Annotated in this window: 105 protein-coding genes and 2 pseudogenes (2 of these 107 only partly in view); 60 read left to right on the top strand and 47 right to left on the bottom strand. The window is 70.7% G+C overall.

Annotated features, from left to right (window positions below; genetic code table 11):
- The 4 genes in view from BEK98_RS27865 to BEK98_RS27850 are tightly spaced (at most 10 nt apart) and all read left to right on the top strand, a layout consistent with a single transcriptional unit that may run on beyond the window.
- Positions 1-617, top strand: the 3' portion of a protein-coding gene (locus BEK98_RS27865) for a sarcosine oxidase subunit beta family protein (RefSeq protein ID WP_094219412.1). It extends 604 nt beyond the left edge of the window; the window shows 617 of its 1221 coding nt (coding positions 605-1221); its start codon lies off the left edge, out of view; the stop codon is at positions 615-617.
- 10 nt (positions 618-627) lie between these two features.
- Complete coding sequence (locus tag BEK98_RS27860) at positions 628-909, top strand: sarcosine oxidase subunit delta (protein WP_094219411.1); 282 nt, start codon at positions 628-630, stop codon at positions 907-909.
- On the top strand, positions 906-3788 hold the full coding sequence (locus BEK98_RS27855) for a sarcosine oxidase subunit alpha family protein (protein WP_094219410.1): 2883 nt from the start codon (positions 906-908) through the stop codon (positions 3786-3788). Before BEK98_RS27860 ends, BEK98_RS27855 begins: the two co-directional genes overlap by 4 nt.
- The gene (locus BEK98_RS27850) at positions 3781-4401 is read left to right on the top strand and encodes a sarcosine oxidase subunit gamma (RefSeq protein WP_094219409.1); all 621 of its coding nucleotides are present in this window, start codon (positions 3781-3783) and stop codon (positions 4399-4401) included. Before BEK98_RS27855 ends, BEK98_RS27850 begins: the two co-directional genes overlap by 8 nt.
- A gap of 605 nt (positions 4402-5006) precedes the next feature.
- Here the strand turns inward: BEK98_RS27850 and BEK98_RS27845 are convergent.
- Positions 5007-5738: a DUF7873 family protein gene (locus tag BEK98_RS27845; RefSeq protein WP_094219408.1), complete on the bottom strand. Its 732-nt coding sequence runs from the start codon at positions 5736-5738 to the stop codon at positions 5007-5009.
- A 147-nt stretch (positions 5739-5885) separates the two neighbouring features.
- Here BEK98_RS27845 and BEK98_RS27840 point away from each other — a divergent pair, with 147 nt between their 5' ends.
- The 6 genes from BEK98_RS27840 (at position 5886) to BEK98_RS27815 (ending at position 15193) form a co-directional block, all read left to right on the top strand.
- Positions 5886-6653 (top strand): hypothetical protein, encoded by a 768-nt coding sequence (locus BEK98_RS27840; RefSeq protein WP_094219407.1) that lies wholly within the window; start codon positions 5886-5888, stop codon positions 6651-6653.
- A 217-nt stretch (positions 6654-6870) separates the two neighbouring features.
- Positions 6871-7812 (top strand): ABC transporter ATP-binding protein, encoded by a 942-nt coding sequence (locus tag BEK98_RS27835; RefSeq protein WP_094219406.1) that lies wholly within the window; start codon positions 6871-6873, stop codon positions 7810-7812.
- Positions 7809-9164 carry an ABC-2 family transporter permease gene (locus BEK98_RS27830; protein ID WP_094219405.1) on the top strand — a complete coding sequence of 452 codons (1356 nt, stop codon included), beginning with the start codon at positions 7809-7811 and terminating at the stop codon, positions 9162-9164. The genes BEK98_RS27835 and BEK98_RS27830 overlap by 4 nt, the downstream gene beginning before the upstream one ends.
- 4 nt (positions 9165-9168) lie before the next feature.
- Entirely contained in the window at positions 9169-11916 is a 2748-nt protein-coding gene (locus BEK98_RS27825) for a bifunctional YncE family protein/alkaline phosphatase family protein (protein ID WP_094219404.1), read from the top strand.
- Positions 11917-12056: 140 nt separating this feature from the next.
- A complete protein-coding gene (locus BEK98_RS27820) occupies positions 12057-12800 on the top strand; it encodes an HAD family hydrolase (RefSeq protein WP_094219403.1) in 744 nt (247 codons plus the stop codon).
- On the top strand, positions 12797-15193 hold the full coding sequence (locus BEK98_RS27815; RefSeq protein WP_094219402.1) for a glycoside hydrolase family 65 protein: 2397 nt from the start codon (positions 12797-12799) through the stop codon (positions 15191-15193). Before BEK98_RS27820 ends, BEK98_RS27815 begins: the two co-directional genes overlap by 4 nt.
- 107 nt (positions 15194-15300) lie before the next feature.
- Here the strand turns inward: BEK98_RS27815 and BEK98_RS27810 are convergent, their stop codons facing one another.
- Positions 15301-17103, bottom strand: a complete 1803-nt coding sequence (locus tag BEK98_RS27810; RefSeq protein ID WP_094219401.1) for a S8 family serine peptidase — start codon at positions 17101-17103, stop codon at positions 15301-15303.
- A 266-nt stretch (positions 17104-17369) separates the two neighbouring features.
- A complete protein-coding gene (locus BEK98_RS50185) occupies positions 17370-18236 on the bottom strand; it encodes a hypothetical protein (RefSeq protein WP_244202014.1) in 867 nt (288 codons plus the stop codon).
- A gap of 103 nt (positions 18237-18339) precedes the next feature.
- Between BEK98_RS50185 and BEK98_RS49605 the strand changes: the two genes are divergently transcribed.
- Complete coding sequence (locus BEK98_RS49605) at positions 18340-18615, top strand: arginase family protein (protein WP_094219400.1); 276 nt, start codon at positions 18340-18342, stop codon at positions 18613-18615.
- Positions 18616-18791: 176 nt separating this feature from the next.
- Here BEK98_RS49605 and BEK98_RS27795 read toward each other — a convergent pair whose 3' ends face one another.
- The 3 genes from BEK98_RS27795 to BEK98_RS27785 all read right to left on the bottom strand — a co-directional run bounded on the left by BEK98_RS27795 (position 18792) and on the right by BEK98_RS27785 (position 21170).
- Positions 18792-20510, bottom strand: a complete 1719-nt coding sequence (locus BEK98_RS27795; protein ID WP_094219399.1) for a DEAD/DEAH box helicase — start codon at positions 20508-20510, stop codon at positions 18792-18794.
- 87 nt (positions 20511-20597) lie between these two features.
- The gene (locus tag BEK98_RS27790; protein ID WP_031161015.1) at positions 20598-20801 is read right to left on the bottom strand and encodes a cold-shock protein; all 204 of its coding nucleotides are present in this window, start codon (positions 20799-20801) and stop codon (positions 20598-20600) included.
- Between the two features lie 81 nt (positions 20802-20882).
- Positions 20883-21170 (bottom strand): hypothetical protein, encoded by a 288-nt coding sequence (locus BEK98_RS27785; RefSeq protein WP_244202013.1) that lies wholly within the window; start codon positions 21168-21170, stop codon positions 20883-20885.
- 134 nt (positions 21171-21304) lie between these two features.
- On the opposite strand from BEK98_RS27785, the gene BEK98_RS27780 reads away from it, so the two are divergent.
- From BEK98_RS27780 to BEK98_RS27765, 4 genes are all read left to right on the top strand, one after another.
- Complete coding sequence (locus BEK98_RS27780) at positions 21305-22972, top strand: GMC oxidoreductase (protein WP_094219398.1); 1668 nt, start codon at positions 21305-21307, stop codon at positions 22970-22972.
- A gap of 35 nt (positions 22973-23007) precedes the next feature.
- Positions 23008-24543: a patatin-like phospholipase family protein gene (locus tag BEK98_RS27775; protein ID WP_094219397.1), complete on the top strand. Its 1536-nt coding sequence runs from the start codon at positions 23008-23010 to the stop codon at positions 24541-24543.
- 133 nt (positions 24544-24676) lie between these two features.
- On the top strand, positions 24677-25225 hold the full coding sequence (locus BEK98_RS27770; RefSeq protein ID WP_094219396.1) for a CGNR zinc finger domain-containing protein: 549 nt from the start codon (positions 24677-24679) through the stop codon (positions 25223-25225).
- Between the two features lie 56 nt (positions 25226-25281).
- Positions 25282-25761, top strand: coding sequence for a hypothetical protein (locus BEK98_RS27765; RefSeq protein ID WP_094219395.1), 480 nt, complete (start codon positions 25282-25284; stop codon positions 25759-25761).
- Between the two features lie 40 nt (positions 25762-25801).
- On the opposite strand, the gene BEK98_RS27760 is transcribed toward BEK98_RS27765, so the two are convergent.
- A complete protein-coding gene (locus tag BEK98_RS27760; RefSeq protein ID WP_094219394.1) occupies positions 25802-26842 on the bottom strand; it encodes an alpha/beta fold hydrolase in 1041 nt (346 codons plus the stop codon).
- Between the two features lie 197 nt (positions 26843-27039).
- Between BEK98_RS27760 and BEK98_RS27755 the strand changes: the two genes are divergently transcribed.
- On the top strand, positions 27040-27234 hold the full coding sequence (locus BEK98_RS27755) for a hypothetical protein (RefSeq protein ID WP_094219393.1): 195 nt from the start codon (positions 27040-27042) through the stop codon (positions 27232-27234).
- Here the strand turns inward: BEK98_RS27755 and BEK98_RS48645 are convergent.
- Together BEK98_RS48645 and BEK98_RS50965 are read right to left on the bottom strand one after the other, a co-directional pair.
- Positions 27201-27452, bottom strand: a complete 252-nt coding sequence (locus tag BEK98_RS48645) for a hypothetical protein (protein WP_143684163.1) — start codon at positions 27450-27452, stop codon at positions 27201-27203. The genes BEK98_RS27755 and BEK98_RS48645 overlap by 34 nt on opposite strands.
- Positions 27453-27505: 53 nt before the next feature.
- Positions 27506-27757: pseudogene (locus tag BEK98_RS50965) on the bottom strand (ATP-binding cassette domain-containing protein); the annotation flags it as partial.
- Between the two features lie 296 nt (positions 27758-28053).
- On the opposite strand from BEK98_RS50965, the gene BEK98_RS27740 reads away from it, so the two are divergent.
- From BEK98_RS27740 to BEK98_RS27705, 8 genes are all read left to right on the top strand, one after another.
- Positions 28054-29628 (top strand): tannase/feruloyl esterase family alpha/beta hydrolase, encoded by a 1575-nt coding sequence (locus BEK98_RS27740; RefSeq protein ID WP_094219391.1) that lies wholly within the window; start codon positions 28054-28056, stop codon positions 29626-29628.
- 94 nt (positions 29629-29722) lie between these two features.
- Complete coding sequence (locus BEK98_RS27735; RefSeq protein ID WP_094219390.1) at positions 29723-30169, top strand: organic hydroperoxide resistance protein; 447 nt, start codon at positions 29723-29725, stop codon at positions 30167-30169.
- Positions 30170-30189: 20 nt separating this feature from the next.
- Positions 30190-30996 (top strand): alpha/beta fold hydrolase, encoded by an 807-nt coding sequence (locus tag BEK98_RS27730; RefSeq protein ID WP_094219463.1) that lies wholly within the window; start codon positions 30190-30192, stop codon positions 30994-30996.
- Positions 30997-31156: 160 nt separating this feature from the next.
- A complete protein-coding gene (locus BEK98_RS27725; protein WP_094219389.1) occupies positions 31157-32242 on the top strand; it encodes an S-(hydroxymethyl)mycothiol dehydrogenase in 1086 nt (361 codons plus the stop codon).
- The gene (locus BEK98_RS27720) at positions 32239-32874 is read left to right on the top strand and encodes an MBL fold metallo-hydrolase (RefSeq protein ID WP_094219388.1); all 636 of its coding nucleotides are present in this window, start codon (positions 32239-32241) and stop codon (positions 32872-32874) included. The genes BEK98_RS27725 and BEK98_RS27720 overlap by 4 nt, the downstream gene beginning before the upstream one ends.
- A gap of 199 nt (positions 32875-33073) precedes the next feature.
- On the top strand, positions 33074-33436 hold the full coding sequence (locus BEK98_RS27715; protein ID WP_094219387.1) for a bifunctional 3-phenylpropionate/cinnamic acid dioxygenase ferredoxin subunit: 363 nt from the start codon (positions 33074-33076) through the stop codon (positions 33434-33436).
- On the top strand, positions 33433-34596 hold the full coding sequence (locus BEK98_RS27710) for an NAD(P)/FAD-dependent oxidoreductase (RefSeq protein WP_208643249.1): 1164 nt from the start codon (positions 33433-33435) through the stop codon (positions 34594-34596). Before BEK98_RS27715 ends, BEK98_RS27710 begins: the two co-directional genes overlap by 4 nt.
- A 130-nt stretch (positions 34597-34726) precedes the next feature.
- Positions 34727-35857 (top strand): aromatic ring-hydroxylating oxygenase subunit alpha, encoded by a 1131-nt coding sequence (locus BEK98_RS27705; RefSeq protein WP_094219386.1) that lies wholly within the window; start codon positions 34727-34729, stop codon positions 35855-35857.
- A 1-nt stretch (position 35858) separates the two neighbouring features.
- Here BEK98_RS27705 and BEK98_RS27700 read toward each other — a convergent pair whose 3' ends face one another.
- Complete coding sequence (locus BEK98_RS27700; protein ID WP_094219385.1) at positions 35859-36605, bottom strand: IclR family transcriptional regulator; 747 nt, start codon at positions 36603-36605, stop codon at positions 35859-35861.
- A gap of 202 nt (positions 36606-36807) precedes the next feature.
- Here BEK98_RS27700 and betA point away from each other — a divergent pair, with 202 nt between their 5' ends.
- Both betA and BEK98_RS27690 read left to right on the top strand, forming a co-directional pair.
- Positions 36808-38478: a choline dehydrogenase gene (betA, locus tag BEK98_RS27695; RefSeq protein WP_094219384.1), complete on the top strand. Its 1671-nt coding sequence runs from the start codon at positions 36808-36810 to the stop codon at positions 38476-38478.
- A 3-nt stretch (positions 38479-38481) separates the two neighbouring features.
- Complete coding sequence (locus tag BEK98_RS27690) at positions 38482-39318, top strand: methylenetetrahydrofolate reductase (protein ID WP_094219383.1); 837 nt, start codon at positions 38482-38484, stop codon at positions 39316-39318.
- A 66-nt stretch (positions 39319-39384) separates the two neighbouring features.
- Here the strand turns inward: BEK98_RS27690 and purU are convergent, their stop codons facing one another.
- Positions 39385-40266 (bottom strand): formyltetrahydrofolate deformylase, encoded by an 882-nt coding sequence (gene purU, locus BEK98_RS27685; protein ID WP_094219382.1) that lies wholly within the window; start codon positions 40264-40266, stop codon positions 39385-39387.
- Between the two features lie 217 nt (positions 40267-40483).
- Between purU and BEK98_RS27680 the strand changes: the two genes are divergently transcribed.
- The 13 genes from BEK98_RS27680 (at position 40484) to BEK98_RS27615 (ending at position 60300) form a co-directional block, all read left to right on the top strand.
- Positions 40484-41953, top strand: a complete 1470-nt coding sequence (locus tag BEK98_RS27680; RefSeq protein ID WP_094219381.1) for an aldehyde dehydrogenase family protein — start codon at positions 40484-40486, stop codon at positions 41951-41953.
- A 20-nt stretch (positions 41954-41973) separates the two neighbouring features.
- Positions 41974-43059: a quaternary amine ABC transporter ATP-binding protein gene (locus BEK98_RS27675; protein WP_094219380.1), complete on the top strand. Its 1086-nt coding sequence runs from the start codon at positions 41974-41976 to the stop codon at positions 43057-43059.
- Positions 43059-45059 (top strand): ABC transporter permease, encoded by a 2001-nt coding sequence (locus BEK98_RS27670; RefSeq protein WP_094219379.1) that lies wholly within the window; start codon positions 43059-43061, stop codon positions 45057-45059. Before BEK98_RS27675 ends, BEK98_RS27670 begins: the two co-directional genes overlap by 1 nt.
- Before the next feature lie 13 nt (positions 45060-45072).
- A complete protein-coding gene (locus tag BEK98_RS27665) occupies positions 45073-46041 on the top strand; it encodes an ABC transporter substrate-binding protein (protein ID WP_094219378.1) in 969 nt (322 codons plus the stop codon).
- Positions 46042-46258: 217 nt separating this feature from the next.
- Positions 46259-48697 (top strand): GcvT family protein, encoded by a 2439-nt coding sequence (locus tag BEK98_RS27660; RefSeq protein WP_094219377.1) that lies wholly within the window; start codon positions 46259-46261, stop codon positions 48695-48697.
- 13 nt (positions 48698-48710) lie between these two features.
- Positions 48711-49571 (top strand): bifunctional methylenetetrahydrofolate dehydrogenase/methenyltetrahydrofolate cyclohydrolase, encoded by an 861-nt coding sequence (locus BEK98_RS27655; protein ID WP_094219376.1) that lies wholly within the window; start codon positions 48711-48713, stop codon positions 49569-49571.
- Between the two features lie 31 nt (positions 49572-49602).
- Positions 49603-50835 (top strand): sarcosine oxidase subunit beta family protein, encoded by a 1233-nt coding sequence (locus tag BEK98_RS27650; protein WP_094219375.1) that lies wholly within the window; start codon positions 49603-49605, stop codon positions 50833-50835.
- A 24-nt stretch (positions 50836-50859) separates the two neighbouring features.
- Positions 50860-54075, top strand: coding sequence for a sarcosine oxidase subunit alpha family protein (locus tag BEK98_RS27645; RefSeq protein WP_094219374.1), 3216 nt, complete (start codon positions 50860-50862; stop codon positions 54073-54075).
- A complete protein-coding gene (locus BEK98_RS27640; protein ID WP_094219373.1) occupies positions 54068-54670 on the top strand; it encodes a sarcosine oxidase subunit gamma in 603 nt (200 codons plus the stop codon). Before BEK98_RS27645 ends, BEK98_RS27640 begins: the two co-directional genes overlap by 8 nt.
- A gap of 291 nt (positions 54671-54961) precedes the next feature.
- On the top strand, positions 54962-56095 hold the full coding sequence (locus BEK98_RS27630; RefSeq protein ID WP_094219372.1) for a leucine-rich repeat domain-containing protein: 1134 nt from the start codon (positions 54962-54964) through the stop codon (positions 56093-56095).
- A complete protein-coding gene (locus tag BEK98_RS27625; protein WP_094219371.1) occupies positions 56092-57894 on the top strand; it encodes an ankyrin repeat domain-containing protein in 1803 nt (600 codons plus the stop codon). Before BEK98_RS27630 ends, BEK98_RS27625 begins: the two co-directional genes overlap by 4 nt.
- Positions 57891-59102 carry an AAA family ATPase gene (locus BEK98_RS27620; RefSeq protein ID WP_094219370.1) on the top strand — a complete coding sequence of 404 codons (1212 nt, stop codon included), beginning with the start codon at positions 57891-57893 and terminating at the stop codon, positions 59100-59102. The genes BEK98_RS27625 and BEK98_RS27620 overlap by 4 nt, the downstream gene beginning before the upstream one ends.
- A gap of 10 nt (positions 59103-59112) precedes the next feature.
- On the top strand, positions 59113-60300 hold the full coding sequence (locus tag BEK98_RS27615) for a vWA domain-containing protein (protein ID WP_094219369.1): 1188 nt from the start codon (positions 59113-59115) through the stop codon (positions 60298-60300).
- A gap of 24 nt (positions 60301-60324) precedes the next feature.
- On the opposite strand, the gene BEK98_RS27610 is transcribed toward BEK98_RS27615, so the two are convergent.
- The 5 genes from BEK98_RS27610 to BEK98_RS27590 are packed head-to-tail and all read right to left on the bottom strand — an operon-like array spanning position 60325 to position 64216.
- Positions 60325-61035: a hypothetical protein gene (locus tag BEK98_RS27610; protein ID WP_208643248.1), complete on the bottom strand. Its 711-nt coding sequence runs from the start codon at positions 61033-61035 to the stop codon at positions 60325-60327.
- Positions 61032-61910 (bottom strand): ATP-grasp domain-containing protein, encoded by an 879-nt coding sequence (locus tag BEK98_RS27605; RefSeq protein WP_094219368.1) that lies wholly within the window; start codon positions 61908-61910, stop codon positions 61032-61034. Before BEK98_RS27605 ends, BEK98_RS27610 begins: the two co-directional genes overlap by 4 nt.
- Positions 61907-62758, bottom strand: a complete 852-nt coding sequence (locus tag BEK98_RS27600) for a hypothetical protein (protein WP_143684162.1) — start codon at positions 62756-62758, stop codon at positions 61907-61909. Before BEK98_RS27600 ends, BEK98_RS27605 begins: the two co-directional genes overlap by 4 nt.
- Positions 62745-63284, bottom strand: coding sequence for a hypothetical protein (locus BEK98_RS27595; RefSeq protein ID WP_094219366.1), 540 nt, complete (start codon positions 63282-63284; stop codon positions 62745-62747). Before BEK98_RS27595 ends, BEK98_RS27600 begins: the two co-directional genes overlap by 14 nt.
- Positions 63281-64216: an LLM class flavin-dependent oxidoreductase gene (locus tag BEK98_RS27590; RefSeq protein ID WP_094219365.1), complete on the bottom strand. Its 936-nt coding sequence runs from the start codon at positions 64214-64216 to the stop codon at positions 63281-63283. The genes BEK98_RS27595 and BEK98_RS27590 overlap by 4 nt, the downstream gene beginning before the upstream one ends.
- A gap of 83 nt (positions 64217-64299) precedes the next feature.
- On the opposite strand from BEK98_RS27590, the gene BEK98_RS50960 reads away from it, so the two are divergent.
- The 3 genes from BEK98_RS50960 (at position 64300) to BEK98_RS27580 (ending at position 66043) form a co-directional block, all read left to right on the top strand.
- Positions 64300-64422 (top strand): hypothetical protein, encoded by a 123-nt coding sequence (locus BEK98_RS50960; protein ID WP_279635486.1) that lies wholly within the window; start codon positions 64300-64302, stop codon positions 64420-64422.
- A 13-nt stretch (positions 64423-64435) separates the two neighbouring features.
- The gene (locus BEK98_RS27585) at positions 64436-65161 is read left to right on the top strand and encodes a hypothetical protein (protein ID WP_094219364.1); all 726 of its coding nucleotides are present in this window, start codon (positions 64436-64438) and stop codon (positions 65159-65161) included.
- Positions 65162-65239: 78 nt separating this feature from the next.
- The gene (locus BEK98_RS27580; protein ID WP_094219363.1) at positions 65240-66043 is read left to right on the top strand and encodes a DUF427 domain-containing protein; all 804 of its coding nucleotides are present in this window, start codon (positions 65240-65242) and stop codon (positions 66041-66043) included.
- A gap of 144 nt (positions 66044-66187) precedes the next feature.
- Here the strand turns inward: BEK98_RS27580 and BEK98_RS27575 are convergent, their stop codons facing one another.
- From BEK98_RS27575 to BEK98_RS27515, 13 genes are all read right to left on the bottom strand, one after another.
- The gene (locus BEK98_RS27575) at positions 66188-66850 is read right to left on the bottom strand and encodes a DUF305 domain-containing protein (RefSeq protein ID WP_094219362.1); all 663 of its coding nucleotides are present in this window, start codon (positions 66848-66850) and stop codon (positions 66188-66190) included.
- Entirely contained in the window at positions 66847-67503 is a 657-nt protein-coding gene (locus BEK98_RS27570; protein WP_094219361.1) for a DUF3105 domain-containing protein, read from the bottom strand. Before BEK98_RS27570 ends, BEK98_RS27575 begins: the two co-directional genes overlap by 4 nt.
- Positions 67504-67619: 116 nt before the next feature.
- A complete protein-coding gene (locus tag BEK98_RS27565; protein ID WP_094219360.1) occupies positions 67620-68081 on the bottom strand; it encodes a hypothetical protein in 462 nt (153 codons plus the stop codon).
- Positions 68082-68135: 54 nt separating this feature from the next.
- Complete coding sequence (locus BEK98_RS27560; protein WP_244202012.1) at positions 68136-70076, bottom strand: copper resistance CopC/CopD family protein; 1941 nt, start codon at positions 70074-70076, stop codon at positions 68136-68138.
- Positions 70073-70291 carry a hypothetical protein gene (locus tag BEK98_RS27555; protein WP_094219359.1) on the bottom strand — a complete coding sequence of 73 codons (219 nt, stop codon included), beginning with the start codon at positions 70289-70291 and terminating at the stop codon, positions 70073-70075. The genes BEK98_RS27560 and BEK98_RS27555 overlap by 4 nt, the downstream gene beginning before the upstream one ends.
- The gene (locus BEK98_RS27550; protein ID WP_094219358.1) at positions 70288-70491 is read right to left on the bottom strand and encodes a hypothetical protein; all 204 of its coding nucleotides are present in this window, start codon (positions 70489-70491) and stop codon (positions 70288-70290) included. The genes BEK98_RS27555 and BEK98_RS27550 overlap by 4 nt, the downstream gene beginning before the upstream one ends.
- Before the next feature lie 11 nt (positions 70492-70502).
- The gene (locus tag BEK98_RS27545; RefSeq protein WP_094219357.1) at positions 70503-70748 is read right to left on the bottom strand and encodes a glutaredoxin family protein; all 246 of its coding nucleotides are present in this window, start codon (positions 70746-70748) and stop codon (positions 70503-70505) included.
- Positions 70745-71422 carry a peroxiredoxin family protein gene (locus BEK98_RS27540; RefSeq protein WP_094219356.1) on the bottom strand — a complete coding sequence of 226 codons (678 nt, stop codon included), beginning with the start codon at positions 71420-71422 and terminating at the stop codon, positions 70745-70747. The genes BEK98_RS27545 and BEK98_RS27540 overlap by 4 nt, the downstream gene beginning before the upstream one ends.
- Positions 71419-72378, bottom strand: coding sequence for a cytochrome c biogenesis CcdA family protein (locus tag BEK98_RS27535; protein ID WP_094219355.1), 960 nt, complete (start codon positions 72376-72378; stop codon positions 71419-71421). Before BEK98_RS27535 ends, BEK98_RS27540 begins: the two co-directional genes overlap by 4 nt.
- A gap of 91 nt (positions 72379-72469) precedes the next feature.
- Complete coding sequence (locus BEK98_RS27530; protein ID WP_094219354.1) at positions 72470-73447, bottom strand: M56 family metallopeptidase; 978 nt, start codon at positions 73445-73447, stop codon at positions 72470-72472.
- Positions 73444-73815, bottom strand: coding sequence for a BlaI/MecI/CopY family transcriptional regulator (locus tag BEK98_RS27525; protein ID WP_094219353.1), 372 nt, complete (start codon positions 73813-73815; stop codon positions 73444-73446). Before BEK98_RS27525 ends, BEK98_RS27530 begins: the two co-directional genes overlap by 4 nt.
- A 56-nt stretch (positions 73816-73871) precedes the next feature.
- The gene (locus tag BEK98_RS27520; RefSeq protein ID WP_094219352.1) at positions 73872-74513 is read right to left on the bottom strand and encodes a class I SAM-dependent methyltransferase; all 642 of its coding nucleotides are present in this window, start codon (positions 74511-74513) and stop codon (positions 73872-73874) included.
- Between the two features lie 153 nt (positions 74514-74666).
- Positions 74667-75086, bottom strand: a complete 420-nt coding sequence (locus BEK98_RS27515; protein ID WP_244202011.1) for a hypothetical protein — start codon at positions 75084-75086, stop codon at positions 74667-74669.
- Here BEK98_RS27515 and BEK98_RS50175 point away from each other — a divergent pair.
- The 4 genes from BEK98_RS50175 (at position 75070) to BEK98_RS27500 (ending at position 78209) form a co-directional block, all read left to right on the top strand.
- Positions 75070-75342, top strand: a complete 273-nt coding sequence (locus BEK98_RS50175) for a hypothetical protein (RefSeq protein ID WP_244202010.1) — start codon at positions 75070-75072, stop codon at positions 75340-75342. The genes BEK98_RS27515 and BEK98_RS50175 overlap by 17 nt on opposite strands.
- A gap of 177 nt (positions 75343-75519) precedes the next feature.
- The gene (locus tag BEK98_RS27510) at positions 75520-75918 is read left to right on the top strand and encodes a hypothetical protein (RefSeq protein ID WP_143684161.1); all 399 of its coding nucleotides are present in this window, start codon (positions 75520-75522) and stop codon (positions 75916-75918) included.
- A gap of 122 nt (positions 75919-76040) precedes the next feature.
- Positions 76041-76649 carry a carbonic anhydrase gene (locus tag BEK98_RS27505; protein ID WP_094219350.1) on the top strand — a complete coding sequence of 203 codons (609 nt, stop codon included), beginning with the start codon at positions 76041-76043 and terminating at the stop codon, positions 76647-76649.
- Between the two features lie 75 nt (positions 76650-76724).
- Positions 76725-78209 (top strand): SulP family inorganic anion transporter, encoded by a 1485-nt coding sequence (locus BEK98_RS27500; RefSeq protein ID WP_094219349.1) that lies wholly within the window; start codon positions 76725-76727, stop codon positions 78207-78209.
- A 386-nt stretch (positions 78210-78595) separates the two neighbouring features.
- On the opposite strand, the gene BEK98_RS27495 is transcribed toward BEK98_RS27500, so the two are convergent.
- Positions 78596-79564 (bottom strand): LysR family transcriptional regulator, encoded by a 969-nt coding sequence (locus BEK98_RS27495; RefSeq protein WP_094219348.1) that lies wholly within the window; start codon positions 79562-79564, stop codon positions 78596-78598.
- Positions 79565-79717: 153 nt separating this feature from the next.
- On the opposite strand from BEK98_RS27495, the gene BEK98_RS27490 reads away from it, so the two are divergent.
- Together BEK98_RS27490 and BEK98_RS27485 are read left to right on the top strand one after the other, a co-directional pair.
- Positions 79718-80458, top strand: a complete 741-nt coding sequence (locus tag BEK98_RS27490; protein ID WP_094219347.1) for a hypothetical protein — start codon at positions 79718-79720, stop codon at positions 80456-80458.
- 110 nt (positions 80459-80568) lie between these two features.
- On the top strand, positions 80569-81747 hold the full coding sequence (locus BEK98_RS27485; protein WP_244202009.1) for an MFS transporter: 1179 nt from the start codon (positions 80569-80571) through the stop codon (positions 81745-81747).
- Positions 81748-81804: 57 nt separating this feature from the next.
- Here BEK98_RS27485 and BEK98_RS27480 read toward each other — a convergent pair whose 3' ends face one another.
- Entirely contained in the window at positions 81805-82209 is a 405-nt protein-coding gene (locus BEK98_RS27480) for a (R)-mandelonitrile lyase (RefSeq protein ID WP_094219345.1), read from the bottom strand.
- 185 nt (positions 82210-82394) lie between these two features.
- On the opposite strand from BEK98_RS27480, the gene BEK98_RS27475 reads away from it, so the two are divergent.
- Complete coding sequence (locus BEK98_RS27475; protein WP_094219344.1) at positions 82395-83279, top strand: helix-turn-helix transcriptional regulator; 885 nt, start codon at positions 82395-82397, stop codon at positions 83277-83279.
- A gap of 29 nt (positions 83280-83308) precedes the next feature.
- Here the strand turns inward: BEK98_RS27475 and BEK98_RS27470 are convergent, their stop codons facing one another.
- On the bottom strand, positions 83309-83992 hold the full coding sequence (locus BEK98_RS27470) for an SDR family NAD(P)-dependent oxidoreductase (RefSeq protein ID WP_094219343.1): 684 nt from the start codon (positions 83990-83992) through the stop codon (positions 83309-83311).
- Between the two features lie 155 nt (positions 83993-84147).
- On the opposite strand from BEK98_RS27470, the gene BEK98_RS27465 reads away from it, so the two are divergent.
- The 3 genes from BEK98_RS27465 (at position 84148) to BEK98_RS27455 (ending at position 88388) form a co-directional block, all read left to right on the top strand.
- The gene (locus tag BEK98_RS27465; RefSeq protein WP_094219342.1) at positions 84148-84846 is read left to right on the top strand and encodes a TetR/AcrR family transcriptional regulator; all 699 of its coding nucleotides are present in this window, start codon (positions 84148-84150) and stop codon (positions 84844-84846) included.
- A 212-nt stretch (positions 84847-85058) separates the two neighbouring features.
- Positions 85059-87290, top strand: coding sequence for an MMPL family transporter (locus BEK98_RS27460; protein ID WP_094219341.1), 2232 nt, complete (start codon positions 85059-85061; stop codon positions 87288-87290).
- Positions 87291-87410: 120 nt separating this feature from the next.
- Positions 87411-88388, top strand: coding sequence for an SGNH/GDSL hydrolase family protein (locus BEK98_RS27455; RefSeq protein WP_167444271.1), 978 nt, complete (start codon positions 87411-87413; stop codon positions 88386-88388).
- Here BEK98_RS27455 and BEK98_RS27450 read toward each other — a convergent pair whose 3' ends face one another.
- Positions 88389-89042 carry a LuxR C-terminal-related transcriptional regulator gene (locus BEK98_RS27450; RefSeq protein ID WP_094219340.1) on the bottom strand — a complete coding sequence of 218 codons (654 nt, stop codon included), beginning with the start codon at positions 89040-89042 and terminating at the stop codon, positions 88389-88391.
- Positions 89043-89166: 124 nt separating this feature from the next.
- Here BEK98_RS27450 and BEK98_RS27445 point away from each other — a divergent pair, with 124 nt between their 5' ends.
- Positions 89167-89394: a hypothetical protein gene (locus BEK98_RS27445; protein WP_094219339.1), complete on the top strand. Its 228-nt coding sequence runs from the start codon at positions 89167-89169 to the stop codon at positions 89392-89394.
- Positions 89395-89422: 28 nt separating this feature from the next.
- Here the strand turns inward: BEK98_RS27445 and BEK98_RS27440 are convergent, their stop codons facing one another.
- Positions 89423-91714: an FdhF/YdeP family oxidoreductase gene (locus tag BEK98_RS27440; RefSeq protein ID WP_094219338.1), complete on the bottom strand. Its 2292-nt coding sequence runs from the start codon at positions 91712-91714 to the stop codon at positions 89423-89425.
- Positions 91715-91892: 178 nt separating this feature from the next.
- Between BEK98_RS27440 and BEK98_RS27435 the strand changes: the two genes are divergently transcribed.
- Both BEK98_RS27435 and BEK98_RS27430 read left to right on the top strand, forming a co-directional pair.
- Positions 91893-92813, top strand: coding sequence for a LysR family transcriptional regulator (locus BEK98_RS27435; RefSeq protein ID WP_094219337.1), 921 nt, complete (start codon positions 91893-91895; stop codon positions 92811-92813).
- Between the two features lie 110 nt (positions 92814-92923).
- Positions 92924-93385: a sulfurtransferase gene (locus BEK98_RS27430; protein ID WP_244202008.1), complete on the top strand. Its 462-nt coding sequence runs from the start codon at positions 92924-92926 to the stop codon at positions 93383-93385.
- Positions 93386-93563: 178 nt separating this feature from the next.
- Here BEK98_RS27430 and BEK98_RS27425 read toward each other — a convergent pair whose 3' ends face one another.
- Entirely contained in the window at positions 93564-95276 is a 1713-nt protein-coding gene (locus tag BEK98_RS27425; RefSeq protein ID WP_094219336.1) for an MFS transporter, read from the bottom strand.
- Positions 95277-95516: 240 nt separating this feature from the next.
- Between BEK98_RS27425 and BEK98_RS27420 the strand changes: the two genes are divergently transcribed.
- Positions 95517-96341: a TetR/AcrR family transcriptional regulator gene (locus BEK98_RS27420; RefSeq protein ID WP_094219335.1), complete on the top strand. Its 825-nt coding sequence runs from the start codon at positions 95517-95519 to the stop codon at positions 96339-96341.
- Positions 96342-96354: 13 nt separating this feature from the next.
- On the opposite strand, the gene BEK98_RS27415 is transcribed toward BEK98_RS27420, so the two are convergent.
- From BEK98_RS27415 to BEK98_RS27375, 9 genes and pseudogenes are all read right to left on the bottom strand, one after another.
- Positions 96355-96780, bottom strand: a complete 426-nt coding sequence (locus BEK98_RS27415) for a hypothetical protein (protein WP_094219334.1) — start codon at positions 96778-96780, stop codon at positions 96355-96357.
- Complete coding sequence (locus tag BEK98_RS27410) at positions 96777-97523, bottom strand: class I SAM-dependent methyltransferase (protein WP_208643247.1); 747 nt, start codon at positions 97521-97523, stop codon at positions 96777-96779. The genes BEK98_RS27415 and BEK98_RS27410 overlap by 4 nt, the downstream gene beginning before the upstream one ends.
- Positions 97520-98257, bottom strand: a complete 738-nt coding sequence (locus BEK98_RS27405; RefSeq protein WP_208643246.1) for a DUF2071 domain-containing protein — start codon at positions 98255-98257, stop codon at positions 97520-97522. The genes BEK98_RS27410 and BEK98_RS27405 overlap by 4 nt, the downstream gene beginning before the upstream one ends.
- Before the next feature lie 23 nt (positions 98258-98280).
- Positions 98281-99204, bottom strand: coding sequence for a DUF3419 family protein (locus tag BEK98_RS27400; protein ID WP_094219333.1), 924 nt, complete (start codon positions 99202-99204; stop codon positions 98281-98283).
- Positions 99201-99578, bottom strand: coding sequence for a DoxX-like family protein (locus BEK98_RS27395; protein WP_208643245.1), 378 nt, complete (start codon positions 99576-99578; stop codon positions 99201-99203). Before BEK98_RS27395 ends, BEK98_RS27400 begins: the two co-directional genes overlap by 4 nt.
- Positions 99579-99675: 97 nt before the next feature.
- On the bottom strand, positions 99676-100182 hold the full coding sequence (locus BEK98_RS27390; protein WP_094219332.1) for a winged helix-turn-helix transcriptional regulator: 507 nt from the start codon (positions 100180-100182) through the stop codon (positions 99676-99678).
- Positions 100179-101237: an LLM class flavin-dependent oxidoreductase gene (locus BEK98_RS27385; protein WP_094219331.1), complete on the bottom strand. Its 1059-nt coding sequence runs from the start codon at positions 101235-101237 to the stop codon at positions 100179-100181. Before BEK98_RS27385 ends, BEK98_RS27390 begins: the two co-directional genes overlap by 4 nt.
- Positions 101237-101743 (bottom strand): SRPBCC family protein, encoded by a 507-nt coding sequence (locus tag BEK98_RS27380; protein WP_094219330.1) that lies wholly within the window; start codon positions 101741-101743, stop codon positions 101237-101239. Before BEK98_RS27380 ends, BEK98_RS27385 begins: the two co-directional genes overlap by 1 nt.
- A gap of 113 nt (positions 101744-101856) precedes the next feature.
- Positions 101857-102738: pseudogene (locus BEK98_RS27375) on the bottom strand (DUF6424 family protein); the annotation flags it as partial.
- A gap of 397 nt (positions 102739-103135) precedes the next feature.
- Here BEK98_RS27375 and BEK98_RS27370 point away from each other — a divergent pair.
- From BEK98_RS27370 to BEK98_RS27355, 4 genes are all read left to right on the top strand, one after another.
- Positions 103136-106024, top strand: a complete 2889-nt coding sequence (locus tag BEK98_RS27370; RefSeq protein ID WP_425276628.1) for a SpoIIE family protein phosphatase — start codon at positions 103136-103138, stop codon at positions 106022-106024.
- An 85-nt stretch (positions 106025-106109) separates the two neighbouring features.
- On the top strand, positions 106110-107624 hold the full coding sequence (locus BEK98_RS27365) for a sugar ABC transporter ATP-binding protein (protein WP_094219327.1): 1515 nt from the start codon (positions 106110-106112) through the stop codon (positions 107622-107624).
- Complete coding sequence (locus BEK98_RS27360; RefSeq protein ID WP_094219326.1) at positions 107621-108664, top strand: ABC transporter permease; 1044 nt, start codon at positions 107621-107623, stop codon at positions 108662-108664. Before BEK98_RS27365 ends, BEK98_RS27360 begins: the two co-directional genes overlap by 4 nt.
- Positions 108665-108708: 44 nt before the next feature.
- Positions 108709-109875 carry a substrate-binding domain-containing protein gene (locus BEK98_RS27355; protein WP_094219325.1) on the top strand — a complete coding sequence of 389 codons (1167 nt, stop codon included), beginning with the start codon at positions 108709-108711 and terminating at the stop codon, positions 109873-109875.
- 25 nt (positions 109876-109900) lie between these two features.
- Here the strand turns inward: BEK98_RS27355 and BEK98_RS27350 are convergent, their stop codons facing one another.
- From BEK98_RS27350 to sbnA, 3 genes are all read right to left on the bottom strand, one after another.
- Positions 109901-111214: a hypothetical protein gene (locus BEK98_RS27350; RefSeq protein ID WP_208643244.1), complete on the bottom strand. Its 1314-nt coding sequence runs from the start codon at positions 111212-111214 to the stop codon at positions 109901-109903.
- Between the two features lie 305 nt (positions 111215-111519).
- Positions 111520-113484, bottom strand: coding sequence for a protein-arginine deiminase domain-containing protein (locus BEK98_RS27345; protein ID WP_094219324.1), 1965 nt, complete (start codon positions 113482-113484; stop codon positions 111520-111522).
- An 89-nt stretch (positions 113485-113573) separates the two neighbouring features.
- Positions 113574-114441, bottom strand: partial view of a 2,3-diaminopropionate biosynthesis protein SbnA gene (gene sbnA, locus BEK98_RS27340; RefSeq protein ID WP_094219323.1) — the 3' portion only. Its footprint extends 158 nt past the window's final position; the window shows 868 of its 1026 coding nt (coding positions 159-1026); its start codon lies off the right edge, out of view; the stop codon is at positions 113574-113576.

Genomic DNA, 114441 nt, shown 5'->3' with positions numbered 1-114441 from the left:
TCAAGGACGGCGACCGGGTCGTGGGCGTCGAGACCAGCCGCGGGCGTATCCTCGCCGGCCGGGTCGGCCTCGCGGCCGCCGGACACAGCAGCGTGCTGGCCGAGCGGGCCGGCGTCCGCCTGCCGGTGCAGTCCCACCCGCTGCAGGCGCTGGTCTCCGAGCTGCACGAGCCGGTGCACCCGACGGTGGTCATGTCGAACCACGTGCACGTCTACGTCTCCCAGGCCCACAAGGGCGAGTTGGTGATGGGCGCCGGCGTCGACTCGTACAACGGCTACGGGCAGCGCGGCTCCTTCCATGTGATCGAGCGTCAGATGGCCGCCGCAGTCGAGCTGTTCCCGGTCTTCGCCCGCGCGCACGTGCTGCGCACCTGGGGCGGCATCGTCGACGTCACTCCGGACGCCTCCCCGATCATCGGCACCACCCCCGCGGAGAACCTCTACGTCAACTGCGGCTGGGGCACCGGCGGGTTCAAGGCCACCCCCGCCGCCGGCTGGACCTTCGCCCACACCATCGCCACGGGCGAACCGCATCCGCTGAACGCGCCCTTCGCCCTCGAACGCTTCACGACGGGCGCGTTGATCGACGAACACGGCGCCGCGGCCGTGGCCCACTGAGGAGGACACCGTGCTGCTGATCAGCTGCCCCTGGTGCGGTCCCCGTGACGAGACCGAGTACCACTACGGGGGACAGGCCCACGTCCCCTACCCCGAGAACCCCGCGAACCTCACCGACGAGCAGTGGGCCGAGTACGTCTTCTACCGCGACAACCCCAAGGGTCCCTTCGCTGAGCGGTGGATGCACAGCACCGGCTGCCGCCGCTGGTTCAACGTCCTGCGCGACACCGCCACCCACGAGGTACTGGCCTCCTACCGGCTCTCCGAGCCCCGCCCCGGAGGGAACCGATGACCGACCAGCAATTCCGGCTCCAGCAGGGTGGCCGTATCGACCGCGGCAGCGTGCTGCGGTTCACCGTCGACGGACGGGAGCTGACCGGGCACCCCGGCGACACCGTCGCCTCGGCGATGCTGGCGAACGGGCTCGCCGAGGTCGCCCCGTCGCTCTACCGCGGCCGCCCGCGCGGGATCGTCGCCGCGGGTGTCGAGGAGCCCAACGCCCTGGTGCAGATCGACGGTTCGTGCTCGGAAGGCATGCTCCCGGCCACGGCCGTGGAACTGTACGACGGCCTGTCCGCCACGACGCTCTCGGGGATGGGCCGGCTCGACCCGACCCCCGACCCCGCCGTCTACGACAAGAAGTACGGACACACCGACGTCCTGGTCGTCGGCGCCGGACCGGCCGGGCTGGCGGCCGCCGCCGCTGCCGCCGGCTCCGGCGCCCGCGTGATCCTCGTCGACGACCAGCCCGAGCCCGGCGGTTCGCTGCTCTCCGGGCGTGCCGAGAGGTTCGGCGCGCAGAGCGCCCTGGAATGGGTCGCCGAGGTCCGCGCGGCACTCGACGCCGCCCCCGAGGTCGTGGTCCTGCGACGCACCACGGTTTTCGGGTCGTACGACGACAACTACGTGCTGGCCCTCCAGCGGCGCACCGACCACCTCGGAGCCGACGCCCCCGAAGGCGTCTCGCGCCAACGGCTGTGGCACATCCGGGCCCGCCAGGTGGTCCTGGCGACCGGTGCGCACGAGCGTCCGCTGGTCTTCGCCGGCAACGACCGACCCGGGGTGATGCTCGCGGCGGCCGTGCGCTCGTACCTCAACCGGTACGCCGTGGCTCCCGGCTCGCGGGCCGTGGTCAGCACGACCAACGACAGCGCCTATGAGACCGTCGCCGATCTCCACGCCGCCGGGATCCACGTCGCCGCCGTCGTGGACGCGCGCCCCGAGCTGTCCCGCCGGGCAGCCGATGTCGCCGTGGCGACCGGGGTGCGGGTGCTGACGGGAAGTGCGGTGGTCGGCACCGCGGGCGAGGGGCGGCTCGCCGGAGTCACCGTCCAGGCCCTCGACGAGAACGGTCGACTCACCGGTGAACCGGAGTCGTTCGACTGCGATCTGCTCGCCGTCTCGGGCGGCTGGAGCCCGGTGGTGCACCTGCACAGCCAGCGCCAGGGCCGGCTGCGCTGGGACGAGGACCTGGTCGCCTTCGTCCCCGACGGCACCGTACGGGACCAGCAGGTCGTGGGTGCGGCGCGCGGGACGTACGACCTCGACGGCTGTCTGGCCGAGGGGGCGCGGGCCGGTGCGCGGGCCGCGACGGACGCCGGTTTCCCGGTGCCGGTGCCCACGGCTTCGTACCAGGAGGCACGTCCTGAGGTGCGCGCCCTGTGGCTGGTGCCTGCCCCCGACGGCGAACCCGGCAGCTGGGACACCCACTTCGTCGACCTGCAGCGCGACGTCACCGTCGCCGACGTCTGGCGGTCCACCGGCGCCGGCATGCGCGGTGTCGAGCACGTCAAGCGCTACACCTCGCTCGGCACGGCGAACGACCAGGGCAAGACGTCCGGCGTCAACGCGATCGGGGTGATCGCCGAGGCCCTCGGCGCCGGTGCGTCGCCCGGAGAGATCGGCACCACGGCCTACCGGGCGCCCTACACACCGGTGGCTTTCGCCGCCCTGGCCGGGCGTGAGCGCGGCGAGCTGTTCGATCCCGAACGCACCACCTCCATCCACCACTGGCACGTCGCCCACGGCGCGGAGTTCGAGGACGTCGGGCAGTGGAAGCGCCCCTGGTACTACCCCCGGCCCGGTGAGGACATGGACACGGCCGTGGCCCGCGAGGGCCGAGCGGCCCGCGAGGGCGTGGCGTTCATGGATGCCTCCACCCTCGGCAAGATCGAGATCTGGGGCGCGGACGCGGGCGAGTTCCTCAACCGCATCTATACGAACGCCTTCAAGAAGCTCAAGCCCGGCATGGCCCGCTACGGCGTGATGTGCAAGCCCGACGGGATGATCTTCGACGACGGCGTGACGCTGCGCCTCGACGACAACCGCTACTTCATGACCACCACGACCGGCGGCGCCGCCGCGGTCCTGGACTGGCTGGAGGAGTGGCTGCAGACCGAGTGGCCCGAACTCGACGTCCACTGCACCTCGGTGACCGAGCAGTGGTCGACGATCGCTGTCGTCGGCCCGCAGTCGCGCCAGGTCGTCGCCCAACTCGCGCCCGACGTCGACCTGTCCGCCGAGGCGTTCCCCTTCATGGCCTTCCGCGAGACCACCCTGGCCACCGGCATCCCTGCCCGTATCTGCCGGATCTCCTTCTCCGGCGAACTCGCCTACGAGATCAACGTCTCCGCGTGGTACGGCCCGGCCGTCTGGGAGCAGGTGTACGAGGCCGGGCAGCCGTACGGCATCACCCCGTACGGCACCGAGACCATGCACGTCCTGCGCGCCGAGAAGGGCTACATCATCGTCGGCCAGGACACCGACGGCACCGTCACCCCGCAGGACGCGGGCATGTCCTGGGTGGTCTCGAAGCAGAAGGACTTCGTCGGCAAGCGGTCCTACGCCCGCCCCGACACCTCCCGCACCGACCGCAAGCAGCTGGTCGGCCTGCTGCCGGCCGACCGCGCGACCCGGCTGCCCGAGGGCACCCAACTCGTGGCCCCGGATGTGTCGTTGACCCCCGAGGCCGGGCCGGTGCCGATGCTCGGCCACGTCACCTCCAGCTACCACAGCCCGGCCCTCGGCCGCCCCTTCGCCCTCGCCCTCGTCGCCGACGGGCGGGCCAGGATCGGCGAGACCCTCCTCGCCCCGGTGGGCGAGGAGCTGGTGCCCGTCGAGGTGGCCGACTTCGTACTCTACGACCCCGAAGGGACCAAGCGAGATGGCTGAGCCGACCGAGGCCGGACCGGTGCGCCTGCGCCGCAGCCCTCTGGCACATCTGGAAGAGCGGATGCGCGCCGCCACGGTCACGGGCGCCCGCGGTGTCACGCTGACCGAGTGGCCGTTCATCACCATGGTGAACCTGCGCGTCGACCCCGCTTCCGAAGCGGCCGACCGCATCGAGAAGACCCTGGGGGCACCGCTCCCGCGGCAGTGCGGCCACACCACCGCGTCCGGCCCCCACACGGTCGTCTGGCTCGGCCCTGACGAGTGGCTCGTGCTGTCCCAGGCCGAGGGGACCGCAGTGGCCACCGAGTTGAAGGAGGCCCTCGGAGGAGACCCGGGCTCGGTTGTCGACGTCTCGGCGAACCGCACCACGCTGGAGCTGAGCGGCCCGGCCGCCCGGCAGGTGCTGGAGAAGGGCTGCCCGCTGGACCTGCATCCTCGGGCCTTCGGTCCCGGACAGGCGGTGTCGACCACGGTGGGACCGGTCGCGGTGCTGCTCTGGCAGGTCGACGGAGCGCCGACGTACCGGCTCCTCCCGCGGTCCTCGTTCGCCGACTACCTGGCCCGCTGGCTCATCGACGCGATGAGCGAGTACCGCGGCCCGGAGGTCCCCTGATGCGTACGAAGGCTGTGCGTCCGATGGCACTGCGAGGGGCGGGGGTTCGTCCAGGGCAGGCGCACGGTGGTGCTTCGCTGAGTGGACATCGCCTACGGCGGCGCCTTCTACGCCTTGGTCGACGGACGCTGCGGCGGGTCGGGGCCGGACGTGACGGAGCCCGGGAGTCGTATCCAGCTCCCGGGCCCCTGGGGATGCCACCCAATTGCGCACGCCGGCGGCGTTTAAGAGGACGGATCAGTCATCATGCCGTCGTGTTCTTCCTTTGAACTACCGCACCGTGTGAGAGGTGCAGGCGAGAGTCGAACTCGCATCCGACGGCGTTCGTCCGGCCCCGGTCGATCCGGCGATCGGCGGCGATGCTGAGACTGGAGCGAGAGTCTGAGATTGACCGCGGCTGCCTCTGCCATGTTGGGCTACCCCGGCCCGTTGCGGGCGCTGTGCCGGGGGAAGGACTCGAACCTTCACTGTCACCGCTTCTTCAGGCTGAACTTCAGTGTCAGCTTGCGCTCATCGCGCGCACCGGTCCTCAGTCCGGCCCGCGCCTGTCGCGCACCCCCGCGCTCGCACGCGGGGGCGATCATGGATGCTACCCGTGGTCGGCGTCAGCCGAGCAGGTAGCCGAACACCGCCTCGCCGACCCGCTGGTCGGTGACGTCGGCGCCGTTGGCCTCCTCGCGGGCGAACTTCACCGCCTGCTGGAGCTTCTCGACCCGCTCCACCAGCTCGTTCACCCGCCGCGCCGGGAGCGCTCCGGAGAACTTCACGGTCGTCCAGTACCCGATGGGCACGTCCTCGTAGTACACCTCGACCTGCGCCGGGTGCTTGTCGGTCGCCTCCGCCTTGACGTGGTTGCGGGGGACCTTCTTGGTGCGGATCGTGCGGACCGGATCCGTCTTCCACCAGTCCGTCGACGGGTCGGGCGACCAGGACTCTGCGGCGTCGAGGGTGGGAAGCTTCCTGACGAACGTGTGCAGGTCGGTGAGCTGCTTCTCCAGGAAGAGGAGATAGCTGACCGGGACGTCGGTGACGATCGTCCGGCCGTCGACCGTGACGTCCGCGCGGGCCGCGCAGTTCGCCCAGTCCTTGGTGGCGGTCACGTCGAAGAGCCGGGTGAGCGACGCGGACATCTCCCGCAGCACGTCCTCGGCCTGCACCTGTACCCGCGTGGACTCGGGCGGCAGTTGCTCGCCCTCCTCGTCCTTCGGCTGGTACGTACGCGAGATACCTGCCAGCAGTGCCGGCTTCTGCACCTTGTGGTGCGCCGCGGTGATGTCCTGGAGCGACTTGCTCTTGACACCCTTCTCGACAGCGATGATCTGGTTCAGCTTCGCCACTTCGGGTCCCCCTTCGAACAGGCAGGAACGTACCTCACCGGCTCGAACACCCGCACTTCCTTTATCGACTGAGTACGCCTACTCATGCCCAACCGCACCGAGCCGGGGACGATGGGCCGTGCCGGTGTACGAACGGGAGGCGGGGCCATGGTCAGATTTCTGGGGGCGGTGGTGGCCGTCGTCGCGGCGGCCACAGCACTGGTCCTCGCCTACGTGGCGGGGGCACCGCCCGCGGTGGTGTTCGCCGTCGGGGCGGGCGTACTGAGCCTTCTGTGGCTGCTTGTCCTGCTCACACTGCCCTGGAACCTGTACTTCCGCGCGCACGCGGTGCTCGCCGAGATCGCGGTGAGCCGGGAGAAGGGGTTGGAGGTCTCCCAGGCCCGGGATGCCGAGGCCGCGCGCATCGCCCGCACCATGCTCCGGGCGGCGGTCGCGGGTCACGTCCTGACGGCGGCGGTCGTCTTCGCGGTCACCTGGGCGACGGGCGAGTTCACGGGGTACTGGTTCGCCGCGTTCTTCCTGCTGAGCACCTTCTTCCGGCCGGCCGGCGCCTACTTCGGCCAGCTCCGACGGCGCCTGGGCACCCTCCTCAAGGACGTCACGTATCCGCGGGACGACGTCGTCGAGCTGCACGCCCGGCTGAACCGCGCCGAGGCCGGCACGCGCGTCCTGGAGGAGAAGGCGGAGGAACAGTACCGAGCCCTCGCCGAACTGCGCCGCACCGTGGACGCGCTGACCGTGAGCACGTACGAGCGGACCGAGGAGTCGGACCGCAGGATCGTCGCGCTGGGCCGGGAGTTCGAGTCCACGGTGAACCGCCTCACCGACAACCAGGAAATCATCGCGGGCGTGAAGGCGTTCCTGCGCCTGCTGCGCTCCACCGACGCGGCCGACGGCGCCCCGGCCTCCGGGTGAGCGCGGCGGCACCGCTCGATGCGCGGCTCTGAACGGCCCAGTTACCGACCGCGTCGTTGCCTCCCAGAAGTGCCCAACTCTGCCTCGATGCACGCTGTTTTGTGCACCCGGACTTGTCGACGCCTTGACGATCCGTTCCATGGACGTTCAACCGGCTGTCTGTGCCTGCGTTGTGTGCTGTCCCTAAGGTCCCTGAAGGCTTCGAAAGAAGGGACTCATGGACACACGCCTCGCAGTCCGGGCTCGCGGCATCACCAAGTGCTTCGGCGACGTCGTCGCGCTCGACGGTGTCGATCTGGATGTGGCGCGGGGGCAGATCCACGGCTTGGTCGGACCCAATGGCGCCGGCAAGACAACATTGCTCGGACTCCTGCTGGGCCTGGCCGTCGCCGACGGCGGCCGCCTGGAGATCCTGGGTACGCCGGTCCAGCGGGCGCTCACCGCTCCCGACGGTGTCGCCGGCTTCGTGGACGGGCCCGGTCTCTACCCCTCGCTCACCGCCCGGCAGAACCTCACCGCGCTGGTTGCCCTCCGTGGCCGTGACGCGGGGACGGCGGGGGTCGACGACGTGCTCGACCAGGTCGGGCTCACCGATGTCGCCGACGACCAGACCCGCGGCTTCTCCCTCGGCATGCGTCAGCGGCTCGGGCTCGCCGCAGCCCTGATCACCAAGCCCCGGCTGCTCGTGCTGGACGAGCCTGCCAACGGCCTCGACCCGGCCGGCAAGAAGCACGTACACGGTGTCCTCACCCGGCTCGCGGCGGACGGAACCAGCGTCGTGCTCTCCAGCCACCGCATGGACGATCTCCAGGCACTGTGCTCCGAAGTCACCATCCTGGCCACCGGACGGGTCGTCTTCTCCGGCCCGCTGAGCAAGCTGGCCGCCGAGAACCGTGAACTCGACTACCGGCTGCTCACCTCCGACCCGCAGGCCGCCCGGCGGCTGGCCGGCGACGCGGCCGGCATCCGGATCGTCGACGACACCGGGGCACGGCACGACGCCGAGGCGCTCGTCGTGCGCGCGCTGGTGCCCGCCCTGGACGAACTCGTGGTGCAACTCGTGCACGCGGGCATCGCCTTGCGCGAGCTGGCCCCCGTGGTCTCGCCGCTCGAAGCCGCCTTCCTCGCCCTCACCGAGCCGAAGGAGACCGGCCGATGACCGCGACCGTCGCCGAGGACATCGTTGCCACTGCCCGCCCCGTCTCGGTTCCGCGCGCCTACCGCTTCGAGCTGGTCAAGCTCGTCTCCCAATGGCGGATCCGCCTGTTGGTCCTCGCCTGCTGGATCGCGCCGGGGCTCTTCGTCGCCGCTGTGAGCCGGCAGAGCACGCTGCCCGTCGACACCCTCTTCGGCCGCTGGATGCACGCCACGGGATGGGCCGGACCGCTGGTGACGCTCGGCTTCGCGGGCACCTGGGCGCTCCCTCTGCTGACCTCGGTGGTCGCCGGCGACGTGTTCGCCTCCGAGGACCGGCTCGGCACCTGGCGCCACCTGCTCGTGGTGGTCCGGTCGGCCAGGCGGATCTTCGCGGCGAAGGCACTGGCCAGTCTCACCGTCCTCCTGCTGCTCGTGGCGGGGCTGGCCGGTTCCAGTGTGGTCGGTGGTCTCCTGGCGGTCGGAAACCAGCCACTGGTCGGCCTCGACGGCCACCTGCTGACGCCGGGGGACGCGGCAGGGAAGGTCCTGCTCGCCTGGGTCTGCGTACTCGCCCCGACTCTGGCTCTCGCAGCGATCGGACTGCTCGGGTCCGTCACCCTGGGGCGTTCCCCGATGGGACTGCTGCTGCCCGCGGTCGTCGCGCTCGGCATGCAACTGGCCCAGATGCTGCCGCTCCCCGCCGCCGTACGACTCGCCCTGCCCAGCTACGCCTTCATCGCCTGGAACGGCCTGTTCACCAGCCAGGCACAGCTCCGCCCGCTCCTCATCGGCATCGTGGTCAGCCTGGTGTGGACGGTGATCGCGACCGTGCTGGCCTACGCGCTCTTCGTGCGGCGCGACTTCACCAACGCCGGCTACGACGGCTCGGGGCGCCGCGCGGTCACCGCCGGAGCCCTGCCGCTGGCCGGGGTGGTCGCCGTGACCGTCGCGGTCGTCGCCGCGACGACCGGGGCCACGGGCTCCGGCATCGAACAGGACAAAGTGCAGCGCTCGCTCGCCACGGTGTTCGCCCACCTCTATCGCATGCAGACGAAGCAGCTCAACCGCCCCGAGGTCACCGAAGCACAGCTGAAGGCCACGGCGACGTGCGACAAGGGCAGCATCAGGGTCGCCGCCGAGGGACCGGGCAACGACTGGCGCTGCGTCGTCTCCTGGCATCTCCCCGGCGTCGAGGCCGCAGGCACGGCCATCTACCAACTCGACGTCACCCCGGACGGGCGGTTCATGGCCGACGGCGACGGGCCGAAGGAAGTGAACGGCTACTTCCTGGTCCGGACCCCGAACGGCGATGCGCCGAACCCACTTTGGCAGTTCGACGGCAACGTCGAACTTCTCCGCACTTCGAAGGAGTGACTCCATGCAGGTAACACGCCACCGGCGGAGTGTCGGGACGGACTTCCTCGGTAGACGAATGGGCCGCCGGAGCACCCTCACGGCAGCCGCCACCGCGGTCGTCCTCGCCGTCACCGCCGGCATCGGTTACGCCCAGACACGCCAGTTCGGCACCGATCAGGTCGGTGAGACCACCGACCAGGGCCAGGTCATCTCCAGCGACCAGTACATCGCCCCGTACGGCGACCGCCTCGTCATCAACAACGGCAAGATCATGTCGTCCTCAGTCAGCCCGGACGGCACCCACCTCGCGGCCTCGGTCACCGACGGCGGCAGCGCACTGGCCATCGTCGACGTGCAGAACTGGAAGGTGCAGCAGGTCGTCGGCACCGCCGCGTCGTCGGTCCCGCGCATCAGCAGCAACAGCGTGGGACAGGAAGGCCCCACCTACTCGCCCGACGGCAAGCAGCTGTGGCTGGGCCAGACCGACGGCTACACCAGGTTCACGGTGAACCCGGACGGCACGGTCACCGATCCGGTGTCGATCAAGATCCCGGCGGACGGGGCCAAGCACGCCCTGGTCGGCGAGGCGGTCTTCTCGTCCGACGGCTCCACCGTGTACTCCGCGGTCAACGGCCAGAACCGGGTGGTCGCCATCGACGCGGCGACCGGCGCCGTCAAGCAGAGCTGGACCGTGGGCAACGCCCCGCGCGACATGGTCCAGGCCGGCGACAAGCTCTACGTCAGCAACGAGGGCGGTCGCCCGGCGCAGCCCGGCGACACCACCATGAACTCGTACGGCACTCAGGTTCCGGCCGACCCCAAGACCGGTGCCACCACCACCGGCACGGTCAGCGTCATCGACCTGGCGAACCCGGAGGCCGCCCCGTCGAGCATCGACGTCGGTCTGCACCCGACGGCCCTGTACGCCAAGGGGAAGGCGCTGTTCGTCACCAACACCGCCACCAACGACGTGTCGGTCATCGACACCGACAAGGACAAGGTCGTGCAGACCATCGACACCCGGCCGTGGCCGGAGGCGTCGGTGGGCTACGAGCCCAACGGGGTGACGCTCACCGACGACGGCCGTCTGCTGGTGACGCTCGGCCGCGCCAACGCGGTCGCCGTCTACCGGTACAAGAGCCCGCAGGAGCCGGTCGGTTACGTCGGCCTGCTCCCGACGGACTACTTCCCCGCGGAGATCACCACCGTCGGCGACCAGGTGCTGGTCTCCAACACCCGCGGTATCGACGCCCGCCGGCCCACCACCAGCGCCGGACACGGCACCCACGACACCACGTCGAGCGTGCAGCGCTTCACGCTGCCGGACGACAGCGTCATCAGGGCCCAGACGGCCAAGGTCTTCCGGCAGAACGGCTGGACCCCCGGCTCGGTCAAGCTGGCCAGGGGCAGGAGCTACGCCAGGCCGGTCCCGGTCCCGCACCGGCTCGGCGACCCGTCGACGATCAAGCACGTCTTCCTGATCGTCAAGGAGAACCGGACCTACGACCAGGTCTTCGGCGACATCGCGAAGGGCGACGGCGACCCCTCGGTGACGCAGTTCGGCGAGAACGTGACGCCGAACCAGCACGCGCTGGCCGACCAGTTCGGGCTGTACGACAACACCTACGACATCGGCACCAACTCCGCCGAGGGCCACAACTGGCTGATGCAGGCCGACGACCCGGAGTACACCGAGTCCTCGGCCGGTGAGTACGCGCGCAGCTACGACACCGAGAACGACGCTCTCGGCCACCAGAAGTCCGGCTTCCTCTGGACCGGCGCGCAGGCGGCGGGCAAGACCGTGCGGGACTTCGGCGAGTTCCAGTCGATCGAGAGCAAGCCGGCCGGCGCGTCCTGGCAGAACCTGTACTGCGACGCCAAGAACATGGCCGCGACCGGGCAGAACACCGCCTACCCCATACAGACGGGCTCGGCGATCCCGTCGCTCAACGACGTGTCGGTGCCGGGCTTCCCGATGTTCGACACCAGTGTCCCGGACATCTACAAGTACGAGATCTGGAAGCAGGACTTCGAGAAGAACGGTCCGGCGAACCTGAACATGTTCTGGCTCTCCAACGACCACACCGGTGGTCCGGCGAGTCCCGCGGCTCAGGTCGCGGACAACGACCTCGCGGTCGGCAGGATGGTCGACGAGATCTCGCACAGCAAGTACTGGAAGGACTCGGCGATCTTCGTCGTCGAGGACGACTCCCAGGCCGGCCTCGACCACGTCGACGGCCACCGTGCCCCGATCCAGATCATCAGCCCCTGGGCCCAGCACGGCACCGTCGACAGCCACTACTACTCGCAGATCACGATGATCCGCACCATCGAGCAGATCCTCGGGATCCACCCGATGAACCAGAAGGACAGCGCGGCCAGCCCGATGGCCGGGGCGTTCACCAGGAAGCCGGACGACACGGCGTTCACGGCGCTGCCCAACCGGACCTCGCTGACCGATGGTCTGAAGACCCCGCCTTCCTGCGGTGTGGACACCCCCGCGCCGCAGGACCCCAAGGCGGCGGCCGTGCCGTCGTCGAAGGTGCCGGCGGACATGCGGCGACTCGCGGCGAAGTGGGATGACTGGAAGTCCGAGCAGCGGCTGACCGGGCCCCACGCCGTGCCCGACTACGCGAACCCCGCGCAGATGAACCACCTCACGTGGTACCAGACGCACAACTGGGCCAAGCCGTACCCCGGCGAGAGCAGGATCTACGCTCCGAACGACGTGCCGGGCGCGTACATCCCGTCGTCGGAGTCCGACGGCTGACGCAGGCCCATCTCCGCACGGGCCCCTGGCCGGCGTTTCCGCTGGCCAGGGGCCCCTTCTGTCCCCCGTGCGGGTGTCTTGCGGCGTGCCGGACGCCGGCCTGACGAGAGCGGCCGCAGGAGCCTCCTAGCCTCGGCGGCATGCTGGGGCTTCCTGCTCATGTCCGTTCCTGTCTGTTCGACCTCGACGGTGTCCTCACCCAGACCGCCAAGGTGCACGCGGCCGCCTGGAAGGAGATGTTCGACGCCTATCTCCGCGAGCGCGCGACACGTGAGGGGACCGACTTCGTGCCCTTCGACGCGGTGGACGACTACGACGAGTATGTGGACGGGCGGCCCCGCGAGGACGGCGTACGCACGTTCCTCGCCGCACGTGGGGTGCACCTGCCCGAGGGCACGCCGGACGACCCGCCCGAGGCGGAGACGGTGAACGGACTGGGCAACCGCAAGAACAACCTGGTGCTGCGGCGGATCCGCGAGGACGGGGTGGAACCCTACGAGGGCTCGGTCCGCTTCGTGCACGCGGCGCGGGAAGCCGGGCTGCGGTGCGCGGTGGTGTCGTCCAGCGCGAACTGCCGGGACGTCCTGGCAGCGGCCGGCATCGAGGACCTGTTCGACGAACGGATCGACGGAGTGGTGGCGCACGAGCGCCGGCTGCGCGGCAAGCCCGCCCCGGACACCTACCTGGAGGCGGCCCGCAGGCTCGGCACGGATCCGGACGAGGCAGCGGTGTTCGAAGACGCCCTGGCCGGCGTCGAGGCCGGGCGAGCGGGACGCTTCGGCGTGGTCGTGGGCGTCGACAGGGTGGGCCAGACGGATCAGCTCCGTAAGCACGGGGCGGACATCGTGGTCCGTGACCTGGCCGAACTCCTGGAGTCGCGGTGATCACCCACCCCAGCTTCACGGTCGAGCCGTGGTGCCTGCGCGAGACCGAGCTGAACCTGGACGTGCTCGCCCAGAGCGAATCGGTGTTCGCGCTGTCCAACGGGCACATCGGGTGGCGCGGCAACCTCGACGAGGGAGAGCCCCACGGGCTGCCCGGCGCCTACCTCAACGGCGTCCACGAGCGGCATCCACTGCCCTACGCGGAAGCGGGCTACGGATATCCCGAGTCCGGCCAGACGTTGATCAATGTCACCGACGGCAAGGTCATCCGGCTGCTGGTCGACGACCACCCGTGCGATCTGCGCTACGGTCAGCTGCTGGCGCACGAGCGGGTTCTGGACTTCCAGTCCGGTGTGCTCAGCCGCACCGCGCGGTGGACATCGCCCGGCGGCCGCACGGTCCGGATCACCTCACAGCGGCTCGTGTCCTTCGCCCAACGCGCGGTGGCCGCGATCGTGTACGAGGTCGAGCCGATCGACGGACCGACCACGGTGGCCGTGCAGTCCGAGCTGGTGGCCAACGAACAACTGCCCAGCCTCGAGGGCGACCCGCGCGTGGCCGCGGCGATCGAGTCCCCCCTGAAGGCCGAGGAGCACTTCGCACAGGACACCCGCCTGCGGCTCGTACACTGCACCACCCGCAGCACACTGCGGGTGGCAGCGGCGGCCGACCACCTCGTCGAGGGGCCCGAGAGCACGCGCTGGACGGCGCAGAGCGAGCCCGATGTCAGTCGTCTGACGGTGACCGCGGACCTGGTGCCCGGGCAGCCGCTGCGGCTGGTCAAGTTCGTGGCCTACGGCTGGTCGGGGCAGCGCTCGCTGCCTGCCGTGCACGATCAGGTGGACGGCGCGGTGGCGGCCGCGGTCAGCACGGGCTGGGACGGCCTGGTCGCCGCGCAACGGGCGTACCTGGACCGCTTCTGGGCCGGCGCGGACGTCGAGGTCGAGGGCGACGCGCAGATCCAGCAGGCGGTGCGGTTCGCCCTCTTCCACGTGCTCCAGGCCGCGGCCCGCGGCGAGAACCAGGCCATTCCCGCGAAAGGCCTGACCGGAACCGGGTACGACGGGCACTCCTTCTGGGACACCGAGTCCTACGTGCTGCCGGTCCTGACGTTCACCGCGCCGGAGACCGTCGCGTCGGCACTGAGATGGCGGCACCGGATGCTGCCGACGGCGCGGGAACGCGCGGACCAGCTGGGCCTGTCGGGAGCGGCGTTCCCCTGGCGGACCATCGGCGGTGCCGAGAATTCCGCCTACTGGCCGGCCGGCACGGCCGCCTTCCACATCAACGGCGACATCGCCATGGCCGCGGTCCGGTACGTCATGGTGACCGGGGACGAGGACTTCGAACGCCGAGAGGGGCTCGACCTCCTCGTGGACACCGCTCGGCTGTGGCGCTCCCTCGGACACCACGACGCGGAAGGCGTCTTCCACATCGACGGGGTCACCGGACCCGACGAGTACAGCGCCATCGCCCGCGACAACCTGTACACCAACCTGGTGGCCCGGCAGAACCTGCTGGCCGCTGCGGCCGTGGCCGCGCGTCATCCCGACCGCGCCGCCGAACTCGGTGTCGACGACGAGGAGACCGCCGTGTGGCGGGACGCCGCGGCCCGCATGGCGGTGCCGTACAACGAGTCTCTCGGTGTGCACGAACAGTCGGCCGGGTTCACGAGTTTCCAGCGCTGGGACTTCGAGGCGACCCCGCCCGAGAACTACCCGCTGCTGCTGCACTACCCCTACTTCGACCTGTATCGCAAGCAGGTGGTGAAGCAGGCCGATGTGGTGCTGGCGATGATCGAATGCCCGCACATCTTCACCGACGAGGAAAAGGCGCGCAATTTCGCCTACTACGACGCGCTCACCGTCCGCGACTCCTCCCTGTCGGCGTGCTGCCAGGCGGTGCTGGCCGCCGAGACCGGGCACCTGCGGCTGGCCTACGCCTACCTCGCCGAGGCCGCGCTGATGGACCTGGACGATCTGGAGCACAACACCCGTGACGGGCTGCACATCGCCTCCCTCGCCGGGACGTGGATCGCCCTGGTCGCGGGCTTCGGCGGCCTGCGCCGGTACATCGGCGAGGACGGAAAACCGGACCTGCTGTCGTTCGCACCCCGCCTGCCGGAAGCGCTGTCCAGGGTGGCGTTCACCGTGCTGGTACGCGGACGCCGGCTGAAGGTGGACATCGGCCCGTCCCATGCGCGGTACCGGCTGGTCGAAGGTGAACCGCTGGTCGTGCTCCATCACGGGGAACCGGTCACCGTGACCACCGACGCCCCGACGGACCGACCGATGCCCCCCGTGCCCGCCCGCCCCGAGCCACAGCAGCCATCGGGCCGCCGTCCGGTGGGCTTGCTCGCGGGGGAGGAGCAGCAGGCGGAGATCCAGGACTAGGTGTGCTGATCGGCCAGGTTGGTGACGCGGCTGGACAAGCCGACGGACCGACCGGCACGCATCCGCACCGATCGGCCCGCCTGCTGTCGATCTGCCGTCAAGGGCCTTCAGAAGGTCAGCGCCCAGCTGTTGAGCGTGCCCGTGTCCTGCGCGTACATGTCCTGCACCCGCAGCTTCCAGGTGCCGTTCGCGGTCTCGCTGGAGGCGTCCACCGTGTACGTGGTCCTGACGTCGTCGGCGGAGTCCGAGCTGCTGGAGGACTTCAGCCGGTAGGCCGAACCGTCCGGTGCGACCAGGTCGATGACCAGGTCACCGCGGTAGGTGTGAGTGATGTCGACCGCCACCTTCAGGGTCGCGGGGGCGTTGCCCGTCAGCCCGCTGACGCCGATGGGGGACTCGATCGCCGAGCCCGCGTCGGGGACGGCGATGGCCGAGGTGCTGGTGAAGGTGGTGCCACCCGTGCCGCCGGAACCGCTCACCGCCTGCACCGCCTTGGCCGCGTCGGCCAGGCCGGCACCGCAGCCACCCGAGCAACTGCCCGGAAGCGGCCGGGCGTTGGCCTTGATCGCCGACTCGATCTGGGCCGGGGTCAGCGCGGAGTTGGCCGACTTCATCAGCGCGACGAGGCCCGCGATGTGCGGGGTGGCCATGCTGGTGCCCTGGTAGTAGGTGTACGACTCGGTCGACGGGGTCTTGGTGCCGGAGTTGAGCGTGGACAGGATGCCGTTCGCGGTGCCGGTGCTGGTCTGGCCGCCGGGCGCCGAGATGTCCACGAGGGAGCCGTAGTTGGAGTAGGACGCCTTGGCGCCGGAGCGGTTGGTCGCGGCGACCGAGATGACGTTGTTGCAGTTGCCCGGGGAGTGGTTCGCGACGTTGTCGTTCTCGTTGCCCGCGGCCACGACGACCGTCGTGCCCCGGTTCACGGCCGCGTTGATGGCGCTCTGGGTGGCCGAGGTGCAGGCGCCGTCGCCGCCGAGGCTCATGTTGATGACCTTGGCGACATTCGCGTTGGCGGGCACACCGGTGACGGTGCCCCCGGACGCCCAGGTGATGGCGTCGATGATGTCGGAGTCGTAGCCGCCGCACTTGCCCAGCACACGCAGCGGGGAGACCTTCGCACCGTACGCGATGCCGGCAACGCCCTTGCCGTTGTTGGTGGCGGCTGCGATGGTCCCGGCGACGTGCGTGCCGTGCCAGGAGGAGTTGCTGGCCGGGACGCCGGTGCCACAATCGCCCGCGGCGTACCAGTCGCCCGGGTCGGCCGGGTTGCTGTCGCGGCCGTCGCCGTCGACGGAGACAGCGGTGTCGGAGATGAAGTCGTAGCCACCGACGATGTTCGCGGCCAGGTCGGAGTGCGCCACGTACCCGGTGTCGATGACGGCGACGGTGACGCCGGACCCGGTGGACAGGTCCCAGGCGCCCGGCACGCGCATACCGGCGGTGTCCTCGAACAGGTCCCACTGCTTGCCGTACTCGGTGTCGTTCGGCGTGGCCATCGGCTTGTTGAGCCGGTCCGGTACGACGTAGGCGACCTGCGGGTCGGCCCGGTACTCGGCGACGACGTCAGCGACGTCGGCCGTGGTGGCGTTGTCGCCGAGGTCGACGAGGGCGGCGCCGGTGCCGAGGCGGCGCTGGAAGTCGACGTCCTCGCCGGTCTCCTTGGCCTTGGCGACGGCGTCGGCCTCGGCGGCCTTGTTGGAAGTAGCCTCGGAGGCGCCCGACTTGTAACCGACGATGAGACGTTCGGCCGGGGTACCGGGGGCGGCCTCGGTCCGGGCGGCAGGGACCGCGGCCGCACCGGCGGTGCCGTCGTGAGCGACGGCGACGGTGGCCGTGGCGGCGGTGAGCAGGGCCGCGGAGACCGCGGCGACGGATATCAGCTTCCGTCCCGTGGCGGGAACTGTACGCAAGGGTATGCCTTTCGCGACCGACTCCGGGCAGGCCGGAGCGGCGGTGGGGAGGCGCTTCGGCGTCGAAGCGGAGGGGGTGTGAAACCGAAATGCGGTACAGATGGCCGACCGCGCGCGGGTGCCTGCAGACCCGTCCGGGGTTACCTGTGGGTCAGCTGTGCAGGAACGATAGGCAAAGCGAAGGTCAAAGGGTTACAGGGAAAACCCTCGATCTGGCCGGTGATCCACCCTTGATGCCGGGCGGTTGGGGGGTGTTGAGCCCGTCCTCAGCTCTGGTCGGGGGCTGGGGGTTGGTGGACGTGGAAGGTGAGCTCGGTGATTCGGCCTGATTGGATGACAGGACCGTGCTGAACGCCGCCGTTGATGTCGTTGTGCACGGTCGCATGACGCGGCGCTGAGGTAGCCGCGAGCGGCTGCAACGAGGTCGACAGGCGGGTCCTCGCGTTGTCCGGGTCGGCGATTGCGCAGCCGTCCGAGCCGATACGTGCCAAGAACCGTCCGACAACTTCACGGGCGTGCGTCCAGGAGTTCGGCGTGAAGGTCGGCGGCGGATCGAACCGGCGTAGCAGGTCCTCGGCTGTCTCGTAAGCGAATGGTTTGCCGGGCTGCTCGTACTTGCGTTGGTGCTCCCAGACCGCCTTGCCCTTGCGCACGTCGGCGAGTCTGTCCAAGCGCTCCTGGTCCTGCTCCAGAAAGGTGAGACTGATGCTTTCCGCCATGGCCTGGAGATGTCCTGTGGGGTCCGGGCACATACGACTGAGGACACCGCTGAACTCGTGCTGCACGAGTGAGGCTCGGCCCGGCTCCCGTCTCTCGGTGACGGCACGGGCACGGTTCAGGACTGCTTCGACGGCGAGTCCTGCCGGATTGAGGGCGGGGTCGTTTCCGGGCGATTCGATGAGGTACCAGCGTACGGTCGCCGAGAACACGAAGTGGTAGTCGTCCCAGTGGCTGGGCAGTGCCACTGGAGCCGCGACGAGCCGGTCGCTACCGTCTCCGTCCCCCTGAGCGACCACGGCGGCGAATCGCGGGACGGCATCGAGTCCAAGACCGTGGTCACCCGGCAGCTCGGCGACGCCCTGAAGATCATCACAGAGCAGGACCCGGCCCGCATCACCGCTGCTCCCGGCCACTGTCCCGGCGGACCGGGTCGCGCTCGTCGGCCTGCACGAGTGGACCGAGGGCGCCTACCGGCACGTAGGGGAATGGGGCCTGACCGCCTTCGGCCCCGACGGCTTGCGCACCTCCAGTGGGCCGCTGCTCGACTGGCTCGCCTCCACCGGCTGCTCCCGCCTCGCGATCCACTTCGACGTCGACACCGTCGACGCCAAGGAGGCCACGCTGGGCCTCGGCAAGGTCCCCGACGGCCTCACCGGTGCCGAGGTCAACCGGATCGCTAGCGACCTCCAGTGCGCGGCCGACGTCGTGGCCACCACGGTCGCCGAGTTCTTCCCCCGCGACGCCCTCCATGTCCAGCAGGCCCTGCGCGGCTTCCCGCTCATCAGCGGCTGAGCACTCGCCCCGGGCGGCCGGGTGGCCCCAACAGCTCGGTGCCGGGGCCGAAAACTACGTCTGACCTGCAGATTCTCCCGACTCCGGCCACCGTGACAGGGGCGGATCCCGCGCATGTGTCAGCCCGCCCCGCCACTGTGGTCAGATGCCCTCCTGCGGCATTCAGAGGCAGGGCGTCACGTGGTGGAGGCGCGACGGCCGCCTCGGCTGCCGGAACCGCGGCCGCCGGTCCCGGCAGCGCCACCCGTGGCTCCGCCGGCCGCCGTCCGTCGGCCGGATCCGCGGGCAACCTTGCCGGAGGCAGCGCGGGTCGCCGCACCGGCCGCGGACTGTCGGTCGGCACTGCGGCCGCCCGCGCCGACGGCACCGCCCGTGGCCCCGCCGGATCCCGCTCGGCGGGCAGCACCGCGCCCGCCGCTTGCGGAGGTGCTGTCAGACGCTGTCGTCCCGGCCGCGGCCCGGCGGTCGGAGCCCCGGCTCCCCGTACGGGGAGCCGCACCTGTCGCCGTATTGCCCCCGCCGCCGTTTCGGCGGCGTCGGCCGGAGCGCCCGCCGCGCTTGGTGCCGGTCTCCGGGCCGGACGCCGTCGCCGGCTGGGGGACCTCGATGGTGACGGCCACGCCGGAAGGCTCGCGGGCGCCGGTGATGGTGGTCAGTTCCGCGTCGCTCGACGTGATGCGGGCCGTCCGGGGGCGGATGCCCGCGTCCGACATGAGCCGGGTGACGTCCCGCTTCTGGTCGGGCAGGACCAGCGTGACCACGCTGCCGGAGCCGCCGGCGCGGGCCGTGCGGCCGCCCCGGTGGAGGTAGTCCTTGTGGTCGGTCGGGGGATCGACGTTCACGACGAGGTCGAGGTCGTCGACGTGTATGCCCCGGGCCGCGACGTTCGTCGCCACCAGGGCGGTGACCTGGCCGTTCTTGAACTGTTCCAGGGTGCGGTTGCGCTGCGGCTGGGAGCGGCCTCCATGCAGTGCCGCGGCGCGGACACCGACGGCCAGGAGCCGCTTGGCGAGCCGGTCGGCGGACCTCTTGGTGTCGAGGAAGAGGATGACCCGGCCGTCACGGGCCGCGATGCGCGTGGTGACGGCCTTCTTGTCGGTCTCGTCCTGGACGTGGAGCACGTGGTGCTCCATGGTGGTCACCGCTCCCGCGGACGGGTCCACGGAGTGCACCACGGGGTCCGTCAGGAACCGCTGCACCAGGCGGTCGATGTTGCGGTCGAGGGTGGCCGAGAAGAGCATGCGCTGTCCGTCGGGCCGTACGTGCTGGATCAGCTTGGTGATCTGCGGCAGGAAGCCCATGTCGGTCATCTGGTCGGCTTCGTCCAGCACCGTGATGCGCACCTGGTCGAGCACGCAGTCCCCGCGCTCCACGAGGTCGTTGAGCCTGCCCGGTGTCGCCACGACCACCTCGGCGCCGCGCCGGAGCGTACCGGCCTGCTTGGTGATGGACAGCCCGCCGACCACGGTGGCCAGCCGGAGGTTCACCGCCGTCGCGTAGGGGGTCAGCGCGTCCGTCACCTGCTGCGCGAGTTCACGGGTGGGCACCAGCACGAGGGCGAGGGGGGCCTTGGGCTCCGCACGCAGTCCGGCCGTGCGGGCCAGGAGTGCCAACCCGAACGCGAGGGTCTTGCCGGAGCCGGTGCGTCCCCGTCCCAGCAGGTCACGGCCGGCGAGCGAGTTGGGCAGGGTGGCGGCCTGGATGGGGAAGGGAGTGGTCACGCCTTGCGCTGTGAGGGTCTTCAGCAGCGCCGCGGGCATGTCCAGACCGGCGAAGTCCTCGACGGCGGGAAGTGCGGGTGTCGTGTTTTCCGGCAGCCGGAACTCGCGCGGTGACGACGCGGACGCCTGGGGTGACGAGGCTCGCCGGTTCGGCTTCTGGGGCCTGCGGGACATGCGGTGATCTGCCTTCCTGAAAACAGCACAAACCGGGGTCCACACCATGACGGTGCGGACCCCGGTGAGCGGATACGCGTCCGGCGATCAGGCGGGGACGATGTTCTCCGCCTGCGGGCCCTTCTGGCCCTGCGTGACGTCGAAGGAGACCCGCTGGCCCTCCTGCAGCTCACGGAAGCCCTGGGTCGCGATGTTCGAGTAGTGGGCGAAGACGTCGGGGCCGCCGCCGTCCTGCGCGATGAAGCCGAAACCCTTTTCGGCGTTGAACCACTTCACGGTTCCCTGTGCCATGACCTTCTCCTTCTGTAGGCAGAGGCCCCATCCGGAGATGCCGGAAACACAAATAATGCGCCTGAAGGAGAAACATTCCTGTCAGGCGCACATAGGTTCATGGGTACCACAACTGCAACTCGGAAACCCTAGCACAGCTCCTTCGGTGATCGTCACGTCCGCCTTGCGCAGCACGCGGACGCGCACCGGTACGTCCAGGTCGATGACGTGCGGCATGACCGTGGCGCCGACGATCCCCCCGGCCGGCACCACGCTCTCGACTCCCGGCAGGCGCGGCACCAGCCCGTCGCCGGCCGTGGTCAACAGAGCGCCGGAGCCGAGGACTTGACCGAGGAACCGGCCCAGCCGACAGGCCAGGCCCGCTGCCATCAGCGTCGAGGGGATTCGGTAGCCATGGCGGATCCTGCCTCGGCATGCGTGTGGTGAGTGCCCGCGTCACAATGGGACTACATGAACGTTTGCCTGTCCTGTGCGGGGGCTTGTGCTTCACGGAGGCAGCCGGCATGGACTTCTTCGATGCGGTTGTGATCGGGTCAGGATTCGGCGGCTCGGTCACGGCTTCTCGGCTGGCGGAAGCAGGAATGCGCGTCTGCGTGCTGGAACGCGGCAAGGCGTATCCGCCGGGCGAATTTCCGCGCGGGCCGCACGCCACCGCGGCGAACTTCTGGGCTCCGGACCACGGGTTGTACGGCATGTTCGACGTGTGGAGCTTCTCGGACCTCGATGCCGTGGTCTGCAGCGGTCTCGGAGGAGGTTCGCTGATCTACGCCAACGTCCTGCTGCGCAAGCCTCGGAGCTGGTTCCCGCAGGACGACTCCTGTGCCGCGAACGGCGAGTACTGGCCGATCAGCTACGACGAGCTCGTTCCGCACTACGAGCGCGTCGAGACCGCCATGGGTGTGCAGATCTACCCCACCGAACACGAGCCTTACCGCAGCACACCGAAGACCGCGGCGATGCGGGAGGCGGCACACGCCCTGGGCCTGGAATGGCAGCGGCCCCCGCTGGCCGTGACCTTCGGTAACCCGGGGGAGAAACCGGTGCCCGGGGTGCCCATCGTCGACGGCGAGAAGAACGTGCACGAAGTGCCGCGCTACACCTGCCGGCTCGTCGGCGAGTGCGACATCGGGTGCAATTTCGGCAGTAAGAACACCCTGGACCTCACCTACCTCAGCACTGCCGAGCAACAAGGTGCCGAACTCCGCACCGGGTGTGAGGTTCGGTCCTTCGAGCGCACCGTCGACGGATTCACGATCTCGTATCTCGCTCGAAAGCTGGACCGGCCGGAGGGGGCACGTGGCTCCCCCGAACGGCACGTGGTGGGGGCACACCGACTGATCCTCGCCGCCGGGGCGCTCGGCACTCCTTACCTGCTGTTGCGCAACCGAAGTGCCTTCCCGGGAATCAGCCCCACGCTCGGCACCCACTTCTCGGGCAACGGCGACTTTCTGGGATTCGTCTTCAAGGCCCGGGACGGGCACGGTGGTTCCGGAGCACCCCGCCTGATGGACCCCAGTTTCGGTCCGGTCATCACCAGCGCGATGCGCATGCCGGACCTGCTCGACGGCGGGACCGGGCGCGGCTTCTTCATCGAGGACGCGGGTTACCCGGACTTCCTCAACTGGCTGGTGGAGGAGAACGTCCTCACCATGTCGAACCGTGTCCTGCGCTTCCTGCTGCACAGAGGCTGGTCCCATCTGACCAGGAGCCCCCAGAGCGGGGTCGGCCGTGAGCTCTCCGGCGCCCTGAGCAAGGGAATGCTCACCGCGACGTCGCTGCCGCTGCTCGGCATGGGGCGGGACGTGCCGAACGGAAAGATGCGGCTGCGGGACGGATACCTCGACCTGCACTGGGACACAGCCGCCTCCGCGGCCTATTTCGACCGGATGAACCGCACCATGCGCGAGCTGTCCGGGACGCTGGGCGGACGGTACGCCCCCGATCCCCTCTCGTACCTCAACCGGCTGATCACCGTCCACCCTCTGGGTGGGGCTCCGATGGGCCGCAACCGAGAGGAGGGCGTGGTCAATTCCTACGGGGAGGTGTACGGCTGTGAGGGCCTGTCGATCGCCGATGGTTCGATCATGCCTGGCCCGGTGGGTTCCAACCCCTCGCTCACCATCGCTGCGCTCGCGGACCGCGCAGCCGACCACATCATCGACGACTCCTAGAGCGGAAGCGGCCTTTCCAGGGTGGTGACTGACTCATGACGGACGGCCATGGCACCAATGACACCAACCGGGCGTTGATGCTCGCCGGTGGCGGAGTCAAGGTCGCCTTCCAGGCGGGCGTGCTCCAGGTCTGGCTCGACGAGGCGGGCCTGCGGTTCGATCACGCGGACGGCGCGAGCGGCGGTACGTTCAATCTGGCGATGTACTGCCAGGGCATGACCGGGCGTCAGATCGCCGACAACTGGCGGGACATCCGCCCCTTGAAGGGGGTCACTCCGAACTGGCCCCAGTACCTCAAGGGGCCCTACGGCGCTTCGCTGTTCACGCTCGACGGCTACCGGCGGAACGTCTTCCGCGACTGGGGACTCGACTGGGGCAAGATCCGGGCGACCGACCGGCTCGCCACCTTCAACCTCTACGACTTCTCCCGCAACGAGCTGGAGGCGCTGACCGCCGATCAGATGGACGAGGACCGGCTCGCCGCCGCCGTGTCGCTGCCGATGTGGTTCCCCGCGGCCGTCATCGACGGCAGGACCTACATCGACCCCGTCTATGTCACCGACGCGAACATCGGCGAGGCGATCCGCCGGGGCTGCGACGAGCTGTGGATCATCTGGACGGTCAGCCGGCGCCGTCGCTGGCACAACGGCTTCGTCGCGGACTACTTCCAGATCATCGAGACAGCGGCCAACAGCCGGTTGCAGGAGTGGCAGCGGCGGATCGACGCCAGCAACGCTGCCATCCGCGCGGGCGACCGGGGCGAGTTCGACCGTCTGATCACCGTCAGGATGCTGCAGTGCGAGGTCCCGCTCAACTACCTGATCAACTTCAGCCGGGACCGCTTCCGGCAGGCCGTGGAACTCGGGGTGCACAAGGCCCGGGCCTGGTGCGCGGACGAGGGGATACCGCTGTCCGCTCCACTGCCGTGCCCGTCCGCCGACGGCAGCCGGCTGCGGTTCAGCGAACGGATGGCCGGTGCGATCGCCTTCGGTTCCGCAGCGCCCGGCGCGCGTGCCGTACCCGGCGGCCGGCCGGACGGGGAGGATCTGTCGGTGCGTCTGACCATCCGCATCGACGGGCTGGACCGTTTCATCGTCTGCCCCGAGCACCGGGCGGCGGTCACGGGGCAGATCCACTGCGAGGCGCTGGGCGGCCGGCGCGAGGTGGAGTCGGGCAGCTTCAACCTCTTTGTGGAGGAGGGCGACCCGGAGCATCTGCGCATGCGGTACCGCCTGTTCTTCTCCGACCGGGCCGGACACCCGCTCACGCTGAGCGGTTGCAAGACCGTGGACGAGGACTCCGGCCGCGGGCTGTGGGCCGACACCACGACGCTGTACACCCGGATCCTGCGCGGCCATGTGCAGGCCGACGAGGAGAAGGACGCCGAGGTGGTGGCCACCGGGGTCGTACGGCTTCGGGTGCCCGACTTCGTCCGTGAGCTGACGAGCTTCCGGGTGAGTGCGGACTCGGCCCGCGGGCGGCTGGCCGCGCTGGGCAGGTTCGGCCAGTTCTTCGCCGGCCGCCTCTGGGACGTGTACCTCCAAGGTGTCCTCGCCTGGTCCCCGATCTGACGGGCTGTGGGATGCCTTTCGGCGTCCCATCGTGGCCGTCGGCGATGTCGTAACTGGTCAAGCAGGTGACTTACGGAAGGGTTGTCACGGGCAGGATGTTGCATATCCGTGAGTCACTGGTCAGTATGGTTACGTGAACCACGCTTTTCCCTGCGGGACGCTTCCTCTGGACTTCGTCGGCACGCTGCGCGCGCGACGTAACGATGAGCCGATGGAGAAGCTCGCCTCCCCTGAGCTGCTCGACGACTGGTTCCTGGAGTCCGGAATGGTCGATCTCGCGCCCGGGGCGAACGAGGCCGACCTCGCCATCGCCCTGGATCTGCGTGAGGCGATCTACTCCCTGGTCGCGGCCCGGATCGAGCGGCGGCCCCTGCCCGTCGAGGCGGTCGCCGAGGTGAACCTGCAGGCGGCGGGTCTCCCCGTGACCGTGCGGCTCGGTCCCGACGGTGCGACCCGTACCGGCACGGCCGTCCAGGGACTCGCCGCCCTCGCCCGTGAGGTCGTCGAGATCATCGGGGGTGACGAGGCGGCGCTGTTGCGCGAGTGTGCCCGTCCCGAGTGCACCCAGGTCTACCTCGATCGCTCACGAGGCCACCGACGGGAGTGGTGCGCCATGCGAACGTGCGGCAACAGGGTCAAGGCCGCCTCCTACCGGGCACGCCAGCACGGCGCGAAGAGCTGATGTCGCGTAGGTACGATGCGCAGCGTCATCTGGCACTCATTGGGGAGTGAACGGTTGTGACCAGCCGATCAGCCGCCTCGCTCCGGGCGCGGTACGTCGAACAAGCCGTGTCGGATCTGGCGGAGAACCGCCGCAGGCAGCGGGAACTGGCTGAGAAGATCAAGATGTTGGAGCAGGAGGAAACCCTCCTGATGGACATCCTGACGCTGGCCGAACGGTACGAGGAGGCCAACCCTTCTCCCTTGCCCGAGCAGGCGGAGCGTCGACCCGTCGCCGCCCGGGTGAAGGCCGGCGCGACGGAGAAGTCGCGGCAGCCTCTGCTCGGAGATGCCCTGATCGAGCTGCTCGGTACCCACGGTGAGCCGCGGTCGGCCAAGGCCCTGCGCGACGAGCTGATGGAGCGGAACCCGGACCGTTCGCCCACCCCGCAGGTGGTGCGCAACACCCTCGAATCACTCGTTGCGAAGGGGCGGATCCGGCGCCACAAGCGGGAGCGCTCGGTGTCGTACACCCTCGCGGGGCGCGTGACCGGCTGACCTCTGCGAGCAGCCAGGCCCCCGTTGAACAGGGGTTGCGTCAGAGGCGGTCCGCGTCGACGACGGCCTGGGCGAACGCCGTCGGCGCCTCCTGCGGCAGGTTGTGGCCGATGCCGGTCAGCGTCCGGTGCTCGTACGCGCCGGTGAACTTGTCCCGGTACATGGAACCGTCACCGGGCAGTGTGAAGGGATCCTTCTCGGGGTCGAGGGTGATGGTCGGCACCGCGATGGACGGTGCCGTGGCCAGCTTCTCCTCGTAGCGGTCGTAGCGGCGTTCGCCGTCGGCCACGCTGAGCCGCCAGCGGTAGTTGTGGATGACGACCGCGGCGTAGTCGGGGTTGTCGAAGGCGGCCGCGGTGCGCATGAAGGTGGCGTCGTCGAAGTTCCAGGTCGGGGAGACGAGGTCCCAGACGAGCCGGGTCAGCTGGAGGCGGTGGTCGTGGTCCTCCATCGCCTTCTTGCCGCGTTCGGTGGCGAAGTAGAACTGGTACCACCAGGTGTGCTCCGCGGCCGCCGCGAGCGGTTCGAGCTGGGCCTTGCGGTCGGTGACGAGGTAGCCGCTCACCGAGACCAGGGCCTTGACGCGCTCGGGCCACAGGGCCGCGAGGATGTCGCCGGTCCGCGAGCCCCAGTCGAAGCCGGCGATCACCGCCTTGTGGATGTGGAGAGCGTCCATCAGCGCGATGATGTCCAGGGCGATCGCCGACTGCTGCCCGTTGCGGAAGGTGCGGGGGGACAGGAACCGGGTCGTGCCGTGACCGCGGAGATAGGGGACGATCACGCGGTAGCCCTCGGCCGCGAGCAGGGGAGCGACATCGACGTAGCTGTGGATGTCGTAGGGCCAGCCGTGCAGGCAGATGACCACCGGGCCATGAGCGGGGCCCAGCTCGGCGTAACCGACATTCAGCAAACCGGCCTTGACCTGCTTCAGGGAAGGGAAGGAGGTGTGAGTGGCCGGGGTACCCGGAGTGGCCGAGGAGGCCGGGGCGGCGCTCGAAACGCCCTGCAGACCGGCCAGTGGGACGGCGGCCGCTCCCGTACCCAGACCCATCGCCTTGTTGAAGGTACGCCTGTTGATCATGTGAAGCCTCCCGTGTGGTGGGGCAAGTGCCGCACAGCTGCCGCGAGTTTGCGTGCAGGGCGACACTGACACAGTGCGCGTCACTAGTCAAAGAGGTTACGCATCGAGCGTGGTAACCGATTGGACTGGTGATGAGCCTTGCGATCGCCTGCGTCACCTGTCAGAGTGGTTATCTCGACTGGAAGTGGAGTTCGGCCATGGGCAAGGAACCGACGACGGACCCCGCCGCGGCGGCACGGTATGCGCGGTACGGCAAGCTTCCCGAGCGCATCCGCTTCGAGGACATGACCGAAGAAGCGGAAGCCGACCGGAGCGGCGGGGTGACGGCCTCGTACAACCCCGAAGGCACCTGGAACTACTACTCGTGCCTGGCCCTGGACCTGGGGCTGTAGGAGTCGACGCGCCGGCCGATCACACCTCGGGTGCGCTCGTCGTCCAGGAGCAGCAGGTGCGGGGCCGGCTCCGCGCACAGCACGCAGGCCGGGGTGGCGCGCAGCCGCTCGCCGCCGGAGGGCACCCGGACGGGCAGATGGGCGCGGGCACCCCGGAAGAGGGAGCGGGCGAGGGCGTTGCGGACGTTCTCCTCGACGACCTCCTGCTCCGCCCGCACGGCCTCCTCGTACTCGGTGAAGTTGCCCCCATAGAAGCGTAGTTCGCCGTGCCCTGGATGACCGGGGTGATGCCCAGGACCTCGGCGACCGTGAGTTCGCCGGTCAGGGGGAGGCTCTGCGGGAGGTGGTCGAGCGTGGCGGCCATGGCGGCCGAGTCGGTGCCGGGCCGTAGTTCACCGGCGATGAGCTTGAGCAGAGTGCTCTTGCCGGTGCCGTTGGGCGCGACGAGGCCCGTGCGGCCGGGGCCGACGGTGAAGGAGAGGTCCTGGAAGACGGGAGTGTCGTCGGGCCAGGTGAAGGACAGGTTCGAGCAGACGACGGAAGCGTCGGACGGGTATCACCCGGAGATGCATGTCGTCGTCCTGACACCTCTGTGGGCGTACATACGTGTTTCGAAGTGGTCGTGGCGAGCGCCGTAGGGACCTTGAACTGGGCCTTCATTCCGTGAAGTTGGGCGCGTGTGGCGTGCCAACCGCTGCTCTGCTCACTGCTTCTTGACGGGTTGAACCTGCCCATGCAAGCATCGTCACCAGTTAAAGAGGTTACTTACTGCGCCGCCGAGAGCAGGCGCCACCCCCCGACTTCACGACAGGAATGTCAATGAGACGACTTCTGACCCTTCTCGCGGCCGGCGTACCGTTGGCGGCGGCCCTGTGTCTGCCGACCAGCGCTTCCGCGGACAACCGAGGCTCTGCCTCGGCCCCGTTCAACTGCGCGACCGTCTCCGTGAAGGCCCCGGCCGGCACCGAGGTGGAGTCCGTGACGGCGATCCGCCAGGCGGGTGGCACGGTGTACGGGACCGGGATCCTGGGTGGTTCGGTCTCCGATGTACCGGCCTACTGCGAGGTGACGGTCACCCTCACCCATCCCGGCGACGGCGACCACGCCAAGGTGCGGACATGGCTGCCCGCGGAGGGGTGGAACGGCCGTTTCCAGGCGCTCGGCGGCAGCGGCTACGCCGCCGGGGACAACGGCGTGGGCCTGGGTACCGCGGTCAAGAACGGCTACGCCGCCGCCACCACCGACGCGGGCGTGGGCGACGTCCTGGACACCGACTGGGCGCTGAACAGCGAGGGGCAGGTCGACACCGCGCTGCTGAGGAACTTCGCCGACTCCCAGCACGAGATGGCGCTCGTCGGCAAGCAGGTCGTCGACGAGGTCTACGGCAAGGCAGCCTCCTACTCCTACTGGAACGGCTGCTCCACCGGCGGACGCCAGGGCTACATGGAGGCCCAGCGCCACCCCGGCGACTTCGACGGCATCCTCGCCGACGCGCCTGCCGTCAACTGGGACGAGTTCGAGGTCGCGACCCTGTGGCCGCAGGTGGTGATGAACGAGGAGAAGACTCGCCCGAGCACCTGCGAGTTCAACGCCTTCAACCAGGGCGCCCTCAAGGCCTGCGACACGCTCGACGGCGTCAAGGACGGTCTCGTCTCCGACCCCGAGCGGTGCACCTACGACCCCCGCAGGCTGATCGGCACCAAGGTCGTCTGCGCCGGCGAGGAGGAGACCATCACGGCTGCCGACGCGGCCGTGGTGCGCAAGATCTGGGACGGCTCGCGGACCACGTCGGGCAAGAGGCTGTGGTACGGCCTGCCGGTCGGGGCCGACTTCACGAGCCTCGCGGGTGACGCCCCGTTCCCCGTCCCGGCCGCCTGGGTCGCGTCGTGGGTGAAGAAGCAGCCCTCCTTCGACACCTCGACGCTGACGTACGACCGGTTCACGCAGGTGTTCAGGCAGTCCCAGAACGCATACGACGAGATCATCGGCACCGACGACCCGGACCTGTCGGCGTTCCGTGAGTCGGGAGGCAAGCTTCTCACCTACCACGGTCAGGCGGACCAGCTGATCCCCACGCAGGGCACGGTGAACTACCGCGAGCGCGTCGAGCGGAAACTGGGCGGCTCACACCGGGTCGACGACTTCTACCGCCTCTTCCTCGCCCCGGGCACGGCCCACTGCGCACTCAAGGGCAAGGTGGACGGCCTCGCGGCTCTGACCAAGTGGGTCGAGCAGGGCAAGGCACCCGAGACGCTCACCGCCTCCCTCACCGACGCCTCCGGCCAGACCCTCACCCGCGACCTGTGCCGCTACCCCCTGGTCTCCCACTACAAGGGCCAGGGCGACCCGGCCGACGCCGACAGCTTCCGCTGCGTCCCGCCGCACCGCCACTGACCGACATCCCGGCATCCCGGCATCCCGGCATCCAACGTCTCGACCACATCCCGGCACATCCCGATACATTCCGACCCAAGATGGGGGACCCGTCATGGCAGTCAGCTACACAGCCGTCGTCAACGTCACCGGAGAGGGCCGCAACGGCGGCACCGTCCGCTCTCAGGACGGCCTCCTGGATCACAGCCTGTCCATCCCCAAGGAACTCGGCGGCGCAGGTGACGCCACCAACCCGGAACAACTCTTCGCCGCCGGCTGGGCAGCCTGTTTCCTCGGTGCCCTGCGCCGCGCCGCCGCCACCCGCAAGATCAAGCTCACCAGCACCGCCATCACCTCCGAGATCACGCTCACGCACGGCGACGACGGCGAGTTCACCCTTTCCGCCACGCTCAACCCCACCCTCGGCGGCGTCGACGAGCACACCGCGCGGGAACTCGCCGAGGCGGCCCACCACATCTGCCCCTACTCCAAGGCAACGCGCAACAACATCCCCGTCACCATCAACGTCGCCACGACTTCGTCGAAGGACGGCTCGCGGTGAACGCCGCGAAGCGATGGGCGATGACTGCCGCCGCGACGGTCATGGCGGGTGTCGCGGTCGGCACGTTCGCCGTCACGGCGAACGGCGCGTCCCGGCCGGCTGTGGCCGATCGGCAGGCCAGGCCGACCATAGTCCTGGAACACGGCGCCTTCGCCGACGGCTCCAGCTGGAACGGCGTGATCGAAAGGCTGCACGCCGACGGCTACTCGGTCGTCGCGGCAGCCGACCCTCTGCGCGGTCCGCACAGCGACGCCGTCGCTCTGCGCAGGGTCCTCGACCACGTCAAGGGCCCCAAGATCCTCGTCGGCCACTCCTACGGCGGCTCTGTCATCAGCCAGGCCGCTGCCAAGGACCCCCTGGTCAAGGCCCTGGTCTACGTCGCTGCCTTCCTCCCGGCCCCCGGTGAGAGCGCCCTCGGCCTGACGAACAAGTACCCCGGCTCCACTCTCCCCGACGCCCTCGAACCCGTTCCCTACACCGATGCCGACGGCACCACCGGAACCGACCTCTACATCAAGCAGGACAAGTTCCGTCACCAGTTCGCCGCCGACGTTCCCGCGGACCAGGCCGCCCTCATGGCCGCCACCCAGCGGCCCATCGCCGAGGCCGCGCTGGAGGAGAAGGCCACCGGCGCCGCCTGGAGGAACAAGCCCACCTGGGACATCGTCACCACCCAGGACCTCGACATCCCCGCCGCCGTGCAACGCTTCATGGCCCGGCGCGCCCACGCCCACACCATGGAAGTCGCCGCCTCGCACTCCGTGGCCGTCTCACATCCCCGCCTCGTCGCAGATGTCATCGAGAAGGCGGCACGAGCCACGCGGTGAGGCCATCTCCGCCGACGGCGCGGTGTCCGCACGGTCCACACGAACACCCGTCGAGCTCCTTGACCCCCAGTCGGCACTCCACGATGCTGTGTTGCGGCACATGAGATGCGTGCCGTAATGAGCAACGTTTGACAAGTCTGGTACCAGCCGAGGAGTGGCTATGACGCACCAGGTCCGTGCCGTCGTCGCGAGGGGCAAGGGCGCCCCCGTCAGCCTGGAAACGATCATCGTGCCCGACCCGGGCCCGGGTGAGGCGCTGGTGAAGATCCAGGCCTGCGGGGTCTGCCACACCGATCTGCACTATCGCGAGGGCGGCATCAACGACGACTTCCCCTTCCTGCTGGGCCACGAGGCCGCGGGCGTGGTGGAGTCCGTGGGGGAGGGGGTCACCGACGTCGCCCCCGGAGACTTCGTCATCCTCAACTGGCGTGCGGTGTGCGGGCAGTGCCGGGCCTGTCTGCGCGGACGGCCGTGGTACTGCTTCAACACCCACAACGCGAAGCAGAAGATGACCCTGACCGACGGCACCGAGCTGTCCCCGGCGCTGGGTATCGGCGCTTTCGCGGAGAAGACCCTCGTCGCCGCGGGGCAGTGCACTAAGGTCGACCCGGCCGCGTCGGCGGCCGCCGCCGGGCTGCTGGGGTGCGGGGTGATGGCAGGCATCGGCGCGGCCATCAACACCGGGAACGTCGGCCGTGGCGACACGGTCGCCGTCATCGGCTGCGGCGGCGTCGGGGACGCGGCGGTCGCCGGGTCGAACCTGGCGGGCGCGGCGAAGATCATCGCGGTGGACATCGACGACCACAAGCTGGACACCGCCAGGAAGCTGGGCGCGACCCACACCGTCAACGCGAAGAACGCCGACCCGGTCGCGGCGATCCGCGAGCTGACCGGCGGTTTCGGTGCCGATGTCGTCATCGAGGCGGTCGGTCGCCCGGAGACGTACCAGCAGGCGTTCTACGCCCGCGACCTCGCCGGCACGGTCGTCCTCGTCGGGGTGCCGACGCCGGAGATGAAGCTGGAGCTGCCGCTGCTGGACGTCTTCGGCCGTGGTGGCGCGCTGAAGTCCTCCTGGTACGGCGACTGCCTGCCGAGCCGGGACTTCCCGATGCTCATCGACCTGTATCAGCAGGGCCGTCTGGACCTGGACGCCTTCGTGACCGAGACCATCGCCCTCGACGAGGTCGAGAAGGCCTTCGAGCGGATGCACAGCGGCGACGTTCTGCGCTCGGTGGTGGTCCTGTGACAGTCGGAGCCCGCATTGAACGTCTCGTCACCTCGGGGACCTTCTCGCTGGACGGCGGCACCTGGGACGTCGACAACAACGTGTGGATCATCGGCGACGACCGAGAGGTGATCGTCGTCGACGCCGCCCATGACGCCGACGCCATCGCCGAGGCCGTCGGCGGCCGGGCCCTGCGGGCCATCGTGTGCACCCACGCCCACAACGACCACATCGACGCCGCGCCCGAACTCGCAGAGCGCCTCGGCGCACCGGTGCTCCTCCATCCGGACGACCTGCCGCTGTGGAAGCAGACCCACCCCGACCGGGCGCCGGACGCCGAACTGGCCGACGGCCAGATCCTGGCCGTGGCGGGGGTCGAGCTGACCGTGCTGCACACCCCCGGCCACGCCCCGGGCGCGGTCTGCCTGTACGCGCCGAAGCTGACGGCGCTCTTCAGCGGTGACACGCTGTTCGCGGGCGGACCGGGGGCCACGGGACGGTCGTACAGTCACTTCCCGACCATCATCGAGTCGATCCGGGAACGGCTGTTGACCCTGCCCGGCGGCACCGTGGTGCACACCGGTCACGGGGACCCGACCACCATCGGCGCCGAGGCCCCGCATCTGCGGGAATGGATCGCACGCGGTCACTGACCGCCTGACCTGCTCGAAGACACCGATTCCGGTGTCGATCCCTGCCTGGAAAGTGTTGCTCATCGTGCTCTGAGTTGCATGGTGAGCAACGAACGGCAGGGGTCAACCAGGCCTCTGAACGCCTTGACAAGGGTTCGGGGCGACCCCAGACTGATGTTGCGCTTACCGCAATCCGTTTCGCTATACGCACCGAGGTGTCATGATGATTCCCGCGTGCCTTCTTGCGGATCTCCCGCGAGGCGAGGCCCACCGGCTCGACGTCGATCCGCCGGTCTCGGTGTTCCACACCGACGATGGCGAACTCTTCGCCATCGACGACACCTGCACCCACCAGGACGCCTCGCTCGCCGACGGCTGGCTGGAGGGCTGCGAGGTGGAATGCCCGCTGCATGCCTCCAAGTTCGACCTGAGGACCGGCGCCGTCGACGCCCCGCCGGCCAAGCTCCCGGTCCGGACGCACGAGGTCGTCGTCGAGGACGGCATGATCCACGTCCGGCTGTCCACGGACGCGCCCAACCTGCCGCCCTGCATCGCGTCCCGGCTCGCCGGAGGTCCCGCGTGAGGACCGTCGCCGTGGTCGGCGCCTCGCTGGCCGGCCTCTCGGCGGCCCGCTCGCTGCGCAAGCAGGGCTACGACGGGCGGCTGGTCGTCATCGGCGACGAACTCCACCGCCCGTACGACAGGCCCCCGCTGTCCAAGGAGTTCCTGGCCGGCACCCTCGGTGAGACGGAACTCGCGCTGGAGACGGACGGCGAGGACCTGGGGGCGGAGTGGCTGCTCGGTACCCGTGCCGTCGGCCTCGACCGCACCGACCGTACCGTCCGGCTCGCCGACGGGCGGGAGGTGCGGGCGGACGGCGTCGTCATCGCGACCGGTGCCGCGGCGCGCACCCTCCCCGGCTCCGAGGGTCTGGCCGGAGTGCACACCCTGCGCACCCTGGATGACGCCCGCGGCCTGCGGGACGAACTGGCCCGCGGCGGACGCCTGGTGGTGATCGGCGGCGGCTTCATCGGGGCCGAGGTCGCCTCCACCGCGTACGCCCTCGGGCTCGACGTGACCGTCGTGGAGGTGGCCCCGACACCGCTCGCCGGACCGCTCGGCGAGACCATGGGCACCCTCGTCTCCGCCCTCCACGCGGACCATGGCGTACGGCTGTTGTGCGGCGTGGGCGTCAAGGGGCTGAGCGGGGAGACCCGCGTCGAGGCCGTTCTGCTGGAGGACGGCCGCAGCGTCCCCGCCGACATCGTCGTGGTCGGCGTGGGCGCACGCCCGTGCGTCGAGTGGCTGGAGGGCTCCGGCGTCCTGCTCGACAACGGCGTGAAGTGCGGCGCGGACGGCCGGACCAGCTTGGCCGGAGTGGTCGCGGTCGGCGACTGCGCCAACTGGTACGACCCGCGCGCCGGCGCACACCGGCGCGTCGAGCACTGGACCGGTGCACGGGAGCGCCCCGACGCCGCCGTCGCCACGCTGCTGGCGGGGGGTGCCGTGGAACCGGGTGTGCCGCGGCCGCCGTACTTCTGGTCCGACCAGTACGGCGTGAAGATCCAGTTCGTCGGTCACGCGGCCGGCGCCGACAGTGTGACCATCGAGGCGGGCGCCGCGGACGACCGTGACGTCCTGGCCGTCTACCGGCGTGCCGGGGATCCGGTCGCCGTGCTCGGGATGAACCAGCCACGGCTGTTCACCCGCTGGCGCAAGCAGCTCACCGCTGCGACCTCTTGACACCGCCCCTGAGGCATCCCATGCTGCGGTTGCTCATGGCACGCAGTGTTGCTCCATACACAACGCCGTCCGGACTCGTTCTTCCCGGCGCGTGAATGATCTCCCCACGACGTCTCCCGAGGAGTGCACCGTGACCTCGACCAGCCTGCCGGACAGCCTGATCGCCACCCTCCCCGGCTCCTCCTACACGGATCCGGGGATCTTCGCCCAGGAGCAGGAGCGCATATTCGAGACCATGTGGTTCTGCGTCGCGCGCGCCTCCGAACTGGCGAAGCCCGGCGCCTTCCGCACCGTCGACGTGGGTCGCGAGAGCATTCTCGTCACCCGGGCCCGCGACCACTCGATCCGCGCCTACTTCAACGTCTGCCGGCACCGCGGAGCCAAGCTCTGCACGGAGGAGACCGGCGAGGTGAAGCGGGCCTTCCAATGCCCGTACCACGCCTGGACGTACGACCTGAACGGCAAGCTCGTCGCGGCGCCCAACCTCACCAAGATGCCCGACGTCGGCCGCACCGAGTACGGCCTGGTGAGTGTGGCCGTGCGCGAATGGCTCGGCTATGTCTGGGTCTGCCTGGCGGAGAACCCGCCCTCCTTCGAGGAGGACGTCATCGGCGCGGTCGTCGGGCGGCTGGGCGACGTCGAGTCGATCGAGCACTACGACGTCGACAACCTCTCCGTCGGCAAGCGGATCGTCTACGACGTCAAGGCGAACTGGAAGCTCATCATCGAGAACTTCATGGAGTGCTACCACTGCGCCACCATCCACCCCGAACTCACCGAAGTGCTCCCGGAGTTCGCGGACGGCTACGCCGCCCAGTACTACGTCGGCCATGGCGCCGAGTTCGGCGAGGAGGTGCGGGGCTTCACCGTCGACGGTTCCGAGGGCCTGGACCGCATCCCCGGGGTAGCCGAGGGCCAGGACCGCCGCTACTACGCGATCACCGTCAAGCCGCAGGTCTTCATCAACCTCGTCCCCGACCACGTGATCTTCCACCGCATGTATCCGGTGGCTGTGGACCGCACGATCGTCGAGTGCGACTGGCTGTACCTCCCGCACGTCGTCGAGAGCGGCAAGGACGTCAGCCGGTCCGTGGAACTCTTCCACCGGGTCAATCTGCAGGACTTCGACGCCTGCGAGCGCACACAGCCCGGAATGAGCTCCCGGATGTACGCCAAGGGTGGCGTGCTGGTGCCCAGCGAGCACCACATCGGTGCCTTCCACGACTGGGTGAACGAGCGCCTGGGAACGCCCCAGGGGTGACTCAGCCCAGATAGCCCATGCGGTGGCTGATCTCCTCGGCGCCCTTGAGCAGCACCGGGGACAGCTCGTGCAGCCGCTCCTCGGTGAACCGGTACGAGGGCCCGGAGGCGCTCAGCGCCGCGATGACCTCGCCGTCCCGGTCGCGGATGGGAGCCGCCATCGCGTGGAGACCGATCTCCAGCTCCTCCAGGGTCCAGGCGTAGCCGCGCTCCAGAGCCTCGGCGAGGTTCTTCTCCAGCTTCGTCTTCGCGGTGATGGTGCGCGGCGTGACCTTCTTCAGGCCGGCCTCGGACAGCAGCGTGGCGCGCTCCTGGGCGGGCAGGTGGGCCAGCAGGATCTTGCCGCTGGAGGTGGCGTGCAGCGGGGTCAGCTCCCCGACCCAGTTGTGCGCGGCGATGGCTCCCGGGCCGCGCACCTGGTAGAGGTTGATCGCGTAGTGCTCCTGCATGACGGCGATGTTCACGGTCTCGCCGATCTCCTCGGCGAGACGCTCGCAGACCGTGCGCCCCTGCTGTGTGATGTCGAGGCGTCCCGTGACCGCACCGGCCAGGCGTACGATGCCGAAGCCGAGGCGGTACTTGCCGCGCTCGCCCGCCTGCTCCACCAGGCCGCGCGCCTCCAGGGCGCCGAGCAGGCGGAAGGCGGTGGATTTATGGACGTCGATCTCGCCCGCCACCTCGCTGACGCCGGCTTCGCCGCGCTGGGCGAGGATCTCCAGCACACTGATGGCGCGGTCGACCGACTGCACTCCGCCGGCCTGTGACGTGGACGTTTCAGACTCGCTGCTGTAGTTGCTCACAGCGAAACTATACGCGTAGTAAACAACGCCCTCGCAAGTAACGGGACCGAAACGCAGACCTCGGAAGTTGCGTTGTTCGCAACCTGGTGCGCATAGCGCTACTGGGTTTAGCATGCCTCGCGTATCTACGGCGCGAGCGAGACGAGGCACCATGGCTCCCCTGCAATACGACTTCGTCATCGTCGGTGGAGGTTCGGCCGGCAGCGCACTGGCGAACAGGCTCTCCGCGGACCCGGCCAACCGGGTCCTGGTCCTGGAGGCCGGCCGGTCCGACTACCCGTGGGATGTCTTCATCCACATGCCCGCGGCGCTGACCTACCCGATCGGCAGCAGGTTCTACGACTGGAAGTACGAGTCCGAGCCCGAACCCCACATGGGTGGCCGGCGCGTCTACCACGCGCGCGGCAAGGTGCTCGGCGGCTCCAGCAGCATCAACGGCATGATCTTCCAGCGCGGCAACCCCATGGACTACGAGCGCTGGGCGGCCGACCCCGGCATGGAGACCTGGGACTACGCGCACTGTCTGCCGTACTTCCGCCGGATGGAGAACTGTCTCGCGGCCGACCCGGACGACGAGTTCCGCGGCCATGACGGCCCCCTCGTCCTCGAACGCGGCCCGGCGACCAACCCGCTCTTCGGCGCCTTCCTCAAGGCCACCCAGGAAGCGGGCTACGCGCCCACGGACGACGTCAACGGCTACCGGCAGGAAGGCTTCGCCAAGTTCGACCGCAACGTCCACCGCGGCCGCCGCCTGTCGGCCTCCAAGGCGTACCTCAAGCCGGTCAGGAAGCGGCCCAACCTCACCGTCAAGACCCGCTCGCTCGTGACCCGCGTGCTCTTCGAGGGCAAGAAGGCCGTCGGCGTCGAGTACCAGCGCGGCAAGGGCGCCCTCCAGCAGGTCCGTGCCAAGGAAGTCATCCTGTGCGGCGGCGCGATCAACTCCCCGCAGCTCCTGCAGCTCTCCGGCGTCGGCAACGCGGAGGAGCTGAGCGCCCTGGGCATCGACGTCGTCCACGACCTCCCGGGCGTCGGCGAGAACATGCAGGACCACCTGGAGGTCTACGTCCAGTACGCCTGCAAGCAGCCCGTCTCCATGCAGCCGTACATGGCGAAGTGGCGCGCCCCCTTCATCGGGCTGCAGTGGCTCTTCCGGAAGGGCCCGGCAGCCACGAACCACTTCGAGGCCGGCGGGTTCGCCCGCAGCAACGAGGACGTGGACTACCCCAACCTGATGTTCCACTTCCTCCCGGTCGCGGTCCGCTACGACGGCTCCTCGCCCGCCGGTGGCCACGGCTACCAGGTGCATGTGGGTCCCATGTACTCGGACGCCATCGGCTCGGTGAAGATCAAGAGCAAGGACCCGCGGGAACACCCCGCGCTGCGCTTCAACTACCTCTCCACCGAGCAGGACCGCCGCGAGTGGGTCGAGGCGATCCGCGTGGCCCGCAAGCTCCTCAACCAGCCCGGGCTCGCCCCGTACAACGGCGGCGAGGTCTCGCCGGGGCCGCGGGTGGAGACGGACGAGGAGATCCTCGCCTGGGTCGCCAAGGAGGGCGAGACGGCTCTGCACCCGTCCTGCACCTGCAAGATGGGCACCGACGAGATGTCCGTCGTCGACCCCGCCAGCATGCGGGTGCACGGGCTGGAGGGGCTGCGCGTGGTGGACGCCTCCGTCATGCCCTACGTCACCAACGGCAACATCTACGCACCGGTGATGATGATCGCCGAGAAGGCCGCCGACCTGATCCTCGGCAACGAGCCGGCGGCGCCGTCGAAGGCCGCGTACTACCGCCTCCGTGACGCCCGGAAGCAGGTCGGGTAGACCTTGGCCACCGCCGGGCTGAGGGCGCTGCTGGGCAGCGTCCGGTACGAGGTGCTGCCCGCGAAGGCGACCGAGGACAAGGTCCTCGCCCATGTCCCGCGCGACGTCGTCGTCACCGTGACGGCGTCGCCGGTCAAGGGCCTGGAGCCGACCCTCGATCTCGCCACCCGGCTCGCGGCGCACGGCTACCGCGTCGTCCCGCACGTGCCGGCGCGGCTGCTGCGGGACGACGCGCATCTGAAGGACGTGGTCGACCGGCTCCGTGAGGCGGCCGTGGACGACGTCTTCGTCCCGGCAGGCGACGCCGACCCGCCCGCCGGGGTCTACGAGGGGGCGCTGCCGGTGCTGCGCCGGCTGAGCGAACTGGGCAGACCCTTCAGCCACGTCGGTGTCACCGGCTACCCCGAGAGCCATCCCCTGATCCACGACGACATCACCATCCAGGCGATGTGGGACAAGCGGGAGCACGCCACGTACATCGTGAGCAATCTCTGCTTCGACCCGCGGGTGCTGGGGGAGTGGATCGGCCGGATACGGCGCCGGGACGTCGCCCTGCCCGTGTACGTGGGTGTCGCCGGGCCCGTGCAGCGGGCGAAGCTGATGGCGATGGCGACGAAGATCGGGGTGGGGGAGTCGACGCGCTTCCTGACGAAGCACGCCTCCTGGTTCCTGCGGTTCGCGGCGCCCGGCGGGTACTCACCCGTCCGGCTGCTGGCGCGAAGCGAGCAGGCGATGACCGTGCCTTCGGCGGGGGTGGCGGGCCTGCACCTGTTCACCTTCAATCAGATCGCCGAGACGGAACGCTGGCGCCGCGCACTGCTGGACCGGCTGGGCGGCTGAAAGGTCGCCGTATACAGAGAAGGGGCGGGCTGGAGGTCCAGCCCGCCCGCCGTCGTGCCGTATCGCTCAGCGGAAGACCACCGTGCGGTTGCCGTCGATCATCACGCGGCTCTCGCTGTGCCACTTCACGGCGTGCGCGAGCACCTGTGCCTCCACGTCCCGCCCGACCGTGACCAGCTCCCCGGGGTCGAGCGAGTGGTCCACCCTGACCACGTCCTGGTCGATGATCTGGCCCTCGTCCAGGTCCGGCGTCACGTAGTGCGCCGTCGCGCCGACGAGCTTCACTCCGCGGTCGTAGGCCTGCTCGTACGGGCGTGCGCCCTTGAAGCTGGGCAGGAAGGAGTGGTGGATGTTGATGGCCCGGCCCTCCAACTGCTTGCACAGGTCGTCGGAGAGGATCTGCATGTAGCGGGCCAGCACCACCAGGTCGATGTCCAGGTCGTGCACCAGCTCCAGCAGCCGTGCCTCGGCCTCGGACTTGGTCTCCCTGGTCACCGGGATGTGGTGGAAGGGGATGCCGTAGCTCTCCGCGAGTCCCTCGAAGTCCCGGTGGTTGGAGACGATCGCGGGGATCTCGATGTTGAGGGAGCCGGTGTGCCGGCGGAAGAGCAGGTCGTTGAGGCAGTGCCCGAACCTGGACACCATGATCAGCGTCCGGGTCGGGGTCGAGGCGTCCCGCAGGGTCCAGGAGATGCCGTAGGCCTGGGCTACGGGGCCGAACCGGTCACGCAGATGTTCCAGTTCCGTGCTCGGATCGGAAACATCGAAGTGGACCCGCATGAAGAAGCGGTCCTGGAGGCGATCGTCGAACTGCTGGCTCTCCAGGATGTTGCCGGAGTTCCTGACGAGAAAGCCGCTCACGGCGTGGACCAGCCCGGCTCTGTCGGGACAGGAGAGGGTCAGGACGAACTCACGGCCAGGTTGCGGTCGAGTGAACTGAGGGGACACGTCAGCCTCCGCTGGTGCGTAATGCACAACATGGTGAGCGATACGCAACATGGTCGGCTCGGTGCCGCCTGCGGTCAAGGGTGGCCGGTTAAGTGATCACAAGGCGAAATCGTCATCTGCCAACCTCTTGACGTCTGTCTGGACATTCGCCAGGGTGTTCCACCACAAGCAATCGGGTGCACGATGCGCAACGAACTTCAATTGAAAGGCTCGGCGCGTGGCAGACCTGTATGTGGATGGTGAATGGCGGGATCCGGTGGCCGATGGGCACCGGGACATCCGCTGTCCCGCCGACGGCGCGCTCGCGGCGACCGTGTCGGAGGGAACGCGCCCCGACACGGAGGCGGCGATCGCCGCAGCCCGCCGTGCCTTCGACGAGGGGCCCTGGCCGCGCACCCCGGAGCGGGAGCGCGGCGCACTGCTGCTGCGCACCGCCGACCTCATCGAGCGCGACGCCAAGGAATTCGCCCGCGCCGAATCCCTGGACACCGGAAAACGGCTGGTGGAGAGCGAGTACGACATCGCCGACGTCGTCGCCTGCTTCCGATACTACGGCGGCATCGGGGGCACCGACGCCGGCCGCGTGATCGACGCCGGCCGCGACGACGCCGTCAGCCGCGTCGTGTACGAGCCGGTCGGCGTGTGCGGGCTGATCACCCCGTGGAACTACCCGCTGCTCCAGGCGTCCTGGAAGGTGGCACCCGCTCTCCTGGCGGGCAACACGGTCGTCCTCAAGCCCAGTGAACTCACCCCCTCCACCTCGATCCTGCTGATGCGGGCGCTCGAGGAGGCCGGGCTCCCGGCCGGCGCCGCCAATCTCGTCCTGGGCAGCGGGCCCGAGGTGGGCGCACCGCTCTCCGAAGACCCCGCCGTCGACATGGTCTCCTTCACCGGGGGCCTGGAGACCGGCAAGCGCATCATGGCCGCCGCGGCCGCCGGCGTGAAGAAGGTGGCGCTGGAACTCGGCGGCAAGAACCCCAACGTCGTCTTCGCCGACGCCGACTTCGAGACGGCCGTCGACTTCGCCCTCACGGCCGTCTTCCTGCACTCGGGCCAGGTCTGCTCGGCCGGTGCGCGGCTGATCGTCGAGGACTCCCTGCACGATGCCTTCGTCGACGAGATCGTCCGCCGTGCCCGGCAGATCCGCCTCGGCGGCCCCTTCGACCCCGAGGCCGAGACCGGAGCACTGATCTCCGCGCAGCACCGGGAGAAGGTCGAGGCGTACGTCGCGGCCGGCCTCGCCGAGGGCGCCGTACTGCGCTGCGGTGGCGCACGGCCCGACGACCCCGCGCTGGCGAACGGCCACTACTACCCGCCCACCGTGCTCGACGAGTGCCGGCAGGACATGCGTGTGGTGCACGAGGAGTCCTTCGGGCCCGTGCTCACCGTCGAGCGCTTCACCGACGAGGACGACGCCGTACGCATCGCCAACGACACCGAGTACGGACTCGCCGGAGCCGTCTGGACGCAGGACGCCGGCAAGGCTCAGCGGGTCGCCCGGCGGCTGCGCCACGGCACCGTGTGGATCAACGACTACCACCCCTATGTGCCGCAGGCGGAATGGGGTGGGTTCGGGCATTCGGGCGTGGGTCGGGAGCTGGGACCGACCGGCCTGAACGAGTACCGAGAGCCCAAGCACATCTGGCAGAACATCCAACCCCGGCCGCAGCACTGGTTCCGCGGCTGAACGCCGAAAAGAGGTCGAACGTGACCACACAGACCGAGGTGCCGCAGCGGCGCGGCACGCCCCAGGACTCGGGCTCCACCCCGGTCATATCCGTGCGCAGGCTGTGGAAGGTGTTCGGGCCGAAGGCCGACCAGGTACCGGGCTCCGAGGAGCTGTGCGGGCTCACCCGGCGCGAGCTCATGGACCGCACCGGATGCACCGCCGCCGTACGCGACGTCAACTTCGACGTCTCGCCCGGCGAGGTCTTCGTCGTCATGGGCCTGTCCGGCTCGGGCAAGTCCACGCTGGTGCGATGTCTCACCCGGCTGATCGAACCCACCGCCGGTGAGGTCGTCTTCGAGGGCCAGGACATCCGCGAGGCGGACGACAAGCGTCTGCGCGATCTGCGGCGCCGCAAGTTCTCCATGGTCTTCCAGCACTTCGGTCTGCTGCCCCACCGCCGTGTCGTGGACAACGTGGCGTTCGGGCTGGAGATCCGGGGCATGGGCAGGGCCGAACGCACCAGGCGGGCCCAGGAGGTCGTCGAGCTGGTCGGCCTCGCGGGCTACGAGAACTCCTACCCCGACCAGCTCTCCGGCGGTATGCAGCAGCGCGTCGGCCTCGCCCGGGCGCTGGCCGGCGACCCGGACGTGCTCTTCTTCGACGAGCCGTTCTCGGCGCTCGACCCGCTGATCCGCCGCGACATGCAGAACGAGGTCATCCGGCTGCACCACGAGGTCGGCAAGACGATGGTGTTCATCACCCACGACCTCTCCGAGGCCCTCAAGCTGGGCGACCGCATCCTGATCATGCGCGACGGCAAGATGGTCCAGTGCGGCACCGGCGACGAGCTGGTGGGCGCCCCCGCCGACGACTACGTACGCGAGTTCGTCAAGGACGTGCCGCGCGGCGACGTCCTCACCCTGCGCTGGATCATGCGTGCTCCGGAGGACGGCGACGAACTGGACGGTCCCGAGCTGGGCCCGGACGTCGTGGTGAAGGAGGCCACCCGGGCGGTGCTCGCGGCCGACAAGCCGGTCAAGGTCGTCGAGAACGGCAAGCTGCTCGGCATCGTCGGCGACGAGGAGATCCTCGCGGTGGTCGCCGGGCAGGAAGGCGGCGCGTGATGACCGTCGCCATCGAGAAACCCGAGAAAACAGAGGCCGCGGAACCGGCCGCGCCCGCCAAGGGTGCCCGCAAGGTCAGCCGGCCCGTGATGATCGGCGCGATCTTCGTGGTCTGGCTGGTGCTGTTCGCCGTCCTGCGCGGCAAGCAGACCCTGTCCCTGGCGGTGGCCGATCTGACCGACCTGCACCGGTGGATCAACGACTTCAACGACTCCATCGGCGCCAACCGCAACTCCAACCCGCTCTTCCTGTACTTCTTCAACGAGATCCGGCTGGTCATCGACAATCTGGTGACCTTCGTCCAGCACCTGATCTCCCAGCCGTCCGGGTCCCGCCCGGTCCCGGAGATCGGCTGGCTCGGCGTCGTCGGCCTGGCCGGTTACGTCTCCTGGGCCGCGGGCAACTGGCGGGTCGCCCTGCTGGCCGTGGCGGGCTTCACCTTCTTCGGGCTGCAGGGGCTGTGGCAGGAGAGCATGGACACCCTGGCGCTCATCCTGTGCGCGGTGTTCGTGGCCCTGCTGTTCGCGATCCCGCTCGGGGTGTGGGCCGGTCTTTCGGACCGGTTCAACCGGATCATGACGCCCTTCCTGGACTTCATGCAGACGATGCCGACCTTCGTCTACCTGGCGCCGCTGACCCTGTTCTTCCTCATCGGCGGCGCGTCCGCCACCATCGCCACCGTGATCTACGCGGCTCCGCCGACGATCCGCATCACCGCGCACGCCATCCGCAACGTGTCGAAGACGACGGTCGAGGCGGCCGACTCACTGGGTGCCACGCGCCGCCAGTCGCTGCTGAAGGTCCTGCTGCCGATGTCCAAGCGGACCGTGGTGATGGGCGTCAACCAGACCATCATGGCCGCCCTGGCCATGGTGACCATCGCGGCCCTGATCAACGCGCCGGGCCTCGGCGTGAACGTCCTCCAGGCACTGCAGTCGCTCGACGTCGGCACGGCCTTCAACGCGGGCCTCGCCATCGTGGTCATGGCGATCGTGCTGGACCGGGTCACGACCGCGGCCAGCGCGCGCGAGGAGAACGCGCGACGTTCCAAGAACCGCTTCGTGAAGTGGCGGCGGCCGCTGCTGGGCCTCGGTGCCGTGGTCACGGTGGTCCTGATCTATCTGTCGCACACCTACCTGTGGGCGGCCGACTTCCCCGGCGACGGCACCGTCGGCAGCCACATCGCGAGCGCGACGGACACCGCGACCAACTGGGCGCAGGACCATCTGTCGGGCCTGACCAACGCCTTCCGCGACGCCATCACCAACGGCCTGCTCAACCCGTTCCAGACGCTGCTCACCGACTCCCCGTGGTGGCTCGTCGGCGCGGTGCTGATCGCGCTCGCCGTGGTGCTGGGCGGCTGGAAGGCCGGGATCACCGCCGCCGTGTGCGTGGGCCTGCTGGTCGCCACCGGTGTGTGGTCGGACGCCATGACCACGCTGGCCTCGACGATCGTCGCGACGGTGCTCGTGATGATCCTCGGCATCGTCTTCGGCGTGTGGATGGGCCGCAGCATGATGGTCGACCGAATGATCCGGCCCACCCTGGACGCGGCCCAGGTCATGCCGCCGTTCGTCTATCTCGTGCCGTTCCTCGCGCTGTTCGGTGCCACCCGCTTCACGGCCATCGTCGCCGCGATCGTCTACGGGGCACCCGTGGCCATGAAGATCATCGCCGACGGGATCCGGGCCGTCCCCGAGACCACCGTGGAAGCGGCCACCTCCGCCGGGTGCAACACCTGGCAGATCATCACCAAGGTTCAACTGCCGATGTCACGCAGTGCCCTGACACTCGCGACCAACCAGGGCCTGATCTACGTGCTGTCGATGGTTGTTGTGGGCGGCCTGGTAGGCGCGGGCGCCCTCGGCTACGACGTCGTGGCCGGATTCTCGCAGGGAGAGCTGTACGGCAAGGGGCTGGCGGCGGGACTCGCCATCGTACTGCTCGGAGTCATGTTCGACCGGATCACTCAGGCTGCGGCGCGACGCGCGGGCGCTTAAGGAGCACGACACCATGGCAAGACACTGGCGAGCCGGCGCGGCCGGCCTGGCCGTCCTCGGCCTCACCCTCACCGCCTGCGGCGGCGCGAAGGTCGGCGACTCCTCCTCGGGTTCGAACGGCGCGGGCAGCTCGGGCAAGTGCGCCACGTTCAACCTCGCGGTCAACCCTTGGGTGGGTTACGAGGCCGACGCGGCGGTCGTCGCGTACGTCGCCGAGCACAACCTCGGCTGCAAGGTCACCAAGAAGAACCTGAAGGAAGAGATCGCCTGGCAGGGCTTCGGCACCGGCGAGGTCGACGCCGTCCTGGAGAACTGGGGCCACGACGACCTGAAGAAGAAGTACGTCACCCAGCAGAAGACCGCCGTGGAGGCCGGCCAGACCGGCAACAAGGGCATCATCGGCTGGTACGTGCCGCCGTGGCTGGCCAAGGCGCACCCCGACATCCTCGACTGGAAGAACCTCGACAAGTACGCGTCGAACTTCAAGACGTCCGAGTCGGGCGGCAAGGGCCAGCTCCTCGACGGCGACCCCTCCTACGTCACCAACGACGCGGCGCTGGTGAAGAACCTGAAGCTGGACTTCAAGGTGGTGTACGCGGGAAGCGAGACCGCGCTCATCCAGTCCTTCCGGGACGCGGAGAAGAACAAGAAGTGGGTGATCGGCTACTTCTACGAGCCGCAGTGGTTCCTGTCCGAGGTCCCGCTGAAGAAGGTCTCCCTGCCCACGTACACGACGGGCTGTGACGCCGACGCGGCGAAGGTCGCCTGCGACTATCCGGTGTACGACCTCGACAAGATCGTCAGCGCGAAGTTCGCCAAGTCCGGCAGCCCCGCCTACAACCTGGTGAAGAACTTCAACTGGACGAACGAGGACCAGAACACGGTCGCCAAGTACATCGCCCAGGACAAGATGTCCGACGAGGCGGCGGCGAAGAAGTGGGTCGACGCCAACAAGGACAAGGTGGACGCCTGGCTCAAGTGAGCCGAGTCCGCGGGCCGGTCGAACATGCCCGGCGGGCGGTGCGCACCTGTGCGCACCGCCCGCCGGGCATTGCCGTGTTCCGGCCGGTGTTCCGGGCCGTTCTCCGACGTCACGCACCCCTTGACACCCCTGACTCGCGACAGGCACATTGAGTTGCGCAACCTGAATCGAGTTGCGTAAACAGCAACTGACCGGTTTTGATTTCGGAGGTGCGGCGATGGCGGGACCCCGAGTGGTGATCATCGGAGCGGGCGTCGTGGGAGCGGCACTCGCGGACGAGATCTCCGCGCGAGGCTGGACCGAAGTGACCGTGGTCGACCAGGGTCCCCTCCCCGCCACCGGGGGATCCTCGTCGCACGCTCCCGGCCTGGTCTTCCAGACCAACTCCTCCAAGACCATGACCGAGCTGGCCCGCTACACCGTCGAGAAGTTCTGCTCCCTCGACGTCGACGGCAAGCCCTGCTTCCTGCAGGTCGGCGGCCTCGAAGTGGCGACCACCCCCGAGCGCCTCACGGAACTGCGCCGCCGGCACGGCTGGATCAGCGCCTGGGGCATCGAGGGCCGGCTGCTGAGCCCCGACGAGTGCGTCGAGCAGCACCCGCTGGTCAACCGCGACAAGGTCCTCGGCGGCCTCCTGGTACCCACCGACGGCCTCGCCAAGGCCGTCCTCGCCGTCGAGGCGCAGATCCGCCGGGCCACCGAGCGCGGCGTCCGCTTCCTCGCCCGCCATGAAGTGCTCGACGTCCAGCAGGCCGACGGCCGCGTCACCGGCGTCCTCACCGACCAGGGCGAGATCCCCGCCGACATCGTGGTGTGCTGTGCCGGCATCTGGGGCCCGAAGATCGCCCGCATGGTCGGCATGAACCTCCCGCTGACCCCGCTCGCCCACCAGCTCGCCTGGACCGGCCCGGTCCCGGCGCTGGCGGGCCAGACGGAGGAGGCGGTCCGGCCGATCCTGCGCCACCAGGACGCCGACCTCTACTACCGCGACCGCTTCGACGGCATCGGCATCGGCTACTACGGCCACCGCCCGATGCCCATCACCGCGGACGAGATCCTCTCCTTCGACGAGGCCGAGACCATGCCCTCGGTCCTGAAGTTCACCGAGGAGGACTTCGAGCCCGCCTGGACGGAGACCCAGTCCCTCCTCCCCGCCACCAAGGAGGCGAAGGTCGAGGAGGGCATCAACGGCCTCTTCTCCTTCACCACCGACAACTTCCCGCTCCTCGGGGAGTCCCCGGACGTCAAGGGCTTCTGGGTCGCCGAGGCCGTCTGGGTCACCCACTCGGCCGGCGTGGGCCGAGCGGTGGCCGAGTGGCTGGTCGACGGCCACTGCTCGTCCTTCGACCTGCACGAGTGCGACGTCAACCGCTTCGAGCCGCACCAGCTGGCCCCGGAGTACGTCCTGGCCCGCGACTGCCAGAACTTCGTCGAGGTCTACGACATCCTCCACCCCCTCCAGCCGTCCGGGACACCACGCCCGATCCGCACCAGCCCCTTCCACGCCCGCCAGCAGGAGCTGGGCGCCTTCTTCCTGGAGGCGAACGGCTGGGAGCGCCCGCAGTGGTACGAGGCCAACGCGGGCCTGGTCGAAGGCCGCACGATCCCCACCCCCAACGACTGGGCCGCGCAGTACTGGTCGCCCATCGTCGGCGCCGAGGCGCAGGCCACCCGCGAGACCGTCGCGATGTACGACATGACGGCCCTCAAGCGCCTCGAGGTCAGCGGCCCCGGTGCCGCCGCCTTCCTGGAGCGCCTGTGCACCGGCAAGGTCGCCAAGTCGGTCGGCTCGGTGACGTACACCCTGCTCCTCGACCACGACGGCGGCATCCGCAGCGACGTCACCGTCGCCCGCCTCGCCCGCGACCTCTTCCAGGTAGGTGCCAACGGCAACCTGGACCTCGACTGGTTCAGCCGCCACCTCCCCGCCGACGGCACGGTCCAGGTACGCGACATCACCCCCGGCACCTGCTGCATCGGCCTGTGGGGCCCGCTGGCCCGCAAGGTCCTCCAGCCCCTCACCGACGCGGACTTCTCGGGCGACGGCCTGAAGTACTTCCGGGCCAAGCGCGCCTACATCGGCTCGGTGCCCGTCACCGCGATGCGGCTGTCGTACGTCGGTGAACTCGGCTGGGAGCTCTACACCACCGCCGACCAGGGCCTGAAGCTGTGGGACACCCTGTGGCAGGCGGCCGAGCCCCTCGGCGGCGTCATCGCGGGCCGGGGTGCCTTCAACAGTCTCCGCCTGGAGAAGGGCTACCGCTCCTTCGGCACCGACATGACCTACGAGCACGACCCCTACGAGGCCGGCGTCGGCTTCGCCGTCAAGCTCGACAAGGACGACTTCATCGGCAAGGCCGCGCTGGAGCGCCGCAAGGCCGACGTACGGCGCAAGCTGACGTGCCTCACCGTCGACGACCCGCAGTCGGTCGTCATGGGCAAGGAGCCGGTGTACGACGGTGAGCGGGCGGTCGGCTATGTCACTAGCGCCGCCTACGGCTACACGATCGGCAAGGGGATCGCTTACGCGTGGCTGCCGACGGAGCTCAGTGTCCCCGGAACCAGTGTGCAGATCGGCTACTTCGACCAGCGGATCGAGGCGGTCGTGGCCGAGGAGCCGCTGTTCGACCCGACCATGTCCCGCCTCCGTGGCTGACCGAGGGAAGACGATGACCGCGCAGCTGCTCGACGGCAAGGCGACCGCGGCCGCGATACGCCGTGAACTCGCCGAACGCGTAAGCAAACTGACCGCGACGGGCAGCCGCCCGCCCGGCCTCGGCACGGTCCTGGTCGGCGACGACCCCGGCAGCCGTGCCTACGTCGCCGGCAAACACCGCGACTGTGCTCAGGTCGGGATCGCCTCCATCCGCCGGGATCTGCCCGCCGACGCCTCGCAGAGCCAGGTCGAGGACGTCATCGACGAGCTCAACGCCGACCCGGCCTGCACCGGCTACATCGTCCAGCTCCCGCTCCCGCGCCACCTGGACACCAACGCCGTACTGGCACGCATGGACCCGGCCAAGGACGCCGACGGACTGCACCCCGTCAACCTCGGCCGGCTCGTTCTCGGCGTCGAGGCCCCGCTGCCGTGCACACCGCGGGGCATCGTCGAACTGCTGCGGCGGTACGACGTTCCCCTCGCCGGAGCACGGGTGTGCGTGGTCGGCCGCGGCATCACCGTCGGCCGCCCCATCGGACTGCTGCTGACCCGCCGCTCCGAGAACGCCACCGTCACTCTGTGCCACACCGGCACCAAGGGTCTGGCCTGGCACATACGCGAGGCGGACGTCGTCATCGCGGCCGCCGGCTCGCCCGGACTGATCACCAAGGACATGCTGCGCCCCGGCGCGGCGGTCCTGGACGTCGGCATCACCCGCACCGACGGAGGTCTGGTGGGTGATGTGCACCCCGAGGCCGCGACGGTCGCCGGGTGGCTCGCGCCGATGCCCGGAGGCGTGGGCCCCATGACGAGGGCGATGCTGCTCGCCAACGTCGTCGAGGCCGCCGAGAGGAACGCGAACGCCGTATGAACCTGTCCCTCCCAGAGGTCGGAGCCGTCCGATGAGCCCCCGCACCCCCGGAGCCGAACTCCCGGAGCACCCCGACTGGTTGTGGCGTACGCCGGAGCCGAAGCGGTCGTACGACGTGGTGATCGTCGGCGGTGGCGGACACGGCCTCGCCACCGCCCACTACCTGGCGAAGAACCACGGCATCACCAAGGTCGCCGTGCTGGAGAAGGGCTGGCTGGCGGGCGGCAACATGGCCCGCAACACCACGATCATCCGCTCCAACTACCTGTGGGACGAGAGCGCCGGAATCTACGAGCACGCCCTCAAGCTGTGGGAGGGACTGGCGGAGGAACTCGACTATCCGATCCTCTTCTCCCAGCGAGGCGTGCTCAACCTCGCCCACAGCCTGCAGGACGTCCGCGACAGCGTGCGTCGCGTCGAGGCCAACCGTCTCAACGGCGTGGACGCCGAATGGCTCGACGCCGAGCGGGTCAAAGAGGTCTGCCCGATCGTCAACGTCTCACCGGACGTCCGCTACCCGGTCCTGGGCGCCACCTACCAGCCGCGCGCCGGCATCGCCAAGCACGACCACGTCGCCTGGGGCCTGGCCCGCTCCGCCGACGCCGCCGGAATCGACATCATCCAGAACTGCGAGGTCACCGGCCTGGATGTGGTCGGTGGCCGGGTGGTCGGAGTCCGGACCACCCGGGGCCCGATCGCCGCAGGCAAGGTGGCGCTCTGCTCGGCGGGCCACACCTCGGTCCTCGCCGCCATGGCGGGCATCGAACTCCCCCTCCAGAGCCATCCGTTGCAGGCACTCGTGTCGGAGCTGCTGGAGCCGGTGCACCCGACGGTCGTCATGTCCAACGCGGTCCATGTGTACGTCAGCCAGGCGCACAAGGGCGAGCTGGTGATGGGCGCGGGCATCGACGCGTACAACTCCTACACCCAGCGCGGCGCCTTCCACATCATCGAAGAGCAGATGTCCGCGGCCCTGGAGCTGTTCCCGGTCTTCGCCCGTGCCCACGTACTGCGCACCTGGGGCGGCATCGTGGACGTCAGCCCCGACGCCTCGCCGATCATCGGGCTCACTCCCGTCGACAACCTCTACCTCAACTGCGGCTGGGGCACGGGCGGCTTCAAGGCCACCCCGGGCGTCGGCTGGGTCTACGCCCACACCATCGCCCACGACACCCCGCACGCCCTCAACGCCCCCTTCTCGCTCGACCGTTTCACCACCGGCGCGCTCGTCGACGAGCACGGCGCGGCCGCGGTGGCCCACTAGGGATCCTCAAGGGAGCCGAACGACATGCTGCTCATTCCCTGCCCGTGGTGCGGGCCCCGCGACGAGGCCGAGTTCCACTACGGTGGCCAGGCACACGTGCCGTATCCGCAGGCCCCGGCGGCCCTCACCGACGAGGAGTGGGCCCGGTACCTGTTCTTCCGCGACAACCCGAAGGGCCCGTTCGCCGAGCGCTGGAGCCATGCGGCGGGCTGCCGTCGCTGGTTCAACGCGGTGCGGGACACGTCGACGAACGAGATTCTGGCGGTGTACCGGGCGGGGGAGGAGCGTCCGGAGACTCTCGAGCGTCGTGCGGTGCCTGCTCGGCCGCGTCCGGCGTCACCAGCCCGTCCGGCATTTGAGGACGAGGCCCCTTCAGGGCCGATCGGGGCTCCGGGGGCGGAGCCCCCGGCACGGGACACCACCCAGCCCTACCGCCTGTCCACCGGTGGCCGAGTCGACCGAAGCGCCCCCCTGACCTTCACCTTCGACGGCACCGAATACCAGGGTTTCCGCGGCGACACCCTCGCCTCCGCCCTCCTCGCCAACGGTGTCATCCAGGCCGGCACCAGCATCAAGTTCGGCCGCCCGCGCGGCGTTTTCTCGGCCGGCGTGGAAGAGCCCAACGCGGTCGTCCAGATCGAGGCCCCCTTCCCGGAGCCCATGCTCCCCGCGACCACCGTCGAGCTCTACGACGGCCTGGTGGCGAGCAGCCTCCCCGGTCAGGGCCGCCTCGCCACCGAACCGGACCCCGCCCGCTACGACGCCGTACACGCCCACTGCGACCTGCTGGTCGTCGGTGCGGGCCCGGCCGGCCTGGCGGCGGCGGCCGCCGCAGCGAGGAGCGGCGCCCGAGTCATCCTGGCCGACGACCGGCCGGAACTCGGCGGCAGCCTCCTCGGCACCGGCGAACTCCTGGACTGGGTGGACGAGTCGGGTGAGCAGCTCGACGCCGTCCCCGAGGTACGCGTACTGCGCCGCACCACCGTTTTCGGTTACTACGACGACAACCACCTCCTCGCCGTCGAGCGCCGTACGAATCACCTCGGCGCCGAGGCCCCCGAGAAGGTCTCCCGCGAACGTGTCTGGCGCATCCGCGCACGTCGCGTCGTCCTCGCCACGGGCGCCCACGAGCGCTCGCTGGCCTTCGCGGACAACGACCGCCCCGGAGTGATGCTGGCCGCCTCGGCCCGCGCGTACGTCAACCGGCACGGCGTCCTGCCCGGCCGGCACGCCGTCGTGTTCACCACCAACGACAGTGCCTACGCGGCAGCGCTGGACCTCGCCGCGGCAGGCGTGGACGTCACGGCGATCGTCGACACCCGCCCCGAACCGGGGCAGTGGGCGGACCGCGCCCGTGCCGCGGGCATCGAGGTGCTGTCCGGTCACGCCGTCACCGGCACGCAGGGCGACGCGCGGCTCACCACGGTGACCGTCGCCCCGTACGGAGAGGCCATCGCTCAGCGGGAGTTCGCCGCCGACCTGCTGCTGGTCTCCGGCGGCTGGAACCCGGTGGCGCACCTGTTCAGCCAGGCGGGCGGAAAGCTGCGGCACGACGCAGCGCTGGGTTCCTTCGTGCCGGACACCTGCCGCCAGGCGGTCGAGGTCGTGGGCAGTGCGCGCGGCGCCCTCGACCTGGCCGCGACTCTGGCCCAGGGCGCGGCCGCCGGTGCCCGGGCGGTCGAGGCCGAGGGCTACACCGCCGAAGCGCCCCGCCTTCCGGCGGTGGCCGCGCAGCCGCGGCAGACGCCTCCCCTGCACGTGTACGTCGTCCCCGGCGCCTCGGATGCCCCCCGTTTCGTCGACCTCCAACGCGACGTCACCGTCGACGACCTGGCCCGCGCGACCGGCGCCGGTATGCGCTCGGTCGAGCACACCAAGCGCTACACCACGGCCGGCACCGCCAACGACCAGGGCAAGACCTCCGGGGTCCTGGCCAGTGGCATCGTCGCCGAACTGCTCGGGGTGGACATCTCGGCGCTCGGCACGACCACGTTCCGGCCGCCCTACACCCCGGTCTCCTTCGCCACGCTCGCGGGCCGCGACCGAGGCGCACTGCACGACCCCGTCCGGACGACCGCCCTGCACGACTGGCATGTCGCGCACGGCGCCCTGTTCGAGAACGTCGGCCAGTGGAAGCGCCCCTGGTACTACCCGCAGGACGGCGAGGACATGGAGGCCGCCGTGCTGCGCGAGTGCCGGGCGGCCCGCGAGGGCGTGGCCCTCATGGACGCCTCCACCCTCGGCAAGATCGACGTACAGGGCCCGGACGCCGCCGTCCTCCTCGACCGGCTCTACACCAACATGATGAGCACCCTGAAGGTCGGCATGATCCGCTACGGCGTCATGTGCCGCCCGGACGGCATGGTCTTCGACGACGGCACCGTCATCCGCCTCGCCCAGGACCGCTACCTGGTCACCACGACGACGGGCAACGCCGCCGCCGTACTGGACTGGATGGAGGAGTGGCTGCAGACGGAGTGGCCCGAACTCCGGGTCCACTGCACGTCCGTGACCGAGCAGTGGGCCACCGTCGCTCTGGTCGGCCCCCGGTCCCGCGAGGTCCTCGGCGCTCTCGCCCCCCGACTGGCCGTCTCCAACGACGACTTCCCGTTCATGGCATGGCGCGAGAGCACCGTCGCGGGCATCGAGGCCCGGGTGTGCCGGATCAGCTTCTCCGGCGAACTCGCCTACGAGATCAACGTGTCCCCCTGGGCGGCTCGCGCCCTCTGGGAGGCCGTGTACGAGGCCGGCGCCCCGTACGGCATCACCCCGTACGGCACGGAGACCATGCACGTCCTGCGGGCGGAGAAGGGCTACCCGATCATCGGCCAGGACACCGACGGCACCGTCACTCCTCAGGACCTCGGCATGAGCTGGGTGGTGTCGAAGAAGAAGCCCGACTTCATCGGGAAGCGCTCCCACGCCCGTGCCGACACCGCCCGCCCCGACCGCAAGCACCTGGTCGGCCTCCTCCCCGAGGACCCGGGCACCTTCCTCCCGGAGGGCACCCACCTGGTCGCCGACAGCGTGCTGCCCGCCCCGCCCGTCCCGATGCTCGGCCACGTCACCTCCAGCTATCGCAGCGCGACCCTCGGCCGGACGTTCGCGCTCGCCCTGATCAAGGGCGGCCGGGAGCGTATCGGGGAGCGCCTGTACGCCCCCGTGGGCGACCACCTGGTCCCGGTGACCGTCGCAAGCCCTGTCCTCTACGACCCCGAGGGAGCCCGCCGCGATGGCTGAGACCGCCCTGACCGTCCCGCTCCGCAGCCCCCTGTCGCACGTCGCGGATCGCCTGGCCGCCGCGACACGTACGTCCGCGGGGGCGATCCGGCTGGCCGAACTCCCCTTCCTGACCCAGATCAACGTGCGCCTCGACGCCAAGGGGGCGGCGGCGGAAGCCGTCGGGCTCGCGCTGGACCTCCCCCTGCCCCTCCAGCCGAACACCGTGGTACGCGCGGGGGAGTTGACCGCCCTGTGGCTCGGTCCGGACGAATGGCTGCTGGTGGGCTCACCGGGTGGCGGGCGGGACCTGGAGAGCCGGATCCGGGAGGCCGCCGGAGACGAACCCGTCTCCGTCACCGACGTCTCCGCCCAGCGCACCACGCTCCTTGTCACGGGCCCCCGAGCCCGCGACCTGCTGGCCCACGGCTGCCCACTGGACCTGCATCCGCGGGCCTTCGGCGCCGGACGCAGCGCCCAGACGACACTGGGCCGCACACAGATCGTGCTGGTCGCCCGGGACGAACCCCGGGCCGGGTTCTGGGTCCTGGTCCGTTCGTCCTTCGCCGGTTATCTGGCGGACTGGTTGCTCGACGCGGCGACGGAGTACATCTGAACGAGGCTCGGCCCAGGCAGCCCATCGCGTCATACCGGCGGCCTTCGTCGCCCGGTCGAGTCCAACTGGGTCCGAACACAGAGGCGAAAGCCGCTATGATCTCCACGGCAAGGCTGTAGCGCAGAGGTCGTCGCGCCCAAGCATCAAGCTGGAGGACGTCGGTTCGAATCCGACCAGTCTTGCCGCCCTTGTCGTGGAGGAAAGTCGATTGGCGTCGGTTCGTCCTGGGCGGGCGGAGGGCGATGCCGCCCTCGGCGAGCCGGGCACCGGCGATGGACCGGTGGAGTGGTGATGACGCAGCCGACACCCGTACGCTGCCCCGCGATCGAGCACCCGGACATCCCGATCAGCGACCCCGCCGCTCTGGAGCCGTTGCTCGCCCGACTGCGGTCCGCGCAGCCGGTCGAGGCCGACGAGACCTTCCCGCTCGGCACGGTGCGCGCGGACGGTCGTGTCGACCTGTGCAAGCAGGGCCTCGGAGCGGTCGGCGCCGTCCGGTTGATGCCCGTCGCCGCGGCCTCGCCGCACGCCGCGCATGTCCTGCTCGGCACCAACGCCATCAGGAACGAGGGAGCCCGCGCGGTCGCCGACGCGCTGGTCGACGGCCACGGTCTGCACACGCTCTACCTCGGCTGCAACCGCATCGGCCCGGCGGGCGTCACCGCGCTCGCCGACGCGCTGACGACGGACGGAACCGTCCGCGCCCTGTGGCTCAAGCGCAACCCGGTGGGCGACGAAGGCGCCCGCGTGCTCGCCGCGATGCTCCGCCGCAACACCACGCTGCGCACCCTCGACCTGGTCAACACCGGTCTGACCACCGACGGTCTGCGGGCCCTGTTCGACGCCCTCACCGACCGGCCCAGCCCGGTGGAGCGCCTCTTCCTCGGCGGCAACGGCCTGACCGCCGAAGCGGCCCCGCTGCTGGCGGCGCTGATCCGTGAGGCGGGTGTGCGCGAGCTGTACCTCCCCGCCAACCACCTCGGAGACGAAGGCGCCGCGATCCTCGCCGCCGCGACCGACCCCGCACGGCCGGTGCGCCTCGGCCTGGGCGGCAACGGGATCGGCCCCGCCGGTGCCCGGGCCCTCGCCGACTCCCTCGGCGGGATCGAGGCACTCGACCTGGGCCGGCCGCCGTCGGAACGCAGCCTCGGCGCCCCCGCCAACACGTCCGGCGACGAAGGCGCCCACGCGCTGGCCGCCGCCCTGCCGGGCAGCCCGCTGCGCCGACTGGAGTTGTGCCACACCGGCCTGACCGGCCGGGGCGCGAAGACACTGCTGGCGGCGGTGCCCGACAACTCGCCCCTGGAGTACGTCGGTCTGGGGCCCGGCCTGCCCCGCAAGGTGAAGCGGTCCTTCACCCAGCGTCTGCGGCCCGTCGGCAGGGCGCATCCCGACCTGCGCGCGATAGGGAGTGTCTACCGGTGAGCTCTCGTGGCGAACTCCGCTGCCTTCCCCCGGACGAGGCGGCAAGCCGGCGCCGGATCCGCCGGTACGCGGTGCCCCGCTGGATGATCGAGCGCGCGACCGAGTGCCGGCTGGCCGGTGACTGGCAGGGTGCCTGCGCGGCGGCGAACGCCGACGTCACCTTCGACCTGTCCGAGGTCGCCGACCACTGCGGCGACGACGTCGCCGCGGCCCTCGAGGACGACCTCCGCCACTTCGCCCCCGACCTGCTGCGCTGGCACCTGCCGCGCGTGCTCGGCGGACGGACCACGCTCGCCACCGACAGGACGGTCGTCCTCGCCCGCTACCGCCCCAAGGCACCGGACGAGGGCCGCCGGACCACGCCGTACCTGCACCTCACCACTCCCGCGATGATCGACGGACCGCAGCGGATCGCCCTGCGGTTCAGTACGGTCACGGACGAGCAGGCCGCAGGCGTCTTCGGGCCGAACACCGAGGACTGGCGGTCCGCGCGGCACCTGTGGGACGTACGGCACGCCGCCGAGCTGCGCGAACGGTGCGGCGGCGGCACGGACAGGCCACCGTTCCTGCACGCCGACGCCACCCCGCGCGGCACGGACGAACTGCCGACGGCCGAACCCGGCGACGGAGACCCGGCGGCGCGGGCCGAGTGGGCCACGCTGCTGCACCAGAAGGGCGAGACACAGGCCGCCTTCGCCGCCGCCGGCATCGAGGTGGACCTGACACCCCCGCAGAAGTCGGGCTGGTACCAGGCGGACCCGGAGCGGCTCCTCGGCGGGATCGCGCTCAACCACACCCGCCTGGAACCGGAAGTCCGCCGGCAGACGGCCGAGGGCGTCGGCGACCGCTTCCTCATCGCCGCCCACTGGCGGACCTACCTCCTGCTGGAGCCCACGGACGCCGGCGGGCTACTGGTGCGAGCCGTCGACCGGGACGACGTCAAGGGCGAGCCCATCCTCGCCGAGGCCCTGTGGCGCCGACTCCCCGACCTCGACCTGATGCGCGTCGGAGGCGTTGCGGCGGAGCATCTGCATCCGCTCGTCCGCGAGGCGCTGTTGCCCTCCCTCCAGGTCCCGCAAGGCCTGGTCGGCCCGCCGGGGCCGACGGCTCCCGCGCCCGTGCGGGTCAGGTGCCGGGGCGAATGGCACGAGGTGGCCTTCCGGCCCGGCGGCCTGCTGCACATGCCGCACAGCGACGAGGAACAACAACGCGAACGCGCCCTGCGCGCCTTCGGCGGTGCCGTCGCCGGATGCTTCGCCGTGGAGCAGACGTGGACCTCCGGAGAAGGCCGCCTGCCCAAGGCGCTGCGCGCGCAACGACACGAACTGTTCCTGCGCGCCCAGCACGGTGACACTCCCGGCGTGCTGGAACTCCTGGACGCGGGTGTCGATCCCCGGGTGCGGGACGCCGGCGGCCGCACCTTGCTGCACGTACTGAACCTCCTCGACCACGAGACGCTGCTGCCGCGGCTGCTGGCGGAGGGACTGGACGTCGAGGCCCGCGACCGACGGGAGCGCACGCCGCTGTTCGTGGCGGTCAACGACCTCGGTTCGAAGGCGCTGGTGGAGGCGCTCGTCGCCGCCGGGGCGCGGCTCGACGTGATCGACCAGTCCGAGTTGTCGCTCGCCCAGCTCGTCCGTCGGTACAAGCGGCCCGACCTGGCCTTCCTGCGGGAACGCGTGGAGGAGGAGCATCCGGGCGTCGGCGCCGAGTGGTGGGACGAATGGATGGACGAGCAGGACGAGTACTACTCGGACGAAGCGGACGACCCCGACGATGAGGAAGAACCGGCCTCTTGAGCACCGACCGTACCGCCGCCACCGCGCCGTCCGGCCCACTGGCGGCCGCGGACGACCTCAACCGCAGGCTCCGCGCGCGACGGACCGAGCCCGCCGCGAACCCGCAGCTGGAGGCGCTCGCCCTCGCCGTGACGGCCAATCAGCCCGTCCTGCTGTGGGGTGAGCCGGGAATCGGCAAGTCGGCCGCCCTGGAGCAACTCGCCGCCGGACTCGGCCTGCCGCTGGAGACCGTCATCGCCAGCGTGCACGAGCCCTCCGACTTCGCCGGACTGCCCATCGTCGGTGACGACCCGGCCGTGACCGGTGTGCCGATGGCTCCGCCGGACTGGGCGGTCCGTCTCGCCCGGGCCGGACAGGGCCTGCTCTTCTTCGACGAACTGTCCTCCGCACCACCGGCCGTGCAGGCGGCGCTGCTGCGGGTGGTGCTCGAACGACGGGTCGGCAGCCTGGTCCTGCCGGAGGCGGTACGTATCGTCGCCGCCGCCAACCCGCCGTCCAGCGCGGCGGACGGCTGGCATCTCAGCCCGCCGCTCGCCAACCGGTTCGTCCACCTCGAATGGACCCACGACCCCCGGACCGTCGCCCGCGGCATGGCCGGCACCTGGCCGGAGGTGACCGTCCCCGTCGTCGCTGCCGCCAAGGTGCCCGGTGCGGTCGCACGGGCCCGTGGCGCGATCTCCGGCTTCCTCACGGCCCGGCCCGGCCTGGTCCACCACATCCCCGGCGACGCCGAGAGCCGGGGCCGTTCCTGGCCGTCCCCACGCACCTGGGAGATGGCACTCAAGCTGCTCGCCACCGGGTACGCGGCCGGTGCCGGGCGCGAGGCGCTGGCCGCCGCGCTCACCGGGGCTGTCGGGGACGGTGCGGGCATCGAGCTGCTGTCCTACCTCGAACACCTCGATCTGCCCGACCCCGACCGTGTCCTCGCCGACCCCGACGCCTTCGCCCTGCCCGACCGCGGCGACCGGCAGCTGGCGTTCCTCATCGCGGTGGTCGCCGCCATCCAGAGCGACCTCACCCGGCCCCGGTGGGAGGCCGGCTGGGCGGTGCTGGCGAAGGCCGTGGACGCGGGCGTACCGGACGTGGCCGCCCGGGCCGCCACCGACCTCGCGGCGATGCGGCACCTCGACTGGCCCGTACCGCCCGGCATCGACGGCTTCCTGGACCTGCTGCAGATGTCCGGGGCGCTGCCCGGCGCCGGCCGGTGAGGCGGGCGGGATGACGGAGGATTCCCGCCGCACCCTGGACATGACCAAACTGCTCGCCGCCCGCTACCGGGCGGCGAGCGACCGGCCGTATCTGGCGTCGGCGTTGTACGCCCTGACCGTCGTGCCGAGCACAGAGGTTCCGACGATGGGGGTGGACCGGCACTGGCGCTGCTACGTGTCGCCCGCCTTCGTCGACGCGACGCCGGTGCCCGAGCTCGCGGGCGTCTGGGTGCACGAGGCGGCGCACCTGCTGCGCGACCACCACGGCCGGGCGGACCGGCTCCCCGCCGCAGCCCAGCGCGACTGGCACCGCGTCAACGTCGCGCAGGACTGCGAGATCAACGACGACCTGCTCGCCGACGGCCTGCGCCTGCCCGAGGGGCGCATGGAACCCCGCCTCTTCGGCCTCCCCGAGGGCCAGTTGTTCGAGGTGTACGTCGATCAGCTGCCGCCACAGGTGCGGGCGCCGGACTGCGGATCGGGCGCCCACGCCCGGCCCTCGCCCTGGGAACTCCCCGAGTCGGCCGGCCCCGCACGGCTCGGCGAGGTCGAGTCGCAGGCCCTGCGGCGGCAGACCGCCGAGGCGATGCGCGCCCATCAGCGCACCCGTGGCACCCTGCCCGTGGGCTGGCAGCGCTGGGCCGAGGAGGTCCTGGAACCCACGGTGGACTGGCGGCGGGCGCTGTCCGGCGCGGTCCGGGAAGCCGCCGCATGGGCCGCCGGAGCCGTCGACTACACCTACCGCCGCCCCTCGCGCCGCACCCCGGCGCTGCGCGGCGTCGTCCTGCCGAGCCTGCGCCGCCCGCTGCCGCGGGTGGCCGTCGTCATCGACACCTCCGGTTCGATGGGGGACGCCGAACTGGCCGCCGCCCTCGCGGAGGTGACGGGCGTCCTGCGCGAGGTGGGCGTACGGGGTAATCGCGTGACCGTGCTCGCGTGCGACGCCGACGTGCAGGCCGTGTCCCGGGTGGCGGCCACCGAGCAGATCACCCTGGGCGGCGGTGGCGGCACGGACATGCGCGTCGGTATCGCGGCAGCGCTCGCGACGCCGGACCGCCCGAGCATCATCGTCGTCCTCACCGACGGATTCACCCCCTGGCCCGACGAGAACCCACCCTGCCGCATCATCGCGGCTCTGATCGGCTCAGCCGCACCACAGCCCCCGAGCTGGGTGGAGACGGTACGTATTCCCACGTGACGCCGGGAGCCCGGTGCACTCCTGTCACCAGTACAGCAGCCACCGGCCGTCGCACCACACCCCGTGCCCCTGGAGGGTGAGCCGTTCGTCGTCGGGCTCGACGCGCGTGCTGGGGGCGACCTGGTGCAGCGTGTGGCCGGAGTGGATCACCATGCGGCCGACCGTGTAAGGGATGTACCGCATGGCGTGGAAGCGCTTGAGGTCGGCCGCGGACTCGATCCAGCCCTTCTCCAGCGCGTGCCGGAACTGCTGGTGGCTCACGTCCCAGAGGTTCAGGCCGCCGCCCGCCGCGGGCAGCCGGACCGGCAGGGTGAAGGAGATCTGCCGCTTCAGGTCCGTGCCGGGGGGCCAAGAGAAGGCCCGGTACTGCAGATCGAAGTGCATGGGTGCGGTCGGCCTGGTGAACACCGCGGCGGACAGCCAGACATGGAAGCCGGGCAGCGCCAGGTGTTCGGGGTAGTGGACAGGGGCGCCGAGATGCTCGCCGAGGACAGCCGCAAGGCGCGCGTACAGCCAGTCGAAGGAGTTCTCGAGCAGTGGCCGTGAGCCGTCGGCCCGCTTCTGGTAGACGCCGGACTCCGGGTCCGGTGCGAGGTCGAGATAGCTCGGTGCGCCCAGGGTGAAGAAGGCGGCCGGTTCCAGGCCGCGAGGGGTCCAGTGCCGGCGCAGACCGTGCACGGCGTCGCGGAGTGCGGCACTGCCCGGTCCGGTGAGCACGGTCAGCGAGTCGATCAAGGGTGCACCCCCTGGAGCAGTTCGAGGAGCGACGCGCTGATGGCTCCGCCGAGCCGCCGGTCGTACCAGTCGTACGCGGGCATCGGGTTGACCTCCAGGCACCAGTAGGTGTCGTCACCGACGACCTTGAAGTCCCAGCCCGCGAAGGACATGCCCAGGTCGGCGGTGTGCCGGACCATCCGCTCGGCAAGCGGTCCGGGCAGTTCGCAGGGGGCGAACTCCGCGTCCCGGTCGGTCCGGTAGTCCACCGCACCGGAGACGATCTCCTCGGCGTGCACCCGGTCGCCGACGACATGGGCGCGGACGTCCCGGCCCGCGACGTACCGCTGGAGGTGCACCGGGCCCTGCCCGGGTTCAAAACCGGCCAGGTCGGCCGCGCTCACGAGCCTGCTGGTGGCCCGTACGCCGGAGACCGCCTTGACCAGGGTCGGCCCGGCCTCGGCGAAGGCCCGCAGACGCTGCGGCGACGAACCGGTGATGCTCGCGGGCACCCGGAACCCGGCCTGGGACAGCGACAGTTCGTGGAGCGGCTTGGACCCGTTGTCGGAGCGGATCGAGGGCCGGTTGACCACCAGGCCGGGGATGTGGTCCAGCCAGGCCATGAGCGCCGTCGTGAGCCAGCGCCAGCGCTGTGCCGACTCGTGGTCCTGCTGCAGGGCCGCGAGATCGGCGATCCGGCAGTAGTAGGACGCCTCCGGGTCGAGATCATGGTCGCCGAGCCTGGCCGAGCGGTCACCGCCCACGACCAGGCGCCAGTCGCCCGCCTCGACGGCCTGTCGCAGATCGATGGCCCGGACCGGGATGCCACGGGCCTCGGCCGAGGTGGTGAAGTGCGCGAAGGTACTCTCCGAGGCGAGGCCAACCGCGTAGATCATGGGAACAGCACCTTTACGAGTTGGGGTCCGAGCCCGAGCCACACCATGCGCAGTTGCTCCACGTCGGGGAACGGCTCCACCACGACCGGCCATGCCTGGGCGAGGTCGGGCGACAACCGCCAGACCACAGCGGAGAGTTGGAGTCCGAGCCGGGCGACGATCTCCGTGCTGCGCCCCTCCAGGCCGAGGTGGTCCAGATCGGCGGGACTGCTGCGCCAGGCCCGGTCGCCGAGGACGACCACACTCTCGAAGAGGGGTTCGGGGGCCGACCACCTCGCCCGGTAGGGGCCGGAGCTGTCTGCCGAGGGGGCGAGAGCGTCCGGGAGTTCGGGCCAGGGGCGCGTGGTCCAGGCGTCGAGATCCTGGACCCACCACTGGGTCCCCTGGCCGTCCGTGGGTTCGCCGGGCGGCCCGTAGGGCCGGGAGGAGAAGATCTCCGGTGAACCGCCGGGCACGCCTGCTCGCAGTTCGGTGAGTGCGGCGGACGCGGACACGCCGGTGCCCAGACCGCCGGGCTCCGGGCGGTTGATCACGGGCGCGGGGGTCAGGGCGGCGACGGCCCACAGGTGGGCCAGGCACTCGTTGAGCTGGAACTCCGCGTCGAAGCTGATCCGCCGCAGCGGCGGGCCGGGCAGCCGGAGGAACATCGGCAGCGCGGGCTCGACCACGGCGGTGGGGCCGTCGACGGTGACGGAGAACAGCTGAGCGGCGTCGAACACGTCGAGGATCGTCGCCTCGCGGCCGCTGTCCCGTACGAAGTCCCGTACCTCGATCGCCACCGGATCCTCGGGATCGGCGACGACGACAAGTCCGGAGAGAGCGCCGCCGGGTGCCTCAGATGATGACACCACGCCTCCTCAGCAGGCGGTTGATGCGCGAGGCCCGCAGCGCCGCGGCGGCCTCCTCCGGCCCGTCACCGGGCAACTCGGCGGCTGCCGCGAAGCGTTGCATCCCGCCCGAGCCGACGGCCGGCGGCTCCTGCGCCTGCCGTACGACGGCGGCCGGACCGGGTGGGGCCATCGCACCGTCGAAGTTGTCCTTGCCGTCCTTGAAATCCTTAGTGTCCTTGTTGTCTTTGGTGTCCTTCCTGTCCTTGCCGTCCTTCGTGTCCTTGACATCCTTCATCTCCTTCATTTCCTTCACCTCCTTCCCGTCCTTGCCGTCCTTGCCGTCCTTGCGGTCCTTGCCGTCCTTGAAATCCTTGAAGTGCTTCCGGGCCTGCGGCGGGCGGCCCGCGTCGGGCACCTCGGTGTCCTCCGGCCCGGAGAAGGACCGGTCCGGCTGCGGGGCATTCCACAGCAGCGCCGGGACATCGTGCCGCTCGGCGGCCGTGAGGAACGGCCGCACCCGTGACTCGTCGATGGTCCATGTCATGTGTGCACAGCTCCTGTCGACGGACGGGACGCCGCGCGGTACAGCCGCAGTGCTGCGGCCAGTTGCCGTTGGGCGTCCCTGTGATGCGGATTGAGGTTCAGGATCAGGTGGTCCACGCCGAGTGACGCATAGGTCAGAAGGCCCCGCGCAACGTCCTGCGGTGAGCCGGTGAGGACGTCGGACTCGGGTGGTGCCGTTCCGTCAGGGGCGAGCGAAGTGCCGTCCGCCACCTTCACGTTGACGCCGAGCGTGATGCCCAGCGTCGCCGGATCGCGTCCTTCCCGCAGGCAGGTCTTCCCGACCCGGGCCAGGGTCTCCTCGGCTCGTGACGGGGAGCCGAACCAGCAGGCGTTCCACAGGTCGGCGTACCGGGTGGCGAGAGCGGTCATCCGCGGCCCGAGCGCCCCCACCAGGACGGGTGGACCACCGGGGCGCGGACCGCGGGGGCGCAACTCGCCGTCGCGCAGCCGGTGATGGCGTCCGGAGAAGTCGGAACGGCCGGTCCGCAGCAGCGCGAGGATGATCTGCAGCGCCTCCTCGAAGCGGTCGACCCGGTGATCGAAGGAGACACCGAAAGCCTCGAACTCCGGGGCGTGCCATCCACATCCGAGGCCGAGGACGAGTCGACCGCGGCTGACCTCGTCGAGGGTGACGGCCATCTTGGCGAGCACCGCCAGGTTGCGGAAGGCGGTGCACAGCACGAGCGTGCCGAGTTCGACCCGATCAGTTGCCTCGGCCAGGGCCGACAGCACTGTCCAGGACTCCCAGACACCCTCGCTCGGCCCCTCGGCGTCGCGGAACAGCAGGTGGTCGAAGACCCAGACCGAGTCAAAGCCGGAGTCCTCGGCCTGGAGGGCGAGTGCCCTGATCTCCCCGTAGGACGGCTGTCGCCACGGATACTCGGCGAGAGGCAGAACCAGGCCGACCTTCATAGTCCCCCCGGTGGTGAACCCGGACCCCGCAGGGAGGCTACATCGGGGCGACGAGGCGTCACAATGGGTAGACTCGGGGGGAGTTGGGCATATTTGCCCCGCAGTTCCCTCGACACATCGTGGGCATCGCGGGCCTCACGGGGACGGACGTACTGACCCTCGGAAGCGCCGAGGCCTTCGCGGCGCTCCCGGACGGCACCTACTGACCCAAGGAGACGCATGGATCCGCTGCCGGTGGAATCGCTCGTGGTCGATGTCGACGTCGTGGACGAGCAGGGGTGCGCCGAGATCAGCGACCGGCTGGAGGCGCTGCGACCGCACTGGCTGCCCCGGGGCGTCGGCTGCTCCACCTTCGGTCTGGCGACCTACCTCGACGTCCTGGCCTCGGAGGATCCGGAGGAGACGTACTTCGGCCGGCTCGATCGGCACAACCGCATGATGCGTGACCACTTCGGCGATCTCCTCGACCGGGTCGGCGAGGTGCTCGCCGACCTGCTGAAGACACCGACCCGGTACGACGAGAGGGTGGCGCTGCCCGGTTTCCACGTCTTCGAGGGAGAGGGCATCGCCATCGCCCCCAGGCCGAGTCAGCACTTCGACCTTCAATACCGGGCGCTGCGCTGGCCCTTCCCGATCGGTCCGGTCGAGCAGGCCGTTTCGTTCACCCTGCCCCTCGCCCTACCGCGCCGCGGTGGAGCCCTGGACGTCTGGGACATCACCGAGGCGGACATAATCCGGCTGGAGCGCCTCGGTCAGACCTTCGAGACGATCGACAGGACCAGGCCGGCCCGGCGGCACGAATATCAGGTCGGCAGGATGGCCGTACAGCTCACGCCCATCCTGCATCGCATCGCGGCGGTTCCCGAACGGTATCCCGACGATCGGCGCATCACCCTGCAAGGGCACGGGATCCGCGATGCCGACGGCTGGGTCCTCTACTGGTGAGATTCCCCGGACGGCTCCGGCTTCGAACCCGTGTCAGTGTGGGAGAGGGGCAGTGGCAACGTCGAAGGAGAGCCGACCATGAGTACATCCCCCACCGCGCGAGCCGTGCGGACGACCCCGGAAGGCCTTCTGTGGGAACCCAGCGAGCGCTGGGTCCGCGGCCGCAGGGGCGACGTCACGGTCGTCGACAGCCGGCACCCCGTCCTCGTCTGGGAGCCGGGCGTCCCCGTCCCGCTGTACGCCTTTCCCCGCGCGGAGGTCCGCGAGGACCTGCTCCGCCCGGCGAAGAACCCGCCGACCGGCGCCCACGCCGGATCGCGGATCTTCTACGACCTGGAGATCGACGGCGAGCTGCTGGACAACGCCGCCTGGACGTTCCCCGCCGCCGATCTGGCCGACCACATCGCCTTCGAGTGGTTCCGGCGCACCGGCAAGGGCCTCGACCACTGGTACGAGGAGGAGGAAGAGATCTTCATCCACCCCCGAGACCCGCACAAACGCGTCGACGCCATCCCCAGCAGCCGCCACGTCCAGGTCGAGATCGACGGCACCGTCGTCGCCGACACCCGCCGCCCGGTCCTGCTGTTCGAGACCGGGCTGCCCACCCGGTACTACATCCCGCGCGAGGACGTCCGTCTGGACCTGCTCGAACCCACGGACCTCAGCACCGGCTGCCCGTACAAGGGGACGGCGGAGTACTGGTCGTGGCGCGGCGAGGCCGACGTACCCCCCGGCATCGTCTGGAGCTACCCGGATCCGCTGCCCGCGGTGGGCCCGATCAAGGGACTCCTCGCCTTCTACAACGAGGAGGTGGGCATCACCGTCGACGGCGAACGCCTGGAGCGCCCCGTCACCCACTTCAGCAGGACGCTCTCGGGATGATGTCGTCGCTGTGGTGAGGTGGGAATCCATGGTCGCCTCCCGTCGGCCAGCCCGGAGCGCCGGCACCGGAGATCGGGCTCCTGGCCCTGATGTGACGGTCCGCGGAGTCGGTGCAGCCGCGGACCGTCGGGGTCGTGCAGCCGGTTACCTTGGTGCGGAACCACGCTCCTTGAGCATCCCGGCCATCAGCTCCATCTCCGACTGCTGGGCGTCGACCATGCCCTGGGCCAGCTTCCGTTCCTGGGGGACCGTGCACTGGCGGGCGCAGGCGCGCGCCATGTCGACGCCGCCCATGTGGTGGTCGTACATGAGCTGGAGGTAGAGGACCTCCGCCTGGCTGCCGTTGAGTGTGCCGAGTCGGGCGAGTTCGGTGTTGGTGGCCATGCCCGGCATGAGGGAGCCGTCCTTCGGCTGGTGGCCCATGTGCCCGCCCTGCATCCACGTCATGTAGCCGTCGGGGGATGTCACGGGCAGCTTCCACAGGTCGAGCCAGCCGAGCAGCATGCCGCGCTGGTTGGCCTGGGTCTGCGCGATGTCGTACGCGAGGCGCCGTACGTCCTCGTCGGTGGTGCGGTCACGGACGATGTACGCCATCTCGACGGCCTGCTGGTGGTGGACGGCCATGTCGCGGGCGAAACCCGCGTCGGCCGAGTCGGCCGTGGGGACGTCGATCGCCATGTCGTTCCGATCGCTGTCCACGGCCAGGAACGACAGAGCGAGGACGAGCACGACCAGGCCCGCCGCGGCGGCGATCAGCCACCGACCGAATGCGGGCTTGCGGCCCTGTGCGTCGGTGGAGTCCGTCATGACGCGGTGAGCCCGTTCGTGCAGGCGGCGCCCGGCTCGGGGGTCTGCGGCCCCTGGACGTACTTGGTGAGGAACTTCTCGACTCGCGGGTCGGCGGCCGTGTCCACGCTGAGCTGGTGGCCCCAGGCCGACAGCGTGATCGCGCCGGACTGCGTCTTGTCCGGACTCATCAGCGTATACGGCGTCTTGGCGACCCTGTCGGCGAGGGTCTGGATGTCCGCCTTCGTCGCCTTGTCGTTGTACGTGACCCAGACCGCGCCGTGTTCGAGGGAGTGGACGGCGTTCTCGTTGGGGATGGCCTTGGTGTAGACGTTGCCGTTGCAGGTCATCCACGCCTGGTTGTGATTGCCGCCGACGGGCGGGTTCATCGGGTACTTGACGGTGCCCGCCACATGGGTGCGGCCGAGCTTCTTCGCGTCCCAGGTCTTCTCGCCGGATATCGGCTTCTTGGCCGCGGCGGACTTCTGCTCCTGCTTCTCGTTGGCGCTGTTGATGGCGTACACGCCCCAGCCGGCCAACCCGACGACGATGACCGTGCTGAGCGTGATGGTGAGAATGCGGTTGCGACGCTCGCGGGCCTTCTCGGCGCGGCGCATCGCTTCGATACGCGCCTTGCGGTCGGCGGCGGCCTGCTTCTTGCTGGTCTTGCTCATGACTGTGTGTTCCTCGTCCCCGCCGCGTGACGTCGTAGGGCGGCGGTGGGTGCAGGGGTGGATGGACGGATGCCGGTGGACCGACCCGCGCGAGCGATCGGCACGGTGGCGTTCGTCTACGTCCGCTGCACCTGGAGCACATGGAGATCGGGAGCGCCGCGCGTCGGCGTGAGCCCGAGGGAGCAGGCGACGGTGGCCGGGCCCGGGAGACTCGGGACGCGGCGCAGGACAGCAGGCAGGAGGTGTGCTGCCGCGGGGAGCACTGCGCGGACCCCGTGCGAGTCCTGAGCGCAGCACATGTCACCGGAAGGGCACCCGCCCGATTTCGTCACGGTCACCGGGTGGCGTTCGGCCACGGCTGTCACGGTCACCGCACGGTGCTCGGCCGGGCCGTGTGACCAGGTCTGGACGGCCGACATGGCGGTCACGGGCGCGGTGGCCACGTTCCTGGGGGCATGGGGCGCATAGCCGAGGCAGAGCACCAGAGCCATGAGCAGCACGGCCAGGGCAGGACACAGCGCCGCGGTCTGCGTGGTCAGCCACGCGCCGCGGGGTCTGTGCTCCGTCCTGCTGCTCATCACTGTGATGTTAAGCGGTGCCTGTGAACGTTCTTTCGGCCGGGCTTTCGTTCGTCAGTGCTCGTGCTCGTGCCCGTCCTCTTCCGGCTCCGGGTAGACGAAGGTACGGGTGACCAGGTGGTTGGGGGCGGTCAGGGTCTCGTGGAGGATGCGGCCGGTCCCGTCGAGGGTGAGGCCGAGCTGGGTGTGCTCGGCCGGGTAGGCCAGGGCGAGGCGGCGGTGGCCGTTCTCGTCGGGCAGGCGGGTGGTGACCGGGGCCGTGCCGCTGCCGTAGGGCTCGGCGGCGAGGAACTCCTTGCCGGTGACAGGGAGTTGCTTGAGGTCGCCGAGGCCCTGCGCGGTGTTGCTCGTGACCATCTCGTGCAGGGTGAAGTGGGGGACCTGCCGCATCGCGGCTACGGCCTCGCGCAGCAGCGCGGCATCGGGGCGGGCCGGCCAGGTGACGGCCAGGCCCGCGCGGCCGCCGGCCCACTCCTCGCCCGCGGAAGCGGTCAGCGTGAGGTGGCTGGTGCCCTTGCGCCAGGTCAGCGGGGTGTAGAAGCAGCCGGTGCCACAGCCGCGCAGGGTCAGCCGCCGCTTGTTCCCGTGCGGGTCGGCGAGGGTGGCGGACAGGTCGTACGTCTGGTTCGAGGGGTCGCCGGCCTGGGGTGCGGTCAGCTCGATGATGAGCTGGCCGGTACTGGCCCGGGCGCTGATGCCGATCTCCCCGGCGCGGGTGCCGGCGGGCACGACCGGACCGGTGGTCGGGGGCGTGAAGGACAGCGGGCGGTGGGTGTCCGCGGGCGCGCGCAGCACGGTGAGGATGGCCGAGAGAGCGAGCACGATGGCGAGAACGGAGACTTCGACGCGCGCCGGACGGTACGGGAGGCGGTCGGGGGTGCCGTGCAGAGTGCGGCGTGCGCCGTAGGCGAGGGTCGCGGTCACCGCGACGAGTGCGATCTTGGCGACGAGGACCTGGCCGTAGGCCGTGGTGAAGACGTCATCGAGCGGGACCAGGAGCAACGCGGCGATGACGCCGGTCGTGACGACCGCCGCGAACAGCCAGGCGGCCAGCCGTGCGTAGGCCAGCAGCAGGGCGCGAGCGGCGGCGCGTTCGCCGCGCCAGACGGCCATCGTGCGCAGCACCTGCACCAGGGCGCCCACCCACAGCCCCGCAGCCGCGAGATGGACCAGGGTCAACACCGGGCCTGCGACGGCCTGTTCGGCCTGCGGGTGCGCGCGCAGGGCCTCCGCGACCGCGACGGCGGCCAACGGGACCACCGCCCACCTGCGGCGTCGTACGAGAACGGCGACGGCCGCGAAGGCGAAGCCGGCCACCTCGGTCAACGACAGGATGCCGGGGCGGGTGTCGATCACCGAGCGCGGTGAGCCGTCGCTGATCACCAGCGCGGTCAGGCCGAGTGCGGCGGCACAGCCGACGAACGCGGTGAACAGTGCCCAGGTACGGGGCCGCCGGGCGGGCGCGTCAGGGACGCGCGCGGCGAGGCGGTCGAGCGCCGGCTCCCCGACGAGGAGCGCCAGGGCGGTGAAGAGCAGCCAGCGCAGGACCGTCGTCGGGACGGGGTCCTTGGCGGCCGTGCTCTGGCCGGAGGCGAGGGCGACGGGGCGCGGGCCGATGGCGAAGCGGTAGCTGCCGGTCATGACGTCGCCGTCCTGGGCGGTGACCTGCCACTCGACGGTGTGCACGCCCTCGGCGAGCTTGCCGTGTACGGGGAAGGTGACCGTCCGGCCGCCCTGACTCAGGCCGGGCTTGCCGAGCGGGGCGGCGGGCGTGAGCCGTACGGTCGAGTTCCCGGCGCCGACCGGCTGGTCGAAGACGAGGACCAGCGAGGCCGGGGAGTCGGGGACGGTGGCGTCCGCGGCCGGGCCGGTGAACAGCAGCGTGGTGTGGGCGGAGGCCGGGCCGGCGCTGCCCAGCAGTATGGCCAGGACGAGCGACGCCAGGGTGAGGAGCGCGGCTGCGGGGCGCCGGAGGGTTGGTGCGAGGACGGTCACCGGTCGCGGGTCTCCGGTCTGTGGGTCTGGTCGGTCGGTGGGGTCCCGCCACGGAGGCGGCTCAACTCCTCGCGGGCGGCGCGCAATTCCTGCTGCAGACCGGTGTCGGGTGCGCCGTGGCAGGCGCGGTTCCGGGCCATCGGGCGGATGCAGCACCACCAGGTCAGGCCGGCGGCAAGCGCGGTGGCGGTGAGGGGGAGCCAGCTGCCGGTCATGCCGGGTGGTCCTGGCGGGGCCCGTGCTGCGGGGCGCGCAGGGCGTCGATCTCCTTGCGCAGCCGCAGCAGTTCCTGACGGTCGGCGTCGGTGCCGGCCTGGGCCTGTGCGCCCTGCTTGGGGCGCATCATGAGCCACATCATCAGACCCATGCCGACCGGGCAGGCCAGCGTCGGGAGCAGATACAGCAGGTTGTTCATCGGGGCCCTCCTCAGGGCTGTCGGATGCGGTCGAGTTCGCGTCGCAGGGCACGGGCGGACAGCCGCCCGTACGCGATGAGCCGGTCGTCGTGGAGCAGGCCGGGGGCGAACAGCAGACGGTGGCGGGCGGCCAGTGCACGGCCCTCGTCGGTGTCGAGGGACACCTCCGTGATCTCGGCGTCCACCTCCTCCAGCAGCTTCTTGGCGCGGTCGCACCACGCGCAGTCGGCCTGGGTGAGGAGCGTGAGCGCGATCATGACCCGACCCCGTCCCTGAGGTCGGCGAGGAGCTTGTCGACGGCGACGTACATCGTGTAGTCGGGGGCGCCGCCGTAGTCGGCGCGCCAGCGGATGGTGCCGTCCGGGCCGACGAGCAGGAAGCTGTGTCCGTCGCGCGAACTGCCCATCATTCCGTACTCGTTGGCCTCGTACTGCTGGGAGACCTTCAGACCGGGGTCGGAGAGCACGGGCGTGCTCAGGCCCATGTCCTTCGTCTTGCGGGCGATCAGATCGGCGGGGTCGCCGGTGATGGAGACGATGTCGTCGATGCCGGCGGCCTTCACCTTGCCGGCGGACTTCTCCAGGGCCGTGAGCTGGTCCCAGCAGGGTTGGCAGGTCAGGCCCTCCTGGAAGTAGAGCAGGACGTTCTTGCCGCGGTAGTCGCCCAGGCCGACCTGCTTGCCGGTGGAGGCCGTGAGCCGGAACGCGGGGGCGGCCCGGCCGACGCCGGGGCTGCCGACGGCGTACGACGTCCCGCTGCCGGCGGTGTTCTTGGCCGGGGACGTGGAGAAGACCGCGTACAGCACGACCAGCGCCACCACGGCGGCGAGCCCGCTCAGAATCCAGGTCAGGCGTCGCCGCCGGGCCGGCCGCGCGGCGACGCTCGCGTGATCGGGCCGCCGGATCGGGGGCTTTTTGGCGGTGGTGCTCATACGGGGCGGTCCTCTCCTGAGGTGGCGGTGACAGGGGGCTGCGACGGCTCGCAGCAGTCGGCGGGGGAGGCCCCCGCCGCGGCGCCGGGGGAACGCCGGGCGGGGGCGGTCAGGTGGGCGCGCGCCTGCCGGAACAGGAAGGCGGCGAGCGCCGGCAGGAGAACTGCAAGCGCCCAACCGGGCAGCCAGCCCAGTGCCTTGGTGACCTGGGCGGCGGCGTGCTGCAGATCGGCCGCGACCCGTACCCGCCAGCCGCCGGAGGCCATGTCCGGGCCCCGCACCGCCTGGACGAGGGTGAGCGCGCCCATGGCGACGAGCAGGATCCCGGAAGCCGCGCTGCCGAGCGGCATGCTCCGCTTCAGCCGGCCGAGCCGCAGGGTGGCCTGGCGCCCCTGAAGCAGCCGACCGGCGCCCCAGTCGCGGCGGTCCCAGACCAGGGCGAGCAGACACAGCGGCGCGACCATCCCGGCCACGTATGTCAGTGAGACGGCGAGGGCGGCGGGGAAGGAGGCGGCCGCGCCGGAGAGGACGGCGACTCCGGCGAGGACGGGAGCGCAGCAGGAGCCGGCCGCGCCGGAGAAGACGCCGAGCCCGTAGACCGAGCCGAAGCCGTGCCCGGAGGGAGCGCGGCCCGCGATCATCGGCAGCTGCGGCTTCCAGCCGGCCAGCAGGGCGACACCGCCGACCGCCATGGCTCCTCCGCCCAGGGAGAAGACGAGCAGATGGTGGCCGGAGATCAGCGCGACCAGTGCGGTGGCGCCGAGCCCGATGGGCACGATCACCGTGGCCACCCCGGCGGCGAAGACGAGGGTCGCGGCCAGGATTCCCGTGCGTCGGCGGAAGCCGGTGGCCAGGTACGCGGGGAGCATCACGGACACGCAGCAGGGCGCGAGCAGGGCCACCACCCCGCCGAGGAAGGACGCCAGCAGCGTCGTGCCGAACAGCAGCTCACTCACGCCGTGGCCTCCCGGAACTCAGAACCTGAACTCCTAAGGAGATTAGGTAATGGGTGGCGGGCTGTCCACCTCGGGTCTCCGGGGGAGAGCGTCAGCGCATGGTGGTGACCTGAGCGGCGGGTGTGCCGTCCGGGCAGTAGTTCAGCTGCGTAGCGACCGCCGCCGGGCCACCGACGACCAGCAGCGGCAGGGCGAGCACGACGGCAGCGGCCAGCGAACCCGCCGCGATGCGGACGCGGCCGAGCGGCTGGTGGGGCTCGATGAGACGGTGCACCCGGCGGGCCGCCGTGGAGCCGCCGGCCGCCATCGCCGCGGCCGGAGCGCGGCCGCCTGCCACGACGAGCAGGGCCGCCGCGGTGGTCAGCCGTCCGGAGCGGGCGGCGGCCACGTCATCGGCGCGCATCTCCACCAGCCGTGCGATCTCCGTCTCGGCGGTGCGGAACAGCGGCACGCGCGGGAAGGCGCGGGCCAGTGTCTGCGCCCAGGCCAGGACAGCGTCGTGACGTTCGGCCTGGTGGGCGCGCTCGTGGGCGAGCACGGCGTCGAGCCGATCGTCGTCCAGGGTGCGCAGGGCACCCGTGGTGATCACGGTGCGGCGGTGGCGGCCGGGCAGGCAGTAGGCGGCGGGTTCGTCATGATCGAGAACGACCACGCCGCGTACGGGATCGGCGCGGCCGACCATGTCCAGCACCTCGCGGTGCTCCTGCCGCTCGCGCCGGATGCGCAGGACGGCGGCGCCGGCGCACCAGGCGGCACGTCCGAGCACCGCCAGGGCCAGTACGGCCCCGGCCGCGCCCGCCGCCGCCCCGCCGGGGGAGGCGTACTGCGCGGTCAGTGCCATCACACACGCCTGAAGCAGCTGCGCGAGGTCGGCGCTGACCCGGACCGTGGGGACGGTCAGCGCGAGTCCGGCCATCACCGCCGACGCGAGCGCGGAGACGCCGAGTGCCTGCCACGCCACGATGCCGAGGCGCGGTGCGCGTTCGGTCCAGCGGGCTCGGCCCAGCAGCCGGGGCGCCAGGGTGCCCAGCAGCACGGCGTACGCGAACAGTACGGCGGCGACGATCACTGTGGCGTCTCCCGTTGTACGGCCTCGCCCAGCAGCCGGTGCAGCTCCTCGGCCTCGCCGGGCCGCATGGCCTCCACGAAGCGGGCCAGCGTCGCGCTGCGGTCACCCGCCGCCGCGAACGCCTCGCCCATCAGCCCGGCGACGTACTCCTCGCGGCTCTTGGTGGCGTTGTACCTGTAGGCGCGGCCGTCCTTCTCCTTGGCCAGCCAGCCCTTGCGGAACAGGATCTCGGTGACGGTGTGCACGGTGTTGTACGCGGGCTCGGGATCACGGCCCAGGCGGTCGAGGATCTCGCGGACGCGCAGGGGCTTGCCCGCCTGCCACACCGCGTCCATGATCGCGGCCTCCAGCTCGCCGAACTGCGGCACCCCGGCCCTCCCGGTCTCTCTCGCTCGTCTGCGACGTCTCCGACATCCTAAGCGGCCTAGGTGGAAGGCCGGGCGGTCCCGATGATCGACGGTGACCCGGGGTTGGCCCGCCCGTTGATCCGGAAGACGAAGCGGCGGATCTCCTTGACGGTGAAGCCCGCTTCCTGGATGGCCCGTTCGGTGTCGCGGGTGACGTCGCAGCCGCCGCCGAGGGCGTGCCACAGCGGATTGATGATCCGTTGCAGCCGGAAGAAGCGCGGATCGTCGGAACGTACGTGCTCGTAGAACCGGATTTCGCCGCCGGGCGCCAGGACCCGCCGGGCCTCCGCGAGCGCGGCCGGTACGTCCTTGATGGTGCACAGCACCAGCGAGAACACCGCCACGTCGAAGCTGTCGTCGTCGGCCGGCAGCGCCTCCGCCCGACCTGCCCGTACCTCCACCGGGACGGCGGCCTCGATGGCCGCCTCCTCGGCGCGGGCGCGCAGCCTCGGCTCCGGCTCCACCGCGACCACCTGCTGCACGTCGGGTGGGTAGTGCACGAAGTTCGAGCCCAGGCCGGCCCCGATCTCGATGACGCGACCGTGCACGCCGGCCAGCAACTCCTGACGATGCTCCACGCAGCCGTGCGCCTCGGCGAAGGCGTTGATGCGCGGGTAGATGCGCGCGAACAGCGGATGCGAGACGCCTGTGCCGGCCATGGCACCCTCCTCGGCGGCGGTGGGCGGGGGAGCGGCCCCCACACCTTCCCCTAAGAAGCTTAGGAATATTGTCGCGACGGCGTCCAACGTGGCCCCTTCGCCGGCCACGGCGCTGCCCTCGGCCATGCGGGCAACCGACTCCTTCCAGACCGGCTACACCTCTTCTCTCCATCGCGCCCAGGTAGCAGTGTCCAGGCTGTCGTGAGGACCGAGGCGGGAGAGTTCGGCGCCGTCGCGTCCCACGGCCACGATGACGGGACGGGCTCCGCGGTTGATGTGTGGCGGGGACGTCCACACAGCGATGAGGCCGCGCTGTTCGGGAGCCTCGATCCGTCGGGCGCCGATGAGAACGTGCCCCACGTCCCGTCCGACGCGCACCTTGGCGCAACCGATCCACGGGGCAGCGGTGAGGGAGCCCGGCAGGTCAAGGCGTCGGGTGAGGCTGAGGGCGCCCCCGCCGTCGTGAACGTCGAGCACATCCACGTGGACAGGACCGTCTCCGGAGCCGCTGCCGCCCCCCACGTACCGCCACTGCTCCTCGTACCACTCCAGGAGCATGGTGTGCTCACGCATACGCGACGACTTCGGACGCCACACCATCCAGATCGCCCCGACACCGGCATCGACATCGGCCGACACCACGGTCAGCACACACCGCGGCATCCACCACGGCTGCGGCTCGGCTCCCGCGAGCACCCGCCTCACCACGCCCCGCAGAAAAGTGTCCAACCGGGGGCCCGTCCACACGGCCTCGCCCCATGCCCGCATGGGCGTGCGATACCCGGCGCGCGAGGACATCAAGCCCCGCCCGCTCGCCCTGCGCTGCTGACAGGCCGGCCTCATCCGCGCCCTACATCGGGCAACCCTCATCCAACTGGTCGATTGCAGGAGCGACGCAGGGCGCGGTGTTGGCCATCTCACCTTTTCCACCCCGGAGTTCAGCATGTCCGCCAGACGTCGGCCGGTAGCGTTCTGGCATCGGCAGAGGGAAAGCGTCGGAGGTCCAGTGGTGATACGGCGAATGGCGGTGGCCGTCGTGCTGCTGGCCGCGACCGTGCTGCTGCACTTCGCTACGCCGCACCACTCCGGGACCACTCTCACCGGTGGAGCCGTCATGGCCCCGGCCGTGGAACCGGAACCCAGGAAGCTGCTCGGACCGGCGGCCGTGGCGGAACACGCACACTCGGGCTCCGACCACCACGCCGAGGCGCCCGACGCTCCTGCCTGGCTGCCACGCGCGGCGCAGCCCCACAGTGAACCGCCGGTTCTGGACGAGGCACCGGGCGATCCCGACACCTCGTCCGCAGGATCCGGGCCCGCACAGCCGCGCACAGCGAGAGACGCCTGGAACCCCGCCGCCGGAGCGGCACCCACACCAAACACCCTGCAGACGTTCCGCTGCTGATCGGCAGCGTGCGGCACCACCCCTGAACCACACGTACTCCCGGCTCCCTCGCGAGCCACGGGGTCGGTGCCGTACGCCCACTTCGCGCCCTTTCCCGTTTCACGAAGAGCACGAGGCCGATCATGCAGTCACTCATCGACCACGCCCGTACGTTCCCCGCGAAGATCGCCGACCGGCAGGAGGAGTTCGAACGGCTGGCCCGGGGGCAGCAGCCCCAGGCCCTGTTCATCTCCTGCTCGGACTCCCGGGTGATCCCCTCGATGTTCACCGGCGCCCGCCCCGGTGACATCTTCGAGCTGCGCACCGCCGGCAACATCGTCCCTCGCTACCGGCCGCAGGCCGCCTGCGGTGTCGCCGGTTCCCTGGAGTTCGCCCTCCAGGCCCTGCAGGTGCCCGACATCGTCGTGTGCGGGCACTCGCACTGCGGTGCCGTACAGGGGCTGATGCGGGAGCAGAACGTCCGGACCATGCCGCTGCTGCGGCGCTGGCTGTCCTGGGCCGAGTACCGGGCTTCCGGAAACGAGCCGTGGCAGACCCAGGGGCTGGGCGAGGACCCCACCGCCGTCGCCCAGCAGCACGTGCTGACCCAACTGGAGCACCTGCGCAGCTACCCGTACGTCGCCCGCCGCATCACGTCGGGGCGGCTGCGGCTGCACGCCTGGTTCTACACCGTCGAGACCGGCGAGGTCCTGGCCTGCGCGCCGGGCAGCCGCACCTTCAAGCCTCTGTAGGCCGACCGGGCACGGCCCGCATGTCCGCCTCGGTCGCTTTCCACGCGACGTTCCTTCCACCACAGAAAGAACGCCATGAACTCTGCTAGTTCCTTTTCCTTCTCGTCCTTCCGGTCCGCGCTGCGCACCGACTTCACGTCCTCGCTCGTCGTCTTCCTGGTCGCCCTGCCGCTGTGCGTGGGCGTCGCCGTCGCCTCCGGTGTCCCGGCCGAACTCGGTCTGATCACGGGCATCGTGGGCGGCCTGGTCACCGGGCTGCTGCCCGGCAGCAGCCTCCAGGTCAGCGGGCCCGCCGCCGGCCTGACCGTACTGGTCCTCACCGCCGTGACCGAGTACGGGCTGCCCGCCCTCGGCGTCATCGTGCTGGCCACCGGTCTGCTCCAACTCACCCTCGGAGCACTGCGGTTGGGGCGGCTCTTCCGGGCGATTTCGCTGTCCGTGGTGCACGGCATGCTCGCCGGTATCGGCCTGGTGCTGATCGCCGGGCAGCTGTACACGCTCGCAGACGAAAAGGCCCCCGGCAGCGGTACTTCCAACATCGCGGGCCTCCCCGCCCTGGCCGCCGATGTCCTCGGCTCGGGAGCGGCACTGACCGCGGTCGGGATCGGGGGCGGCACCATCGCGGTCATGGCCCTGTGGAAGAAGCTGCCCGGCAAGGCGCAGCTGCTGCCCGGCCCGCTCGTCGCGGTCGCCGCCGCCACGGTGGCGACCCTCGTCCTCGACCTCCCCGTCGCGCGGGTCAAGGTCAGCGGTCTGCTGGAGGCCGTACAGCCCCCCGCTCTCGGTGACTTCGGGAAGCTCGCCGACGTCGGCCTGCTGACCACCATCGTCGCCTTCACGCTCATCGCGTCGGCCGAGTCGCTGTTCAGCGCGGCAGCGGTGGACCGGCTGCACAACGGACCGAAGACCGACTACGACAAGGAGCTGATGGCCCAGGGCGCGGGCAACACCGTGTGCGGGCTGCTCGGCGCGCTGCCGATGACGGCGGTGATCGTGCGCAGCGCGGCCAACGTCCAGGCGGGCGCCCGCACCAAGGCCTCCCGCGTCCTGCACGGCGTCTGGCTGCTGCTGTTCGCCGCCCTGCTGCCCGGCGCCCTCGGCATGATCCCGACCGCCGCGCTGGCCGGTGTTCTCGTCCACGCGGGCTTCAAGCTGCTGCCGGTCAAGGAGCTGGGGCCGCTCTGGCGTGAACATCGGGGCGAGGCCGTCGTGCTGGTGGTCACCGCCGGCGCGATCCTGGTCACCAACATGTTCGAGGGCGTCCTGATCGGCCTGGTGCTCGCGGTCGCCAAGACGGCCTGGGAAGCCTCGCACGTCCACATCGACGTCGACGACAGCCGTGAGGGAGCGGCGCAGGTACGCGTCCGAGGGCATGCGACCTTCCTGCGCCTGCCGCACATCCTCGACACCCTGGAACGCCTGCCGGCCGACCGCGCCGTCGAGCTGAACCTCGCCGGGCTGCGCCACCTCGACCACGCCTGCATGAGCGCCCTGCAGAACTGGGCCGACCAGCACAACGCGCACACCGTCCAGCCCGAGCGCACCCGCGCCCGGGCATGAGTCCGGCCCGTGGGGCGGTGTCCCGGCCGCCCCACGGGCTCTCGGTCAGATACGGCGTGAACAGCCATGAACGTTCACCCGTACCCCTTGTCGTACGCCGGTCCGTCGGCGCGGGCAGAAGAGCGGATACGGAGAGGCACGTGCTTCAGCAGCCATCACGAGGGCGCATCGGTCGCATCCCGCCCACCGCCACCCGCCTCGTGCGAGGTGCCGCCCTGACGGCCATCCTTCCCCTGGCCGCGGCATGCGGAGCGGGCGAGGACGAGGCCGGCCCGCGCGCACGCTCCCGTACGACTGGCCCGGTCCGCTCCGGCACGCCACTCGTGCTCGGTCACGTGATCAGGTGGCACGGTCGCTCATCATTCCCTACCGCCCGGGCCGCCCGCTCAGGGCTGTGCGGCAAGTGCCTCGGCCGGCCGCTCGGGCCTCCGGGTGGAGAGGTTCTGAGAGTTGGCCGGCTGACTGCACGTCAGCACGGCCTCGCGCAGCCAGCGATGAGCGGGATCGTTCGCTCGCCGAATGTGCCACGCCTGCTGGTAGGCAAATCGAGGGAGGTCCAGGGGCGGTGTGAATTTCCGTAGTGCCCTGTGCCGTTGCATGGGCCCCACCGCCCGGCCGGCAACGGTCAGGATGAGATCGGTGCCCGCGAGCAGGTCCACGGCCGCACTCCAGTGGGGCAAAGTCACGGCGAGATGCCGCCGCAGTCCCCGCGCGGCCAGAGCTGTCTCGATCTCGTCGTTCGCATCGGGGCGCATGGCGAGCATGATGTGCGGGCGCTCCAGCCACTCCTCCAGAGACAGCTCGCCCTGTGCGGGCAGTACCGCCTTGTCCGCCAGGCTGATGAACTCTTCCTGGAAGAGAGTCTGAACCTCGATGTCCTCGGGCACGTCGGGAAAGACTCCGAGCGCGATGTCGAGTTCGCCGTCTGTGAGCTGAGCCAGCATCGCCTCCCGGCCGGCCTGGCTGATCGCGAGATCAAGGCCGGGCGCCTCGTGGCGCACATGGCGTACCAGCGGGGGCAGGACGATGCGCGACGCGTAGTCCGACAGGGAGAGCCGAAAGCGCCTGCGGGTGAGCGACGGGTCGAAGTCGGGTGCGCTGAGCAGCCCGTTCAGGCTGGTCAAGGCGTCCTCCAGTGGCTGCGTCAGCGCCTCGGCGCGTGCCGTCAGGACCATGCGGCCGCCATGCCGTACCAGCAGGGGATCACCGAACCGCGTCCGCAGCTGTGCGAGCGCGTGACTGACGGCCGGCTGGCTCTTGTTCAACCGCAACGCGGCACGCGTGACGTGCTTCTCGGCCAGCAAGGCGTGCAGCGTCAGCAGCAGATTGAGGTCGATCCGACGCAGTTCATCCATGCGGCGAATGATACGGATGCACACAAAGCATTTCCATAAATGAACCTGATGGCGGATGGTCGAAGTGTCGCAGCGCCTGCCCTGCTGGGGACGGCGTTGCCGCAGCGGCAGTGCCGCGCTCGATCACGTGAACTCACCTCAGGAAGACCAGAAATGACGAAGCCAGACCAGGGTTTGAAGCTCTCCTACACCGACGGAAGGCCCGCCACGATCGGCGTCGAGGCCGTCAACCAGGTGCTGCGCACCGTCGGTGTCCGCGTCAGCCGGATTCCCGTTCCCGCAGAGGCTCACCCGATCCTGGAGGCTTCCAAGGCCCGGGCGCTTTCGGAAGAGGAATCCGCGGAGCTGATCTCGCTCTTCAGCCTGCACCGGGGCCGGCTGCTGGAGCAGATCGAACTGGCCGGCCGCAAGCCGGAGGCACATCGCGGCGGCTACCTGAACACCTCCGAAGTCGGGGTCCCCCCGTACCCGAAGGTGTACGACATGAAGACGATGGACGCCGACGCACGGCACGCCGTGCAGGAGCGCTTCGGCAAGCTCCACGTCAACAGCTCCGATCACGGCGTCGGCATCGACGAGGTGATGACCGTCGTCTCCGGCGGCCCCTGGACCTGGTTCTACCGACTGACCGACGGCGTGGTCGCCAAGTTGTCCGTAGGCGCCGTGGAGATCGGCGACCCGGCCTGGCGTCTGAGCTACCCCGGCCTCCGGCCCCACGGCGCCTTCCTGGACGCCGAGCACGGCCTGATCGTGGCGTACGCCCATGGCCCCGAGAAGTTCGTCATGCGGTACGAGGAGCCGAGCGTGGACGGGGCGGAAGTCCTGGGCACGAATCCGTGGATCGACTTCGGCGGCGAAGTCCCCCGGCTGCTGAACGGAACGACTCCGAACTGACCTGCGCGTCGGCCCGTCACGCGAGCCCCCAGACATCCGCAGCAGTCCCAGCCACAGGAAGAAGAATGTCCCCCATCTCCAGGGCGGCTGCCACGCGCACCCCCTCCACCGTGAGCGAATCGTCCCGTAGCGTCCCCATCCTCTGGCTGGCGCTGCTCGCCACACCGGTTGCCGCCGCCAACAACGCGGCCGTCCTGATCCTCGGCGACATGAGCCGCTCCCTCGGCATCACCACAGCCACCGGATCGTGGCTGGTCACCGTGTTCGCCCTGGCACTGGCCATCGCGACGCCACTGATCGCGACGCTGCTGCGACGGCGGGGTACGCGCGCCGCGCTGTGGCTCAGCGCCGCCTTCGTCGCCGTCGGCACCCTGCTGGTGGCCGTCTCGCCGTGGCTGCCGCTCACCCTCGTCGGGCGGGCCGGTCAGGCGGCGGGCGGCGCGGGCATGATGGCCATCGCCATGAACCTGGCCGGCACCGCACGCCGCATGGGCGTGATCAGCGCCGGGTCCGGAATGCTCGGAGCGGTGGGGCCGCTGGTCGGCGAGCGCCTCACCGACGCGGTTTCCTGGCGGGCGGCGCTGTCCATCCTGGTGATCACCCTCCTCGCCGTCCCCGCGGTCAGCCGGCACACCACACAGGCACCGCCCGCCGAGGGCCGTTTCGACGCCCGGGGCGCGGTGCTGCTGGCAGTCCTGTCGAGCGGGCTCGTCCTGCTGCCGTCGAACCCGCTGCCCGCCCTGGCCGTGGCAGCCGTCGCCGCGGTCCTGCTGGCCCTGCACATCCGGCGCCGTCCGGACGGGTACGTCCCCGCGGTCGCCCTGCGCTCCCGCCTCCTCCGCGGCTCGGTCCTGGTCGCCTTCGTCCTGTCGGTGTCGTACTTCACCCTGCTCTTCGCGATCCCGCAGCTGATCGCCGACAGGGCCGGCTGGTCGACGGGCTCGGTGGCCGCGGGCCAGATGATCGCCATGATCGCCGGATCCGTGTTCACCCTCGTCTTCGCGGCCGTCTCCGCGCGCCTGGGGCAGACCAACGTGCGGGCGGTCCTGCTCACGGTCGGGGCGGTCGCAGCGGCGGCGGCCGTCTTCGCCCACAGCGCGATCGTGCTGCTCGTGGCGATCGGCCTCGCCGTCTTCAGCGCCACCGGCGCCAACGCCACCCAGTCCATGGCCGCCGCCTCGGCCGTACCCGACCGCCAACGCCCCACCAGCATCGGCCTGTTCCAGCTCGGCTACCTCATGGGCGGAGCCCTCGGCCCGGCCCTGGCGACCCTGCTGGTGCTGCGCTAGCGCGCCGCTGTCGCGCCCGCGCCGGGAGCGTCGTACCCCGGGCGAGGGTGTGGTGGGTCAGGCGGTGCGGGTGGACCGGCGCGGGCCGCCGTACTCGCTGTCGGGGACGTGTTCCAGCCAGTCGACGTCGTCGGTCTCCCACAGGGCGATGTGGGTCATGAAGTGGTCGGGAGCGGCGCCGTGCCAGTGCTCCTCGCCCGGCGGGGTCCAGATCACGTCGCCGGGGTGGGCTTCGAGGATCTCGCCGCCGCGGGACTGGACCAGAGCGATGCCCTCGACGATGTAGAGGGTCTGGCCCAGCCCGTGGGAGTGCCAGGCGGTGCGGGCGCCGGGGGAGAAACGGACCGCGTTCGCACGGACGCGGGAGGGGTCCTCCCCTCGGTAGATGACGTCCGCCCAGGCGTCCCCGGTGAACCACTCGGTCGGCAACTTCATCGTCGGCTGCTTCTTCAACAGTTCCATGGTGTGTGCTCCGTACTCGTGACTCGTCGAGGTCCGGCGGTGTGGCCTGCCAGGTCAGGTGGAGGGGCCTTCGGTCTCTGGCCACTACCGATGAAACCGCTGGTCACGCGGGCGGGGAAGGTAACGCTGTTCCAGGTAATGACAGAACCCCCCACGCCCTGGGGAGCACACCTAGCCTGGAGAACATGGACAGCAGGAGCGAGATCAAGGAGTTCCTGGCCTCGCGCCGGGCGAGGATCACCCCTCAGCAGGCCGGCCTTCCCGCCTACGGCGGCAACCGCCGCGTCCCCGGCCTGCGTCGCGAGGAAGTCGCCATGCTCGCCGGAATGAGCGTCGATTACTACGTCCGCCTGGAGCGCGGCAACCTCACCGGTGTCTCCGAGGCGGTGCTGGACTCCCTCGCCCGGGCCCTGCAGCTCGACGAGGCCGAACGCGACCACCTGCAGGACCTGGCCCGCGCCGCCAACACCGCACCCCACAAGCGGCGCCGTGCGGCCCAGCAGCAGACACAGGTCCCGCCCAGCGTGCAGCGGATCCTCGACTCCATGACCGACGCGCCCGCGTTCGTCCGCAACGGCCGCCTGGACTTCCTGGCCGCCAACCGGCTCGGCTACGCCCTGTACGCGCCCCTGTTCTCCGACGGGCAGAAGCCACCCGTGAACATCGCCCGGTTCAAGTTCCTCGACCCCCACGGCCGCGAGTTCTTCGGCCGCCACTGGGAGGAGTCGATGAACAACACCGTCGCGCTGCTGCGCACCGAGGCCGGCCGCAATCCCCACGACAAGCCCCTGACCGACCTCATCGGCGAACTCGTCACCCGCAGCGAGGACTTCCGTGCGGCTTGGGCCCGGCACCACGTGCGCCTGCACTACAGCGGCGTGAAGTACTTCCACCACCCTGTCGTCGGCGAACTCAGTCTCGCCTTCGACGCCATGCAGATGCCGGCCCAGCCCTCACTGAGCCTGACGGTCATGACTGCCGAACCGGGCACAGCCGACGAGGACGCCCTCAAGCTGCTGGCCAGCTGGGCCGCGACCGACGCGGCACTGCCCACGCCGTCGGGTCCATGACCGGACGGAACACCCCCTTCCGCGTGATCTCAGAGCTTGAAGACGAGTTCGGCCCGGTCGCGCTTGGTGGTGTGCAACTCCCAGTAGAGGGGGGAGATCTGCTCGGGCCGGGCCGTCGGCAGGCCGGGGATGACGGCGGTGCCGATCGACACGTCGATGCCGACGTGGGCGGCCTGGACACCGGTGTCGGCGTCGGCCAGCTCCTTGTGCAGGTTCATCGCCCAGTTGCGCAGGGCCGCCGCGGCGGCGTTGACGTTGGCGACCCGCGGGTCGGGCCAGATCGAGCCGGCACCGGTGGTGTAGAGCAGGGTGCCCGCACCGGCCTCACGCATCGAGGGCAGCACCGCCTTCGTGGCGGCGATGGCCCCGTACAACTGGAAGTTCATCTCGAACTCCACATGGGACGGGTCGGTGGTGGCCGGAGCGGTCAGCGCCGTGACGCCGAACGTCCCCACCGGGGAGTACTCCAGGACGTCGATCCCGCCGAACCGCGCGGCGGCGTCCTTGAGCGCCTGAGTGAGCGCGTCACGGTCGAGCACGTCCGCGGGGAACGCGGCGGCGGTGATGCCCTCGGCGGTGAGTTTGCCGACAAGACCGTCGAGCTTGTCGCGGTTACGGGAGATCAGGGCGACGTCGAAGCCCTGGGAGCCGAAGGTGCGGGCGATGGCCAGGCCCAGCTGGGGGCCGGCTCCGACGATGGCGATGCTGGTCACAGCGATCCTTTCGAGGAACGTCGTCGAGGAGACGAGGAGGCGAGAAGATGTGGATAGCCCTATCTGATTCGGGATCCGGATAGGGCTATCCGGTTCACTGCAGCCACCGTAGCACGAGAAATGGATAGGGCATTCCGGTTGTTAGACTGGCCGGTATGAACCCCGGCGCCCAGCACTCCGACGACACCGCCGCCCAGCCTCTGCGCAGTGACGCCGAGCGCAACCGAGGGAGGATCATCGCCGCCGCGCGCACGGTGTTCGGACGGGACGGCCTGAACGCCTCCATGGCCTCCGTGGCCCGTGAGACCGGCGTGGGGATCGCCACCCTCTTCCGTCACTTCCCGACGAAGGAGGACCTGGTCGCCGCCGTCTTCTCCGACCGCATGGACGCCTACGCCGACGCGGTCGCCGTCGCCCTCGACGACCCCGACCCCTGGCACGGATTCACCGGCTACATCGAGACCGTCTGCGCGATGCAGGCCGCCGACTACGGCTTCGCCGACGTGCTGACCATGACCTTCCCCACCGCCAAGGCCCTGGAGAAGCGCCGCGACGAGGCGTACGAGGCCATGGTGCGGCTCATCAACCGCGCCAAGGCCGCAGGCCGTCTGCGCGAGGACTTCGACCCCTCGGATCTGGTACTGATCCACATGGCGAACGCCGGCGTCGTCAACGCCACCGGCGACGCCGCTCCCGACGCCTGGCGACGCGTCGTCGCCCTGCTGATCCAGTCCTTCGAGGCCCCGGCCCGTGGCCCCCTGCCCCCCTCGCCCGAGCACGACGCCCTCTACAAGGCCATGCTCCGCGCCAGCCCCGCGGGCATCACCGCCGCGAAGCCGGACAAGAGCGGCTGACCTCGGGCCGACACCGATCCCATGGTGTAGCGGCCTACACCATGCATTCGGGAGAGCGCTCCCTCGTGGCACCGAGCGGCTCGCGAAAGGGTGAGATGCGGAAACGGACGCCTCCCCGACCCCGCCCTGACCAGGGCGGACATCCCCCCACACAGAGGCGGTTCCGGCTCCTGCCGACCTTTCTGAACCGCTGATGTGGAGGCTCCCTCGTCATGGCAACTGTCCTCTATCACTTGGGCCGTACGGCCTTCCGGTGGCGATGGTTCGTCGCCCTGCTGTGGGTGGCGGTGCTGGGCGCCGTCGGGTTCGCGGCGTCCAAGGCGCCCGCGGCTGCCGATGAGGGCTTCACGATGCCCGGGATCGAGTCCCAGAAGGCGTTCGACCTGATGGAGAAGCGCTTCCCGGGGACCACGGCCGGCGCGGCGAGCGCACGGATCGTGTTCATCGCCCCCGGCGGTGAGAAGGTCACCGCGGCCGACAACCGGGCCGCGATCGAAAAGCTCGTCGACGAAGCCGCCGACGGCTCGCAGGTGGCCAACGCGGTCGACCCGTTCCAGGCCAAGGCGGTCAGCAAGGACGGTACGACCGCGTACGCGACCGTCTCCTTCAAGGCGAAGGCCGACGACCTCACCGACGTGAGCAAGCACCATCTCGAACGAGCCATCGACCAGGCCCGTGACGCCGGTCTGACCGTCGAGGTCGGCGGCGACGCGCTGGCGACCCGGCCGGCGGCCGGTGGACCGGCCGAGGTCATCGGCATCGCCGTAGCCGCCGTCGTCCTGCTGATCACCTTCGGCTCGCTGGCCGCCGCCGGTCTGCCGCTGCTGGCCGCGATCATCGGTGTGGCCGCCAGCATGACCGGGATCATGGCGCTGTCCGCGACCTTCGGCCTGTCGGAGAACACCGGCACGCTGGCCACGATGCTGGGCCTGGCCTGCGGCATCGACTACGCCCTGTTCGTCGTCTCCCGCTACCGGGAGGAGCGAGCCAGGGGCCACGCGCCGCGGGAGGCCGTGGGTCTCGCCGCCGGCACGGCGGGCTCCGCGGTCGTCTTCGCCGGGCTCACCGTCGTCATCGCGCTCGCCGGACTCAGCGTGGTCGGCATCCCGGTGCTCACCAAGATGGGCCTGGCCGCCGCCGGCGCGGTCCTCGTCTCCGTCCTGATCTGTCTGACCCTGGTCCCGGCGATCCTGGGCTTCTGGCCGAACGCGGTGCTGTCGCGTGGCGCCCGCCGGAACTCCGAGCGCCATCGCAGGAAGCAGAGGAAGACCGAGAACGGCGGCTCTCGCTGGGCCAAGGTGGTCGTGCGTCTTCCGCTGCCCGTGCTTGTGCTCGGTGTGGTGGGCCTCGGCGCGGTCGCCACGCCGGTGATGGACCTTCAGCTCGGCATGCCGGGCGACGAGGCCAAGCCCACCTCCACCACCGAGCGACGCGCCTACGACGCCCTCGCCGAAGGCTTCGGCCCCGGCTTCAACGGGCCGCTGACCATCGTTGTCGACGCGAAGGGATCCGATGACCCGAAGGCGGCCGTGTCCACGATCTCGAAGGACATCGCGGCCACCAAGGGCGTTGTCTCCGTCACGCCGGCCCGCTTCAACCCGGCCGGGAACACCGCCGTGTTCGCCGCCACCCCGTCCACCAGCCCCACCGACGAGAAGACCAAGGACCTGGTCAAGACCATCCGGGACGAACGGCCCGGCATCGAGCAGGACGCGGGAGTGTCCTTCGAGGTCACCGGCAAGACCGCGCTCGACATCGACGTCGCGGACAAGGTGCAGGCCTCGCTGATCCCGTACCTCGCCGTGGTGGTCGGCCTGGCGATCGTGCTCCTGCTGCTGGTCTTCCGGTCCCTGCTCGTGCCGCTCAAGGCCGCCTTCGGCTTCCTGCTCTCGGTTCTCGCGGCGCTCGGCGCGGTCGTCGCGGTCTTCCAGCAGGGGCACGGCGCGAAGCTGCTGGGCGTGGAGTCCACCGGGCCGATCATGAGCATGATGCCGATCTTCCTGGTGGGCATCGTCTTCGGCCTGGCGATGGACTACGAGGTGTTCCTGGTCTCGCGCATGCGGGAGGCGTACGTCCACGGCGACGCGCCCAAGCAGGCGATCATCTCCGGGTTCCGGCACAGCGCCCGGGTCGTCGTGGCCGCCGCACTGATCATGACGGCGGTGTTCTCCGGCTTCATCGGGGCCGATGTGTCGATGATCAAGATGATCGGCTTCGGACTCGCCATCGCGGTGCTCTTCGACGCCTTCGTCGTCCGTATGGCGATCGTGCCGGCCATCCTCTCCCTGCTCGGCCACAAGGCCTGGTACCTGCCCCGCTGGCTGGCCCGGCTGCTGCCGAACATCGATGTCGAGGGCGAGAAGCTGAGCCGCACGGTGCCTGCCCCGACGGCTTCGGCGGCGGCCGACGAGCCGCACTCCGCGGAGCCCGCCGCAGCCCGTTGAGCCCTCGGGAGGGGCCGTCTCGAGCAGGCGGCCCCTCCCGCTCTTCCGCTCTCCCCAGCCCTCCCCCCTTGCGCCGCTCGCCCGGGGAGACAGACACCTCGACGAGGACAGGACATCTCGATGACGACTCACCCGCGAACTCTGGCGGCAGGACTCCTGCTCGCCTGCGGCGTCCTGGCCGTCTCGGTCGGCGTCGCACGGTACGACGACAGCGACCCGGCCGACACGACGACCCCGGCCGCCCCGAGCAAGGGGCCGTACCTGGCACTGGGCGACTCCTACACCGCCGGCCCGATGATCCCTGACCAGACCGGGGACCCGGCCGGCTGCGCCCGCTCCGACCGGAACTACCCGGCGCTGGTGGCACAGGACTTGGGGCTCAAGGGGGCGGACTTCCGCGACGTCAGTTGCACCGGCGCCACCCTCGCCGACCTCACCGCCCGGCAACCCACCCGCGACGGCACCAATCCGCCCCAGCTCATGGCGCTGGACACCGACACCCGGCTGGTCACCATCGGCATCGGTGGCAACGACATCGGATTCGGCTCGATGATCGAGCGATGCGTCGGGGCGGGGCTGCTCCACAAGGCCCTCGGCGGCGACACGTACAGAAAAGCCCTCGGCGGCGACACCGACAAGCCGGCAGACGCCCCTTGCGAGCGGCACTATGTCAACGGGGGCACCGACGAGGTGCGTCAGAGGATCCAGCAGGCGGGCGACCGCCTCGCCCGCACACTGACCGAAGTCAGGCACCGCGCCCCCGAGGCCCGGGTGTACGTCGTCGGATACCCGGCGATCCTGCCGGCCGGCAGTAGGGAGTGCGGTGACGAGATGTCCCTCGCGCCGGGCGACATCGACTACCTCCGGGAGAAGGAGCAGCAGCTCGACGCGATGCTGCGGCAGCGCGCCGAAGGGGCAGGCATGAGTTACGTCGACACCTACACGCCCTCCGAGGGTCACGGCGCTTGCTCGGCGAAGGACACCCGCTGGATCGAACCCCTGATCCCGAACAGCCCTGCGGCCGCCGTCCACCCGAACGAGCGCGGCGAGCGCGGTATGGCTGACGCCGTCCTGCGCGCGGTGCGGACGTCGCCGTAGTCACTCCCGGGGCGCGTGCGCCAGGTACGCCAGGACGGCGAGGACCCGCCGGTGGCCGCTGTCGCTCGGGGGCAGACCCAGTTTGAGGAAGACGTTGCCGATGTGCTTGTGGACGGCGCGTTCGGTGACGACGAGGGTCCTGGCGATGGTCGCGTTGTCGTGGCCCTCCGCCATCAGCTTCAGCACCTCGCGCTCGCGCGGGGTGAGCGAGTCCAGGGGCGAGTCGCGGCGGCGGGTGAGCAACTCGGTGACGACCTCGGGGTCGAGGGCCGTACCGCCGGCCGCGACGCGCTCCAGCGCGTCGAGGAACTCGTCCACCCGGCCGACCCGGTCCTTGAGCAGATAGCCGATCCCGCTGGTCCCGCCGCTCAGCAACTCGGTGGCGTACGACTCCTCGACGTACTGGGAGAGCACCAGCACCGGCAGGCCGGGGATCTGCCGCCGTGCGTCGAGAGCGGCGCGCAGGCCCTCGTCACGGAAGCTCGGCGGCATCCGCACATCGAGGACGGCGGCGTCCGGGCGGTGCTCCAGCAGCGCGGGCATGATCTCGGGCCCACTGCCGGCGACGGCCACGACCTCGTGCCCGGCCGACGTCAGCAGCAGTACGAGCCCTTCCCGCAGCAGGGCGTTGTCCTCGGCGATCACCACACGCATGGCAACTCCACGGGGGTTTCCTTTCGAGGGAGCGATCCCGGCAGGATCTCAGCCTGCGGTGGCCGCGTGGACGAGTGACGAGCGCACCGGGACTCGTGTCGTCCGATGAACGGCCGGCGGCCCGGTGTCGGGCCGTACCTCGTTCCGCACCCTCGCCTACGCCCACCAGGACCTCATCGGCTCCGGCGGCTACACCCCCGACGACGTCCGCACCGTCATGGACATCATGGAAAGCAAGGCCTTCGACATCGAGTCCGTCATCACCCACGAATTCCCTCAGGACCGGATCGTCGAAGCCATCACCACCGCCGGCGACACCCACAACGCGCTCAACGTCGTGATCAAGTACTGACGTCATGTACGTACATCAAGTACGTACATCACGTACTGACATGCTGGACCAACCTGACCACGACTGCCTTGGACGTCGGCGTGTTGCTGATGTCGGCGACGCTGTCCAGCGGCACCAGGACATTGGTCTCCGGGTAGTACGCGGCCGCGGACCCTGGTGGCGTCGGGTAGGAGATCACGCGGAATCCGTCGGCCCTGCGCTCCACGCCATCGCGCCAGACGCTGAACAGGTCGACCACATCGCGGTCGGCCAGCCCCAGCTCCGCCAGATCGGCAGGGTTGACGAGGACGACCCGGCGGCCGCCCTTGATGCCCCGGTAGCGGTCGTCCATGGCGTAGGGGATGGTGTTCCACTGGTCGTGCGAGCGCAGGGTCTGCAGGATGAGGTGTCCCTTGGGCGCGCGGAGCATCGTGAAGTCGTTGCGGGTGAAGACGGCTTTGCCGCTGGCGGTGTTGAACTTCTGCTGGTTGACCGGGTTGGGCAGGCGGAAGCCGCCGGGGTGCCGTATGCGGGTGTTGAAGTCGTCGAAGCCGGGCACGACGCGGGCGATCCGGTCGCGGATGGAGTCGTAGTCGGCCTCGAACTCCTCCCAGGGAAGGGTGGGTTGCTCACCGAGGACGAGGCGGGCCAGCCGGCTGATGATGGACACCTCGGCGAGCAACTGGTCGGAGGCGGGGCCGAGTCGGCCGCGGGTGGCGTGCACCTCGCTCATCGAGTCCTCGACCGTCATGAACTGCTCACCGCTCGCCTGGACGTCACGGTCGCTGCGGCCCAGCGTCGGCAGGATCAGCGCGGTCCGGCCGCAGACGGTGTGCGAGCGATTGAGCTTGGTCGAGATGTGCGCGGTCAACCGGCAGTTGCGCAGGGCGCGTTCGGTGGCGTCGCTGTCGGGGGTGGCCCGTACGAAGTTGCCCGCGACTCCGAGGAAGACCTTCGCGCGGCCGTCCAGCATGGCTCGGATGGAGTCGACGGAGTCCAGGCCGTGCTTCGTGGGCGGGGTGAAGGCGAACTCCCGCTCCAGCGCGTCGAGGAACGACTGGGGCATGCGCTCCCAGATGCCCATGGTGCGGTCGCCCTGGACGTTGCTGTGCCCGCGCACCGGGCACACCCCTGCCCCCGGGCGGCCGATGTTGCCGCGCAGAAGCAGGAAGTTGACGACCTCGCGGATGGTGGGCACGCCGTGCTTGTGCTGGGTCAGGCCCATCGCCCAGCACACGATGATCCTGCGGCTGTCGAGCACGCGCGCGTGGACCTCTTCGATCTCCTCGCGGCTCAGCCCGGTGGCCTCCAGGACGTCGGCCCAGTCGGTCTTGCGGGCGTGCTCGGCGAACTCGTCGAATCCGGTGGTGTGCGAGGCGATGAACCCATGGTCCAGGACGGTCCCCGGCCGCTCGTCCTCGGCCTGGAGCAGCAGCAGGTTGAGCGCCTGGAACAGGGCGAGGTCGCCGCCGGGGCGGATCTGCAGGAACTGGTCCGCGATGGCCGTGCCCCGCCCGATGACGCCGCGTGCCTTCTGCGGGTGCTTGAAGCGCATCAGCCCGGCCTCGGGCAGCGGGTTCACGGCGACGACCCGGCCGCCCCGGCGCTTGGTCTCCTCCAGGGCCGAGAGCATCCGGGGGTGGTTGGTGCCGGGATTCTGTCCTACGACGAAGATCAGGTCGGCGTCGTAGATGTCGTCGAGGCTGACGCTGCCCTTGCCGATCCCCAGGGTCTCGTTCAGGGCCGAACCGCTGGACTCGTGGCACATGTTGGAGCAGTCCGGCAGGTTGTTGGTGCCGAAGGCGCGCGCGAAGAGCTGCAGCAGGAACGCCGGCTCGTTGGCCAGTCGGCCCGAGGTGTAGAAAAGGGCCTCGTCGGGGCTGTCCAGGGCGCGCAGCTCGTCCGCGATCAGGCCGAGGGCCTCGTCCCAGCCGATCGGCTCGTAGTGGTCCGCACCTGGGCGCTTGACCATGGGCTCGGTCAGTCGTCCCTGCTGGTTGAGCCAGTGGTCCGACGCGCGGCCGAGTTCGTCGATCGAGTGCTGCCCGAAGAAGTCGGCGGTGACCCGTCGCGAGGTGGCCTCGTCGCTGATGTGCTTGGCGCCGTTCTCGCAGTACTCGTTGCGGTGGCGCTGCCCCGGCCCGGGCTCCGGCCAGGCGCAGCCCGGGCAGTCGAAGCCCTTCGCCTGGTTGATGTTCAGCAGCGTCAGGGCCGTACGCCGTACCGATGTCTGTCCCAGGGCGTACTGCAGGGCGTGGGCCACGGCCGGGGCTCCGGTCGCCCAGGTCTTGGGAGCCGTGACGGACAGGTTCTCCTCGCCCGGTTCCTCGATGTCGACCATTGAACCGCCCCGCCCTCTTGTTCACCCCGCAGGCCTGGCCCTGCCCTCCGGCACTCTGCTCCGTCGGGTGATCACGGTCAAAGACACGTCTGCGATCACGTGATAGGCGACGCTTATCAGCGGTCCCGTGACGACGTGCCTGGTTGGTGGCCGGGCCGGCAGGAGGTAGACCAGTGGCGTGCTACTTCGTCAACTCGAGTACCTGGTCGCTCTCGCGCGCGTGCGTCACTTCGCCCGGGCGGCCCAGGAGTGCTACGTCTCCCAGCCCGCGCTCTCCGAGGCCATCCGGAAGCTGGAGGAGGAACTGGACGTGCCGCTGGTGCGGCGTGGCCGCAGGTTCGAGGGGCTCACGCCGGAGGGTGAGCGGATCGTGGTGTGGGCGCAGCGCATCCTCGCCGACCGGGATGCGATGAAGGAGGAGGTACGGGCGCTGCGGGGCGGGCTGAGCGGCCGTCTGCGGATCGGCTCGGTGCCGACGGCCTCGACCGCGGTGTCCCTGCTCACCGAACCGTTCTGCACGGAGAATCCGCTGGCCACCGTGCAGGTGATGGCCGATCTCCAGGCCGCGGACATCGTCGAGAAGCTGCAGGCGTACGAGCTGGATGCGGCCGTCACCTACTACAGCCCCGCCGTCGCCCGCCGTCTCAGGTTCATCGCCCTCTACCGGGAGCGGTACGTGCTGCTGACCAAGGCGCCGGCCGACGGCAGGCAGTTGGCCGAGGTGCCCTGGGCGGAGGCGGCCGCCCGGCCCCTGTGCCTGCTGCACCCGATGATGCAGGGGCGCCGGGTACTGGACGCCGTCTTCGAGGAAGTGGGCGCCCCTGCCCGGCCGCGGGTGGAGACCGACTCCATCGCGTCCTTGTTCGCGCACGTCAGGACGGGGCGGTGGGCGAGCGTCGTACCGCATGCCTGGCTGCACGTGTTCGGCGTGCCCGTCGGCATGCAGGCGGTCCCCTTGGTGAACCCGGTCCGCACGGAACGCATCGGACTGCTGATCCCGCGTCGTGAGCCGATCTCCGTGATGGGCCAGGCGCTCGCCGACATCGCGGGCCGGGCGGACATAGCCGCCACGTTGGAGCAGATTCCAGGGCGTTCGTAGGGGGGCCTGGCTCTGTGATGCCCGATGCCCCGGGAGCAGAACCGATAGGCCCCGCCTATGCGGGGCATCGAATTTTGGTCGTGGCCCCCTGACCTGCGGCCCGGTTCACTGTGGCGCAGAGCTGGCGCGGACCGATCGGGCTCGGTGTCGCGCCGCCCGTCACTCCGACACCACGGCCCGAACTGTGGGCGGGCATCGAGGAAGTGGCCGCCATCAGCCGAGGCGATCGCCCCGGCACCCTGGTGTGCGCCCTGCCGACCGGCGGCCTCGACGGCAGCGTCCCCACCCGCAACACCCGCCGCGGCCACATCCCGGGCAGCCACAGCCTTCCGGGCCGTGAACTGCTGGACTCCGCCGGGCGTGTGCTGCCCGGCCCCGACCTCGCCGCCCGGGTCGGCGAGGTCCTCGACACCGCCGGCTCGCCGGTCGTCCTCTACTGCGGCGGCGGCATCTCGGCCGCGGCCGCGGCGCTGGCCCTCACCGTGCTCGGCCGGGACGACATCGCCGTCTACGACGGCTCGTTGGAGGAGTGGTCCAAGGATCCGGCGCTGCCGCTGGAGCTGGGCGGCTGACGTGCCGGGGCTGCGGTCGGTGTGGTCGTACCGGATGCCGCACGCTGATCCCTGACGTGCACGTCAGGGGCAAGGCGGGCTTCGCCGGCCTTGACAGCCCCGGAAACGGGACGGCCGCCGGGCACCCCTGAGGAGGTGCCCGGCGGCCGTCCGTTCGCGATGCCGGCGCGGCCGGTGCTCAGTGCCCCGCCGACTCCTCGGGGCGCGCGTGGCGCGGCAGGAGGAACGCGAGCAGGAAGGTCAGGGCGAGCATGCCGTCGACGATCCACAGCACCGTCTTCATGACGGAGCCGAAACCGCTCCGGAAGGCCGACGACGCGGTGGACTCGAGCGCGGCGGGTATCCGGGCGGCCGCCTGAGGAGAGGTCACGGCGGACCGGGTGTCCTTCTCCAGACGTGCGCAGGACGCCGGGGTCGCGGCAGGGTCCTTGGCGACGGCGCGGTCCGAGGCGCACGTACGCAGGTCCGTCACGACGCGCTCCCGAGCGGCGGGCGCCACGTGTGCGGCGGCCAACTGCCCCCGCAGGCCGTCCGAGTGGTGGTCGACGGCGGTGGCGATCCCGCCGCCCAGCAGACCGAAGAACACGGTGCCGAGGATGGCCACACCGAAAGCGCCGCCGAGCTGCTGCATCGCGGTCATCGTGCCGGACGCCGAGCCCGTCTCGTGCTGCTCGACACTGGCGAGCACGATGTCGAAGAACGGCGCCATGAGCAGGCCCATGCCGATGCCGGTGACCAGCAGGGACGGCAGGAGCTGCCAGGGGCCGACGCCGCCGCCGACCGTGTCGAGGGTCAGCCACACACCGAACACGCCGAGCGCCATGACCAGCGCGCCCGCCTGCAGGACCGTCCGTCCGAACCGTGCGACACCCTGAGCGATCCCGAAGCCGACGATCATGCCGCCTGACCAGGGCACCATCACCAGCCCTGCCTTGAGCGGTGAGTAGCCGAGGCCGATCTGGGTGTAGAGGTTGAAGACCAGCATGAAGCCCTGCATGGTCGAGAAGAAGACCAGCCCGAGGGCCATGCCGCCGCTGAATCCGCGCTTGCGGAAGAGGCTGGGGACGACCAGCGGGTCCAGGCCGGCCTTGCTGCGCCGCGACTCGTACACGGCGAAGGCGACGAAGACGACCACCGAGGCGCCCATCATGACGAACGTCCACACGGGCCAGTCGTACTCACGGCCCTGCACCAGCGGGAAGATGATGAGCAGCGCGGCCAGCGAGACCAGCAGCATGCCGGGTATGTCCAGGCGTGGCCTGCTGCCGGACCGGCCCCTCGGCAGGTAGCGCAGCGCGCCGAGGAAGGCCGCGGCGCCCAGCGGCAGGTTGATCAGGAAGATCATCCGCCAGCCGGTGCCGAAGTAGTCGGCGTCCACGAGCCAGCCCGCCAGGATCGGCCCGCACACCGCGGACAGTCCCATGACCGGGCCGAACATGCCGAAGGCCTTCTGCGACTCCTTCGGCGGGAACATCTCCTTGATCATGCCGAGGCCCTGAGGCAGCATCACCGCGCCGAAGAGTCCCTGTACGGAGCGTGCGGCGATCAGCATCTCGGGGGACACGGACACCGCGCACAGCAGTGAACCTAGGGTGAAGCCGGCGGCCCCCACCAGGAACATCCGGCGGCGCCCGTGAATGTCCCCGAGCCTTCCTCCGGTGACGAGCCCGACGGCCATCGAGAGCGTGTACGCGGCGGCGAGCCACTGCAGAGTGGAGGCGCCGCCGCCGAGGTCGGCCCGCATGGAGGGGCCGGCGATGTTCGTGACCACGGCGTCGAGGAGATCCATCACCTCGGCCGCGAGGATCACGAAGAGCGCAGCCCAGCGCCACCGGTAGGGCGCTGGCGAGTCGGTGGGCGTCTCGGTGGACGCGACACCGGTGGTGGACATCGGAACTCCTAGTGAAAGGGCCGCGCCGCAGGGACGATCCGTAGGCGCGGTGGGACGGATGGATGTGGGCTGACGCACCGGAGAACACTGTTCACCTTAGCAGAACAGTGCTCTCTCGAAGAACGGTGTTCATTAAGATATAGCGCAAACCTTGGCGACGGACAAGATATATCGCGTTCGGATGGGCGAGCGCTGCTCGTCGAAGGTGAACACTGTTCTCCCGGCGCCTAGACTGTGCTCATGAGCGACGCGGCCACCGGCACCTCCGCAACCCCTCCGCCCTCCCCCTGGGAGCGCGAGCGCCCCGCTCGCCCCCGTGTCGCCCCCGCGCGCGCACCGCTGTCGCGCGAACGGGTCGTCGAGGCCGCCTTCACCGTGCTGGACCGTCAGGGGCTGGACGGGCTGTCGATGCGTCAGGTGGCGGCCGAACTGGGGGTCACGGTCTCCGCCCTCTACGCCCACGTCAGCTCCAAGGACGACCTCCTGGAGCTGATGTACACACGGCTCTTCGACGGCTTCACCATGCCCGAACCCGACCCGGAGCGGTGGCAGGAGCAGGTGCGGGACTACGCCCGCTCCGGGCGGCAGCGACTGCTGTCCCACCGGGACATGGCCAGGATCTCCATGGCCCACGTCCCCTTCACCGCCGAACTGCTGCCGCACGTCGAGGCGTTGCTCGCGATCTTCCGTACCGCCGGGCTGCCCGACCGTATCGCGGCGGAGGCCGGCGACCTCATCTCCACCTACATCGACGGGTTCGCCCTGGAGGAGGGCATGTGGCAGGACCGGGCCGGCCGGGCCGGCGGTGACGGTTCCTCCCTGGCCCGCCCCGACTGGCGCGAGATGGCCGACGAGATGCAGAACTACTTCGCGTCCCTGCCCGCAGCGGACTTTCCCCACCTGCGCGCCCTGGCTGGGCTGATGGTGTCGGACTCCTCCGACGAGAGGTTCGACATCGGACTGGAGATCATCCTGCGCGGCCTGGCCAGCTACCTGCCGGACCCGGCGGCAGGCGCGGATCCGGACGCGGGCCAGGACGCCGGCCGGGCTCCGGACCCCGCCTGATCCGCAACCCCCGTCAGCCCACCACTCGCACTGTCGCCAGCACGAACACCGCGGTCACCCACGTCCACAGCACGGAGAGCCCGATGTGGCCCGCCGTCCGCAGCCGGTGCCCCCGCCACAGCCGCGGTGAGAAGTAGGCGAACTCCATGGCCCAGCGCAGCCCCCAGAACAGCGTCTGTCCGCACAGCAGGGCCGTCGGCAGCGGCGCGCCGCTGAGCAGTTCACCGGCGAACGCCAGCGGCAGCGCGCCGAGCAGCACGCAGGTGAGGCCGATGAAGAACAGGTGCGCGTAGGAGACCTGACGGGTGAGCAGGCTGCTGCCGCCGAGGTCGCCCGGCCAGTCCAGGACGCGCGGCAGGACCACATGCAGCAGCCCCATGCCGACGAGGGCCAGACCGACCAGGCGCAACTGCGAGGTGAGCGTGAGCAGGTGGGTCACTCCCACCCCTTGGTGAAGGCGAACGCCGTGACCAGGCCCGCGATGCGGCGCTCGGCCGCCGGACGCAGCCCGGCATGCGCGGCCAGCCGCAGCCACTCTCCCCGGGGGAGGAAATGCCAGGCACCCGGACCGAAGACGGCCGTGTTCGCGCCGTCCCGCAGGTGTTCCACCAGGACCAGGCGTCCGCCCGGACGCAGCGCCCGAGCGCACTCGACGAACAGCCGCTCCCTGTCCCGCGCCTGCCGCAGCTCGTGGGCGGCGAATATCAGGAAGACGGCATCCGCCAGGCCCGGGCGCACCGGCAGCGCATCCGGCCGGCCGGGCACGGCGTGCGGCGGCGGAGGCACCCTGCGCCGGGCGCGGCGCACCGAACCCTCGGTCATCACAGCCGGGTCGTAGAGGTCGACGGCGATCTGCCGGGAGGCCGGCCAGCGGGCGGCCAGCGGGACACTCGCCTCGTCGAGGCCGGTGCCCACCACCACGTGCGCGGACGGCGCCTGCGGCAGCAGCGCGTCCAGCCAGTCGTAGTCGTACAGTTCCGAGCGGTCGTACACGAGCCAGCTCGCGACCGTGGCGGAAGCGAGCAGACCGATCGCGGCGGCGGAGCCGGCCCGGGCCATGGTGCGCAGTCGCCGTGGCAGCCGGTCGGCGAGTGCGGCCGAGGCCGCCGCGGCGGCCAGACCGGCCGTGTACCGCGGCCAGTTGTAGGCGATCACGTCCCGGACGCCGGAGCGGCGGATCATCGCTCACCACCGGTTTCGGTCCGGCGCAGGCCTCGTTCCCAGCCGTACTCCACGTCGGCGACGTGGAAGGCGTTGGCGAGGATCGGCCGCGTGCCGGCGAACGGGGCGTGGTCGAAGAAGGTCAGACGGCGCACGTCCACCGAAACCGGCTGCGGGTCCCAGTGGGTGCGGAACGCCTTGATCACGATCATCGAGCGGGTCTGCGGTTCGTACTCGAAGGTGTACGGCAGCGGGCCCGCGAAGCGCCGGGCGGCGCGCGCGTCCGCGAAGGGGCTGCCTTCGGGCAGCGGCGCCGGCGCGCTGCCGAGATCGGCACACACGTGCAGATCCGCCCGGCCGTCGGCGCTGTCCACCCGGAACTCCAGTGTGTCGGTCTCGACTTGGCTGCTGATCCGGGCCAACCGGTAGTTGTAGCGGGTCATCAGGTTGCCGCCGAGCACCATCAGCCTGCTGTCGGTGTCGCTGCGCAGGATGCGCAGTCCGCGCATGACACGGCCGCCCGGGGTGCGGAAACGGGTGAAGACGCGGTAGCCGGTGAGCATGTAGTCCGCCCCGAGACGGGCGGGCAGAGCCGCCGGTCGCAGGGCACGGGTGTCGACCAGCGCGGCCGCCACGAACCCGTACTCCCCGTATGTGTCCAGCTCCAGACCCGGTGGCACCAGCGGGCGCAGCACCTCGGCCGGCAGTGCGTACGTCAACACCAGCGAGTGCGCGAAGCGCGTGCGGATGGCCACGGGATGACGCTGCAGCAGATACCTCACGGGTCGATCCTCCGATCCGCGGCATCGCCCCCGAGCCGCACCACACGCACCACACCCCACAACGCCGAGCGGTCCTCCGCCGCCCAGCCCGGTCCGCCCGGGCCCGGCTCCCGGGCGCTGCGCAGCACCACCACTCCGCCCGGCCGCACCGCGTGGCGCACGGCGGCCCGCAGCCGACGGGCGAAGTCGGGGCCGGGCCCGTCCAGGACGTTGGAGAGCGTCACCGCCTCGTAGGAACCGCACGGCGCCTGCTCCAACGCGTGCACCACGTCGTCGTGGACCAGCCGGACGCCCGGAGCCCGGGGCGGCGGGGTGCCCGGCGGCTCGGCCCCTGCCAACAGGCGCCACAGCCACGGATTGTGCGCGTTGGGATGCCTGCCCACGGTCCGTTCGAGGCGTCGGCGCAGCACCTCGTCGAAACGCGGGGGGACGACGCCGGCGAACGACGGGCGCAGGGCCACCGCCAGGGCTCCGCCGGGCCGCAGTGCGACCCGCATCAACCGGCGCAGCCCCGGAGTGTCCAACTCCGCCCGCCAGCGGCGGAGCTGCTCCACCGGATCGTCGAGCGCCAGGAAGTCATGCAGCTCCGCCCGTCGCCAGGCGGGCAGCAGCCGGGCCGCGGTGCCCCGGCCCAGGCGCATGACCGCCTCGGCCGTTCCCTCCCGGGTCGCAGCACCGGCCAGCCGCTCGCGCGCGTACGTGAGCTGCACCGGATTGACGTCCACGGCCGTCACCTCGTACCCCGCCGCGGCCAGGGCTGCCGCCGTGTCACCCGCCGAGGCGATACACAGCACCCGGGCGCCCGGCGGCGGGAAGACCGCCAGCTCGACACCCCAGTCCTCGTACATCCGCCCGAAGAGCAGGCCCGGGCCGCCGAATCCGCCGAGCAACCGGCCGCGCGCCCACGGTGTCCCGGTCACTCGTCCACCGCCCACGTCACCATCCAGATCAGCGCCAGGAAGGCCAGGTCCTGCGTCACCAGCCGCCCCGGCTCGTCGATCCGGTCGGCGCCGAAGAGCAGACCGCCCAGGTTGAACCCCACCACCAGCGCGGTCTGCACGATCGCGGCCGCCCGCGCCCGCCGCCCGCTCAGCACCCACAGGCCGATCGCGACCTCCGCCAGGCCGATCCCGAGGAGTGCCCCCGTCACCGCCCATTCCGGCAGGAACGGTACGTCGCCCACGATCGCCCGCTGATCAGCCCGCCCCGGCCAGATCTTGCACCAGAACCCCTCGTAGAACCACACCAGGGCGATCGCCCACCGCGCCGCCCGGCCCCGCCATGTCTTGGTCACGTGGTGATCATGCCTGCTGCCCCACCGCGCGCCTTCTCCACCCCCCCACCAGGGACTTGCGGTCGGATCGCGGTCGCACGGGCAGCCGGACCCGCCCTCAGGATCCAGCGAAACGGCGCTGGATGTCGGGCCGTGCCTTGAGGCGCTCCGGATAGCCGGGGCCCAGCCGGATGGACGTGTCCGCGGAGCGCATCTGCTCGCCGCACGCGGAGCAGACCACCTCGGCGTGGGCGTCGTGGTCGCACACATCGTGATGGAGGGTGACGGGTGCGCCCTCCTCACCCGCGAGCCACCGGTCGCCCCAGCGGGTGATGGCGGCGAGGACCGGGAAGAAGTCGTGTCCCTTCTCGGTCAGGTGGTACTCGTGGCGCGGCGGCTCGCTCTCGTAGAGCCACTTCTCCATGAGTCCCTCGTCGACGAGGCGGCGCAGCCGGTCGGTCAGCGTGTTGCGGGCGATGCCCAACTGCTGCTGGAACTCGTCGAACCGGCGACTGCCGTAGAACGCCTCCCGCAGGATCAGAGAGGTCCAGGCGTCACCGATGATGTCCACCGTGCGGGCCACGGAGCACGGCCAGTTCGCGAAGGACGGGCGAGCCGGGCTCACGGGGCACCTCCGACTTCGCGGACCAGTTCGATCGCCCGGCCCAGTGTGGCAAGCCGAGCGTCCAGGCTGTCACCGGCCGGGTAGAGACGGACTGTGTCCACACCGGCGTCGCGCCACACCCGCAGTCGCTGCCGCACCATGTCCTCGGTGCCGATCAGGGTGGTGGCGAGCACCATCTCGTCGGTGACCAGCCGCACCGCGCCGTCCCGGTCACCCGCCTGCCACCGCTCGCGTACGTCCGCGGCCACCTCCGCCCAGCCCTGGCGGCTGTACGCCTGGTTGTAGAAGTTGGTCGAGGCCGAGCCCATCCCGCCCAGGCTGAAGGCCAGTTCCTTCTTGCGGCCGGCGACCATGGCGCTCAGTGCCTCCTCGTCCGGCGCGAACGACACCTCGGCGCCCTGGCAGACATCCACGTCGGCGCGGCTGCGCCCGCTGCGGGCCAGACCTTCGTCGAGAGGGGCGAAGTAGGCCTCCGCCGCGCCCTCCGGTACGAAGCTCGTACCGAGCCAGCCGTCCGCGACCTGCCCCGTCAGCCGGAGCATGGCGGGCGACAGGGCGGCCAGGTAGACCGGGATCCGGTGCTCGGCGCGCAGAGAGAGCCGCATGGGCCTGGCGTCCCCGCCCGGCAGAGGGATGTGGAACTCGCTTCCGGAGTAGGAGATTTTGGCGCCCTCCATCGCCTGGCGCACGATCTCCACGGTCTCGCGGACACGGGCCAGCGGCCGGGCGAAGGGCACCCCGTGCAGCCCTTCCATCACCTGCGGACCGGACGGGCCCAGGCCCAGTACGAAGCGCCCGCCGGAGAGGTTGGACAACGTGATGGCCGTTTGGGCCAGCGCCACCGGGGTGCGCGTGCCGACCTGCATGACCGCCGAGCCGAGCAGCATGTGGTCCGTGCGGGCCGCGTAGAAGCCCAGGGCGGAGGGCGCGTCGGAGCCCCATGCCTCGGCGACCCAGCAGATGTCGAGCCCCAGCTTCTCGGCCTCGACCACGAAGTCCGTCTGCTCCGACCAGGACTCCCCGCCCGCCGCCTCGATCGTCGTCGCGGTCCGCATCAGGCCTCCGCCAGCTTCTTGATGTGTTCCAGGGTGACGGCGATGTTGCGCTCGAACTCACGCATGCGTACGAACACGATCTTCTGTTCCTTCTCCGGCATGGCGTCGATCGCGAAGGACAGGCCCGAACGCCCGGGGCCCATCTGCATCCACTGGGAGAGTTCGGTCCCGCCGTCCTTGGGCGCGAACCGATAGCGCCAGACGGCGCTGGGGTGAGCGGGGTCCTGCACCGCCCAGGCGAACACCCGCGGCGGTTCGTACTCGATGACGTGTGAGGTGGTCTCCCACTCCCCGTACGCCTCGTGCCTGCTTCGCCCCACGAACCGGGCGCCGACAGCGGGTTCGGTGGCCCCGTCGAGCCACGTGACCGACTGCAGCTCCTCGCTCATGGCCGGCATCAGGCTCACATCCGAGACCAGGGTCCACACCCGCTCCAGCGGGGCGTTGATCCAGGTCGCGACCTCGACCGTCGGTTTGTCCGCGTACCGCGCGCCCGTCCACTCCATCGTGAGACCGGCCTCCTCGTCGTCGTCCGTCGTCGACTCCTGAGAGGAGGGTTGCGTAACAAGACTTAGCTCGTCAAGGTGTTTGCGCGGAACGATCGAGTGCGGCCTGTGCGCTAGCGGCGGCCGCCGTGCCGTGCCGCGGCGGCGGACAGGGGACCGGCGGCGGTGTGCCGGCCGGGCGTGATCTGCTGGGCGAAGGCCTGCATGGCCACGTCGCTGTTCGCCGGCAGGACGGCCATCAGTCCGCGTTCCTGCGCCTCCGCGATGGTCGCGGCGGCTTCACTGCCTTCGGGGACGAAGGCCAGGCGGACGTGCCCGTCGCCGGAGCCGCGGCGGTCCACCGGGGCGACGGCGCCGTGGGTGCCGTCCGGCAGGGTCACCCAGAGCTGGAAGTCGTCGAACCGGACGAAGTCCGCGCCCTTCACGGGCCAGGGATAGTGGTGCTCACCGGGCACCTTGGGAAGGATCCCCTGGTGGTTCGCGTGGCTCAGCGGCACACAGGAGTTGAACAGGGAGTCGGTCCAGGCCTCGACCCCGTCGGCGTCCTTGATGGGCGTGCGCAGCAGTTCCTCGGCGCGCTCGTAGCCCAGTTCCGCCAGGGCGGGCAGGGTGAGCGGGAAGGCGTCGATCAGCTCGGCGGCCTCCAGCCGGAGCCGGTCGACCTTCTCGGGGTCGGCGCAGAACTGCATGCTCCACTCGATGCCGACCCGGGCGCGGTACATCAGCCACCGGTTGGGCCCCTTGACCCAGAGGCTGCCGCCGTGGTGCATCTCCCAGTGCTCGGGACGGTTCGGTCCCGCCCCCGGATCGACGGGCCTCGGCCCATAGGGCAGGTCCTGGTCGTCCATGGCGTGCAGGATCGCGTGGGCCGTCTTCTTGGCAGCGACGAAGTGCGATGATTCAAACCGCTTCGGATGTTTGACGAGGCGGATCTTCCAGGGATGGTTCTCCGATTCGATGCCGCCCGGCTGAAGTTCGGTGTGGGTCATGGCTGTTCCTCGGCCGGCCCCACGGCCTGGTCACCGGCTCGCGGGGCGGAGTTCCCCTGAGTCCATCGTGCGCCTCGAACGGGTCGGCCGCGACTCGGGCGGAGGTGCCGAGTCGCACGAACCGGCTTGCTGGGGCGTACTTTTGACGTCAACGAACACCCGCCGGCGCTGCCGTGCCCGACCTCGGCTGCCTCCGGGGCCACCGCTCCCGTCGGCCAGGGCACCGGCCGCGGCATCCGTTGACGGACGGTCCCGTCCGGTCACTGAGTGTGATCGACCCGGCACGCCATGACTCGCGCCCGTAATCACCGTATCCTCGTCAATGCCGGGTTTAGGTGAATTCCAACTGATCCGAGTGCGAGCGAGGCGAAGAGTGGTGCGGTCCGGCGGGGAACCGACGCCCATGGGGCGTGCGACCGGCGGGGCAGGGCCCGCCCGTACCCGTGAACGGTTCCTGCAGGGGGAGGCGGTCGAGGGAGGCGTACGGTCGCCGATCCTGGGTTCCTGGCAGCGCTCCCGCTCCCTGGGTCTCTCGCCGGACCAGGCCGACCTTCCCTTCCGAGGCGACTTCGATCCCGAGAGCAGGCTCGTCCGCGCGGCCGCTCCGGTGCTCGACCGGTTGCAGTACACATTCGCCGGCAGCCGGATGAACATCTCCGTCGCCGACGCGAGCGGGACCGTCCTCCTGCGCCGCTTCGGCGACGCGTCCTTCGCCAGAACCCTCCCCGCGATCCAGCGCGTCCCGGGATTCGTGTTCGCCGAGCGGTACGCCGGAACCAACGGCATCGGTCTCGCGCTGGCGGAACGTCAACTCATCCGGGTCTACGGCGCCGAGCACTTCGCCGAGCGCGCCCAGGGCAACGCCTGCCGTGCCCTTCCCGTCCGCGACCCGCTCAGCGGGCGCATCGAAGGCGTCCTGTGCTTCGGCTATCCGCGCGCCGCCGAGGATCCGGGGCTCGCCACAATGATCCGCAAGGCGGCCGAGGCCGTCGAACGGCGGCTGCTGGGGCAGAGCACCGTGCGGGAGCGGGCGCTGCTGCGGTCGTACCTGGACGCCCGCGCCGATGCCGCCACGGGGCCGCACCACCGCATCGGCCTCGACGAACTGGCCCCCGAGCTGCACCCCGCCGACCGCGCCGTTCTCCTGGACCGGGCCACCGAGCTGATCTCCGGCGCCCAGCGGGCCGCGGTGGACGTGAACCTGTCCGACGGCCGGCGGGTCACGCTCGTGAGCCGGCCGACGACGAGCGCCTCCGGGGTGGAGGGCATCGCCATCGAAGCCGTCCTCACGGGCCCCGCATTCCGGCCGGCCGGCGCCTTCCCGAGCCTGGCGGACGAGACCGCGGGCAGCGCGCTGCTCGCCGCCCTGTCCCTCGTCCGGCCGCCCGGAGACCGTCCGGTCCTCCTGGTGCCCGACCGCCTCTCCGCCGACCTGATGCCCGGTCGCCATGCCGGAGCCGCGCCGGTCGAGGGCGGCGCGATCGGTGAGCGGACCGGCCTTGCGGCCCCCACGGCCCCCACGGCCCCCACGTCCCCCGCCGCCCCCGCCGGGACGCCCGACCTTCCCTCCGACTCCCAGCCGCTGGCGAGCGGGCTCGTCATGGTGGGGGAGCCGTCCGTCGGGGAGTACGCCCTGGCCGCGCGCCGCCGTCTGGAGCTGCTGTCCGAGGCCAGCGCCAGCATCGGCACGACCCTGGACGTGCGCCGCACGGCCGAGGAACTCGCCGAGACGGCGATCCCAGGACTGGCCGATTTCGTCACGATCGACCTGCCCGAGGCCGTACTGCGCGGCGAGGAGTCCACCGACCCCCTCGGTGACCTGCGGCGTGTGGTGATCCGCGGTATCCGCGACGACCTTCCCTTCAGCCCGGTCGGCAAGAAGCCCGACTTCGGCCCGACCACACCGCAGCTGCGGTGCCTGGTCAGTGGGCGGGCGGTGCTGGAGCCTGACCTGAAGGTCGCCGCGGGCTGGCTCGCCCACGAGCCCGAACTGAGCGAACAGCTGCTGACCGCCGTCCACTCCCTCATCACCGTCCCGCTGGTCGCCCGCGGCGTCGTCCTGGGCGTCGCCAGCTTCTACCGCTCGCAGGACCCCGCCCCCTTCGGGGACGACGACCGCTCGCTGGCCCAGGAGCTGGCCGGGCGCGCCGCCCTGTCCATGGACAACGCCCGGCGCTACACCCACGAACGCGCCATGGTCCTGGCCCTGCAGCGCAGCCTGCTCCCGCACGGTCTGCCCGACCTGGACGCCGTCGAGGTCGCCCACCGCTACCTGCCCGCCGAATCCGACGTGGGCGGGGACTGGTACGACGTCATCCCCCTCTCCGGTACGCGCGTCGGCCTCTTCGTCGGTGACGTCGTGGGCCACGGCATGCTCTCCGCCGCCACCATGGGGCGCCTGCGCACCGCCGCACGCAGCTTCGCCGAACTCGACTTCCCCCCGGACGAGGTCCTCACCCATCTCGACAACGTCGTGGGCCGCCTCGACCGGGAGGATCCCGAGCCCGAGGACTTCGGCATCATCGGAGCGACCTGTCTGTACGCCGTCTACGACCCGACCACCCAGCAGTGCGCCATGGCCCGCGCCGGCCACCCCCCGCCCGCCCTCGTCCGCCCCGACGGCACCGTCTCCTTCCCCGACCTGCCCGCCGGACCCCCGCTCGGCCTCGGCGGCCTGCCCTTCGAGATGGCCGAGATCCACCTGCCGGAGGACAGCCAGCTGGTCCTGTACACCGACGGGCTCATCGAGGACCGGAACCGCGATGTCGACGAGGTGCTGGAGCATCTGAGCGGCGCCCTGGCGCACCCCGAGCACACACCCGACGAGACCTGTCAGACCGTGCTGGACCTCGTGGCGCCCGACCACCCCTACGACGACATCGCCCTGCTGGTCGCCCGTACCCACGCCGTGGACCGGAACCGGATCGCCACCTGGGACCTGGCCGCCGACCCGGCCCTGGTCGGCGAGGTCCGCGCGGACGCCCTACGGAAGCTGGCCGACTGGGGACTCGACGAGACCGCGTTCGCCGCCGAACTGATCCTCAGCGAGCTGGTCACCAATGCCGTCCGCCACGGGGCCGGGCCCATCCGGGTACGGCTGCTGCACGCCCACAACCTGATCTGCGAGGTCTCCGACACCAGCAACACCGCCCCGCACCTGCGCCGGGCGGCCAGCACCGACGAGGGAGGCCGTGGTCTGTTCCTCGTGGCGCAGCTGTCGCAGAGCTGGGGCACGCGCTACACCACGCAGGGCAAGGTCATCTGGGCCGAATGCGCGCTGGAGACGGTCTGACGGCCCGCTGACCCGAAATTCTGTAACTTGCCCGTTAATATCCCTTACATACATGGGCTGAACCAACCAGGTCGAACCTCCGGAGATGTCCGTGCACGACGCTCCACCCCTGGTCCGTGTCCGCGGGCTCGGCAAGCGCTTCGGCGGAACCGTCGCGCTGGCCGGGGTCGACCTCGACGTCCAGGCCGGCAGTGTCCTCGCCCTCCTCGGCCCCAACGGCGCCGGAAAGTCCACCCTCATCAAGGTGCTCGCGGGCGTCCATCACGCCGACGCGGGACAGATCACCGTGGCCGGGCACCCGCTCGGCACCCGGGAGGCGTCCCGCAGCATGTCCTTCATCCACCAGGACCTCGGCCTGGTGGAGTGGATGACGGTCGCCGAGAACATCGCGCTGGGCACCGGATACCCCCGCCGCGCCGGACTGATCTCGTGGCGGCAGACCAGGGAGCGCTGCACCGACGCCCTGCGGATCGTCGCGGCACATCTCGACCCGGAAGCGACCGTCGCCCAACTTGCCCCCGCCGAGCGCTCGTTGGTCGCCATCGCCCGAGCCCTCGCGGCCCGGGCGAAGCTCATCGTCCTCGACGAGCCGACCGCCCGTCTCCCCGCGGTGGACTGCGCCCGGCTCTTCGGCGTCCTGCACACCCTGCGCGAGAGGGGACACGGCGTCCTCTACGTCACCCACCGCCTCGACGAGGTGTACGAGGTGGCCGACACCTTCGCCGTCCTGCGCGACGGCCGTCTCGTCAGCCACGGCCCGGTGGCGGGACACAGCCCCGCCCGCCTGGTGCGCGACATCGTCGGTGCGGAACCGGCGGACTTCCACCCCGCCAGAGTCCGTGCCGAGGGCCCGGCCGTCCTGACCCTCGACCGGGTACGCACCCCCGGCGTGGGACCGGTCAGCCTGGAACTCGGGGCCGGCGAAGTCCTGGGCCTGGTCGGACTGACGGGCGCCGGACACCTGGACCTGGGCCGGGCCCTGGCCGGCGCCCGGCCCCTGCTCGACGGGCGGGTGCTGCTGGGCGGCCGGCCCTACCACCCCCGCAGCGTCGTGGACGCCGTGGGCCTCGGTGTCGGCCTCGTGTCCGCCGACCGGCAAGGGGAGGGCTGTGCCGCCGAACTGACGGTACGGGAGAACCTCATGGCCAACCCCCGCGCGGCCGGCCGGCCGGCGCTGAGCTGGATCAGCCCCCGCCTGGAACGCGCCGCCGCCACCGTCCTGATCGACCGTTTCTCGGTGCGTCCCCGCGACAGCGAGGCGCCCATCGCCACCCTGTCCGGCGGCAACCAGCAGAAGGTCATGATCGGCCGGTGGCTGGGCGCGGGCCTGCGGCTGCTGATCCTGGAGGAGCCGACGGCGAGCGTGGACATCGGTGCCCGGACCACGGTCCACCGCCTGCTCGACCAGGCCCTGGCCGCCGGCCTCGGGGCCCTGCTCGTCTCCACCGACTTCGAGGAGGTCACCCATGTGTGCAGACGCGCCCTGGTCTTCGTCCGCGGATCCCTGACGGCCGAGCTGAGCGGTGCGGACCTGACGGTCTCCGGGCTCACCCGGGCCGCCTCCGCCCTGCCCGGCTCCGGAACCACGACCACCTCGTGACCGGCTCGCCCTCCCCGCCCCGACCGCGCCGGCCCCGACCGGGCGGCCACTTCGCCGCCGCCTACGGCCTGCTGGCTCTGACGGCCCTGCTCTTCCTGGTCTTCTCCCTCGCCCTGCCCGGCACCTTCCCCACCCGGGAGACCATCAACGCGATCCTGGCCACCCAGTCGATCCCGGCCATCCTCGCGCTCGCCGCCATGGTCCCCATCGTGACCCGGGCGTTCGACCTCTCCATCGGCTACGGCCTCGGTCTCGCGCACGTCATGGTGCTGAAGCTGATCGTCGACGGACACTGGCCGTGGCCGCTCGCCTGCCTCGCGGTCCTCGTCGGAGCGGGCGTCGTGGGTGTCCTCAACGGCGTCATCGTCGAGTTCGGGCAGATCGACTCCTTCATCGCCACCCTCGGAACCGGCAGCATGCTGTACGCCGTGACCGGATGGGTCACCGGCGGCGCCCGCATCGTCCCGGGCCCCGGAGGACTCCCCACGGGGTTCATCGACGTCTACGACTCCACGTTCCTCGGCCTGCCCGTTCCCGCCTTCTACGTGCTGGCCCTCGTCGCCGTCCTCTGGCTGGTCCTGGAGCGGCTGCCCCTCGGCCGCAGTCTGTACGTCGTCGGATCCAATCCGCGCGCCGCCGACCTGCTCGGCATCCCGACCCGCAAGTACACCGTCTACGCCTTCACCGCATCGGGGCTGATCACCGGCTTCGCCGGGGTGCTGCTCGCGGCGCAGCTGCAGGTCGGCAACCCGAGCGTCGGCCTGGACTACCTGCTGCCCGCCTTCGCCGGCGCCCTGCTCGGCTCCACCGCCGTCAGACCCGGCCGCGCCAACCCCCTGGGCACGCTCGTCGCCGTCACCGTCCTGGCCGTGGGTCTCACCGGCATCGCCCAGCTGGGCGGTGACTTCTGGACGACCCCGCTGTTCTACGGCGGCACCCTGCTCCTCGCCGTCGGCCTGGCGGGCTACTCCGCTCGCCGCCGCCTGCGCGTCGGCACCGCCGCCCGCGACCTGCCCTCCGCGCCGCCCCCACCCCCGTGATCGCGCCGCGTCCTCCCACTCGCCTTCACCTGAGAGGAGTTCCCGTGTACGGCACCCGCAAGGCCGGCCGCGGCCTCGGCAGGGCCCGGTACACCGCCGCAGCCCTGCTGGCAGCGGCGGCAGCCACCCTTGCCGGCTGCCAACACGGCTCCTCTGACGTCCGGGGAGGCTCCACCACCGGCCCGGCCGGCTGCCCCGCGGTCCACGCCGAGGCCCGGGCCGCGGTCGAAACCGCGGAGAAGACGGACATTCCCTGGGGCGGACCGACGACCGGCCCCCGGGCGGTGTCAGGCAAGAACGTCGTCTTCGTCGCCCAGACCATGACCAATCCCGGAGTCGCGGGCGCCGCCAAGGGCGTACGGGAGGCCGCGCGCGTCATCGGCTGGAACGTCCGGGTGATCGACGGCGGAGGCACCCCCGCCGGCATTCAGGCGGCCATGAGCCAGGCCGTGACCCTCAAGCCCTCGGGCATCGTCATCGGCGGCTTCGACCCCAACTCGACCTCGCAGCAGGTGGCCCAGGCCCGCGCGCGGCGCATCCCGCTCGTCGGCTGGCACGCGCTCGCCGCCCCCGGCCCCAGCCGACGGCCCCCGCTCTTCACCAACGTCACGACCCGGGTCGAGGACGTGGCGGCCATCAGCGGACAGTGGATCATCGTGGACTCCGACGGCCGCGCCGGGGTCGTGCTCATCACCGACGCCTCGATCCCGTTCGCCAAGGACAAGTCCGAGCTGATCCGCAAGGAACTCGCCACCTGTCCGAGCGTGCGGTTGCTCGCGTACGAGAACATCCCCATCTCGGACGCGAGCAGCCGTACCCCGCGGGAGGTCTCGTCCCTCCTCTCCCGCTTCCGGAACAGGTGGACCCACTCCGTCGCCATCAACGACCTGTACTTCGCCGATGCCGCCCCGGCGTTCCGCGCCGCCGGCCGGAAGGGCTCCGGCCCGCCCTACAACATCGGTGCCGGTGACGGCGACCCGTCCGCCTTCCAGCGCATCGAGACCCGGCAGTACCAGGCGGCCACGGTTCCCGAGCCGCTGACCCTCCAGGGCTGGCAGATCATCGACGAGTTCAACCGCGCCTTCTCCGGCCGGCCCGCCAGTGGCTATGTCGCCCCCGTCCACCTGGCCACGGCCGCCAACAGCGACGCCACGACGACCTGGGACCCACCGGGCTACCGGGACGCCTACCGAAGGATCTGGGGCCGGTAGCCGGTGCCCCCGCCCGACGGGGCCGTCACTCCGACTCCGTCACCGTCCGGTACGCCTCCTGACGTACATCGGGCTGCGCGTGCCTGCGGAGCAGGCGCAGCAGGGACCGCCACTCCTCCGGCCAGCCGAGGCTGCCGCCCGTTGCGGTGACCAGCGCGAGGGCCAGGAGGCCGGTGGCGGCGCCGCCGTCCCGGGCCAGCCGGCCGGCCGCCGCCAGAACGGCCCCGGTGTCCTGCGACGGCGCGGGGCGTGTCCAGGAAGCCCGCAACCGGGCGGCGGTCTGCGCCGCGACGGTCACTCCGGCGCCTTCCAGGGCGTCCGCCAGGTCCTGCAGGCGTCCGAGGAGCGCGGCCGGTTCCGAGGCGCGGTCGACCATCCGGCCCAGCAGCTCCGCGCGTTCGGCCGTCAGCAGCGGCTCCGGCGCCAGCTGCCCGACGAGCGCCGCGAGCAGCTCGGGCGGCACGGACTCGCGGGACCCCAGCGACACCAGGGTCCGCAGCCGCTGCAGGGCGGGCAGGTCCCGGTGCTCCAACGCGTCGCAGCCGCCCTCGGGTTCGCGCAGGGCGGCCATCAACCCGGCCACCGCACCGTGGAACACGCTGCCCGGTGCCGCACCACCGACGGGATGCGGGAGGTCGGAGACGGCCAGGTCGCGCAGCACCCACGCCGCGTACTGCCAGTGCGTACGGCTGCCGAGATCGCAGACCGTACGGGAGAGCCGGTCGGCCAGGCGGGGGGCGAAACGGGTCCACACGCCCACGGCCTGCAGTGCGCCGTAGCCCGCGAAGCCTTCGGCCGACGCCAGGCAGGCGTCGTACGCCGCGTCGACCAGGACGGCGTACGGGCCGCGGTGTGACTCGCCCAGCTCCCAAGGGGTGACGTGCAGGAGAGCCTCCGGCACGGCGGGGGCGGCGTCCCGCAGGAGGTCCCAGGCCTCGGGCATGCCGAGCAGCGGCGGCAGTGCGCGAACGACGGCGGACCGCACGTCAGGGTGGCGGTCGGGGGCGTGGAAGGCGCGAGCCAGCAACGTCACAGCCTGCTCAGGAGGCAGGAAGCGGGCGGCGAGCCGTACGGCCTCCTTGCGGGAGGTCACCTTCGCGGACCGCTCACCGGTCAGCAACGGGCCGAGCTGCAGGCCGAGTTCGGACGGGGCGGTGAAGCGGGCGGCGCGTTCCGCCGCGTACACCGCGACCCTCGCCCGGTCTCCGCCCGCCTGCTCCAGCAGAACCGGCAGGGCCTGCCGCGGCCGGTCGGTCCAGGGCAGCGCGGCGAGCGCGCCCTCGGCGACGACCGTCTCACCGTCGTCCTTGAACCGCATCGCGAGGGCGCGTCCCAGCATCCGGCGACGACCGGGTCGGGGTCGGCCAGCCGCGCGGCGAGGAAGCCGGCGTCCTGTGCGGCGAGGAAGCCGGCGTCCTGTGCGGCGAAGGCGGCCAGCGCCGCGAGCCGCCGCTCGTACGGCCCGCGCGCGTCCAGGTCGGTGAGCAGCGGGGCGAGTTGCTCGCTGCCCGCCAGCCCGTGCGCGGTTCTCGCGGTCAGGGACAGGCGGGCAGGGAACGGCAGTGGTTCGAGCGCGGAGAGCAGGTGGTCCGCGGTGATGTGCATCCGTGGATTGTGCCCTGGCCGATTCGCTCGTGCGATCGATTATTTCCGCGGGAGCTGCCACCACGCGGCCGACGCGTCGCGCAGGGTGTTGGTGCCGCAGTGCACCTCGCCCATGCCCAGGTGGTACGTGTAGTAGTCGTCGATGTACGACACCTTCAGGCCGGCCTGCCGGTACGTGGCCGTGACCGCCTCCGTGAAGATGTCCTTGCCGCCGATGACGGGCCCCCACTGACGCGGGGCCAGATAGCGGTCGCGGCCGAGGAGTACACCGTTGACCGCTCCGGGGACGTACGCGCTGGTCGTCACCGTCGCGGGAGCCGCCGCACGCGCATTGGGCCCCTTCCCGGCGAGCCACTTCTGCCGGCCGTGTTCCCGGAGCGCGTCCGCGAGGGCGGAGCCGGCGCCCAGGCGCGTCAGGCGGGGTACGGGAACGGGCCGTCCGCGGCCGTTCTGCGCCTCCGACTCGCGCGTGTACAGGGCGGGTACCCGGACGACCTCGTCGTCGGTGATGCCCGTCTCCCGCTTCAGGATCTCCAGGTTGGCCGCGATGCGCCGCGCGGCCATCTCGTTGTCGGCCACCAGGTGCCGGGAGGCGAGCGCCTGGTCGATGGTCTCCTTCGGCGCCGGTTCGCCGTTCAGGCCCGGGACGGAGAACATCTTCGTCCTGCCGTGGCCGTCGCGCCGCGCGTCGCGCAGTAGCCGCAGCCCGGACGTCGGGTCGGCGATGCCGATCCGCCAGCCTCGCGGGGTGCCGGCCGGCAGGAACTGCACGAACTCGTCGACGTGGCCGACGCCCAGCCAGGAGGTGTCGAGCAGCAGCGGGTCCTGCAGGCCCTGTGACCTGAGCAGCGTGCGCATCGCCTTCGACGGGCGCGCCCCGCTGTCCTTGCGGCGGCCCATGATGATGCGTCCGGCCGGGAACGAGCGCCCGCCGTGCGCGTAGGGCGGGATGGTCTCCAGGTTGCCCATGGAGTTGAGCGACCAGTCGTCCGGGCGGGCCCGGTCGGTGACCTGGACGACGCCGATGTTCCGGCCGCGCACCTTCTCGAACAGCTCCCGGCCCGCCTCCCGGTCCAGCTGCGCGGAGCGCAGCAGCACCCGCATCACCTGCCGGTGGCCGCCCGGACCCGTCATGCTGACGTAGGCCGGCTCCACGAAGTCCTGGGCCCAGGGGTCCCCGTACTTGTCGAACGTGACCAGCGGCTTGGTGATGCCGGCCTTCGTCACCTCCTTCCCCAGGTCCTTGACGAACTTCCGCTGCAGGCGCCCGTACGCGCCCCCGCCCCGGACCTTGGTGACCATCACCTGCTGGGTGTCCTGCAGGTGATGCTGCGTCAGAAGCGGTGCGACCCGCAGGGTGACCGAGTCCGAGGTGGATCCGCCGGCGGACCTCACGGTCAGCCGGATCACCGCACGGCCGTCCCACTTCGCGCTGTCCCGGATCACGTCGGTGGCCTCGACGCCGAACTCCACGCCGGAGCGCAGCTCGGCCGCGGTCAGCCGGGTCCGGGGCGTGACCAGGACCCAGGTGCCGGAGTGCTTCAGGAAGACGTGGGTGTGCCCGGCTCCCGTGGTGATCTTCAGGCTGCCCCTGGCGTCCGCCGCGAGATCCGGCATCGGGACGGAGCGGACCCGGGCGAGGTCGGCGGCGTCCGCGGCGCCGTTGACCTTCTTGTCGGCGCCGTCGTCGCAGGCGGCCAGCTCGGCGTCGGACAGCCGTCTGCCGCCGGGACCGGTGACCGGGCACCGCTTGGTGTCGTCGTCGAGGTTGGGCAGATAGACCGCTCCGCGTCCGACGGACCAGGAGTCCTCACCCGTCTCGTCGGTGGTGCCGCTGATGTCCACCTGCCCGTCACGGTTCACGTCCGCGCGCAGGTCGGCGCGGGACGACGGCTCCGGCGGGGAAGCGGTGGCGCTCGGTGCCGCCAGTACGGTTCCGGCGGCGGCGAGGGCGAGGAGGACGGGTCCGGCAGGGTGCAGGCGTATGCGTGCACGTGAACGCACAGCGTGTTCCTCTCCTTTGGGGGGTGTCGCTGTGCAAGAGGAGGAACACGAGCTGTGCGTTCACTGTGAGAGGCGACCGGGATCCGCCGTTACGGTCCCGTTCGGTGGTCCGGGGCCTCGGAGGTGGGCTTGGTCTTGCGGGGCAGGGCGATCATCTGCTCGTCGTCGAGTATGTGGTCGCCGTAGAGGTCCTGCAGCCAGTTGGTCTGGTAGATGGTGTCGAGGTAGCGCTCGCCGAGGTCGGGTGCGATGGCGACCGCGGTGAGGCCGTGTGTGTTGTGCCGGGACAGCCAGTCCGTCGCGCCGCTGACCACCGTCCCCGTGGAGCCGCCGAACAGGAAGCCGCGTCTGGCCATGCGGTGACAGGTACGGATGGTGTCGGCCTCCTCCACCGGGATCACCTCGTCCACGAAGGACTCGTCGAGCAGCGGGGGAACCATGCTCATGCCCAGGCCGGGGATCATCCGGCGGCCCGGTTTGCCGCCGAAGGCCACCGAGCCGACGCTGTCGATGGCGACGATCCGCACCGGCCGGTGCCACTGCCGGAAGTAGCGCGCGCAGCCCATCAGGGTCCCGGCGGTGCCCGCCCCGACGAACAGCACGTCCAGGCGCGGGAAGTGACTGGCGATCTCCGGTGCGGTCGTACGGTAGTGCGCCCGCCAGTTGCCCGCGTTGGTGTACTGGCTGAGCCACACGTACCGGTTGTCGGACGCGACCAGTGCGCGGACGTACTCGATCCGGGTGCCCAGGAAGCCGCCGTTCGCGTCCAGGTCGGCCACGACGTGCACCTGGCTGCCGAGCGCCTCCATCAGCAGTCGGGTCGACAGGTTGCAACGGGAGTCCGTCACACACAGGAACCGGTAGCCCTTGCTCGCGGCGATCATGCTGAGCGCCACGCCCAGGTTCCCGGAGGACGACTCGACGAGGATGGAATCCGGCGTCAGGATTCCGTCGCGC

The sequence above is a fragment of the Streptomyces diastatochromogenes genome (assembly GCF_002242805.1).
Lineage (GTDB): Bacteria > Actinomycetota > Actinomycetes > Streptomycetales > Streptomycetaceae > Streptomyces > Streptomyces diastatochromogenes.
Note: the sequence above shows the minus strand (reverse complement) of the source record. Positions and strands in the feature narration are given on the sequence as shown.

What these genes read in the sequence shown, in the direction of transcription:
- BEK98_RS27855 (WP_094219410.1), top strand. Translation starts at nt 906, where the DNA reads ATGACCGACCAGCAATTCCGGCTCCAGCAGGGTGGCCGTATCGACCGC.
- BEK98_RS27850 (WP_094219409.1), top strand. Translation starts at nt 3,781, where the DNA reads ATGGCTGAGCCGACCGAGGCCGGACCGGTGCGCCTGCGCCGCAGCCCT.
- BEK98_RS27840 (WP_094219407.1), top strand. Translation starts at nt 5,886, where the DNA reads ATGGTCAGATTTCTGGGGGCGGTGGTGGCCGTCGTCGCGGCGGCCACA.
- BEK98_RS27835 (WP_094219406.1), top strand. Translation starts at nt 6,871, where the DNA reads ATGGACACACGCCTCGCAGTCCGGGCTCGCGGCATCACCAAGTGCTTC.
- BEK98_RS27830 (WP_094219405.1), top strand. Translation starts at nt 7,809, where the DNA reads ATGACCGCGACCGTCGCCGAGGACATCGTTGCCACTGCCCGCCCCGTC.
- BEK98_RS27825 (WP_094219404.1), top strand. Translation starts at nt 9,169, where the DNA reads ATGCAGGTAACACGCCACCGGCGGAGTGTCGGGACGGACTTCCTCGGT.
- BEK98_RS27820 (WP_094219403.1), top strand. Translation starts at nt 12,057, where the DNA reads ATGCTGGGGCTTCCTGCTCATGTCCGTTCCTGTCTGTTCGACCTCGAC.
- BEK98_RS27795 (WP_094219399.1), bottom strand. Translation starts at nt 20,510, where the DNA reads ATGTCCCGCAGGCCCCAGAAGCCGAACCGGCGAGCCTCGTCACCCCAG.
- BEK98_RS27790 (WP_031161015.1), bottom strand. Translation starts at nt 20,801, where the DNA reads ATGGCACAGGGAACCGTGAAGTGGTTCAACGCCGAAAAGGGTTTCGGC.
- BEK98_RS27785 (WP_244202013.1), bottom strand. Translation starts at nt 21,170, where the DNA reads ATGGCAGCGGGCCTGGCCTGTCGGCTGGGCCGGTTCCTCGGTCAAGTC.
- BEK98_RS27780 (WP_094219398.1), top strand. Translation starts at nt 21,305, where the DNA reads ATGGACTTCTTCGATGCGGTTGTGATCGGGTCAGGATTCGGCGGCTCG.
- BEK98_RS27775 (WP_094219397.1), top strand. Translation starts at nt 23,008, where the DNA reads ATGACGGACGGCCATGGCACCAATGACACCAACCGGGCGTTGATGCTC.
- BEK98_RS27760 (WP_094219394.1), bottom strand. Translation starts at nt 26,842, where the DNA reads ATGATCAACAGGCGTACCTTCAACAAGGCGATGGGTCTGGGTACGGGA.
- BEK98_RS27755 (WP_094219393.1), top strand. Translation starts at nt 27,040, where the DNA reads ATGGGCAAGGAACCGACGACGGACCCCGCCGCGGCGGCACGGTATGCG.
- BEK98_RS27740 (WP_094219391.1), top strand. Translation starts at nt 28,054, where the DNA reads ATGAGACGACTTCTGACCCTTCTCGCGGCCGGCGTACCGTTGGCGGCG.
- BEK98_RS27735 (WP_094219390.1), top strand. Translation starts at nt 29,723, where the DNA reads ATGGCAGTCAGCTACACAGCCGTCGTCAACGTCACCGGAGAGGGCCGC.
- BEK98_RS27730 (WP_094219463.1), top strand. Translation starts at nt 30,190, where the DNA reads ATGACTGCCGCCGCGACGGTCATGGCGGGTGTCGCGGTCGGCACGTTC.
- BEK98_RS27725 (WP_094219389.1), top strand. Translation starts at nt 31,157, where the DNA reads ATGACGCACCAGGTCCGTGCCGTCGTCGCGAGGGGCAAGGGCGCCCCC.
- BEK98_RS27715 (WP_094219387.1), top strand. Translation starts at nt 33,074, where the DNA reads ATGATGATTCCCGCGTGCCTTCTTGCGGATCTCCCGCGAGGCGAGGCC.
- betA (WP_094219384.1), top strand. Translation starts at nt 36,808, where the DNA reads ATGGCTCCCCTGCAATACGACTTCGTCATCGTCGGTGGAGGTTCGGCC.
- BEK98_RS27670 (WP_094219379.1), top strand. Translation starts at nt 43,059, where the DNA reads ATGACCGTCGCCATCGAGAAACCCGAGAAAACAGAGGCCGCGGAACCG.
- BEK98_RS27665 (WP_094219378.1), top strand. Translation starts at nt 45,073, where the DNA reads ATGGCAAGACACTGGCGAGCCGGCGCGGCCGGCCTGGCCGTCCTCGGC.
- BEK98_RS27660 (WP_094219377.1), top strand. Translation starts at nt 46,259, where the DNA reads ATGGCGGGACCCCGAGTGGTGATCATCGGAGCGGGCGTCGTGGGAGCG.
- BEK98_RS27655 (WP_094219376.1), top strand. Translation starts at nt 48,711, where the DNA reads ATGACCGCGCAGCTGCTCGACGGCAAGGCGACCGCGGCCGCGATACGC.
- BEK98_RS27650 (WP_094219375.1), top strand. Translation starts at nt 49,603, where the DNA reads ATGAGCCCCCGCACCCCCGGAGCCGAACTCCCGGAGCACCCCGACTGG.
- BEK98_RS27645 (WP_094219374.1), top strand. Translation starts at nt 50,860, where the DNA reads ATGCTGCTCATTCCCTGCCCGTGGTGCGGGCCCCGCGACGAGGCCGAG.
- BEK98_RS27640 (WP_094219373.1), top strand. Translation starts at nt 54,068, where the DNA reads ATGGCTGAGACCGCCCTGACCGTCCCGCTCCGCAGCCCCCTGTCGCAC.
- BEK98_RS27630 (WP_094219372.1), top strand. Translation starts at nt 54,962, where the DNA reads ATGACGCAGCCGACACCCGTACGCTGCCCCGCGATCGAGCACCCGGAC.
- BEK98_RS27615 (WP_094219369.1), top strand. Translation starts at nt 59,113, where the DNA reads ATGACGGAGGATTCCCGCCGCACCCTGGACATGACCAAACTGCTCGCC.
- BEK98_RS27605 (WP_094219368.1), bottom strand. Translation starts at nt 61,910, where the DNA reads ATGATCTACGCGGTTGGCCTCGCCTCGGAGAGTACCTTCGCGCACTTC.
- BEK98_RS27595 (WP_094219366.1), bottom strand. Translation starts at nt 63,284, where the DNA reads ATGACATGGACCATCGACGAGTCACGGGTGCGGCCGTTCCTCACGGCC.
- BEK98_RS27590 (WP_094219365.1), bottom strand. Translation starts at nt 64,216, where the DNA reads ATGAAGGTCGGCCTGGTTCTGCCTCTCGCCGAGTATCCGTGGCGACAG.
- BEK98_RS27585 (WP_094219364.1), top strand. Translation starts at nt 64,436, where the DNA reads ATGGATCCGCTGCCGGTGGAATCGCTCGTGGTCGATGTCGACGTCGTG.
- BEK98_RS27580 (WP_094219363.1), top strand. Translation starts at nt 65,240, where the DNA reads ATGAGTACATCCCCCACCGCGCGAGCCGTGCGGACGACCCCGGAAGGC.
- BEK98_RS27575 (WP_094219362.1), bottom strand. Translation starts at nt 66,850, where the DNA reads ATGACGGACTCCACCGACGCACAGGGCCGCAAGCCCGCATTCGGTCGG.
- BEK98_RS27570 (WP_094219361.1), bottom strand. Translation starts at nt 67,503, where the DNA reads ATGAGCAAGACCAGCAAGAAGCAGGCCGCCGCCGACCGCAAGGCGCGT.
- BEK98_RS27565 (WP_094219360.1), bottom strand. Translation starts at nt 68,081, where the DNA reads ATGAGCAGCAGGACGGAGCACAGACCCCGCGGCGCGTGGCTGACCACG.
- BEK98_RS27555 (WP_094219359.1), bottom strand. Translation starts at nt 70,291, where the DNA reads ATGACCGGCAGCTGGCTCCCCCTCACCGCCACCGCGCTTGCCGCCGGC.
- BEK98_RS27550 (WP_094219358.1), bottom strand. Translation starts at nt 70,491, where the DNA reads ATGAACAACCTGCTGTATCTGCTCCCGACGCTGGCCTGCCCGGTCGGC.
- BEK98_RS27545 (WP_094219357.1), bottom strand. Translation starts at nt 70,748, where the DNA reads ATGATCGCGCTCACGCTCCTCACCCAGGCCGACTGCGCGTGGTGCGAC.
- BEK98_RS27540 (WP_094219356.1), bottom strand. Translation starts at nt 71,422, where the DNA reads ATGAGCACCACCGCCAAAAAGCCCCCGATCCGGCGGCCCGATCACGCG.
- BEK98_RS27520 (WP_094219352.1), bottom strand. Translation starts at nt 74,513, where the DNA reads ATGGCCGGCACAGGCGTCTCGCATCCGCTGTTCGCGCGCATCTACCCG.
- BEK98_RS50175 (WP_244202010.1), top strand. Translation starts at nt 75,070, where the DNA reads ATGGTGTGCTCACGCATACGCGACGACTTCGGACGCCACACCATCCAG.
- BEK98_RS27515 (WP_244202011.1), bottom strand. Translation starts at nt 75,086, where the DNA reads ATGCGTGAGCACACCATGCTCCTGGAGTGGTACGAGGAGCAGTGGCGG.
- BEK98_RS27505 (WP_094219350.1), top strand. Translation starts at nt 76,041, where the DNA reads ATGCAGTCACTCATCGACCACGCCCGTACGTTCCCCGCGAAGATCGCC.
- BEK98_RS27500 (WP_094219349.1), top strand. Translation starts at nt 76,725, where the DNA reads ATGAACTCTGCTAGTTCCTTTTCCTTCTCGTCCTTCCGGTCCGCGCTG.
- BEK98_RS27495 (WP_094219348.1), bottom strand. Translation starts at nt 79,564, where the DNA reads ATGGATGAACTGCGTCGGATCGACCTCAATCTGCTGCTGACGCTGCAC.
- BEK98_RS27490 (WP_094219347.1), top strand. Translation starts at nt 79,718, where the DNA reads ATGACGAAGCCAGACCAGGGTTTGAAGCTCTCCTACACCGACGGAAGG.
- BEK98_RS27480 (WP_094219345.1), bottom strand. Translation starts at nt 82,209, where the DNA reads ATGGAACTGTTGAAGAAGCAGCCGACGATGAAGTTGCCGACCGAGTGG.
- BEK98_RS27475 (WP_094219344.1), top strand. Translation starts at nt 82,395, where the DNA reads ATGGACAGCAGGAGCGAGATCAAGGAGTTCCTGGCCTCGCGCCGGGCG.
- BEK98_RS27465 (WP_094219342.1), top strand. Translation starts at nt 84,148, where the DNA reads ATGAACCCCGGCGCCCAGCACTCCGACGACACCGCCGCCCAGCCTCTG.
- BEK98_RS27460 (WP_094219341.1), top strand. Translation starts at nt 85,059, where the DNA reads ATGGCAACTGTCCTCTATCACTTGGGCCGTACGGCCTTCCGGTGGCGA.
- BEK98_RS27455 (WP_167444271.1), top strand. Translation starts at nt 87,411, where the DNA reads ATGACGACTCACCCGCGAACTCTGGCGGCAGGACTCCTGCTCGCCTGC.
- BEK98_RS27450 (WP_094219340.1), bottom strand. Translation starts at nt 89,042, where the DNA reads ATGCGTGTGGTGATCGCCGAGGACAACGCCCTGCTGCGGGAAGGGCTC.
- BEK98_RS27440 (WP_094219338.1), bottom strand. Translation starts at nt 91,714, where the DNA reads ATGGTCGACATCGAGGAACCGGGCGAGGAGAACCTGTCCGTCACGGCT.
- BEK98_RS27425 (WP_094219336.1), bottom strand. Translation starts at nt 95,276, where the DNA reads ATGTCCACCACCGGTGTCGCGTCCACCGAGACGCCCACCGACTCGCCA.
- BEK98_RS27420 (WP_094219335.1), top strand. Translation starts at nt 95,517, where the DNA reads ATGAGCGACGCGGCCACCGGCACCTCCGCAACCCCTCCGCCCTCCCCC.
- BEK98_RS27410 (WP_208643247.1), bottom strand. Translation starts at nt 97,523, where the DNA reads ATGATCCGCCGCTCCGGCGTCCGGGACGTGATCGCCTACAACTGGCCG.
- BEK98_RS27385 (WP_094219331.1), bottom strand. Translation starts at nt 101,237, where the DNA reads ATGCGGACCGCGACGACGATCGAGGCGGCGGGCGGGGAGTCCTGGTCG.
- BEK98_RS27380 (WP_094219330.1), bottom strand. Translation starts at nt 101,743, where the DNA reads ATGGAGTGGACGGGCGCGCGGTACGCGGACAAACCGACGGTCGAGGTC.
- BEK98_RS27370 (WP_425276628.1), top strand. Translation starts at nt 103,136, where the DNA reads ATGGGGCGTGCGACCGGCGGGGCAGGGCCCGCCCGTACCCGTGAACGG.
- BEK98_RS27365 (WP_094219327.1), top strand. Translation starts at nt 106,110, where the DNA reads ATGTCCGTGCACGACGCTCCACCCCTGGTCCGTGTCCGCGGGCTCGGC.
- BEK98_RS27350 (WP_208643244.1), bottom strand. Translation starts at nt 111,214, where the DNA reads ATGCTGGGACGCGCCCTCGCGATGCGGTTCAAGGACGACGGTGAGACG.